At 69.0% G+C, this 112,250-nt stretch carries 105 protein-coding genes and 1 tRNA gene (1 of these 106 cut by a window edge); 57 read left to right on the plus strand and 49 right to left on the minus strand.

Going from position 1 to position 112,250, the window contains the following annotated elements:
• Together ASG43_RS19845 and ASG43_RS19850 are read right to left on the minus strand one after the other, a co-directional pair.
• Positions 1–164, minus strand: the 5' end (the start) of a protein-coding gene (locus ASG43_RS19845) for a GMC family oxidoreductase (protein ID WP_056508609.1). Its footprint begins 1,408 nt before the window's first position; only the first 164 of its 1,572 coding nucleotides appear in the window; it begins with the start codon at positions 162–164; its stop codon lies beyond the left edge, outside the window.
• Positions 165–266: 102 nt separating this feature from the next.
• The gene (locus tag ASG43_RS19850; protein WP_348271097.1) at positions 267–1,025 is read right to left on the minus strand and encodes a GntR family transcriptional regulator; all 759 of its coding nucleotides are present in this window, start codon (positions 1,023–1,025) and stop codon (positions 267–269) included.
• A gap of 253 nt (positions 1,026–1,278) precedes the next feature.
• Between ASG43_RS19850 and ASG43_RS19855 the strand changes: the two genes are divergently transcribed.
• From ASG43_RS19855 to ASG43_RS19885, 7 genes are all read left to right on the plus strand, one after another.
• Positions 1,279–2,391, plus strand: a complete 1,113-nt coding sequence (locus ASG43_RS19855; protein WP_056509170.1) for an iron-containing alcohol dehydrogenase — start codon at positions 1,279–1,281, stop codon at positions 2,389–2,391.
• Positions 2,392–2,418: 27 nt separating this feature from the next.
• Entirely contained in the window at positions 2,419–3,483 is a 1,065-nt protein-coding gene (locus ASG43_RS19860) for an aldo/keto reductase (RefSeq protein WP_056508611.1), read from the plus strand.
• Positions 3,484–3,547: 64 nt separating this feature from the next.
• The gene (locus ASG43_RS19865; RefSeq protein WP_056508613.1) at positions 3,548–4,417 is read left to right on the plus strand and encodes an amidohydrolase family protein; all 870 of its coding nucleotides are present in this window, start codon (positions 3,548–3,550) and stop codon (positions 4,415–4,417) included.
• A gap of 120 nt (positions 4,418–4,537) precedes the next feature.
• A complete protein-coding gene (locus tag ASG43_RS19870) occupies positions 4,538–6,061 on the plus strand; it encodes a sugar ABC transporter ATP-binding protein (RefSeq protein ID WP_056508614.1) in 1,524 nt (507 codons plus the stop codon).
• Complete coding sequence (locus tag ASG43_RS19875; RefSeq protein ID WP_056508616.1) at positions 6,058–7,011, plus strand: ABC transporter permease; 954 nt, start codon at positions 6,058–6,060, stop codon at positions 7,009–7,011. The genes ASG43_RS19870 and ASG43_RS19875 overlap by 4 nt, the downstream gene beginning before the upstream one ends.
• A 14-nt stretch (positions 7,012–7,025) precedes the next feature.
• Entirely contained in the window at positions 7,026–7,970 is a 945-nt protein-coding gene (locus ASG43_RS19880) for an ABC transporter permease (protein WP_056508618.1), read from the plus strand.
• A 76-nt stretch (positions 7,971–8,046) separates the two neighbouring features.
• Complete coding sequence (locus ASG43_RS19885) at positions 8,047–9,150, plus strand: substrate-binding domain-containing protein (protein ID WP_056508620.1); 1,104 nt, start codon at positions 8,047–8,049, stop codon at positions 9,148–9,150.
• An 80-nt stretch (positions 9,151–9,230) separates the two neighbouring features.
• Here ASG43_RS19885 and ASG43_RS19890 read toward each other — a convergent pair whose 3' ends face one another.
• The 5 genes from ASG43_RS19890 to ASG43_RS19910 form a co-directional block, all read right to left on the minus strand.
• Positions 9,231–10,109, minus strand: a complete 879-nt coding sequence (locus ASG43_RS19890; protein WP_056508622.1) for an SIS domain-containing protein — start codon at positions 10,107–10,109, stop codon at positions 9,231–9,233.
• A gap of 62 nt (positions 10,110–10,171) precedes the next feature.
• On the minus strand, positions 10,172–11,068 hold the full coding sequence (locus ASG43_RS19895) for an MBL fold metallo-hydrolase (RefSeq protein ID WP_244488172.1): 897 nt from the start codon (positions 11,066–11,068) through the stop codon (positions 10,172–10,174).
• Entirely contained in the window at positions 11,065–11,991 is a 927-nt protein-coding gene (locus ASG43_RS19900) for an NAD(P)-dependent oxidoreductase (protein WP_056509175.1), read from the minus strand. Before ASG43_RS19900 ends, ASG43_RS19895 begins: the two co-directional genes overlap by 4 nt.
• A 5-nt stretch (positions 11,992–11,996) precedes the next feature.
• Positions 11,997–12,959 carry a hypothetical protein gene (locus tag ASG43_RS19905; protein WP_056508624.1) on the minus strand — a complete coding sequence of 321 codons (963 nt, stop codon included), beginning with the start codon at positions 12,957–12,959 and terminating at the stop codon, positions 11,997–11,999.
• Positions 12,956–13,585 carry a glucose-6-phosphate isomerase gene (locus tag ASG43_RS19910; protein WP_056508626.1) on the minus strand — a complete coding sequence of 210 codons (630 nt, stop codon included), beginning with the start codon at positions 13,583–13,585 and terminating at the stop codon, positions 12,956–12,958. Before ASG43_RS19910 ends, ASG43_RS19905 begins: the two co-directional genes overlap by 4 nt.
• A 245-nt stretch (positions 13,586–13,830) precedes the next feature.
• Between ASG43_RS19910 and ASG43_RS19915 the strand changes: the two genes are divergently transcribed.
• The 6 genes from ASG43_RS19915 (at position 13,831) to ASG43_RS19940 (ending at position 20,964) form a co-directional block, all read left to right on the plus strand.
• Positions 13,831–14,799, plus strand: a complete 969-nt coding sequence (locus tag ASG43_RS19915) for a substrate-binding domain-containing protein (protein WP_056508628.1) — start codon at positions 13,831–13,833, stop codon at positions 14,797–14,799.
• An 80-nt stretch (positions 14,800–14,879) separates the two neighbouring features.
• A complete protein-coding gene (locus tag ASG43_RS19920; RefSeq protein ID WP_056508631.1) occupies positions 14,880–16,397 on the plus strand; it encodes a sugar ABC transporter ATP-binding protein in 1,518 nt (505 codons plus the stop codon).
• Entirely contained in the window at positions 16,394–17,383 is a 990-nt protein-coding gene (locus tag ASG43_RS19925) for an ABC transporter permease (protein WP_056508632.1), read from the plus strand. The genes ASG43_RS19920 and ASG43_RS19925 overlap by 4 nt, the downstream gene beginning before the upstream one ends.
• 5 nt (positions 17,384–17,388) lie before the next feature.
• Positions 17,389–18,894, plus strand: a complete 1,506-nt coding sequence (locus ASG43_RS19930; protein WP_056508634.1) for an FGGY family carbohydrate kinase — start codon at positions 17,389–17,391, stop codon at positions 18,892–18,894.
• A gap of 57 nt (positions 18,895–18,951) precedes the next feature.
• Positions 18,952–19,710 carry an SDR family oxidoreductase gene (locus ASG43_RS19935; protein ID WP_056508638.1) on the plus strand — a complete coding sequence of 253 codons (759 nt, stop codon included), beginning with the start codon at positions 18,952–18,954 and terminating at the stop codon, positions 19,708–19,710.
• Positions 19,711–19,827: 117 nt separating this feature from the next.
• Positions 19,828–20,964, plus strand: a complete 1,137-nt coding sequence (locus ASG43_RS19940; protein WP_056508639.1) for a glycerol dehydrogenase — start codon at positions 19,828–19,830, stop codon at positions 20,962–20,964.
• On the opposite strand, the gene ASG43_RS19945 is transcribed toward ASG43_RS19940, so the two are convergent.
• The 4 genes from ASG43_RS19945 to ASG43_RS19960 form a co-directional block, all read right to left on the minus strand.
• Positions 20,934–21,692 (minus strand): HAD family hydrolase, encoded by a 759-nt coding sequence (locus ASG43_RS19945; RefSeq protein WP_200939539.1) that lies wholly within the window; start codon positions 21,690–21,692, stop codon positions 20,934–20,936. The two genes, ASG43_RS19940 and ASG43_RS19945, sit on opposite strands and share 31 nt — an antisense overlap.
• Positions 21,682–22,665, minus strand: coding sequence for a sugar-binding transcriptional regulator (locus tag ASG43_RS19950; RefSeq protein WP_056508641.1), 984 nt, complete (start codon positions 22,663–22,665; stop codon positions 21,682–21,684). Before ASG43_RS19950 ends, ASG43_RS19945 begins: the two co-directional genes overlap by 11 nt.
• Complete coding sequence (locus ASG43_RS19955; protein WP_056508643.1) at positions 22,662–24,185, minus strand: FGGY-family carbohydrate kinase; 1,524 nt, start codon at positions 24,183–24,185, stop codon at positions 22,662–22,664. Before ASG43_RS19955 ends, ASG43_RS19950 begins: the two co-directional genes overlap by 4 nt.
• A 97-nt stretch (positions 24,186–24,282) precedes the next feature.
• Complete coding sequence (locus ASG43_RS19960) at positions 24,283–25,302, minus strand: galactitol-1-phosphate 5-dehydrogenase (RefSeq protein WP_056508645.1); 1,020 nt, start codon at positions 25,300–25,302, stop codon at positions 24,283–24,285.
• A 286-nt stretch (positions 25,303–25,588) separates the two neighbouring features.
• Here ASG43_RS19960 and ASG43_RS19965 point away from each other — a divergent pair, with 286 nt between their 5' ends.
• Positions 25,589–27,931, plus strand: coding sequence for an EAL domain-containing protein (locus ASG43_RS19965; RefSeq protein WP_056508646.1), 2,343 nt, complete (start codon positions 25,589–25,591; stop codon positions 27,929–27,931).
• Positions 27,932–27,964: 33 nt separating this feature from the next.
• Here ASG43_RS19965 and ASG43_RS19970 read toward each other — a convergent pair whose 3' ends face one another.
• Positions 27,965–29,848, minus strand: coding sequence for a thioesterase family protein (locus ASG43_RS19970; protein ID WP_082491074.1), 1,884 nt, complete (start codon positions 29,846–29,848; stop codon positions 27,965–27,967).
• Positions 29,849–30,125: 277 nt separating this feature from the next.
• Positions 30,126–31,277, minus strand: a complete 1,152-nt coding sequence (locus tag ASG43_RS19975; RefSeq protein ID WP_056508648.1) for a Xaa-Pro peptidase family protein — start codon at positions 31,275–31,277, stop codon at positions 30,126–30,128.
• A gap of 277 nt (positions 31,278–31,554) precedes the next feature.
• On the opposite strand from ASG43_RS19975, the gene ASG43_RS19980 reads away from it, so the two are divergent.
• From ASG43_RS19980 to nagA, 3 genes are all read left to right on the plus strand, one after another.
• On the plus strand, positions 31,555–32,586 hold the full coding sequence (locus tag ASG43_RS19980; RefSeq protein WP_082491075.1) for an ROK family protein: 1,032 nt from the start codon (positions 31,555–31,557) through the stop codon (positions 32,584–32,586).
• 124 nt (positions 32,587–32,710) lie between these two features.
• Entirely contained in the window at positions 32,711–33,736 is a 1,026-nt protein-coding gene (locus ASG43_RS19985) for an SIS domain-containing protein (RefSeq protein WP_056508650.1), read from the plus strand.
• Positions 33,736–34,890 carry an N-acetylglucosamine-6-phosphate deacetylase gene (gene nagA / locus ASG43_RS19990; RefSeq protein ID WP_056508652.1) on the plus strand — a complete coding sequence of 385 codons (1,155 nt, stop codon included), beginning with the start codon at positions 33,736–33,738 and terminating at the stop codon, positions 34,888–34,890. Before ASG43_RS19985 ends, nagA begins: the two co-directional genes overlap by 1 nt.
• Positions 34,891–34,956: 66 nt before the next feature.
• Here the strand turns inward: nagA and ASG43_RS19995 are convergent.
• Positions 34,957–35,041: transfer RNA gene (locus tag ASG43_RS19995), tRNA-Leu, on the minus strand.
• A gap of 492 nt (positions 35,042–35,533) precedes the next feature.
• Here ASG43_RS19995 and ASG43_RS20000 point away from each other — a divergent pair.
• Together ASG43_RS20000 and ASG43_RS20005 are read left to right on the plus strand one after the other, a co-directional pair.
• Complete coding sequence (locus tag ASG43_RS20000) at positions 35,534–36,538, plus strand: complex I NDUFA9 subunit family protein (protein ID WP_056508654.1); 1,005 nt, start codon at positions 35,534–35,536, stop codon at positions 36,536–36,538.
• A gap of 19 nt (positions 36,539–36,557) precedes the next feature.
• Positions 36,558–37,319, plus strand: a complete 762-nt coding sequence (locus ASG43_RS20005; RefSeq protein WP_056508657.1) for a sulfite exporter TauE/SafE family protein — start codon at positions 36,558–36,560, stop codon at positions 37,317–37,319.
• 27 nt (positions 37,320–37,346) lie between these two features.
• Here the strand turns inward: ASG43_RS20005 and ASG43_RS20010 are convergent, their stop codons facing one another.
• Positions 37,347–38,138 (minus strand): undecaprenyl-diphosphate phosphatase, encoded by a 792-nt coding sequence (locus ASG43_RS20010; protein ID WP_056508659.1) that lies wholly within the window; start codon positions 38,136–38,138, stop codon positions 37,347–37,349.
• 293 nt (positions 38,139–38,431) lie between these two features.
• On the opposite strand from ASG43_RS20010, the gene ASG43_RS20015 reads away from it, so the two are divergent.
• The 6 genes from ASG43_RS20015 to ASG43_RS20040 all read left to right on the plus strand — a co-directional run bounded on the left by ASG43_RS20015 (position 38,432) and on the right by ASG43_RS20040 (position 42,746).
• A complete protein-coding gene (locus ASG43_RS20015) occupies positions 38,432–39,124 on the plus strand; it encodes a glutathione S-transferase family protein (RefSeq protein WP_056508660.1) in 693 nt (230 codons plus the stop codon).
• A gap of 247 nt (positions 39,125–39,371) precedes the next feature.
• The gene (locus tag ASG43_RS20020; protein WP_156386807.1) at positions 39,372–39,578 is read left to right on the plus strand and encodes a hypothetical protein; all 207 of its coding nucleotides are present in this window, start codon (positions 39,372–39,374) and stop codon (positions 39,576–39,578) included.
• Positions 39,575–40,147: a Fic family protein gene (locus ASG43_RS20025; RefSeq protein WP_056508662.1), complete on the plus strand. Its 573-nt coding sequence runs from the start codon at positions 39,575–39,577 to the stop codon at positions 40,145–40,147. The genes ASG43_RS20020 and ASG43_RS20025 overlap by 4 nt, the downstream gene beginning before the upstream one ends.
• Before the next feature lie 19 nt (positions 40,148–40,166).
• Positions 40,167–41,324 (plus strand): tRNA epoxyqueuosine(34) reductase QueG, encoded by a 1,158-nt coding sequence (gene queG / locus ASG43_RS20030; RefSeq protein WP_056508664.1) that lies wholly within the window; start codon positions 40,167–40,169, stop codon positions 41,322–41,324.
• A gap of 11 nt (positions 41,325–41,335) precedes the next feature.
• The gene (locus tag ASG43_RS20035; RefSeq protein ID WP_056509184.1) at positions 41,336–42,199 is read left to right on the plus strand and encodes an SDR family NAD(P)-dependent oxidoreductase; all 864 of its coding nucleotides are present in this window, start codon (positions 41,336–41,338) and stop codon (positions 42,197–42,199) included.
• A 178-nt stretch (positions 42,200–42,377) separates the two neighbouring features.
• A complete protein-coding gene (locus ASG43_RS20040) occupies positions 42,378–42,746 on the plus strand; it encodes a septal ring lytic transglycosylase RlpA family protein (protein ID WP_056508666.1) in 369 nt (122 codons plus the stop codon).
• Between the two features lie 79 nt (positions 42,747–42,825).
• On the opposite strand, the gene ASG43_RS20045 is transcribed toward ASG43_RS20040, so the two are convergent.
• The 4 genes from ASG43_RS20045 to ASG43_RS20060 all read right to left on the minus strand — a co-directional run bounded on the left by ASG43_RS20045 (position 42,826) and on the right by ASG43_RS20060 (position 47,746).
• Positions 42,826–44,331, minus strand: a complete 1,506-nt coding sequence (locus ASG43_RS20045) for a tripartite tricarboxylate transporter permease (protein WP_056508668.1) — start codon at positions 44,329–44,331, stop codon at positions 42,826–42,828.
• 10 nt (positions 44,332–44,341) lie between these two features.
• A complete protein-coding gene (locus ASG43_RS20050; RefSeq protein ID WP_244488173.1) occupies positions 44,342–44,806 on the minus strand; it encodes a tripartite tricarboxylate transporter TctB family protein in 465 nt (154 codons plus the stop codon).
• Between the two features lie 329 nt (positions 44,807–45,135).
• Positions 45,136–46,110, minus strand: a complete 975-nt coding sequence (locus ASG43_RS20055) for a tripartite tricarboxylate transporter substrate-binding protein (protein WP_056508670.1) — start codon at positions 46,108–46,110, stop codon at positions 45,136–45,138.
• A 226-nt stretch (positions 46,111–46,336) separates the two neighbouring features.
• On the minus strand, positions 46,337–47,746 hold the full coding sequence (locus ASG43_RS20060; RefSeq protein WP_082491076.1) for an MATE family efflux transporter: 1,410 nt from the start codon (positions 47,744–47,746) through the stop codon (positions 46,337–46,339).
• A gap of 318 nt (positions 47,747–48,064) precedes the next feature.
• Here ASG43_RS20060 and ASG43_RS20065 point away from each other — a divergent pair, with 318 nt between their 5' ends.
• Positions 48,065–49,183 (plus strand): catalase family protein, encoded by a 1,119-nt coding sequence (locus ASG43_RS20065; protein ID WP_056508672.1) that lies wholly within the window; start codon positions 48,065–48,067, stop codon positions 49,181–49,183.
• 93 nt (positions 49,184–49,276) lie between these two features.
• Here ASG43_RS20065 and ASG43_RS20070 read toward each other — a convergent pair whose 3' ends face one another.
• Positions 49,277–50,233 carry a DUF1402 family protein gene (locus ASG43_RS20070; RefSeq protein WP_056509195.1) on the minus strand — a complete coding sequence of 319 codons (957 nt, stop codon included), beginning with the start codon at positions 50,231–50,233 and terminating at the stop codon, positions 49,277–49,279.
• 195 nt (positions 50,234–50,428) lie between these two features.
• Complete coding sequence (locus ASG43_RS20075) at positions 50,429–50,890, minus strand: Lrp/AsnC family transcriptional regulator (protein WP_056508674.1); 462 nt, start codon at positions 50,888–50,890, stop codon at positions 50,429–50,431.
• 168 nt (positions 50,891–51,058) lie between these two features.
• Here ASG43_RS20075 and ASG43_RS20080 point away from each other — a divergent pair, with 168 nt between their 5' ends.
• The 3 genes from ASG43_RS20080 (at position 51,059) to ASG43_RS20090 (ending at position 54,542) form a co-directional block, all read left to right on the plus strand.
• A complete protein-coding gene (locus ASG43_RS20080; RefSeq protein ID WP_056508677.1) occupies positions 51,059–51,787 on the plus strand; it encodes an aspartate/glutamate racemase family protein in 729 nt (242 codons plus the stop codon).
• A 63-nt stretch (positions 51,788–51,850) separates the two neighbouring features.
• Positions 51,851–52,642 (plus strand): class II glutamine amidotransferase, encoded by a 792-nt coding sequence (locus ASG43_RS20085; RefSeq protein ID WP_056508679.1) that lies wholly within the window; start codon positions 51,851–51,853, stop codon positions 52,640–52,642.
• Positions 52,643–52,925: 283 nt separating this feature from the next.
• Positions 52,926–54,542: a globin-coupled sensor protein gene (locus ASG43_RS20090; RefSeq protein ID WP_056508682.1), complete on the plus strand. Its 1,617-nt coding sequence runs from the start codon at positions 52,926–52,928 to the stop codon at positions 54,540–54,542.
• Positions 54,543–54,585: 43 nt separating this feature from the next.
• Here the strand turns inward: ASG43_RS20090 and ASG43_RS20095 are convergent, their stop codons facing one another.
• The 6 genes from ASG43_RS20095 to ASG43_RS20120 all read right to left on the minus strand — a co-directional run bounded on the left by ASG43_RS20095 (position 54,586) and on the right by ASG43_RS20120 (position 60,947).
• The gene (locus tag ASG43_RS20095; protein WP_056508687.1) at positions 54,586–55,305 is read right to left on the minus strand and encodes a hypothetical protein; all 720 of its coding nucleotides are present in this window, start codon (positions 55,303–55,305) and stop codon (positions 54,586–54,588) included.
• 237 nt (positions 55,306–55,542) lie between these two features.
• Complete coding sequence (locus tag ASG43_RS20100; protein ID WP_056508689.1) at positions 55,543–56,307, minus strand: FCD domain-containing protein; 765 nt, start codon at positions 56,305–56,307, stop codon at positions 55,543–55,545.
• 377 nt (positions 56,308–56,684) lie between these two features.
• Positions 56,685–58,115: a dihydropyrimidinase gene (gene hydA, locus ASG43_RS22995; protein WP_056508690.1), complete on the minus strand. Its 1,431-nt coding sequence runs from the start codon at positions 58,113–58,115 to the stop codon at positions 56,685–56,687.
• The gene (locus ASG43_RS23000) at positions 58,112–59,332 is read right to left on the minus strand and encodes a cysteine desulfurase-like protein (RefSeq protein ID WP_056508692.1); all 1,221 of its coding nucleotides are present in this window, start codon (positions 59,330–59,332) and stop codon (positions 58,112–58,114) included. The genes hydA and ASG43_RS23000 overlap by 4 nt, the downstream gene beginning before the upstream one ends.
• Positions 59,333–59,371: 39 nt before the next feature.
• A complete protein-coding gene (locus ASG43_RS20115; protein ID WP_056508694.1) occupies positions 59,372–60,046 on the minus strand; it encodes an amino acid ABC transporter permease in 675 nt (224 codons plus the stop codon).
• 130 nt (positions 60,047–60,176) lie between these two features.
• The gene (locus ASG43_RS20120; protein WP_156386824.1) at positions 60,177–60,947 is read right to left on the minus strand and encodes a transporter substrate-binding domain-containing protein; all 771 of its coding nucleotides are present in this window, start codon (positions 60,945–60,947) and stop codon (positions 60,177–60,179) included.
• A gap of 209 nt (positions 60,948–61,156) precedes the next feature.
• On the opposite strand from ASG43_RS20120, the gene ASG43_RS20125 reads away from it, so the two are divergent.
• Complete coding sequence (locus tag ASG43_RS20125) at positions 61,157–61,579, plus strand: nuclear transport factor 2 family protein (RefSeq protein ID WP_056508698.1); 423 nt, start codon at positions 61,157–61,159, stop codon at positions 61,577–61,579.
• Positions 61,580–61,642: 63 nt separating this feature from the next.
• On the opposite strand, the gene ASG43_RS20130 is transcribed toward ASG43_RS20125, so the two are convergent.
• Together ASG43_RS20130 and ASG43_RS20135 are read right to left on the minus strand one after the other, a co-directional pair.
• Complete coding sequence (locus ASG43_RS20130) at positions 61,643–62,377, minus strand: GntR family transcriptional regulator (RefSeq protein ID WP_056508700.1); 735 nt, start codon at positions 62,375–62,377, stop codon at positions 61,643–61,645.
• 123 nt (positions 62,378–62,500) lie between these two features.
• Positions 62,501–63,211: a GntR family transcriptional regulator gene (locus ASG43_RS20135; RefSeq protein WP_056508702.1), complete on the minus strand. Its 711-nt coding sequence runs from the start codon at positions 63,209–63,211 to the stop codon at positions 62,501–62,503.
• A gap of 238 nt (positions 63,212–63,449) precedes the next feature.
• Here ASG43_RS20135 and ASG43_RS20140 point away from each other — a divergent pair, with 238 nt between their 5' ends.
• From ASG43_RS20140 to ASG43_RS20160, 5 genes are all read left to right on the plus strand, one after another.
• Positions 63,450–64,442, plus strand: coding sequence for an ABC transporter ATP-binding protein (locus tag ASG43_RS20140; RefSeq protein ID WP_056508704.1), 993 nt, complete (start codon positions 63,450–63,452; stop codon positions 64,440–64,442).
• Positions 64,443–64,499: 57 nt separating this feature from the next.
• Complete coding sequence (locus ASG43_RS20145; protein WP_056508706.1) at positions 64,500–65,792, plus strand: PotD/PotF family extracellular solute-binding protein; 1,293 nt, start codon at positions 64,500–64,502, stop codon at positions 65,790–65,792.
• Between the two features lie 218 nt (positions 65,793–66,010).
• Positions 66,011–66,877, plus strand: a complete 867-nt coding sequence (locus ASG43_RS20150) for an ABC transporter permease (RefSeq protein ID WP_244488187.1) — start codon at positions 66,011–66,013, stop codon at positions 66,875–66,877.
• A gap of 164 nt (positions 66,878–67,041) precedes the next feature.
• Positions 67,042–67,923 (plus strand): ABC transporter permease, encoded by an 882-nt coding sequence (locus tag ASG43_RS20155; RefSeq protein WP_056508710.1) that lies wholly within the window; start codon positions 67,042–67,044, stop codon positions 67,921–67,923.
• Between the two features lie 5 nt (positions 67,924–67,928).
• Positions 67,929–68,603 (plus strand): aspartate/glutamate racemase family protein, encoded by a 675-nt coding sequence (locus ASG43_RS20160; RefSeq protein ID WP_082491077.1) that lies wholly within the window; start codon positions 67,929–67,931, stop codon positions 68,601–68,603.
• Here the strand turns inward: ASG43_RS20160 and ASG43_RS20165 are convergent.
• The 5 genes from ASG43_RS20165 to ASG43_RS20185 all read right to left on the minus strand — a co-directional run bounded on the left by ASG43_RS20165 (position 68,593) and on the right by ASG43_RS20185 (position 72,595).
• A complete protein-coding gene (locus ASG43_RS20165) occupies positions 68,593–69,957 on the minus strand; it encodes a pilus assembly protein (protein ID WP_056508712.1) in 1,365 nt (454 codons plus the stop codon). The two genes, ASG43_RS20160 and ASG43_RS20165, sit on opposite strands and share 11 nt — an antisense overlap.
• Positions 69,954–70,667, minus strand: coding sequence for a TadE/TadG family type IV pilus assembly protein (locus ASG43_RS20170; RefSeq protein WP_056508714.1), 714 nt, complete (start codon positions 70,665–70,667; stop codon positions 69,954–69,956). Before ASG43_RS20170 ends, ASG43_RS20165 begins: the two co-directional genes overlap by 4 nt.
• Positions 70,664–71,221: a TadE/TadG family type IV pilus assembly protein gene (locus ASG43_RS20175; protein WP_082491079.1), complete on the minus strand. Its 558-nt coding sequence runs from the start codon at positions 71,219–71,221 to the stop codon at positions 70,664–70,666. The genes ASG43_RS20170 and ASG43_RS20175 overlap by 4 nt, the downstream gene beginning before the upstream one ends.
• A 545-nt stretch (positions 71,222–71,766) precedes the next feature.
• Positions 71,767–71,961, minus strand: a complete 195-nt coding sequence (locus ASG43_RS20180) for a hypothetical protein (RefSeq protein ID WP_056508719.1) — start codon at positions 71,959–71,961, stop codon at positions 71,767–71,769.
• A 304-nt stretch (positions 71,962–72,265) separates the two neighbouring features.
• A complete protein-coding gene (locus ASG43_RS20185) occupies positions 72,266–72,595 on the minus strand; it encodes an SMR family transporter (RefSeq protein ID WP_056509197.1) in 330 nt (109 codons plus the stop codon).
• 232 nt (positions 72,596–72,827) lie between these two features.
• Here ASG43_RS20185 and scpA point away from each other — a divergent pair, with 232 nt between their 5' ends.
• Complete coding sequence (scpA, locus tag ASG43_RS20190) at positions 72,828–74,972, plus strand: methylmalonyl-CoA mutase (RefSeq protein ID WP_056508721.1); 2,145 nt, start codon at positions 72,828–72,830, stop codon at positions 74,970–74,972.
• Positions 74,973–75,315: 343 nt separating this feature from the next.
• Here scpA and ASG43_RS20195 read toward each other — a convergent pair whose 3' ends face one another.
• Positions 75,316–76,347, minus strand: a complete 1,032-nt coding sequence (locus tag ASG43_RS20195; RefSeq protein ID WP_056508723.1) for a lysine-2,3-aminomutase-like protein — start codon at positions 76,345–76,347, stop codon at positions 75,316–75,318.
• Positions 76,344–77,396 (minus strand): EF-P lysine aminoacylase EpmA, encoded by a 1,053-nt coding sequence (epmA, locus tag ASG43_RS20200; protein ID WP_056508725.1) that lies wholly within the window; start codon positions 77,394–77,396, stop codon positions 76,344–76,346. The genes ASG43_RS20195 and epmA overlap by 4 nt, the downstream gene beginning before the upstream one ends.
• Positions 77,397–77,570: 174 nt before the next feature.
• Here epmA and efp point away from each other — a divergent pair, with 174 nt between their 5' ends.
• Complete coding sequence (gene efp, locus ASG43_RS20205; RefSeq protein WP_056509200.1) at positions 77,571–78,140, plus strand: elongation factor P; 570 nt, start codon at positions 77,571–77,573, stop codon at positions 78,138–78,140.
• A 96-nt stretch (positions 78,141–78,236) separates the two neighbouring features.
• On the opposite strand, the gene ASG43_RS20210 is transcribed toward efp, so the two are convergent.
• The 6 genes from ASG43_RS20210 to ASG43_RS20235 all read right to left on the minus strand — a co-directional run bounded on the left by ASG43_RS20210 (position 78,237) and on the right by ASG43_RS20235 (position 85,883).
• The gene (locus ASG43_RS20210) at positions 78,237–78,884 is read right to left on the minus strand and encodes a hemolysin III family protein (RefSeq protein WP_056508727.1); all 648 of its coding nucleotides are present in this window, start codon (positions 78,882–78,884) and stop codon (positions 78,237–78,239) included.
• A gap of 129 nt (positions 78,885–79,013) precedes the next feature.
• Entirely contained in the window at positions 79,014–79,928 is a 915-nt protein-coding gene (locus ASG43_RS20215) for a LysR family transcriptional regulator (protein WP_056508728.1), read from the minus strand.
• A 274-nt stretch (positions 79,929–80,202) separates the two neighbouring features.
• The gene (locus tag ASG43_RS20220; RefSeq protein ID WP_056508730.1) at positions 80,203–81,756 is read right to left on the minus strand and encodes an aldehyde dehydrogenase family protein; all 1,554 of its coding nucleotides are present in this window, start codon (positions 81,754–81,756) and stop codon (positions 80,203–80,205) included.
• Between the two features lie 59 nt (positions 81,757–81,815).
• The gene (locus tag ASG43_RS20225; protein ID WP_056508731.1) at positions 81,816–83,108 is read right to left on the minus strand and encodes an FAD-binding oxidoreductase; all 1,293 of its coding nucleotides are present in this window, start codon (positions 83,106–83,108) and stop codon (positions 81,816–81,818) included.
• On the minus strand, positions 83,108–84,514 hold the full coding sequence (locus ASG43_RS20230; protein ID WP_056508733.1) for a VOC family protein: 1,407 nt from the start codon (positions 84,512–84,514) through the stop codon (positions 83,108–83,110). The genes ASG43_RS20225 and ASG43_RS20230 overlap by 1 nt, the downstream gene beginning before the upstream one ends.
• Positions 84,515–84,647: 133 nt before the next feature.
• Complete coding sequence (locus ASG43_RS20235) at positions 84,648–85,883, minus strand: ROK family transcriptional regulator (protein WP_056508734.1); 1,236 nt, start codon at positions 85,881–85,883, stop codon at positions 84,648–84,650.
• 413 nt (positions 85,884–86,296) lie between these two features.
• On the opposite strand from ASG43_RS20235, the gene ASG43_RS20240 reads away from it, so the two are divergent.
• The 8 genes from ASG43_RS20240 (at position 86,297) to clpS (ending at position 91,925) form a co-directional block, all read left to right on the plus strand.
• The gene (locus ASG43_RS20240) at positions 86,297–87,292 is read left to right on the plus strand and encodes a sugar ABC transporter substrate-binding protein (RefSeq protein ID WP_056509203.1); all 996 of its coding nucleotides are present in this window, start codon (positions 86,297–86,299) and stop codon (positions 87,290–87,292) included.
• 350 nt (positions 87,293–87,642) lie between these two features.
• Positions 87,643–88,743, plus strand: coding sequence for an ABC transporter permease (locus tag ASG43_RS20245; RefSeq protein WP_056508736.1), 1,101 nt, complete (start codon positions 87,643–87,645; stop codon positions 88,741–88,743).
• A complete protein-coding gene (locus tag ASG43_RS20250; protein WP_056508738.1) occupies positions 88,740–89,531 on the plus strand; it encodes an ATP-binding cassette domain-containing protein in 792 nt (263 codons plus the stop codon). The genes ASG43_RS20245 and ASG43_RS20250 overlap by 4 nt, the downstream gene beginning before the upstream one ends.
• Before the next feature lie 68 nt (positions 89,532–89,599).
• On the plus strand, positions 89,600–89,860 hold the full coding sequence (locus ASG43_RS20255) for a hypothetical protein (protein WP_056508740.1): 261 nt from the start codon (positions 89,600–89,602) through the stop codon (positions 89,858–89,860).
• Positions 89,848–90,144 carry a type II toxin-antitoxin system RelE/ParE family toxin gene (locus ASG43_RS20260; protein WP_056508742.1) on the plus strand — a complete coding sequence of 99 codons (297 nt, stop codon included), beginning with the start codon at positions 89,848–89,850 and terminating at the stop codon, positions 90,142–90,144. The genes ASG43_RS20255 and ASG43_RS20260 overlap by 13 nt, the downstream gene beginning before the upstream one ends.
• 178 nt (positions 90,145–90,322) lie before the next feature.
• Complete coding sequence (locus ASG43_RS20265) at positions 90,323–90,886, plus strand: NAD(P)H-dependent oxidoreductase (RefSeq protein WP_056508744.1); 564 nt, start codon at positions 90,323–90,325, stop codon at positions 90,884–90,886.
• 73 nt (positions 90,887–90,959) lie between these two features.
• Positions 90,960–91,196: a hypothetical protein gene (locus ASG43_RS20270; protein WP_056508746.1), complete on the plus strand. Its 237-nt coding sequence runs from the start codon at positions 90,960–90,962 to the stop codon at positions 91,194–91,196.
• Between the two features lie 423 nt (positions 91,197–91,619).
• Entirely contained in the window at positions 91,620–91,925 is a 306-nt protein-coding gene (clpS, locus tag ASG43_RS20275) for an ATP-dependent Clp protease adapter ClpS (protein ID WP_056508748.1), read from the plus strand.
• 42 nt (positions 91,926–91,967) lie between these two features.
• Here the strand turns inward: clpS and ASG43_RS20280 are convergent.
• The 5 genes from ASG43_RS20280 to ASG43_RS20300 form a co-directional block, all read right to left on the minus strand.
• Positions 91,968–92,186, minus strand: a 219-nt coding sequence (locus tag ASG43_RS20280; RefSeq protein WP_244488174.1) for a response regulator, incomplete at its 5' end; no start/stop codon positions are given.
• 25 nt (positions 92,187–92,211) lie between these two features.
• Positions 92,212–92,508 carry a response regulator gene (locus ASG43_RS20285; RefSeq protein WP_056508752.1) on the minus strand — a complete coding sequence of 99 codons (297 nt, stop codon included), beginning with the start codon at positions 92,506–92,508 and terminating at the stop codon, positions 92,212–92,214.
• A gap of 73 nt (positions 92,509–92,581) precedes the next feature.
• Positions 92,582–93,418 (minus strand): Hpt domain-containing protein, encoded by an 837-nt coding sequence (locus ASG43_RS20290; protein ID WP_162244753.1) that lies wholly within the window; start codon positions 93,416–93,418, stop codon positions 92,582–92,584.
• Between the two features lie 239 nt (positions 93,419–93,657).
• The gene (locus tag ASG43_RS20295) at positions 93,658–94,944 is read right to left on the minus strand and encodes a DUF3422 domain-containing protein (RefSeq protein WP_056508756.1); all 1,287 of its coding nucleotides are present in this window, start codon (positions 94,942–94,944) and stop codon (positions 93,658–93,660) included.
• Between the two features lie 164 nt (positions 94,945–95,108).
• The gene (locus tag ASG43_RS20300; protein ID WP_056508758.1) at positions 95,109–96,503 is read right to left on the minus strand and encodes a PLP-dependent aminotransferase family protein; all 1,395 of its coding nucleotides are present in this window, start codon (positions 96,501–96,503) and stop codon (positions 95,109–95,111) included.
• 314 nt (positions 96,504–96,817) lie between these two features.
• Here ASG43_RS20300 and ASG43_RS20305 point away from each other — a divergent pair, with 314 nt between their 5' ends.
• Genes ASG43_RS20305 through ASG43_RS20335 form a run of 7 tightly spaced genes read left to right on the plus strand, consistent with a single transcriptional unit; the run spans position 96,818 to position 102,625 of the window.
• The gene (locus tag ASG43_RS20305; RefSeq protein WP_056508760.1) at positions 96,818–97,300 is read left to right on the plus strand and encodes an MSMEG_0572/Sll0783 family nitrogen starvation response protein; all 483 of its coding nucleotides are present in this window, start codon (positions 96,818–96,820) and stop codon (positions 97,298–97,300) included.
• Positions 97,301–97,315: 15 nt separating this feature from the next.
• Positions 97,316–98,395 (plus strand): Nit6803 family nitrilase, encoded by a 1,080-nt coding sequence (locus tag ASG43_RS20310; protein ID WP_056508762.1) that lies wholly within the window; start codon positions 97,316–97,318, stop codon positions 98,393–98,395.
• Positions 98,340–99,476: an MSMEG_0568 family radical SAM protein gene (locus ASG43_RS20315; RefSeq protein WP_056508764.1), complete on the plus strand. Its 1,137-nt coding sequence runs from the start codon at positions 98,340–98,342 to the stop codon at positions 99,474–99,476. Before ASG43_RS20310 ends, ASG43_RS20315 begins: the two co-directional genes overlap by 56 nt.
• Positions 99,473–100,015, plus strand: coding sequence for an MSMEG_0567/Sll0786 family nitrogen starvation N-acetyltransferase (locus ASG43_RS20320; RefSeq protein ID WP_156386809.1), 543 nt, complete (start codon positions 99,473–99,475; stop codon positions 100,013–100,015). The genes ASG43_RS20315 and ASG43_RS20320 overlap by 4 nt, the downstream gene beginning before the upstream one ends.
• Positions 100,015–101,073, plus strand: a complete 1,059-nt coding sequence (locus tag ASG43_RS20325) for a sll0787 family AIR synthase-like protein (RefSeq protein WP_082491080.1) — start codon at positions 100,015–100,017, stop codon at positions 101,071–101,073. Before ASG43_RS20320 ends, ASG43_RS20325 begins: the two co-directional genes overlap by 1 nt.
• The gene (locus ASG43_RS20330; protein ID WP_056508767.1) at positions 101,073–101,351 is read left to right on the plus strand and encodes an MSMEG_0570 family nitrogen starvation response protein; all 279 of its coding nucleotides are present in this window, start codon (positions 101,073–101,075) and stop codon (positions 101,349–101,351) included. Before ASG43_RS20325 ends, ASG43_RS20330 begins: the two co-directional genes overlap by 1 nt.
• Positions 101,348–102,625: an MSMEG_0569 family flavin-dependent oxidoreductase gene (locus tag ASG43_RS20335; RefSeq protein WP_056508770.1), complete on the plus strand. Its 1,278-nt coding sequence runs from the start codon at positions 101,348–101,350 to the stop codon at positions 102,623–102,625. The genes ASG43_RS20330 and ASG43_RS20335 overlap by 4 nt, the downstream gene beginning before the upstream one ends.
• Positions 102,626–102,757: 132 nt before the next feature.
• Here the strand turns inward: ASG43_RS20335 and ASG43_RS20340 are convergent, their stop codons facing one another.
• The gene (locus tag ASG43_RS20340; protein WP_056509209.1) at positions 102,758–104,383 is read right to left on the minus strand and encodes a 5'-nucleotidase C-terminal domain-containing protein; all 1,626 of its coding nucleotides are present in this window, start codon (positions 104,381–104,383) and stop codon (positions 102,758–102,760) included.
• Positions 104,384–104,608: 225 nt separating this feature from the next.
• Here ASG43_RS20340 and betA point away from each other — a divergent pair, with 225 nt between their 5' ends.
• From betA to ASG43_RS20360, 4 genes are all read left to right on the plus strand, one after another.
• Entirely contained in the window at positions 104,609–106,270 is a 1,662-nt protein-coding gene (gene betA, locus ASG43_RS20345) for a choline dehydrogenase (RefSeq protein ID WP_200939541.1), read from the plus strand.
• A gap of 93 nt (positions 106,271–106,363) precedes the next feature.
• The gene (locus tag ASG43_RS20350; RefSeq protein ID WP_082491081.1) at positions 106,364–106,654 is read left to right on the plus strand and encodes a DUF433 domain-containing protein; all 291 of its coding nucleotides are present in this window, start codon (positions 106,364–106,366) and stop codon (positions 106,652–106,654) included.
• Positions 106,655–106,696: 42 nt separating this feature from the next.
• Entirely contained in the window at positions 106,697–106,942 is a 246-nt protein-coding gene (locus tag ASG43_RS20355) for a hypothetical protein (protein ID WP_156386810.1), read from the plus strand.
• A 252-nt stretch (positions 106,943–107,194) separates the two neighbouring features.
• The gene (locus ASG43_RS20360; protein WP_056508774.1) at positions 107,195–109,354 is read left to right on the plus strand and encodes a malate synthase G; all 2,160 of its coding nucleotides are present in this window, start codon (positions 107,195–107,197) and stop codon (positions 109,352–109,354) included.
• Positions 109,355–109,492: 138 nt separating this feature from the next.
• Here ASG43_RS20360 and ASG43_RS20365 read toward each other — a convergent pair whose 3' ends face one another.
• Positions 109,493–111,109 carry a TadE/TadG family type IV pilus assembly protein gene (locus tag ASG43_RS20365; protein ID WP_056508776.1) on the minus strand — a complete coding sequence of 539 codons (1,617 nt, stop codon included), beginning with the start codon at positions 111,107–111,109 and terminating at the stop codon, positions 109,493–109,495.
• A gap of 334 nt (positions 111,110–111,443) precedes the next feature.
• Here ASG43_RS20365 and ASG43_RS20370 point away from each other — a divergent pair, with 334 nt between their 5' ends.
• Entirely contained in the window at positions 111,444–112,136 is a 693-nt protein-coding gene (locus ASG43_RS20370) for a ceramidase domain-containing protein (RefSeq protein WP_056508778.1), read from the plus strand.
• Positions 112,137–112,250 lie beyond the last annotated feature (114 nt).

A 112,250-nucleotide genomic window follows, 5' to 3' on the forward strand; every position in this document is an offset into this window, starting at 1 on the left:
AAGACCGCGTCGACGCTCCAGTTGTCGGGCTCGCGCGGCAGGCGGGGGCCCCGCTCGATCATCAGGATCTCGCGGCCGGGCGCGGCCAGCGCGTTCGCCAGCGCGCCGCCGCCGACGCCGGCGCCGATGATGACGATGTCGTAGCTCGTCTTCAGGTCTGTCATGGTCGTTGTCCTCCCTGGAGCGGGGATCGTCTCTCGCGATCCGCCGCGGCCTCGGCTCTCGTCGTCATGCGTCGTGTGTGACGCGTCATTGCGTTAACCGCGTCAGGCCGGCGGCCGGCCGCCGGAACCCGTCGGGGCGTTCTCCGCCTGGGGCGGCACGGCTTTGAAGAAGGCCCCGTCCCCGTGCAGGGCGCTCATCACCGCGAAGGACGCTTCGAGGTGGATCTTCATGGCAAGCTCGGCCTGGTCGGGATTGCGGCGCTCGAGCGCGCGAACGATCGCCTCGTGCTGCAAGGTGACGTCGGCGAGATGGCCCGGCACCGGGGCGGAAAGCTGCCGCATCCGGTCGAGATGGGCCTTCATGAGATTGATGAACTTCCAGATGCGGGGATAGCGGCTGATGCCGGCGATCGCGGCGTGGAAGAGGTCGTCGACCTCGATATAGTCCTCGAGCGCGCCCCGCGAGAGAATGTCGCGCATCTCGGCGATCAGCGCGTCGAGCCGTGCGATGTCCTCGTCCGTGACGAAGCGGGCGGCCCGGCGGATGCTTTCCACCTCCAGCGCCCGGCGGATCACGAAGCCTTCCTCGGCGACGTCGAAGGAGATCTTCGAGACATAGGTGCCCGAATGGGGAAAGACCTCCACGAGGTCCTCGTCGGCCAGCCGCTTCAGCGCTTCGCGCACCGGCGTGCGCGAAACGCCATAGGCGAGGCACAGCTCCTTCTCCGAGATCACGGCACCGGGCACCATGCGAAGCCGGACGATCTGCTGGCGAAGCGACTCATATATCTGATCGGCCTTTTGCGTGGGCCGATCCACAGGGGATCTCTGCAGCATCTCGCCTGAAACAACCGTGCTCATGGGGATTTTCCGCGGAACGGGCAGCCGCGGCGGCCTTCGCCAACAGCTTCCTTTCTCTTAACTCATATATCGGTTGACCATGCAAGGCGCAATCCGGTACCAAGATGTCCGGACGGAACGGCCGGCGTGGAACCGCTCGGCCGACACCGACCCCCGGATGGGACGGGACCGCGACGGACGGCGGTTCCTGCCGGTCGCGGGACCTCTCGCTCCGTCCTGGATCCGACGACGACAACGCGAAAGCGCGCCCGACATGGCCCTCATCACCTACCTCACCCGGATCGAGTTCGACGAAGGCGCGATCGGCAAGCTGCCCGCGATCCTCGACGGGCTCGGCGTCCGCCGCCCGCTGCTCGTCACCGATCGCGGCCTCGTCGCGAGCGGCCTCGTCGAGCGCGTCGCCGGCCTCTTGGCGCAGGCGCCGACGATCTTCGGCGAGACGCCGGCCAATCCGACGGAAGAGGCCGTGGATGCCGCTTTCGCCCTCTACCGGGCCGAGGATTGCGACGGGATCGTCGGCCTGGGCGGTGGCTCGTCCCTCGATCTCGCCAAGGCCGTGCGCCTCCTGACGGGCCATGACGGCCCGCTCGCGCAATACACGGCGGTGGAAGGCGGGGCCGCGAGGATCCACGGCCGGATCTGTCCGCTCGTCGCGGTGCCGACGACCTCCGGCACAGGCTCGGAGGTCGGACGCGCGGCCGTGATCATCACCGCCGAAGGACGCAAGCTCGGCATCGTCAGCCCGCACATGCTGCCCTCCGTCGCGCTCTGCGATCCCGAACTGACCTACGGCCTGCCGCCCTTCCTGACCGCGGCGACCGGCATGGACGCGATCTCGCACTGCCTCGAGACCTACATGGCGCCCTCGGTGAACCCGCCGGCCGACGCGATCGCGATCGACGGGCTGAAGCGCGGCGTGCCGGCCATCCGCCGCGCGGTCGCGGACGGTTCGGACCGCTCGGCGCGCTGGGAGATGATGATGTGCGCGCTCGAAGGGGCCATGGCCTTCCAGAAGGGTCTCGGCGCGGTCCACGCGCTGACCCATCCGCTCGGCGCCGTGCGCGAGCTGAACCTGCACCACGGCACGCTGAACGCCGTCCTGATGCCGGCGGTGCTGCGCTTCAACCGCGCCTCGATCGGGGCGAAATGGGACGTGATCGCCGAAATCCTCGGCGGCGAGCCGGATCGCGTCGTCGCCGATCTGTCGCGCGACATCGGGCTGCCCGCCGGTCTCGACGCCATGGGCGTGACCGAGCCCATGATGGAGCGCGTCGCCGGCGAGGCGCTGAAGGATCATTGCCACGGCACCAATCCGCGCCTGCCGACGCGGGACGAGTATCGGGCGCTTCTGCACGAGTCGCGCTGAGCGGCGCGGGGTTCCCTCCAGAAGGACATGACCATGAAGGCATCGGACACGAGGCGCCTCAAGCGCTGCGACATCGACCTCACGCTTCTCGGCATGGGCACGGCGCCGCTCGGCGGGCTCTACGCGCCGGTCGCGCTGGCGGATGCGCGCGCCGCGCTCCAGGCCGCCTGGGACAGCGGCATCCGCCATTTCGACATGGCGCCGATGTACGGTCTCGGCCGCGCCGAGCATCTGTCGGGCGAGCTCCTGCGCGAGGCCGAGCCGGAAAGCTTTCGCGTCTCCACCAAGGTCGGCCGGCTCATGACCTTCGAGCGCCCCGGCCGCACGCTGCCGCCGGAGCCGCCGAAGAACGAGTTCGATTCCGGCTGGCACAACGGCCTGCCCTTCCGCGAGGTCTTCGACTATTCCTACGACGCGATCCTGCGCTCCTACGACGACTCGCGCCAGCGCACCGGCCTCGGCCGGCTCGACATCCTCTTCGTCCACGACATCGGCCGCGTCACCCATGGAGACCTGCACGACCATCACTGGAGCGCGCTGACCAAGGGCGGCGGGTTCCGGGCGCTGCAGGAGCTGAAGAGCGCCGGGCTGATCGCCGGCTTCGGGCTCGGCGTCAACGAGTGGCAGGTGATCCGGGACGCGATGGAGGAGGCCGACCTCGACATCTGCCTTCTCGCCGGCCGCCACACGCTGCTCGACGCCGACGCCGAGACCTTCCTGCCGCTGGCCTTGCAGCGCGACGTCGATCTCGTGATCGGCGGCGTCTTCAATTCCGGCATCCTCGCCTCGTCGTCGGGGCGCAAGAAGTTCAACTATGTCGACGCCCCGCCGGCGGTGCTGGCCAAGGTGGAGCGCCTCGAGGCGGCCTGCCGCCGGTTCGACGTGCCCCTCGCCGCCGCCGCGATCCAGTATCCGCTGCGCCATCCCGCCGCGACCAACGTCGTGATCGGCGCCAAGACGGCGGCCCAGGTGACGCAGAACGTTTCCTGGTTCGAGCAGGCGATCCCGGACGAGCTCTGGCACGCGCTGGAGGCGGACGGGCTCATCCCCGCCGTCCCGTCCCGCTCCGCCGCCGAGGCGTCGCCGGCATGACCCGATCGAACCCGTCTCACCACCGCGACGCGCGCAGGGTTCCGTGTGACGGAGGTCGGCACCCATGAGCCTCTCGCCCCGCGTCACGATCGACAGCCACCAGCACTTCTGGCAGGTCTCCCGAGGGGATTACGGCTGGATGGGCGAGCATGTCGCCCCGCTCCTTCGCGACTTCATGCCGGACGACCTGCGCCCGCATCTCAAGCGCGCCGGCATCGAACGCACGATCGTGGTCCAGGCGGCCGAGACCGAGGCCGAGACCGATTTCCTCCTCGACATCGCCCGGCGGACCGACATCGTGGCGGGCGTCGTCGGCTGGCTGGACATGGACGACGACGGCTTTCCCGAGCGGCTCGCGCATTACCGCAAGGATCCGCTCTTCGTCGGCCTGCGCCCGATGCTCCAGGATCTCGAGGACGACGCCTTCATCCTGCGGCCGCGCGTCCTCGATCATCTGCGCCTCGTCGCCGAGAGCGGCCTCGCCTTCGACATCCTGACCTTTCCGCGCCACCTGCCCCATGTCGCCAAGGCGCTGGACGCGGTGCCGGGCCTGAAGGCCGTCGTCGATCATCTGTCGAAACCGGCGATCGCGTCGGGTCTCCTCGATCCCTGGCGGGACGACATCGCCGCGCTCGCGGCCTTCCCCAACGTTTCCTGCAAGGTCTCCGGCCTGGTGACCGAAGCCGCCGCCGACTGGCGGGCGGAGGATATGAGGCCCTATGTCGACCATGTCGCCACGGTCTTCGGGGAGGACCGGCTGATGTTCGGGAGCGACTGGCCGGTGGCCAAGCTCGCCGCCGGCTACGGCGAAGTGGCGGGCCTCGCGCGCGCGCTGCTCGGCGCGCATTTCGGGCCGGACGCGATGGCGAAGATCTTCGGGGGCAACGCCGCCGAATTTTATCTCGGTTCCTCTTCGGGGCATCGAGAGCTCTAAGTTCCGTGTATCATCGTCGCCGTCGAAGGCTTCCGGGAGGGAGGCCATCGGCGCGGCATTTCGTTTCGATGCCGCAGGCATGCTGCCCGGGCCGAGTCTGCCGGGTGGGGGGAGGCTTCTTTGTCGACTGAGTTCCGGGATCCGCGCGCCGGTCCGATCATCGCGCTGCGTGCGCTGTCGAAGTCCTTCGGGCCCGTCCAGGTCCTGCGCGGCATCGACTTCGATCTGAAGGCCGGCGAAGTCCACGCCCTGATGGGCGAGAACGGCGCGGGCAAGTCGACCATGATCCGCATCATGTCGGGCGCCCACCAGCCGAACGAGGGCACGCTCGAGGTCGACGGCGCGGCGACGCGCTTCTCCGGCCCGCGCGAGGCGCAGGCGCGGGGCATCGCCGTTGTCCACCAGGAACTGCTTCTCTTCCCTGCCATGACGGTCGCCGAGAACGTCTTTCTCGGCCACGCTCCGCGCAAGGCGAACGGCCTCCTCGACTGGAAGGCGATGCGCGAGCGGGCGCGTGCGATCCTCGACCGGCTCGACTGCCCCGATCTCGACGTGGACGAGACGGTGTCGCGCCTCTCCGTGGCCAACCGCCAGCGGGTGGAGATCGCCCGCGCCCTGTCGCGCGACGCGCGCGTCCTCATCATGGACGAGCCGACGGCGGCGCTCGCCGAGGCCGACGTGAAGCGCCTTCTCGACGTGGTCCGCTCGCTGCGCGCCGAGGGCGTGGGCATCGTCTATGTCAGCCACCGCATGAACGAGATCTTCGAGATCTCCGACCGCGTCACGGTGCTTCGCGACGGCAAGACCATCGCGACGCGCCCGACGGCGGAGGTGAGCGAGGGCGCGCTCGTCTCGATGATGGTCGGGCGCGACATCGACCAACTCTTCCCCAAGGAGGACATTGCGCTCGGCGAAACCGTTCTGGAGGTCAGGAACCTCACCCATGCCGGCAAGGTGGAGGGCGTGTCCTTTTCCGTGCGCGCCGGGGAGATCCTCGGCATTGCCGGCCTCGTCGGGTCGGGCCGCACCGAACTCGCGCAGACGATCTTCGGCATCACGCCCGCGACCTCCGGCGAGATCCTGATCGATGGCGCCCCCGTCTCGATCGGCAACGTCCGCGAGGCGATCCGGCACCGCATCGCCTACGTGCCCGAGGACCGCGCCCAGCACGGGCTCGTGCGCCCGCAGTCGATCCGCTCCAACGTCTCGATGGCGATCCTCGGACGGCTGACGAAGGGCGGCATCGTCGACACCTCGCGCGAGGAGGCGCTCGCCCTCGACGCCATCCGGCGCTTCCAGATCCGCGCGCGGGGGCCGGGACAGGTCGTCGCGCAGCTCTCCGGCGGCAACCAGCAGAAGGTGGTGATCGCCAAATGGCTCGCCACCGATCCGCGCATCCTCATCCTCGACGAGCCGACGCGCGGCGTCGACGTCGGCGCCAAGACGGAAATCCACAAGCTCATGAACCAGCTGGCCGCGAGCGGCATCGCCATCGTGATGATCTCGTCCGAACTGCCCGAGGTGCTCGGCATGAGCGACCGGGTCCTGGTGATGAACGGCGGGCGGATGTCGGCCATTCTCGACCGGGCGGAGGCCACCTCCGACCGGGTCGGCTCGGCCATGATGCGGGGGCACGCGGCATGAAGGCCCCGACGCTCTCCCGGCGCCTCTCCTCCTCCGGCCAGGAAGTGCTCCTCTTCCTCGCCATCGTCGCGCTCTTCGCGGTGGTCGGCTGGATCAACCCGCGCTTCGTCTCCTCCAACAACCTCACCACGATCTTCGTCGGCAACGCCTATATCGCGATCGCCGCGATCGGCATGTCGATGGTCATCATCTCGGGCCATATCGACGTGTCCGTCGGGGCGCTGATCGGCGTTCTCGCGACCGTGTCGGGCCTTCTCGTCACCAACGGCTATCCCGTCTGGATCGCCTGGCTCCTGCCGCTCCTCATCGGCGGGGCGGTGAATGCCGGGCTCGGAGCCCTCATCGCCTATCTGAAGGTGCCCTCGATCATCGCGACGCTCGCCATGCTCTCGATCCTCCGGGGCGGCCTCATCACCTTCACGGGCGGCGCCTGGATCTCCGGCCTTCCCGCCGACTACCAGCTCGCGCAGTTCCGCCTCCTCGGCGTGCCCTCCACGGTTTGGTTCATGGTGGTGCTGACGCTTCTCGCCGCCTTTCTCCTGCGCTCCACCGCCTTCGGCCGCTCGATCTACGCGGTCGGCGGCAACGGCGAGGCGGCGGAAGCCTCGGGCATTCCCTACAAGGCGACGATCGTGAAGGTCTTCGCCATCCACGGCGTCATCGCCGGCATCTCGGCCGTGCTCTTCGCCACGCAGCTCCAGGTGATCCAGTCGACCGTGCCGAACGGGCTGGAGCTGATCATCATCACCGCCTCCGTCGTCGGCGGCGTGTCGATCCTGGGCGGCATCGGAACGGTGACGGGATCGACGCTCGCCGCCATCCTCTTCGCCGCGATCGGCTCCTCGCTGATCTTCCTCAACGTCTCGGCCTACTGGCTGCGGGCCGTGCAGGGCATTCTCATCCTCGCAACCGTGCTCGCCGACATGGCGCGGCGCGGGCGGGCCGGCTGAAGGAACCGGAACCCATGAGCTTTCGCATCCTCCTTCGCCACGAAGCCATCCTGACGCTGATCCTCGTCGTGGCGCTCGCCGTCCTGGCGGCCAACAACGAGCGCTTCTTCACCGCGGCCAACCTCCTGAACCAGGGAAGGCTGATGACCGAGGTCGGCCTCATCGCCGTGCCCATGACCTTCGTCATCATCACGGGCGGCATCGATCTCTCCGTCGGCTCGATCCTCGGGCTCTCGGCGATCCTCGTCGGCGTCTTCTGGAAATGGCTCGGCCTGCCGCTGCCGGTCGCCATGGGCCTCTCGGTCGTCGTCGGCACGGCCTGCGGCATCGCCAACGGGGTGATCATCACGCGCTTCCGCGTGCCCCCGCTGATCGCGACGCTGGCCACGCTCGCCCTCTTCCGGGGGCTTGCCGAGGGCATCAGCCAGGCGCAGTCGGTCCGCGGCTATCCCAAATGGTTCTTCACCCTCGGTCAGGGCGACATTCTCGGCCTGCCGACCCAGCTCTGGCTCTTCGCCGTCGTCGCCCTCGTCGGCTTCTTCGTGCTGCGCTTCACGGCCTTCGGCCGCGCCGTCTACGCGATCGGCAACAACGAGGCGGGCGCGGCCTTTTCCGGCATCGACGTGACGCGGGTGAAGCTCTGGATTTACGCGGCCTCGGGCTTCGTCTCGGCGCTCGCCGCCGTCGTCTTCGTCTCGCGCGTCTCGACGACGCGCTCCGACATGGGGTCCGGCATCGAGCTCGACGTCATCACCGCCGTCGTCCTCGGGGGCACGTCGATCTTCGGCGGGCGGGGCCTCGTCGTCGGCACGCTGATCGGCCTCTGCCTCGTCCAGGTCCTGAAGAGCGGACTCGCTCTGTCCGGCGTCAAGGGCGACGGCACCATCGTCATCATCGGGGCCGTGCTGATCGCGGCCGTCCTCATCTCGAACTTCCTCAGCCGCTTCACCGACGACTGAGAAGAACCGGTCCGGCGGGAGGCCGGGCCGGCACAACGACGCGACAACAGCATCATTCAACGGAGGATCTGATTCCATGCGCAAGCTTTTCGCCCTTCTGGTCTCGACCAGTCTCCTCACCGCGCCGGCCATGGCGCAGAGCGCCTGGACCGGCGGCGACGACCAGCCCGCCAACCCGCTCGCCTGCGACGCGAGCGTCACGCCCGTGCCGCCCGGCGAGTACGACGGCGGCGTTCCGACCGGCGCGCCCGACCGCAAGGGCAAGCCGCTGAAGGTCGTCGACGTGCCCAAGCTCGTCGGCGTCGGCTACTTCGCCTCCACCGCGCAGGGCATACAGGAAGCCGCCAAGGAGACGGGCTCGATGACCGTCACGACGGACGGCCCGACCAAGGCCAATATCGACGAGCAGATCACCTTCATCGACAATTACATCACCTCCGGCGTCGACGGCATCCTGTTCGCCGCCAACGATCCCGTCGCCATCGCGCCGGTGCTGAAGCGGGCGCTGGAGGCCGGCATCAACGTCGTCGGCTACGACGCCGACGCGGAAGCCGACGCGCGCCAGTGGTTCGTCAACCAGGCGCAGCCGAACGGCGTCGCCAAGGCGATGATCGACCAGCTTGCCTCCGAGATTGGCGAGGACGGCGCCTTCGCCATCGTCACCTCGACCTTCACCACGCCGAACCAGGCGCGCTGGATCACCGAGATGGCCGGCTATGCCGAGAAGTGCCATCCCAAGCTGAAATTCCTGGAGACGGTCGAGGCGCAGGAGGACAACATCCTCTCCTTCAACCAGGCGCAGACGCTGATCAACAAGCACGGCGACGAGCTGAAGGGCATTCTCGGCATGACCTCGGTCGCGACGCCCGCCGCCGCCGAAGCCGTGCAGCAGGGCCAGCTCTGCGGCAAGGTCTCGGTCGTCGGCCTCGCGCTGCCGAACGCCATGAAGCCCTATGTCAACGGCGACTGCATCAAGTCGACCATCCTCTGGTCGACGGTGGATCTCGGCTATGCCGCGGGCCTCGCCATGCGCGCGGTCGCCGACGGCACGCTGAAGCCCGGCGACACGACGTTCAAGGCGGGCCGGCTCGGCGACCTCCAGGTCATCAACCAGAGCCAGATCCTGCTCGGCGCCCCGAAGGTCTTCACGAAGGCCGACATCAACGACTTCGACTTCTGATCGCGAGATGTGTGAAGGCGGGCGCGGCGGCGAAGGCCGCCGCGCCCGCGACCCTTTCCTTGTCCCGTCCGTGAGCGGGATCAGTCCTCGGCGAGCCGGAGACTGTTGAGGTGCCGCTTCATCATGCCGAAGCGATCGGCCTCGCCGTCGCCGCGACGCAGCGCGACCGCCGTCGACAGGATGTCGATCACGACGAGCGCGGCGATGCGCGAGATGGTCGGCGTATAGACATCCGTGTTCTCCAGCGTCTCGACCACGATCGCGACGTCGCAATGGGCGGCCAGGGCGTTGTGCGATCCCGTGATGGCGATCACCTTCGCGCCGCTCGTCCGCGCGACGTCGGCGATCTCGATCAGCGAGCGCGTGCGGCCGGTGTTGGAGATGACGACGGCGACGTCGCCCTCGCGCATGACCGAGGCGGACATGATCTGCTGGTGCGAGTCGAGCTGCGCGCCGCAGGGCACGCCGAAGAGCGGAAATTTCTGCTGCGCGTCGCGGGCGACGATCCCGGATGCGCCGAAGCCGAAGAACTCGATCGAGCGCGCGCGCTCCAGGATCGAGATCGCCGCCGCGACCGCGGCCGCGTCGAGATTGCGCCGCGCCCAGTCGAGGCTGGTGATCGTATAGTCGAAGATCTTCTCGACGACCGCCGAGGGCGCGTCCGTCGGCAGGAGCACGGAATGCGTGGCCGGCGTTCCCAGCGCGAGGCCATGGGCGAGCCGCAGCTTGAAGTCCTGGTAGCCGGCGCAGCCGAGCGCGTTGCAGAAGCGGATCACGGTGGGCTGGCTGACATCGGCCTCCGCCGCGGTGTCGGCGAGCGTTCCCCCGAGCACGCGCTGCGGATCGGCGAGAACGAGGTCGGCCACCTTGCGCTCCGACTTGCGAAGCCTGTCATGCGTCGTGCGGATGACCTCGAGAATGTTGCGCAGGGGCGCCTGCGGCTCCGCATTGGGTTCCATCGGGCCGTCGTCACCTCGCATCCTCGTCGGGGATCGAGCATGGCAACGGCTTTCGCGTCGCGTCAACCGGGCGTCGCCCGTCGCGCCCAATGGTAGCGGACGGCCGTCCGGGCGCGTTCGAGGCGCACCGGCGCGGCCATCGCGGCCGCCGCGTCGATCGCCTCCGGCGCGACCGTGTTGAAGCCGAAGAGGCCATAATGATGCGCGATCACGACCGGAATGCGCGTCGCCCTGGCGAGCGACACGGCCTCCCCGACGCTCATGTTGCCGGCGATGCCGGCGGCCGAAAGGGCGGGGCTGCGGCCGTTCACCGGGAGAAGCGCGACATCGGCCCGGAGCGCCGCCACCTCCTCGATCTGGCCGAGGAAGGGAACGGTGTCGCCGGAATGAAACACGGTGACGCCATCGGCCTCGATCGCATAGCCGAGAAAGCGGTGGCGCCCGTCCGCGTCGGTCTCCAGCGTCTCGTGCGCCGCCCGCACCGCGGCGATGGCGATTCCGGGCAGGAGCTCGCGCCGCTGTCCGGCCTCCATCGGAACGATCCGGTCGGCCGGAACACCGGTTCTCGCGAGGGCCTCCGCCCGTTCGGCGGCCGGCGCGACGAAGCGCAGATCCGGCAGCCGCGCCCCGAGCGGGCGGAGCGTGCCGGGATCCATATGGTCGGTGTGGCGGTGCGTGCAGAGGACGAGATCCACGGGCCCGAGCGCGTCCGGCAGAACCGGCGGCGCCATCATCCGGTCGTGCGGAGTCGCGCTGCCGGCATATTTCGCGCCGAGCGAATCCGAGAGGTAGGGATCGATCAGGATGCGACGGCCGGCGGCTTCGAGGAGAAACCCGGCCTGCCCCAGCCAGAAAAGGTCGACGCCGGCCGTCGCAGCCGGCGAGCGCGAGAGCCGCGCGGCGAGGCTTTCCCCCAGCGCCGATATCTCCAGCTCCGGCGCCTGTCCGAGGCGCGTCACGGCTGCAGCGCGCGGACGAGATTCTCGACCGCGATCTCGGTGACGCGATCGACGCTTTCGCCGGTGAAGCCGCCGATATGGCTCGTCGCGATGACCCGGGAATGGCCGGGCAAGGCGAGCGAGCGGGGCGGCTCCTCGGGAAACACGTCGGTCGCGTAGGCGAGGAGCCGGCCCTCGTCCAGCGCCTCGATCAGCGCGGCCTCGTCGACGAGCCCGGCGCGCGCCGTGTTGACGACGACCGCGCCCGGCTTGAGGCTCGCCAAGGCCAAGCGGTCGAGGATCGGCTGGCCGCCGGGCAGGGAGGGGCAATGGAAGGTCACGAGATCGGCCTCGCGAAGAAGGGTCGCCAGATCGCTCCAGCGCAGCCGGTCCTCGGCGACCTCCAGGCGGCGCGGAAACGGATCGTGGGCGATGATCGAGGCGCCCAGCGCCGAGAAGAGGCGCGCGACCTCGCCGCCGATCGCGCCGCATCCGACGACGCCGACGGTCCGGCCGCGGATCTCGCCGCCCCGCCGCCGCCGCCATTCGCCGGCCTTGATCCCGGCATCGGCGAAGGGGATCTGGCGCAGCGCCGACAGCGCGAGGGCGATGGCGAGTTCCGCGACGCCGGCCGCATTGCCGCCGTCGGCGCGGCAGAGCGCGATGCCGCGTTCGGTGAGGAGCGGCAGGGGCAGGTTGTCGACCCCGCTGCCGTTGCGACTGACGACGCGCAGCGCCTGCGCCGCGCCGATGGCGCGCGGCGAGACCGGCTCGACGCCGGCGAGCCAGCCGACCGTGCCGGGCAGGAGACGGCAGAGCTCGTCCTCGTCCGGCAGGACGTTCGGGGTGGAGTAGACGACGTCGAAGCCCCGGTCCCGCAGCGCTTCCACCGCCGGATGGGGCGCGGCGGTGAGCGAGCGGGGCGTGACGAGAACGCGCTGCATCGCGGTCATCCCTTCGAGGCCCGGGTCGCGATGGAAGAGATCTCCTCGAAGCGCGGACCCGACGCCGGGATGTCGATCGCGAAGACCTCGGCGATCACCTGCGTCCAGCCGTAGAGGAAGTAGGTCCAGCCGTCCTCGACCTGGAGGCCCCTCTCGTTCGCCTGGGCTCGGGCCTGTTCGAGAAAGACGAGGTCGCCGCGATAGTTGAGGTCCCAGGCGATGCCGCCCTTGGGGAACCGGGCTTCGGCCGACAGCGGCGATCCCGGCGCGTCCTTGCCGAGGCCGGTCGCGTTGATCACGAGTGAGCCCGGACGAAGGTCCGCCAGCACCCGGTCGTTGTCCTCGGCGCGCGGCGCCAGCACGTAGTCGACCGGCACGCCGCCGCCGATCTCGGCATGGATGCGGCGGATCTCGTCGAGACGCGCCGGGCTGCGGTTCGACACGACGATCCGCGACGGGCGGTCCGCGCCGCGCGTCTTCTGCATCAGGTGCCAGGTGAGGGCGATGGTCGAGCCGCCCGCGCCCATCGAGAAGAGCTCGGCCCGCGTCCGCTCGAAATGGCGCGCCGGCAGAAAGCCGTCGAGCGCGAGGCCGGACGTGATCGGGTCCTTGGCGTGACAGACGAGCTTGCCGTCCCGCTTGGAGATGCAGCTCGTCTCGTCCATCAGCCGCGCATGCGGGTCGATCTCGTCGAAGAGGTCGTGGGCGGCCTTGTAGAGATCGATCTTGTGGGTCGTGACGAGCGCGCCGAGCGAGTTAGGGTCGCGCTTGATGAAGGCGACGACCTCGCGATAGGCGGCGGGATCGGCATGGATCGGAAGATCGATCCCGCGCATCTCCGCATCGAGCCCCAGAAACGCCGCCCAGGCCGGAAAGACCTTCATGATCGAGCTCTGGGCGGTGGTGACGCCGACGAAGTAGAAGGTCGGCCGCCCGGCCGGGGGATAGGGCGCGGCGACGGTGCTCATGCCGCCTGTCCGTAGAGGGCGTCGACCTCCGCGGCGGGGCGCGGGCGCCAGGCCGCGTTGTCGATCGCCGTCCAGCCGCCGGCCCCGTCGTCGACGATGCGCCGGCGCATGCCGCCGGAGCGCGCGATGATGTCGTAGTCCTGCCCGGAATCGGCGGGATAGGCGAAGGTCATCACGAGATCGTCCGACCCGACATTCACCGAGCGGTGGATCCAGAACGGCGGCACGTAGCAGACGACGCGCGGCCTCATCTCGACGATCCGGACCTCACCGTCGGGGGATTCCAGCAGCATGAGCCCGGTGCCGCTCTCGCCATAGTACATTTCCGGCCGGTCGGCCTTGGCGTGGATATGGCCGCGCGTCAGGAAATACTCGCGTCCGACCTTGCCTGGCGCCATCCGCGTGACGCCGATGATGATGTCGCCAGGATCGGCGGAGGGCTTGTGATCGGTCACCTCGTACATGACCGCGTCGGGCCCGCGCTCGGCGAGGAGGCGGGCGAAGGCGGCGTCGTCCTCGTAGAGACTGGCGAGGTCGCCCAGCGTCTTTCGATAGCGCGTCGCGGCGCCCTTCAGCTCGCCCGCGTCGATGTCGACCGTGAAGACACCGGGTTCGCGCAATGCCATGGCCATTCTCCTCAGTTTTGTAGCAATGCTACATATGACGACATTCGTCTGCAAGTCGGACGGCGAGACGAACGTCGGAAAACTATTATGCAGCGCAAAATACGTCGTGCTGCAGCGCAATACGATCACATGAGGTTACACAAAGCACATATGTGCTGAATCGTGCCGCTTGACGTCCCATCCCATCTGTAACATTGCTACACGACGGGCGCCGGGAGATTGAGGCCCGAACAGAGGAGGATTCGATGAAGAGATGGACCCTTTCGGGTTGCGTTCTGGCCGTGGCGATGATCGCCGGCGCGGGAACCGCCGGTGCAGCCGACTGCAAGGTCGGCGTCGCCATGTACACGCTGAGCGCGCCCTATTTCGCCGCGCAGCAGGCTGCCGCCCTCGACCAGGCCCAGAAGGCCGGCTGCGAGGTGTCCACCTCGGACGGGCAGAACGACATGAACAAGCAGATCGCCGACATCGAGGACATGGTCGCCAAGGGCGTCAAGCTCCTGATCCTCAATCCGCGCGATCCCGAGGGCCTCGTCGCCGCCGCCAACGCCGCGACCGCGGCGGGCGTCAAGGTCGTGGTGATGGACTCCTCGATCAATCCCGATGCCGACGTCGTCACCCAGGTCCGCTCCTCGAACGACCAGAACGGCTATCTCGTCGGCCAGTGGCTCGCCAAGCGCATGCAGGGCACCCCAATGAAGATCGCGCTCCTGTCGGGATCGCAGGGCAACGAGGTCGGCCGTGACCGCCGGCTCGGCGTCTTCCGGGGCGTCGTCGAGGGCCAGCTGACCAACGAGGGCAAGTCGTCCTTCGAGATCGTCGGCCAGGGCTGGGGAAGCTGGGAGCAGGAAGGCGGCCTGAAGGCCATGGAAGACCTTCTGACCGCCCATCCCGACGTCAACGTCGTGATCGGCGAAAACGATTCCATGGCGCTCGGCGCGATGAAGGCGCTCGAAGGCGTCGGTTCCACCGACGTTCTCGTGCTCGCCGCCGCGGACGGCCAGAAGGAGGCCCTCGCCGCCATCAAGGAAGGCACCTACGGCGCGACCGGCCTCAACGATCCCGATCTCGTCGCCCGCACCGCCGTCGACATCGGCCTGAAGGCGATGAACGGCACGCTGGAAGCCGGCTTCCCCAAGCTGAAGCTGACCGAGCCCGCCGTCATCACCAAGGACAACGTCGAGAAGTACTACCGCCCCGACGCGGTGTTCTGAACGCGGCCTGCGGTCGAGACGATCGGCGGCGGCGGCCCGTGACGGGTCCGCCGCCGTTTCATCCAGAAGCGGGAGAGGTCATGGCGGAACTGGCGCGGCTGTCGGCCATCACGAAGTCCTTCGGCGGCATCCATGCGCTGCGCGGCGTCGATTTCGAGGTGCGCGCGGGCGAGGTCCATTCGCTGCTCGGCGAGAACGGGGCGGGCAAATCCACCCTGATGCGCGTTCTCGGCGGCGAACTTGCGCCCACGAGCGGCACCGTCTCGATCGGCGGCGATATCGTCGAGCTGCGCGATCCCCGCCAGGCGCGGGCCCTCGGCATCGCCGTGATCCACCAGGAGCTGGCGCTCGCCCCCGATCTCACCGTCGCCGAGAACATCTTCCTCGGCGAGCTTCCCGGGCTCATCTCCTGGCCGAGCCTGAAGCGCCGCGCGGGCGCGCTGCTCGACCGGCTCGGCTTCGCCATCGATCCCGGCCGCACCGTCGGCAGCCTCGCCGTCGCGCACCAGCAGGTGGTCGAGATCGCCAAGGCCCTCGCCCGCGAGGTCCGCATCATCGTCTTCGACGAGCCGACCGCCGTTCTCTCCGCCCAGGATGCCGAACGCCTGCACGGCATCATCGCGGACCTGCGCCGCAACGGCGTCGGCATCGTCTACATCTCCCACCGGCTCGACGAGGTGATGAAGATCTCCGACCGCATGACCGTCATGAAGGACGGCGAGCGCGTGGGAACGGTCGCCGCCTCCGACATCACGGTGGACGAGCTGATCCGCATGATGGTCGGTCGACCGCTCGCCGCGATGTTTCCGGAAAAAGGCCGCCGGCAGATCGGCGAGACGCTTCTGGAGGTCCGGCATCTGCGGCGCGGCGCCAAGGTCCGCGACGTTTCCTTCGCCATCCGGGCCGGCGAGGTGCTGGGGCTCGGCGGTCTCGTCGGCGCGGGCCGCACGGAGGTCGCGCGCCTGATCTTCGGCGCCGATCCCATGGACGGCGGCGAGATCCGGCTCCGCGACGAGGTGATGCGTTTCGGCTCGCCGCGCGACGCGGTGAAGGCGGGCATCGGCCTCGTGCCGGAGGACCGCAAGCACGAGGGCGTCGTCCTCGACAACGCCATCCGCATCAACGCCACCATGGCCCGGATGGACGCCGTGACCGGACCGCTCGGCTTTCTCCGGCGTCGCCGCGAAACCGCCATGGTGGAGGATCTCGGACGCGCGCTGCGGCTGAAATCGGCCGGCGTCAACGCGCCGGTCTCCAGCCTCTCCGGCGGCAACCAGCAGAAGGTGGTCCTCGCCAAGTGGTTTCACGCCGAGGGCGACGTGATCATCCTCGACGAGCCGACGCGCGGCGTCGACGTCGGCGCCAAGACCGAGATCTACGCCCTCGTCCACAAGCTCGCCGAAAGCGGCAAGGCGGTGCTCGTCATCTCCTCGGAGCACCAGGAGCTCTTCGGGCTCTGCGACCGGGTCCTCGTCATGAGCGAGGGCGAGCTGCGCGGCGAGCTCCTGCCCGATCGCTACAGCGAGGAGAACCTCCTGTCCCTGGCCATGATCCGCGCGGTGGCCGACCCCCAGAACCCGAACGGTGAAGCCCCATGACCACGGTTGCCGAAAAGGCGCGCCCCACGGACGAAAAGTTCGATCTCGCGAGCTTCCTCCAGCATTTCGCCACGCTCGCCATCTTCCTCGTCCTGGTGGTCGCGGCGAGCTTCTGGTCCGACGCCTTCCTCAGCCGCATCAACATCCTCAACGTCCTGCGCCAGGTGGCGGCGGGCGCCGGCATCATGGCGGTCGGCATGCTCTTCGTCATCCTGACGCGCGGCATCGATCTCTCCGTCGGCTCGATCGCGGCGCTCGGCTCGGTCCTCACCGCCCACTTCATCCACTTCATGGGCTACGGTCCGGCGACCTCGGTCGCCTTCGTGATCCTGTCCGGCATGGCCTGCGGCCTCGTCACGGGCACCTTCGTCGCCTACCTGCGCCTTCCGTCCTTCGTAATGTCGCTGGCCATGCTGGCCATCGCGCGCGGTCTCGCGCTGATCATCTCGGACGGACGGCCGATCCCGCTGGGCACCGAGGGCGCCGGCATCGCGAGCTTCGGCTCCGGCTTCGCCGCCGGCCTGCCGCTGCCGGTCTGGCTGATGTTCGCGATCTTCCTCGTCGGCGGCGTCGTCCTCAACTTCACCCGCTTCGGCCGCATCGTGAAGGCGATCGGCTCCAACGAGGAGGCGGTGCGCCTGTCGGGCATCGCGGTCCCGCGCTACATCCTCGCCGTCTACGTCCTGTCGGGCGCGCTCGCCGCCATCGCGGGGGTCATCTCGACCGCACGCACCGGCGTCGGCTCGGCGCAGGTCGGCGTCGGCGCGGAGCTGAACGTCATCGCCGCCGTCGTCATCGGCGGGGCGAGCCTGATGGGCGGGCGCGGCGGCGTCATCAACACGCTGCTCGGCGCCCTCATCATGGGCATCATCGCCAACATCATGAATCTCGGCGGCGTGCCCGGCTACCACCAGCAGGTCTACATGGGCGTCATCATCGTGATCGCGATGCTGCTGCAATACGGAACCGGCCGGCTGAAGACCTGAGCGCCATGGCACGCGACCTCACGCTTTCGATCGACGTCGGCACGGGCAGCGTCCGCGCGGCTCTCGTCGACCCCGCGGGCCGCATCCTCGCTTTGTCCGCCCGCGAGCACGACCAAATGGTCCCGGCCTTCGGCTGGGCCGAGCAGCGGGCCGAGGACTGGTGGACCGGGGTCGCCGCGGCTGTGCGCGGCGTCCTCTCCCAGGTCGACGGCGGGCGGGACCGGATCGCGGCGGTCGCGGCCTGCGGGCAGATGCACGGCACGGTGCTCGTCGACGGCGCGGGGCGTCCGACGCGCGCCGAGGTGCCGCTCTGGAACGACAAGCGCACCGCCGGTCTCGTCGCCGACTTCGAGCGGACCTTCGCGGACGGCGCCTATCTCGCCGACAGCGGCAATCCGCCGACGCCGGCCTGGCCCGGCTTCAAGCTGCAATGGCTGCGCGACAACGATCCCGCCGCCTATGCCGCGGCCGAGACCGTGCTGATGCCGAAGGATTTCATCAACCTGCGCCTCACCGGCGCGCGTGCGATGGACAGCGGCGACGCCTCCTGCTCCTTCCTGATGAACCCGCGCACGAGAGCCTGGTCGGATTCGATGATCGGGCGTCTCGGCCTCGACCGGGACCTCCTGCCGCCGATCCGCGAACCGATGGAGATCCTCGGCGCCGTGACGGCCGAGGCCGCCCGCCAGACGGATCTGGCGGAGGGCACGCCCGTCCTCGTCGGCGGCGCGGACTATCCCGTGGCGCTGCTCGGGTCCGGCGTCTGCCGGCCGGGCCTCGCCTCCGACGTCACCGGCACGTCCTGCATCCTGACCCTCGTCGCGGATGCGCCGCTGCTCGATCCCGAGATCTGCAACGTCGCGACGCCGGAGGGGCACTGGGGCGCCTTCGTGCTTCTGGAGACCGGCGGCGACGCGATGCGCTGGGCGCGCCGCGCCTTCCACGAGCGCGCGCTCGGCTACGAGGCGATCGTGGCGCGCGCCGCCGAGGCGCCGGCCGGGGCCGACGGGCTGTTCTTCGTGCCCTACCTCACCGGCGAGCGCCTGGGACGCCACCGCAACGCCCGCGCCCAGTTCTTCGGGCTCGGCGCCGGGCACGGCCTGGCGCATCTCCATCGCTCGGTGATGGAGGGCGTCGCCTTCGCCGCCGCGCGCCATCTCGCCATCATGGAAGCGGCGGCGGGAACCAAGCTGGAGCGCGTCGTCGCCTCGGGCGGCGGGGCGAAGACTTCCCTCTGGCTGAAGATCAAGGCGAGCCTCTACGGCATCCCCGTCGTGGTGCCGGAAGAGGCCGAATGCGGTGTCGTCGGCTGCGCCGTGATGGCGGGGGTCGCGACCGGTCGCTTCGCCGACGCCGACGAGGCCGTCGCCGCCCTCGTGCGCCACAAGGACGAGGTCCCTCCAGACCCCGCCTGGCAGGCGCGCTACCGGCGCATGCAACCGATCTTCGACCGCCTCTACGAGGCCGGCCGCGACTTCTACGACGACCTCGACCGGCTCGCCGAGGCCTGAGGCCGCGCTTCCAACACCCATGCCGCCCTCGCGGCGGATCGCATCAGGGAGACTTCCATGCAGGACATCCTATCGACCTTCCGGCCCGACCTCTTCGCGGGCAAGCGCGTCCTCGTCTCGGGCGCCTCGACCGGCATCGGTCTCGCGATCGCGAAGGGCTTCAAGGGGCTCGGGGCGGAGGTGATCGCGACCGGCTCCTCGCCGGACAAGCTGGAAGCGGCGAGGGCCGACCCGGCCCATGCCGGTATCCGCTTCGAGCAGCTGAACGTGCGCGACCGCGCGGCGGTCGACGCCTTCGTCGGCGCGCTTCCCTCGCTCGACGTCCTCGTCAACAGCGCGGGCATCGTGCGGCCGGACGCCGAATACGAGGAGGAGCCCTATCTCGAGGTGATCGACGTCAACCTCAATGGCGCGATGCGCCTGTCCATGGCCGCCTATCCCCACCTCAAGGCCTCGAAGGGCGCGATCATCAACACCGCGTCCATGCTGAGCTTCCTCGCGGACGAGCGCGTGCCAGCCTACGGCGCTTCCAAGACCGGGATCATGGGCCTCACGCGGGCGCTGGCGCACCGGTTCGGCGCGGACGGCATCCGCGTCAACGCCATCGCACCGGGCTATCACAAGACCGACATGACGAAGGACCTCTGGACACATGACGAGCATGGACCAACGATCGCCCGCAAGGCGGCGCTGAAGCGCTGGGGCACGGTCGAGGACCTCGTCGGCACCGTGGTCTTCCTGGCCTCGCCCGCCTCGCTCTTCGTGACCGCGACGACGCTGCCCGTCGACGGCGGCTACGTCGTCAGCGGCTGGTGAGCGGCGCCTCGATCGAGGCTCGGCCCTAACGGAATCGCGGCCTCGGGCCGCGCGACATCGAACGGAGAGGCCCCAATCCCCGTCGCGGCGGGGGAGGCGGGCCGGAAAGGACACGGCATGACGACGGCGATCGGTTGGCAGGCGGCGGAGGGGCGGGCCTATGGCGGTCCCGGCCGCTACATCCAGCGCGCGGGCGAGATCGAGCGTCTCGCCGACCATCTGCGGGATCTCGGTTCGCGTCCCTTCCTCCTCGTCGACCGGATCGTCGACGAGCGGCACGGCGCGGCGATCCGCGCCTCGCTGGCCGAAGCCGGTCTCGACGCGCGGATCGAGCTCTTCGGCGGAGAATGCTCGACCGAGGAGATCGAACGTGTCACCGCCCTCGTCGCCGAGACGGGTGCCGACGTTGTCGCGGGCATCGGCGGCGGCAAGACGGCGGACACGGCCAAGGTCGCCGCCGTGCGCCAGGGCGCGCGGATCGCGGTCGTGCCGACCATCGCCTCCACCGACGCGCCCTGCAGCGCCATCGCGGTGCGCTACAACGACGAGGGCGTGATGCAGGAGGCGATCTCGCTGCCGCGCAATCCCGACATCGTCATCGTCGACAGCGCGCTCATCGCCAAGGCGCCCGTGCGCTTCCTCGTCGCCGGCATGGGCGACGCGCTCTCGACCTTCTTCGAGGCGCGCTCCAACCTGGAATCGCGCTCGCCGAACTTCATCCGTCCCTATCTGCCGGCGCCCCAAGCCGGCATCGCGATCGCGCGCGCCTGCCACGAGGTGCTGATGCGCGACGGGCTCGCGGCCAAGGTCGCCGCCGAGCGGGGTCTCCTCACGCCGGCGGTGGAGGCGATCATCGAGGCCAACACGCTGCTCTCCGGCCTCGGCTTCGAGAATTGCGGCGTGTCCGGCGCGCACGGCATCCATGACGGGCTGACGGTCCTGCCCGCCACGCGCCGCTTCTTCCACGGCGAGAAGGTCGCGTTCGGCACGCTCTGCCTCCTCATGCTGGAAGGGCGTCCGCTCGCCGAGATCGACGAGACGCTGCGCTTCTGCCGCCAGGTCGGCCTGCCGACGACGCTCGCCGATCTCGATCTCGCCGATGCCGGACCGGAGGAGATCGGGCGCGTGGCGCAGGCCGCGCTGAAGCCCGGCGCGATCATCAACCGGGTCGCGACGCCGCTTTCGCCGGACATCGTGCGCGATGCGATCCTGGCGCTCGACGCCTATGCCAGCCGGACCGCGCCCGCCGCCTGACGCGCGGCCGGGCGGGCGGTAAAGCGGGTGGCCAGGCGGGTGGCCAGGCGGGTGGGAAGATCGCGCATATGGGCGACGACCTCCACCGCGCCGGCCTTCAGCAGAGCCTCGGCATGGCCGGGATAGGCGTGCAGGCCGCCGGTGAAGCCGACGACCTCCATGCCCGCGGCCAGCCCCGCCGTCACCCCCGCGACGCTGTCCTCCACGACGAGGCACGCCTCGGGGGAAACGCCGCATTCCCGCGCGGCGAAGAGGAAGACGTCGGGCGCCGGCTTGCCGCGCGCCACCTGGCTCGCCGAGAAGACGGCGGGATCGAAGATCTCGAGCAGCCCGCAGCGGGCGAGGGACCGCCGCAGCTTCGGCAGGGCGGAGGAGGAGGCGACCGCCTTGCGGCCGGGGATCCGCGACAGGGCCTCGGCGACGCCCGCCACCGGCTGCAGCTCGTCGTCGATGCGCTGGAGGAGGCGCGCATCCGCCTCCTCGATCAGCCCCTCCGGCCAGGGCACGCCGCGTTCTCCCGCGATCGCCGCCCAGATCTCGGCCTTCGGGCGTCCGATATAGCCTTGGATGAGGTCGGCGGCGGTGATCGGATGGCCCGCGAGGCTCATCAGTTCGGCGTCGATGGCGTTGGACAGGATCTCGCTGTCGACGAGGACGCCGTCGCAGTCGAAGATGATCATCGATTCACCGCGCTCGATGGCATCGTCGCGCCGGGAATTATCGGTCATGGGCGTGCTCCAGGGCGAAGATCGCGGTGGCCTCGTCCGTGACGAGGATGTTGACATGGCCGGCTTGAAGCGCGCCCAGCGCGACCTCGTGCTTGGCCGAGCCGGCGGCGATGCCGATCACCCGTCCGCGTCCGCGAAGATCCTGAAGCGACAGCCCGATCGTGCGCGCGTCGAGCTCGGGATCGACGATCGCGCCGCGCCGGTCGATGAAACGGCCGAGCACGTCGCCGACCGCGCCGGCCTGGAGGAGCGCGGCCATTTCCGGGGCGAGGATGTTGCCGGAGCGCAGGAGCACCGAGTCCTCGCCGGCGACCCCGAGCGAGAAGGCCAGCACCTCCGCCGATCGCGCCACCTTGAGGACGTCGGCGACGATGCGGTCCTTCTCCAGGACCTCGCGCGTCTCGCGCGCGCCGACGATCGCCGGTACCGGCAACGGGATCATGCGGCCCTTGGCCTTTCGGGCGAAGATCTCGGCGACCTCGTTGTGGTGGGCGATGCCGGGCACCGGCGCGACCGTGCCGTTGATCTGGACGATGGTCGCGCCGTCCGCCCAGTCCTGCGGCAGCCAGTGGGCGAGCGCGCCCATGGTGCGGCCCCAGGACACGCCGACGAGGTCGGGACGCGGCTTGATCTGCGCGAGATATTGCCCGGCGGCCCGCGCCACGGCGTCGACGCCCGGATCCTCGGGACCCGGCACGACCACCGCGTCGCGCAGGCCGAAGGCGCGGGCGAGCTCGGATTCCAGATCGGGATGGCGCAGCGTTCGCGGCAGGATCTCGATCCGGACGATGCCGACGTCGCGCGCCTCCTGCAGGAGCCGGCTCACCTGCCAGCGGTTGAGGCCGGTTTCCGCCGCGATCTCGGTCAGCGTCTTGTCCTGCTGGTAGGTCATGCGCGCGACCTGCAGCATCAGGTGGTCGCGGGTGGCGTCCACGGGCAGGCGGTTCGTGCTGCGCTCGGCCTCCTCCTTCACGCGGCGCTCTCCCCGGCGGGCCCGTCGGCGAGGGCGTGGAGGATCGGGGCGAGCGTGACGGCGGCCTCGCGGTAGTCGGCGAGGAGACGGCGGTATCGCGCGTGACGTTCGAGATCGGGATGCGCGGTGCGCACCGGCGCGCGCAGCGCGGCGGCGGCGCTGGTCAGATCCGGCCAGAGCCCGAGGCCGACCACCGCGGCGACCGCATTGCCGTAGAGCGAGAGATTGTCGTCCTCCGCGATCCCGACGGGCTTGCCGATCGCGTCGATCGTCGCCTGCAGCCAGAGCGGATTGCGCTGGATGCCGCCGGCCATGACGATCCGGTCGATCGACACGCCCTGCCGCTCGAGATCGAAGACGACGTTGGCGGCGCCGAGCGCCACCGCCGTGACGGCGGCGCGGTAGATGTGCGCGCGCCCGTGCGACAGGGAGAGGCCGAGAAAGGCGCCGCGCAGCCGGGCGTCGCGATAGGGCGTGCGGTTGCCCATCCAGAAGTCGAGGGCGAGCAGGCCGGTCTCGTCCGGCTCGATCGCCTCGGCCGCCGCCAGAAGCTCGGCGAGCGCCCCGTCGCCGAGCCCGAAGATCTCCTGCGACAGCCATTTCAGGATCGAGCCGGCGGAGACCTGCCCGCCTTCGATCATCCGCAAGTTCGGCGTCAGGGCGTGGGGATAGGGGCCCCAGACCCCGGTGATCTCGGCGCCGTCGTCGGGCACCTGCGTCAGCTGCACGTTGGACGTGCCGCCGATGAAGAGCATGGCGCCGGGGCTGACGCAGTCCGCGCCGAACGTGCCCATATGCGCGTCGATGCCGCCCTGGACGACGAGCGGAGCGCCGCGAAGGCCCCAGGCTTCGGCCACCTCGGGCCGGATCCGACCGATGACGCCGCCGATGTCGACGATCCTCTGGGGCAGGCGCAGGGCGAGCTCGGGCACGCCGAAGGCGGCGTAGAGGTCGGGGCAGAAGGCGCGGGCGCGGCTGTCGTAGTTCCACTTGCAGGTCGCGTTCATCAGCGAGCCCGTCCACTGCCCGGTCAGGCGGTGGTTGACGAAGTCGAGCGCCTCGCAGACCACCTCGACGCGGGCCCAGAGGTCCGGCTCGTGGCGGGCGAGCCACATCGCCTTCGGCACCAGCCATTCCACCGCGTTCGAGCCGCCGGAATAGGCGAGCACGGGATGCTCGACGGTCTCGGAGGCCGCGGCTTCGGCGGCGGCCCGCGCATCCATCCAGAGGATCGCGGGCGCGAGCGGCGTGCCGGCTTCGTCGCAGACGACGACGGTGGAGGAAAAGGTGGCCGTGGTGATCGCCGCGATCTCGGGATGGCCGGCCTCGGCGAGCACCTGCGGCACCACGCGGGCCAGCGCGCGCCACCAGTCCTCCGGGTCCTGCTCGGCGCGGTTCGGCGGCAGGTGGCGCGTCGGATAGGACGCCTCGCCCTTGGCCACGATGCGTCGTCCCTCGACGTCGAACACGCCGGCGCGCGCCCCGTTGGTGCCGAGATCGAGGGTCAGAACGGTCGTCATCGCGGCATCCTCTCCCGTCGGCCTGCTTTCCCGCCCGGCCTCATCGTCCGCCCGGCCTCATCGTCCGATCGACCTCCATCGTCCGATCCCGTTCGCTTCAGGGTCGAAACAGCACCTTCGAGAAGTGGATGTCACGGGCGTCGAAGCGGCGGAAGATCTCGGGCAGCTCGGCCAGATCGAGATCGTGGGAGATCATGAACTCCCATTTCAGCTCGCCCGTGCCGAATTTTTCCAGCGTCACCGTCCATTGCGGGCCGGGAAAGGGTGCGCCGAAGCTGTTCCACGACCCGTGGAGCGAGATTTCCTGGCGCAGGAAATATTGGAACGTCGCATTGTCGAGCTTCACGTCCGGCACGGGAATGCCGATGAAGGCGACATGGGCGCCCGGTCCGCCGAGAAGAACCGCCGCGTTGATCGTGGCGTCGAGCCCGACGGCCTCGATCACCACGTCCGCCTTCGCGGTGTTGGCGGCAAGATCGCGGGAGAGGATCGTCGCCGTCGCGCCGGCCTCCCGCGCCAAGGCGAGCTTCTCCTCCGAAACGTCGACGGCGATCACCTGCGACGCCCCCATGATGCGCATCCACTGGATGGCGAAGAGGCCGATCGGGCCGCAGCCGACGACGCCGCCGGTCTGCCCGACCCGGATGCCGCCCGCCTTCCAGATCGCGTGGATCGCGATCGAGGCGGGGTCGGTCATCGCGATGGCGCGGGGATCGACGTGCTGGGGGGCCTTCAGGAGATTGTCGACCGGCACGGCCACGTATTCGGCATAGGCGCCGTCGCGCCGGCTGCCGAAATAGTCGTAGTCCTTGCAGCGGGAGAAGTTTCCGGTCCTGCACTGGTCGCATTGATGGCAGGGCAGGAGCGGCGCCACGGCGACGAGCTCGCCGACTCGCCAGTCCGACACGCCCGGCCCGAGCTCGGCGACATGGCCGGAGAATTCATGGCCGGTGATCAGCGGCATCTTCCAGGCGCCCTTGACCAGCATCCGCGGCAGGTCCGAGCCGCAGACGCCGACCGAGGCGACCCGCACGAGGACCTCGCCGGCCCCGGCCTCCGGCTTCGGCCGCTCCTCGAGGCGGATGTCCTTCGGGGCGTGGAGAACGATGGCGCGCATGGCTTCCTCCGTACATGCGTGATATCCTGTCACGAATGTGATATGCTCGTGCGCGTCGCGGAGCAAGCCCCTTCGGGCCTCCCGGTTCGGTCGGAACCTCGTCCGTCTCGCCGTCGAGATGCGGCCGACGGGCAGTCGGCGCCACCAACACGCGGCCTCGCGTCCGGAGTCCCGCCGGAGGCCCGCGGGGCCGGGACGCTTTGAGAAAAGGCGATGGCCGTTGTTTCGCTTGCCTTAATAGAAGTACGGCATGCTTCTATCGATGATACAGGCTCATGGACCCGGAATGAGGACGACGGACCGCTCGCCCGAGCGGGCGTGGAAGCGATCGGAGCCGAGCCAGGACGCGCTGGACAAGGTCTGGATCGACCAGATCGATCTGGCGATGCGCCTCGCGCCCTTCGCGATCATGACCGGGCTCGCGGTGTCCAGCATCGTCTGCTACTTCTTCTGGCAGGCCGCGACGATGCCCTATGTCGCCGGCCTCCAGGTCCTGAACTTCACGCTGTCCTGCATCGCGTTCCAGGCCTGCGCGGCCTGGCGGCGCGGGCGCCTGGGCGCCTCGACCATCCCCATCCGGGTCCTGCGGGAGCGGATCATCGGCGTCGCCATCCTCGCGGGGATCGCGCTGGCGACCATTCCGGTGATGCTGTTCGGGGACGCCGACGCCGACGGGCGACTGCTGATCGCGGCGACCTGCGCCGGGCTCATCGCGACCGGGATCTGCATCGGCTTCGTTCCCGCCGCGGGCATCGTCTATTCCGGCAGCATCATCGTCGGCTCGTTCACGGCGCTCGCGATGACCGGCGAGACCTTCTACATCGTCATCGCGATCCTGCTTGCGATCTATGCCTGCTTCATCTTCGCGACGATCATCCAGATCGGACGGCTGGTCAGCCTGCGCGCGCTCGTGCAGATCGATCTCGACCGGCAGCGCGAGGTCAGCGGGCTGCTGCTCAACGATTTCGAGCAGGCTTCGAGCGACTGGCTCTGGGAGACCGACACGGACGGCCGGATCCAGTCGCCGTCGAGCCGCTTCGTGGAGATCGCGCAGTCCGACCGGGACCATCTCTCCGGGATGGGCTTCGAGGCCCTCGTCTCCCCGACGGCCGGCCGGCCGACAGAGGTCCTGTCCCATCTCCTGTCGGCCATGCGCGACCGCCGCCCCTTCCAGCGCCTCAGCGTGCCCGTGCGGATCGGCGGCGAGCGGCGCTGGTGGGCCCTCACCGGCAAGCCGGTCTACGACCGGGAGCAGCGCTTCATCGGCTTTCGCGGCGTCGGCTCGGACGTGACGCTGCAGAACGAATATGTGGCAAGGCTCGACCATCTCGCCAACCACGATCTCCTCACGACCCTGCCCAACCGCCGTCGCTTCGAGCAGATCGTCGCCGAGGCCCGGCGCTCCCTCGTCCAGCATCCGATGGGGCCGGGCTATGCGGTCCTCTGTCTCGATCTCGACCGGTTCAAGCAGGTCAACGACACGTTCGGCCATGCCGTCGGCGACGATCTCCTGCGCGAGATCGGGGAGCGGCTGAAGGCCTTCGCGGGTCCGGACCTCATCGTCTCGCGCTTTGCGGGCGACGAGTTCGCCCTTCTCCACTCCACGGCGGACCGGTCGCTGAACGCGGTTCTCGCCGAGCGGGTCGTCGCCAGCCTGCAGCAGCCCTTCGTCTTCAACGGCCTCTATCTCGACGTCGGGGTCAGCATCGGCGTCGCCGTGGCGCGCGACGAAGCGACGGCCGACGAGATCCTGCGCAAGGCCGATGCCGCGCTCTACCGCATGAAGAGCGACGGCGGCGGCGGCTACCGGTTCTACGTGCCGGCCATGGACCAGCACAAGGAAGAGCGCGCGACGCTGATGGGCGAGCTGCGCGGCGCGCTCGATCGCGGCGAGTTCACGCTGGCCTACCAGCCGCTCGTCGCGACCGCGACCGGCGATCTCCGGGGCTTCGAGGCGCTGATGCGCTGGAAGCACCCGGTCCACGGCAACGTGCCGCCGGCCGAGTTCATCGCGCTCGCGGAGGAAACGGGCACGATCCTGGCGCTCGGCGAATGGGGGCTGCGCACCGCCTGCCGCTTCGCCGCCACCTGGGAGGACCGCAGCCTCTCGATCGCCTTCAACGTCTCGACGATCCAGATCCGCCATTCCAACCTTATCGACGTGGTGTCGCGGGCGCTGTCGGATTTCGGCCTGGAGCCGTCGAGGCTGGAACTGGAGATCACGGAAACGGCGTTTCTCGCCACCACGAACGAAGCGATGAACCTTCTCGGCGAGCTGCGCCGACTCGGCGTGAAGCTGGCGCTCGACGATTTCGGAACCGGCTACTCCAGCCTCAGCTATCTCCAGAAGCTGCCGGTCGACAAGATCAAGATCGACCGGAGCTTCATCATCAACCTGCCCGACGAAAGCGATGTCAGCATCGTGCGCACCATCGTGGAGCTCGGACGCACGCTCGGCATGCGGACCATCGCCGAGGGCGTCGAGACGATCGCGCAGCGCGATTGCCTGAAGCAGATCGGCTGCACCGAGCTGCAGGGCTATCTCTATGGAAAGCCCGCCTCCGAGGCGGATACGCTTCAGGTGATCGCGCGCAAGTCCTCGCGCTTCGAGCCGCGGGTCGTCGCCTGATCCGGGCCGGGCTCGACGGCCCGGCGGCGGGGCTCAGCCCGCCTTGCGCGTCTCGCCGATGTCGGCGCCCGGCCGGGACGACGGCCAGAACGGCAGGAAGCCCCGCACGATGTCGACCGGGATGTCGAGCGGCTTGAAGCTCTCGCGATCGACGAACATCAGGTCCTGCTCGCCGCGGCCGAGAAGCCCGTGCGTCTCGCTGTGGATCTCGTGGCCGAGCGTTACGAACTTGCGATTGTGCCCGGCGATCCGGATGCGCACCGTCACCGGCTCGAACTCTTCCACTTCGCGGCGGAAATCATGCTGGAAGGACTTCGTGAGGACGTAGTAGCGCGTGGTCTCGAGATCAAAGGTCGGCATGCAGGCGTTGAAGAACAGCTCGCGCGCCTTGCCGACCCAGCGGACGTAATTGGCGAAATAGACGTTTCCGACCGAATTGGTGTCGTCGTAGGTGGGGGTGATCCGCATCACGAACCACTGGCCGTCGAAGCCGTGCGCCGGCATCGACTGGCCGTTGGCGATCGAAAGGGCGACCGGCGGGCGGACCGTATCCGGCACGAGCGAGGGGTGAGGCGCCGCCGCAGCCCCGCCTTGCGACAGGGCTCCGCGCAACGCCCCGGCATCCGCTCCGGACCGGCTGGCCGCCGGCGCGAGGGCCGTCCGGCTCCGCTCGGCGAACAGCCGGCGCAAGGGCAGGGCCGCCCCGGCGAGCGCCACCGCCGTCGACAGGGGGACGAGGAGCGGCACGGACTCGCGATAGCCGACGAAGAAGACGAGCGCCGCCGCCGCACCCCAGAGATAGACGGTCACCGCGTCGAAGGCGGCCGGTCGCTCCGCGATGCAGCCGGCGACGAGGCAGAGCGTCGCGCCGACAAGCAATGTGGCGTAGGGCATCATGTAGGCGGTCTGCGACAGGCCGAGCGCGTCCATCGAGCCCGCCGCGGCGACGGCCAAGGCGAGGACCCAGAAGGGCGAGGCCGCCGCCGCCGGGGGTACGAAGGCGAGCGCCGGGTGTAGACTGCCGGCCAGACGCTGGGTCAGGTGCCAGCGCGTGGCGTTGTAGAAGCTGTCGATCGTCGACACCGCCGCGATCGCGACCCAGGCCGCGAACGCCGCGGCGGCCGGCGTGAAGCCGTCCGTCGCCAGACGGGCCGCGACCGAGCCTTGCGCCCCGAGCGCTCCGTCGGTGCCCGTGAGCAGGTGGGCGCCCGCCATGCGCGAGAGCCAGGCGTTGGCGACGAGCAGCGCGAGGAAGATCGCGGCGCCGCCGAGATAGGCGATCGCCGTCGAGGACCCGCTCCGCCGGATCTCGATCGCCCGTTGCCACTGCTGGAGATCGCCCCAGGGACCGAGCGCGAAGCCGACGAGGGTCGGAAGGAGGAGCGACCAGATCGAAAGGGTCGCGGGCGCATCCACGACGACCGCCGCACCGGGGCTCGCCGGCATCGTGGCGAAGACGGTCGCGATCGCGCAAAGGGCGAGCGCGAGATAGGCGATGTGGAGGAAGCGAAGGTTCCGGAGCGTGTTCGCGTGACCAACCGCGCAGGCCAGCGCGACGAGAAGCGCCGACAGAGCCCATCCCGTGCCCGGCTGGGCGTCCGGCAGGATGAGGGGCCAGACATAGGCGCCGACCGAAAACAGCGTGATCGCCACCGCGCCGATCTGGCAGAGCAGGAACAACGGCAGGAAGCGCGGCGCGAGCCGCGCGAACAGCGTCTCGGGATCGCGCCGGCCATGACCGAAGGCGCAGCCGAACGCGGCGAGGCCGACGGCGTTCGCCAGGGCGAAGACCCAGAAGCCGCTCCAGCCCTGCGTCCAGACGACGTGCATGGAGTAGAAGAAGCCGAGGCCCCACATCCAGGACAGGGAGATGGTCGGCGCCCAACTCAGCGAGCGGAGGGATCGAGACTGCGACATGTCCTGGCTTCATCCCGTAAGTTCTACAAATTATCAGCCTATCTTAATCAAATTTTCATGATCTGTGCGAGGGATCCCTGGCGATTTGTCGCGAAAGGGTTGCATCGGGTCCGGATCGTGAACCCGTCGCCGGACGCGCCGCAACCGGCCGGCGAAGGAGCGAGAGGCGCCGTGGGGAAGGGGGCGGCCCCGCTGCGTCGAGGGGCGGGGCCGCCCAACGCCGCGCCGGACGCGGGAGCCGCCCGTCGTTGGACCCCGGCGCGGCCCGAGGCGCCGCTCAGACGGGATCGAGGATGTCGCGGCTGGGCTGCGTGAACCACTCGGCGCCCGAGGCGGTGACGTGGACATGGTCCTCCAGCCGCACGCCGAATCGCCCCGGCACGACGATCATTGGCTCGACGGAAAAGCACATGCCGGGTTCCAGCGCCTGCTCGTTGCCGCGCACGATGTAGGGCGGCTCGTGGATGTCGAGCCCGATCCCGTGCCCGGCGCGATGGGGCAGGCCGGGCAGACGATAGTCTGGACCGAGGCCGTGGTCGGCGAGGACCTGCCGAGCCGCCGCATCCAGGGCGCGGCACGCCGCGCCGGGGCGGGCGGCCGCGAACACCGCCGCCTGCGCCTCCCGTTCGATCGCCCAGATCCGGGCCACGTCGCCATCCGGTTCCCCGACCGTGTAGGTGCGCGTCAGGTCCGAGTGATAGCCGTCGAGCCGGCAGCCGGTATCGACGAGGACGACGTCCCGCGCTCCGAGGACCTGATCTCCCTCCGCGCCGTGCGGCAGGGCGGTCGCCGCGCCGAAGGAGACGATCGCGAAGGTCGAACCGTCGTCCGCGCCGCGCCGGCGATGCTCGGCGTCGATGAGGGCGACGATCTCGGACGCGCGCACGCCCGGCCGCATCGCCGCGCGCGCCTGCGCCTGCACCGCCAGCGTGATGCCCATGGCATGGCGGATCAACGCGATCTCGGCCGGCGACTTGACGATGCGCAGCCCGGCGATGAGAGGCCCGCCGTCCCGCAGGCGCTCGAGACCGAACCGGCGCGCCAGCTGGTGATGGACGAAGAGCGGCAGCTGATCGTCGAGAGCGAGCATGCCCGTCGGTCCGAGGAGATCGGCCACCAGCAGGGCCGGATCCTCTTCCTCCTCCCACAGGGCGAGATTGCCGGGGAGGTGCGGCAGCGCCTCGACGCGGGGCCCCTCGAAGGCCGGTGCGACATAGACGAGCCGGTCGCGCGTGACGAGCGCGCCGCAGAGGCGCTCGCTCGTGGACCAGACGAGGCCGGTGACATAGCGAAGGCTCTCCGTCGAGCCGAGGAGAACGGCGTCGACGCCGTCCCTCTCCATCGCCGCGCGAAGGGCCGACAACCGTTGCAGGCGTTCGGCATCCGCGATGCGGGGAACGGGATGGGACCAGTCGGGCAAAAGCGTCATGGGAATAACCGTCGATGCGAGGAATCCGGCGCGCGATCGCTCGCGCGTCCTTAGCTGTCATTCCTCTTTGTCGCCATCTCCCCGCCGGTGTCACGCTCCGATCGCTCGATCGACGACAGGACCGTTCCGGTGTCCGGCGATGCAGGAAACGTCCGCCGGCACTGCACGAGGCGGCGCAGACCGGCTAAGGATCGAAGCGCCGGGGCGCGCGCCTTGTCCCGCCGCACCTGATGACGAAAGCCCGCGGCGCCTGACGACAGATCGGAAAAGAGCCAGCATGCCGGAGCCGTCGCACCCACCCCACGCTGAGCCGCCCGGATCGGACGACGCGCCCGGACGCCGGGTGCCGGCTCGGTCGGGTGCGCCGGGCCTGCGCGGCCTTGCCGCCGATATCGGCGGCTCCTTCATCAAGTTCGCGCCCGTCGGCCTCGACGGCGCGCTTGGCGAGGCGAGCCGCGTTTCGACACCGTCGACCGATTGGGACGGCTTCTGCCGGGCGCTCCATTCCCTCTGCGCGCCCTTTGCGGAGGACCTCGCTTTGTCGCTGTCCATCGCCGGGATCGTCGATGCCGAGACCGGGGTCGCCCTCAGCGCCAACGTGTCCTGCACCAGCGGACGCCGCCTTGCCGCTTCGCTCGAGGAGGCGCTCGGCCGCCGCGTCCTCGTCGCCAACGACGCCGACTGCTTCGCTCTGGCCGAAGCGCGCGGCCGCGGCGCCGCGCGCGGCGTCGTCTTCGGCATCATTCTCGGCTCGGGCGTCGGCGGCGGTCTCGTGCTGGACGGCCGGATCGTCGAAGGCGCGGGCGGTATCGCCGGCGAATGGGGCCATGGCCCGATTCTCGGCCCAATCCGGCTCGGCGGACGCGATCTCGGCCCGCTCCCCTGCGGCTGCGGGCAGATCGGCTGTCTCGACACGCTCGGCAGCGCGCGCGGCCTCGAACGGATCGACCGCCATCTCCACGGCGAGGGGCGCACGAGCCCGGTCATCGTCGAGCATTGGCGCGCCGGCGAGGCGAGCGCCGCCCGCGCCGTCGAGGCCTGGAGCGACATCATGTCGGGCCCGCTCGCGGTGTTGGTCAACGCCACGGGCGCCGTCCTCGTCCCGGTCGGCGGCGGCCTCTCCAACAGCGCGCCGCTGATCGCCCATCTCGATGCGGCGGTGCGCCGCCGCCTCCTGCGACGCACCGCCGGTCCGCTCGTCGTTCCCGCCCGCCTCGGCGAGGCGGCGGGGCTTCTGGGCGCCGCCATCCGCCTGGAGGCGTTCGGCGCGGGTTCCCTGCCGCCCGCGGATCGGGAACCTCCGCCCTGAGGCTGCGCCCGATCGCCCGACGTCCCGCGGGGGGCAAGACCGTTCGCCGGTTCCGGACCGCGTCCGGCTTCTCCCCGATCCCGTTCCCGGCCATCGCCGCCGCTTCGTCCCATGAGGATCATCCGTGCCCGACACCAGTCTCCTGCGAGACGAGATCGACGAGATCCCCGAAACCGTCCGTCGCTTTCTCGCGCAATCGGGCGAGGCCGCTGCCGCTGCCGGCCGACGGCTCCGCGCGCTCGCGCCGAGCGTCGTCGTCACCATCGCCCGCGGTTCCTCGGACCACGCCGCGACCTATTTCAAATATGCCGCGGAGCGCTCGACCGGCCGTCCCGTCGCCTCGCTCGGTCCCTCCGTCGTCTCGGTCTACGGCACGAAGCTGCAGCTCGGCGGGCAGGCCGCCCTTGCGATCTCGCAATCGGGCCAAAGCCCCGACATCGTCGCGACGCTCGCCGCCGCGCGGGACGGCGGCGCGGAGACGATCGCGCTCGTCAACGTGGAAGGCTCGCCGCTGCTCGCCGCGGCGGCCTCGCCGGTTCTCCTTCGCGCCGGTGCCGAAAGAAGCGTCGCGGCGACCAAGAGCGTCGTCGCCTCCGTCGTCGGCACTCTCGCGATCCTTTCGGCCTGGACGCGCGACACGGCCCTCGCCGAAGCGCTGCACGCCCTTCCCGATCGACTGGAGCACGCGCTGGGCCTCGACTGGACGCCGGCGATCGGCTCCTTCGTCGAGGCGCGCTCCCTCTACGCGCTCGGCCGCGGCCCCGGCCTGGCGGTCGCCTGCGAAGCGGCGCTGAAGCTGAAGGAAACCGCCGCCCTCCATGCCGAGGCCTTTTCCGGCGCCGAACTCCTGCACGGTCCCGTCACGCTGGTGGAGCCCGGCTTTCCCGTGCTCGCCTTTCTTCCCGACGATGCCGCGCGTGCGGGGCTGCGGGAGATCTGCGCGCGCCTTTCGGCGTCGGGCGCGCCGCTCTTCACGATCGGCGAGGCCGGGCACGGCACGCGCCTGCCCCATGCGCCGACCGGACATGCCCTGACCGAACCGCTTTCGATGCTGGTGTCCTTCTACCGGTTCGTCGAGATCCTCGCGCGGGCCCGCGGCCTCGATCCCGACCGGCCTCGCGGCCTGACGAAAGTGACGGAGACGTTCTGATGCCGATCGCCTTCACGGGAGCCGACATTTTCGACGGCCGCACGCGCCATGTCGGTCGCGCCCTCCTCGTCGAGGGCGACACGGTCCTGGCGCTGGCGCGACCGGACGAGATCCCCGCGGCGGCGACCCGGCGCCATCTTCCCGGCGGCCTCCTCGCGCCGGGCTTCGTCGATATCCAGGTGAATGGCGGCGGCGGCGTCCTCTTCAACGAATCACCCGACGTCGCGGGCATCCGCGCGATCTGCGAGGCCCATGCGCGCTATGGCTCCACCGCGCTTCTCCCCACCGTGATCACCGATCGTCCCGCCGTGACCTTCGCCGCGATCGAAGCGGTCGAGGCCGCCATCGCCGAGGGCGTGCCGGGCTGCCTCGGCATCCATGTGGAGGGACCGTTCATCGCGCTCTCCCGCAAGGGCGCGCACGACCCCGCCCTCATCCGTCCCATGGCAGACGCCGATCTCGACGCGCTTCTGGCCGCAAGGGTTCGGCCGTTCCTCCTGACGCTCGCGCCCGAAAGCGTTTCGAACGACCAGATCGGAGCCCTGGCGAGGGCCGGCATCCGGGTCTCGCTCGGCCACACCGATGCCGATTACGAGACCGCGAACGCCGCCTTCGCGGCCGGTGCGAGCGGCGTTACGCATCTCTTCAACGCCATGAGTCCAATGAACCACCGCCATCCCGGCCTCGTCGGCGCGGCGCTCGCGTGCCGGGACGTCTGGTGCGGGTTCATTCCCGACGGCCATCACGTCCACCCCGCCGTCCTCGCCGCCGCGCTTCGCGCCAAGACCGGCGTGGGCAAGCTCGTCGCCGTCACCGACGCCATGCCGACGGTCGGCTCGCGCAATGACCGCTTCGAACTGAACGGCCGCGTGGCGACGCGCCGCGAGGGCCSCCTGACGCTCTCCGACGGCACGCTGGCCGGATCCGATCTGTCGATGATTTCAGGCTTGCAGCATCTCGTGACCGAGCTCGGCGTACCTCTCGAGGAGGCTTTGCGCATGAGCTCTCTTCACCCCGCCGAGTTCCTCGGCTTGGCGCGCACGCACGGCCGGCTGGCACCGGGAACGCGCGCCGACATGATCTGGCTCGACGACCGCCTGGACCTCGCCGGCGTCTGGATCGGCGGCATCGAAACCCCACCGGCCCGACCATGACCGCGCACCGCCTAAAGCGTCGGATCGATGGGCCGGGAGTCGATGTCTGAGACAATCAATCGGGGGTGGTGCCCAGGAAAGGACTCGAACCTTCACACCTTGCGGTACACGGACCTGAACCGTGCGCGTCTACCAATTCCGCCACCTGGGCATGCCGAGGCATGTGAGGTGACGTCTAGTGTTCGGGCGCGGTTCTGTCAACGCGAGAAATGCGGTGGAGGAGACCGGATGGGGAGGGGCGTCGAGGGCGACGATGCGGTCCTGTCGGCAGGGCGTGGCCGGCGTGCAGGATCGAGGGGGCGGGGCTCGCAGACCGGCGGCGCCGTGGAGCGCCCCGCGACCGGCTATCCCCTTCACCTCGCAGGCGCGAACGGCTATGGAGCGGAGACGGATCGGCGGTGGTCGGGAACCGGCGCGGTTTTCGACGAAACGGCTCTCCCGACGACGCGGCGGGCGGAACGGGCTTCGGCGGGACCGGCCATCGCGATGCGCGGACCCCGCTCGGCGGCCTCGGGTCGTGGCCGGCCTCGGCCTCGGCCTCGGCGAGGCCGCGGGACCGGGAGGGTGGATCGTCGAGGCGCGGCGGTTCGGACAGGGCTGATGCCGGACGGCCGGCGGCCGAGGAACGAAGAGGAAGAGGCGCATGACGATCGACACGGAAAAGCTGGTCACGGTCTTCGGCGGCTCCGGCTTCATCGGACGCTATGTCGTGCGCGCGCTCGCCCGGCGCGGCCATCGCATCCGCGTCGCCTCGCGCCGGCCGGATCTCGCCTACCATCTGCAGACGGCCGGCAATATGGGCCAGGTCATGCCGATCCAGGCGAATCTGCGCTATCGCTGGTCGGTCGACCGGGCGGTCGAGGGCGCCGATCACGTCGTCAACCTCGTCGGAATCCTTTCGGAATCCGGCCGCCAGAGCTTCGACGCCTTGCAGGCCTTCGGCGCCCGGGCCGTGGCGGAGGCGGCGCGCGGCGCGGGCGCGAACCTCACGCAGATCTCCGCCATCGGCGCCGATGCCGGCGCGAAGTCCGGCTATGCCCGCACCAAGGCGGAAGGCGAGCGCGCCGTCGCCGAACTCGTGCCGGGCGCGACCATCCTCCGGCCCTCCATCGTGTTCGGCCCCGAGGACCAGTTCTTCAACCGCTTCGCCGACATGGCGCGGATGAGCCCGGTCCTGCCGCTGATCGGCGGCGGGGCGACCCGCTTCCAGCCCGTCTTCGTCAACGACCTCGCCGAGGCCGTGGCGATGACCGTCGACGGCGCGGTTTCGGGCGGACGCATCTACGAGATCGGCGGACCGGAAATCCTGTCCTTCCGGCAGATGATGGAGACCATGCTCCATGTGATCCAGCGGCGACGGCATCTCCTCAACATTCCCTTCGGCGCGGCCGAACGGCTCGCGGGCATCGCCCGGCACCTGCCCGGCGCCCCGCTGACGCCCGATCAGGTCGAGCAACTGAAGCACGACAACGTCGTCTCCGAAGCGGCCCGGGCCGAGGGGCGCACGCTTCAGGCCTTCGGGATCGCGCCGCAGGCGCTGGAGGCGATCCTGCCGACCTATCTCGTGCGCTTCCGCCCGCAGGGGCAGTTCACAAAGCCCGAGCCGCAGGCCGGCGGCATGCGCCGCGAGGAGGAAGAGGCGATCTGACGGGAGCGGACGGAACGGCGTGCCGGAGGCCCTCCTTTCGCCCGGCATCGGGCCGGGAGCCGCTCTCATCCTCCTGGCGACGAGCTTCCTGACCTCGGCGACGACGGCCGCCTTCGGGCTCGGCGGCGGGCTCGCCATGCTGGCCGTGCTCGGCCTCTACCTGCCCGTCGCGCTGCTGATCCCCGTGCACGGACTGGTGCAGCTCGGCTCCAATGTCGGGCGCGTCCTGGTGCAGTGGCGCAAGGTCGCGTGGTGGGCGGTCTGGCCGTTCCTCGGCGGCTCGCTGATCGGGGCGGCGCTCGGCGCGCAGTTCGTCGTCGCCCTTCCGGAAGCCGTGCTGCAGGTCTCGCTCGGCCTCTTCATCCTCGTCCTGACCTATGTGCCGCTGCCGCGGGCGGGGCGGATGGGCCGGGCGGGCTTTGCCGGTTTCGGCGTCTTCATGACGATTCTCTCGATGTTCTTCGGCGCGACCGGGCCGGTGAATGCCGGCGTCTTCGCCCAGACCTTCGACGACCGGGAGACCATGGTCGGCACCATGGCTGCGACGACCGCCATCCAGCATGCGCTGAAGGGCGTCGCCTTCTTTTCGCTCGGCGTGGTGTTTTCGCCCTACGTGCCGCTGACGGCGGCGATGATCGCGACGGGATTTGCCGGCACGGTCCTCGGCACGCGCGTCCTGAAGCGGCTCGACGAGACCTGGTTCCGCCGCATCCTCAAGGGTGTGCTGACCGTGCTCGCCTTCGACTTCCTCCGCCGCGGCCTGTTCCCGCGGGGAAGCTGAACCCCGGCGCGGACGACAAGCGAAGCTTCAGCGCAGCAGGAGAACCGCGATGCCGATCGAGCCGACCGCGATCCGCCACCAGGCGAAGGGCGCGAAACCGTGCTTGGACACGAAGTCGAGGAGATAGCGCACCACGAAGAGCGCGGTGACGAAGGACATGACGAAGCCGACCGCGATCAGCGAGAGATCGTCCGTCGAGAGCACGTCGCGGTTCTTGAAGAGATCGTAGGCGAAGGCGCCCGCCATGGTCGGCATGGCGAGAAAGAACGAGAACTCCGCCGCCGAGCGCTTGTCGGTGCCGAGCAGCAGCGCGCCGGCGATGGTCGCGCCGGAGCGCGACGTGCCCGGGATCATGGCGAGGCACTGGAAGAGGCCGATCTTGAAGCAGAGCGGCAGCGTGTATTCGCCCAGGCTCTGGTACTTGCGCTCGATCGGCATGCGGTCGATCACGAGCAGCGCGATGCCGCCGACGAGGAGCGCCACGCAGATCGTCATCGGGCTCTCGAAGAGCACGGTCTTGATGAAGTCGTGCGCGAACGCTCCGATCACCGCCGCCGGCAGGAAGGCGATCAGCACGCCCGCGACGAAGCGGCGGCTGGCGGCGCTCCGGGGCAGCGTCGTCACGAGCTCGTAGATTTTCGAGGCATAGACGGAGAGCACCGCGAGGACGGCGCCGAGCTGGATCAGCACCTCGAAGGTTCCCGCCTTGGACTGGAAGCCGAGAAGCTCGCCGAGAAGGAGGATGTGGCCGGTGGAGGAAACCGGAATGAACTCGGTCAGGCCTTCCACGAAACCAAGGATCAAGGCATCGAGATACATGAAGGTTGCTCGCAAATGGGAAGGACGAACCGTTCGCGGCCCTGCATAGGCCACGCCCATGCCCCTTAGCAAACGGGCATGGCGCGGTCCTGCCCACGGCTGCATGGCAGCAATGAGGTGAGGGGCGCCGCGGCGACGGGGCCTCGCAATTTTCCTTTCCTTGACCATTTGGTGGGAGCTTGCGAGTGGCTGAACCGTGTGAGCCGGGCTTTTCCGGACGGCGAGGCCTCTCCCCGACGGTCGGGGGATCGCGAGCGCGCGAGGGATCCTTCGAAGGGTACGACTGCCACGTCATGCTGAGGCTTCATCATCATCCCATGTCCGCCGCCTCGCGCTTCGTCCGCCTGACGCTCGGCGAATATGGCGAGCGCGCGGAGCTCGCCGAGGAGCGGCCCTGGGAGCGGCGGCCCGACTTCCTGGCGCTGAATCCGGCGGGAACGCTGCCCGTGCTGATCGAGGACAACGGACCCCCGATCGTCGGCGGCACCGTGATCGCGGAATATCTCGACGAGACGCGCGGGGCCTTCCAGCGCGACAAGCGCCTCCTCGCGGAGAAGGCGATCGAGCGGGCCGAGACCCGCCGGCTGACCGAATGGTTCCTCGGCAAGCTCGAGGGCGAGGCGACGCGCTATCTCGTTCGCGAGCGCGTCTTCAAGCTGGAAATGCGCCCGGAGGAGGGCGGCGGCTCGCCGGACGCTTCGGCGATCCGCGCCGCGCGCGCCAATCTCAAGCACCACATGCGCTATGTCGGCTGGCTCGCCGAAAGCCGCAACTGGCTGTCGGGGTCGCGCCTGTCCTATGCCGATCTCGCGGCGGCGGCGGCGATCTCGATCCTCGACTATCTCGGCGAGGTCTCCTGGGAGGAGGAGCCGGTCGCCAAGGAATGGTACATGCGCGTGAAGTCGCGTCCCTCCTTCCGGCCCTTCCTCTCCGAGCGCGTGCGCGGCATTCCGCCGGCGCCCCATTACGCGGAACTGGACTTCTGACGGTCTTCGGGCCGTTGGTGGCGATGTCTCGCCCCGAGCGCCGTGCGGCCTTTCGGACGCTCTAACTTCTTGACTCTCCGCATCGGTCTTTTTCGAAAACCGTTCCGGTTTCCGGGATGTGTCGTAGGAGACCCGTGCGGAGCCTGAGGGGCCCCGGAGCCTGGACGGCGGGGAAGGCCGGGGAAGACGAAGCGACCGGATGCGTGCTAGGATCCCGCCCGAATCCAGGAACATCGGGAGCCTCGCGATGAGCTCGAACGGCCCGACCGAACCGGACTTCCGCATCACCCTCCGCGAAGCCGCGCATCTTCAGGCCATGGAGGGCAATCCGCTCGACGGCGAGCAGATCGCCATGTTCGAGATGTTCGACCGTGAGGAGAGGTCCGACGAGGATCGGTTGCAGCATATTCGAGACAGAGCGCTGAAAAGGATTGCGGTCGCCGCCGCCGAATGAGCGACGAAGCCTGCTGCTACCCGCCCGACTTCAGGGTTCTTCGCAATCGCTTCGGCATCCGCGATGCGTCTGATCTCGACATCGTCGAGCGCGAGTTCGTAACGGAACGGTCGCGTCAGTCTATTCCCCTCAGCACGTTCGATCTCAAGCATCTCAAGGCCATACACCGCCACCTCTTCCAGGACGTCTACGATTGGGCGGGCGAGCTGCGCACCGTCGAGATTTCCAAGGGCGGCAGCCAGTTCCAGTTCCGCCGCTTCATCGAAGCGGGAATGGCGGACGTCCATCGCCGGCTGGTGGACGGCCGGTTCCTGCGGCGGCTGGATGCGGAAGGCTTCGCCGCCGGCGCCGCCGCCATCCTCGGCGACGTGAACTATGTCCATCCCTTCCGCGAAGGCAACGGGCGAACCCAGATGGTGTATCTCGCCCAGCTCGCGCGGCAGGCCGGCCATGGTCTCGATCTCGCCGGGTTCGAAGCGCAGGCTTGGATGGCGGCCTCTCGGCAGGCGCACCTGGCGGATTACGCGCCGATGGCGCGCTGCATCGCGGGCGCGATCCGCACCGCCTGAACCTGTCCGAAGCATCGTCATGACGCCCTCCGCCGCCGCCCTCCGCACCTTTCTCGACGCCGATGCCCGCCGGCTCGGCTTCGATGCCGTGGGCGTCGCTCCGGCGGTGGAGGGCGGTCTGGCGGGCGAGCGGCTGGAGACCTTCGTCGCCGAGGGGCTTCATGGAACGATGGGCTGGATGCCGGAGACGCTGGAGCGGCGGCGCTCCGCGCGGGCGCTCTGGCCGGATGTGCGCTCGATCGTCGTTCTCGGCATGAATTATGGGCCGGGCGAGGATCCCCGAGCACTGCAGGCCCGCCCCGAGCGGGGCGCGATCTCGGTCTATGCGAGAAACCGCGACTATCACGACGTCATCAAGGGTCGTCTCAAGGAGCTCGGCCAGCGCCTGATCGCGCGCGCGGGAACGGGCGAGATGAAGGTCTTCGTCGACACCGCGCCGGTGATGGAAAAGCCGCTCGGCGAGGCCGCCGGGATCGGCTGGCAGGGCAAGCACACCAATCTCGTGAGCCGCGACTTCGGCTCCTGGCTGTTCCTCGGCTCGATCTTCACGACGCTCGACCTCGAACCCGACCAACCCGGACGCGACCTCTGCGGCTCCTGCCGCGCCTGCCAGGACGCCTGCCCGACCGACGCCTTCCCGCAAGCCTACCGGCTCGATGCCCGGCGCTGCATCTCCTATCTCACCATCGAGACGACGCGACCGGTGCCGCCGGAATTTCGCGCCGCCATGGGCAACCGCATCTACGGCTGCGACGACTGCCTCGCGGTCTGTCCCTGGAACAAGTTCGCAAGCGCCGCGCGAGAGGCCAAGCTCGTCGCGCGCGAGGACCTCAAATCGCCCCGCCTTCAGGATCTCCTCGCGCTCGACGACGCGGCGTTCCGCGCGCTCTTCTCCGGCTCGCCCGTGAAGCGCGCCGGGCGCGACAAGTTCGTCTCCAACTGCCTCATCGCCGCCGGGAATTCCGGCCAAGCCGAGCTCCTGCCCGCGGTGCGCGAACGGCTCGGCGATGCCGCGCCGCTGGTTCGGGCGATGGCCGTCTGGGCCCTGGCGCGGCTGGCGCCCGCCGAGGCCCTTGCGATGCGCGCGGCCGCCCGCCATCGGGACGAGGATGCGCTCGTCGCCGCCGAATGGGACGCGCTCGATCCTCGTCGCACCTTCGAACGGGACCTGTCATGACGGATGAAACCATGCGCCTCTTCGTCTTCGGCTGCGGCTATTCGGCCTCCGCCTTCGTGGAGCGGCTGCCGCGCGAGAGCGTCGCCGGGGTCACGACGCGCTCGGAGGCGAAGGCGTCGGGTTTCGCGGCGAAGGGACTGACGCCCTATCTCTTCGACGGCGAGGGTCCGGGCGAGGGCATCGCTGCCGCGCTCGCCCGCGCGACGCATCTCCTCGTCTCGATCGCGCCGGGCGCGGCCGGCGATCCCGTCCTGCGGCAGCACCGCGACGCGATCGCGCGGGGATGTCCGGCGCTGGAATGGATCGGCTATCTCTCCACCGTCGGCGTCTACGGCGACCATGGCGGCGCCTGGGTCGACGAGGAGACGCCTCTCGCGCCGGTCTCCGCCCGGTCGAGGGAGCGCGTCGAGGCCGAGCGGCTCTGGACGGTGGTGGCCGAGGCGCGCGGCGTGCCGCTCGCGATCCTGCGCCTGTCCGGTATCTACGGTCCCGGCCGCAACGCGATCGTCAATCTCGCGGAGGGAAAGGCCCGGCGGCTGGTCAAGCCGGATCAGGTCTTCAACCGCATCCACGTCGCCGACATCGCGGGCAGCCTGGCGCTGCTGGCGGAGCAGAGGACGGGTGGCGTGTTCAACGTGACGGACGACGAACCGGCGCCGCCGCAGGACGTCGTGGAGCACGCCGCACGTCTCGTCGGGGCCGCCATTCCCCCCGCGATCGACTTCGACACGGCGGAGCTGTCCCCGATGGCGCGCAGCTTCTATGGCGAGAACAAAAGGGTCTCGAATGCGAGGCTGAAACGGCTTGGCTATTCCTTCGAATATCCGACCTATCGCGAGGCCCTGGAGGCCCTCAAATCAGAATGGCCTTCCTGAAATAGGGCAGTTCAGGGCAGATTATTTTTGCAATGCCATGGAACCATCTTTTTTTCGCCCCATCGGGCCGGCACTGAGCGCCTTGTAAACGCACCGGCCACGAGGACGAAGGCTCGGTCGGTGCGGGAACCAACGACGCCGGACCGATCTGTTGAAACTGCCGACGACCCTTGCCGCGATGCTCGTGGCCACGAGCTTCTCGTTCGCCCCTCTGCCCCTCGTCTCCCAGCCCGCCGAAGCCGCAGCGCTCTGTGGCGGTGCCTCCTGGTACGCCCTGCGCTCGAAGACGGCCTCAGGCGAGATGATGAACCCCTCCGCCATGACCGCCGCGCACAAGACGTTGAAGCTCGGCACCAAGGTGAAGGTCACCAATCTGAGGAACGGCAAGTCCGTCGTCGTGCGCATCAACGATCGTGGCCCCTTCATCAAGGGCCGGGTGATCGATCTGTCCAAGGGCGCCGCCAGCCGTCTCGGCTTCATCGACCGCGGGCACACGCAGGTCGAGGTCGAGCCGCTGGACGGCAAGTCCTACAAGGGCTGCGCCTGAGCTTTCAGAGCAGGCCTTCTCCATGAAAAAGGGCGGCCCGAAGCCGCCCTTTTTCATGTCGAGCTGGAATTGTTCTCTTTCAATCGTCCTCGACGAAGACCTCCTGCCGCTTGCGGCGCACCTGCGGCAGGACGGCGACGATGACGGCGATGAGCGCGAGCGCCAGGAGCGCGGCCGAGATCGGGCGCTCCAGGAAGACCATGGGATCGCCGCGATAGCGGATCATGGCGCGGCGGAAGTGATCCTCGAGGAGCGGCCCGAGCACGAAGCCGAGCAGGAGCGGCGCGGGTTCGCAGCCGAACTTCATGAGGACGTAGCCGAGCACGCCGAAGAAGACGATCGCGTAGATGTCGAAGGCATTGGCGTTCAGCGAGTAGCAGCCGATGCAGGCGAAGGCGATGATGGCGGGGAAGAGCACCTTGTAGGGAATGGTCAGGAGCTTCACCCAGAGCCCGATCAGCGGCAGGTTCAGGAGCACCAGGAGAAGGTTGCCGACCCACATGGAGACGATGATGCCCCAGAACAGGGCGGGCTCGTCCGTGATGACGTTCGGTCCCGGCGTGATGCCTTGCGTGATGAAGGCGCCGATCATCAGCGCCATCACGGGATGGGCGGGAATGCCGAGGGTCAGGAGCGGGATGAAGGAGGTCTGGGCCGCCGCGTTGTTGGCGCTTTCCGGTCCCGCCACGCCCTCGATCGCGCCGTTGCCGAACTCCTCGGGGTGTTTCGAGACGCGCTTTTCCAGCGAATAGGAGGCGAAGGAGGCGAGCACGTGCCCGCCGCCCGGCAGGATGCCGAGGATCGAGCCGAGCGCGGTGCCCCTGAGGACCGGGCCGACGATGCGCTTGAAGTCGTCCTTGGTGAGCCAGAGGTTCTTGACCGTCTTCACCATCACGTCGCGCGTCGTCTCGTTCTCCAGATTGCGCAGGATTTCCGCGACGCCGAAGATGCCGATCGCCGCCGAGACGAAGTTGATGCCGCCGTAGAGTTCGGGAAAGCCGAGCGAATAGCGCGGCGTGCCGTCGAATCCGTCCTGGCCCACCGTGCCGAGGAGAAGGCCGAGCACGATCATGGCGAGCGCCTTGAGGATCGAGCCTTGCGCCAGCGCGATCGAGGCGAGAAGCCCGAGGATGATCAGCGAGAAGTATTCGGGCGCCGAGAAGGACAGCGCGACCGCGGCGAGCGGCGGCGCGGCGAGCACCAGGATGAAGGTCGCGACCGTGCCGGCGAAGAAGGAGCCGAGGGCGGCGGTGGCGAGGGCCGGCCCGGCCCGCCCCTTGCGCGCCATCTGGTATCCGTCGAGCGCGGTCACCGCCGAGGAGGATTCGCCGGGAAGGTTGATGAGGATCGCGGTGGTCGAGCCGCCGTATTGCGCGCCGTAATAGATGCCGGCGAGCATGATCAGCGCGGTGACGGGCGCGAAGGAGAAGGTGATCGGCAGGAGCATCGCGATCGTGGCGGTGGGGCCGATGCCCGGCAGCACGCCGACCAGCGTGCCGAGCAGCACGCCGACGAAGCACCAGAGGAGGTTGACCGGATCCAGCGCGGTCTGGAAGCCGAGGGCGAGATTGGCGAGAAGATCCATGCCGTTCTCCTCAGGAGGTGAGCCAGGGGCCGATCAGCGGCAGGGTCACGCCGAGGCCCTGGACGAAGATCACGTAGCAGAGGACGATCATCCCGAGCGCGAGCGCCAGCGCGCCGAGGACGCTCATCGTGCGGCTGGCGAGCGCGCTGGCGAAGACCGTCACGAAGAGGGTCGGCACGAAGCCGAGGCGCGTGACGAAGAAGCCGAAGAAGATGATCGCGGCAAGGATCAGGAAGCCGCCGCGCCAGGGCACGATGCCGAGCGACTCGACCGGTCCGCGGTGAAGCATGCCCTTCACGAGGATCGCCACGCCGAAGGCGGCCAGGATGATCGAGAGCGCGAGGGGAAAATAGCCCGCGCCCATGCGTGTCGCCGTGCCCATGGGGTAGCCGAGCGCGCCTGCCCCGAAGGCGGCGCCCATCGCGATGAAGACCAGCCCGGACAGGATGTCCTTGCGGGATGTGTGAAGCTCCACGGGCGAGCCTTTCCGGTTGGTTGGGTGCGACCGTCGGCCGGCGGGTCGACGGCGGACGGATGGGCGGCGGTTGTGTGCCAGGAAGGGCCGGCCGCGATGGGACGGGCCGACCGTTTCGCCGTCCGTCGCGTCGTCGAGAGCGACGGCCGCTGCGGCGCATCGGAGCCGGGACGGATCATCGCCGGACGGATCGAGGCGAAAACGATCGAAGCGGAAATCGGCGGATGCGGGGACGGTGCCCGCCCCGACATGGGGAAGGCACCGTCATGAGGGGCGCAAGGGTCCCGCCGCGACGTCCCGTCGAGGCGGAAGAGGATGAGCCAGACGGTTCAGTCGGCGAAGGTGCCGGCCTTCTCGATGATCGGCTTCCACAGCGCGATCTGATCGGCGAGATAGGTCTTGTGGGCTTCCGGTGTCGCCTGGTCCTGCGAGACGGGCGCTGTGCCGAGCTCGGCGAAGCGTTCGATGACCTTGGGGTCCTTCAGCGAGGCCTGGAGCGCCTTCGAGATCTTGTCCACGATGGCGGGGTCGGTGCCCTTCGGCGCGTAGAGGCCATGCCAGACGCCGACCTGGAAGGCGGGCAGTCCGGCTTCCGTCGTCGTCGGCACGTCCGGCAGGTTGCCGAGCCGCTCGGGCGTCGTCACCGCGTAGACCTTGACCTCGCCGGCCTTGATCTGGCCCGTCGTGTTGGTCGACTGGTCGCACATGAAGTCGACCTCGCCGGACAGGATGTCGGTCATGGCCGGACCCGTGCCCTTGTAGGGAACGGTGGTGACGGCCGTGTCGATGGCGTTCATGAAGAGCATGCCGCACAGATGCGAGGCCGCGCCGATGCCGGCATTGGCGTAGACGACCGTGTCCTTGTTCGCCTTCACGTAGTCGACGAGCTCGGTCAGCGTCGTCGGCTCGAGGTCCTTGCGCGCGATCAGCGTCATCGGGACGTTGGTGACGAGGCCGAGCGTGGCGAAGTCGACCGTCGGATCGAAGTCGAGGCTGCGGTAGAGGGTCGGCGCGGTCGACATGCCGATATGGTGCATCAGCAGCGTGTAGCCGTCGGGATTGGCCTTGGCGACCTGTCCGGCCGCCAGCGTGCCGCCGGCGCCCGCGACGTTGGAGACGACGATCTGCTGCCCGAGTTCGCGGCCCATCGGCTCCGCGATGAGACGCGTCACCGTGTCGGTCGGTCCGCCCGCGGCGAAGGGAACGACGATGGTGATCGGCTGCGTCGGATAGGTCGCTTGCGCAAAGGCGCTTCCCGCCATCAAGGAAAATGCTGCGGCGCACAAAAGAGTGGCGAATTTCATCGAAAGCCTCCCAGAAAATCCATATACCGGCAGTTGCCCCTTCTTTGAGAGACGAACGCGATACTTGTATAGTCGAGTGTTACGCAGGCGTACCGGACGGGTCAACTGGTCAGGGACGCAAAAGGACGGGATCTTCGGCGAAAGATGTAGAGACTTACAGTCTTCACGTCGTCCGCTGCCGCGACGAGCCCGTCTCCCCAGCGGCGGATCCCGGTTGCGTCGGCCCTCAGGCCGGCGTCAGCCCGAGCCGGGCGCGGGCGTGGAAGCGCCAGGTCATCAGGGCGGCGGAGACGAGAAGCCCGGCGGCGAGCCCGATCCAGACGCCTGGACCTTCGAGGCCGAGCGGGAAGGCGAGGATGTAGGCGACGGGCATGCCGATGACCCAATAGCTGAAGACGGCGATGAGCATGGGAATGCGGGTGTCCTTGAGGCCGCGCAGGAGGCTGCTCGCGACGACCTGCAGCCCGTCCACGAACTGGAAGGCGGCCGCGACGAAGAGGAGCGGAACGCCGATCGCGAGGACGGCGGCGGCGTCGGGGGCGTCGGGGTCGAGATAGAGCGAGATCAGCGTCCGCGGGATCGCCCAGAACAGGATCGCGCCGACGAGCGCGGCGCCGAGGGACAGGATCAGCGCGGCCGACCCGGCCCGCCCGACCCCCGTCCAGTCCCGTGCCCCGAAGGCGCGGCCGACCCGGATCGTGCCGGCGCTGGAGAGCCCGAGCGGCACCATGAAGGCGATCGAGGCGAGTTGCAGCGCGATGCCGTGCGCGGCGAGCGGGACGGTGCCGAACCAGCCCATCAGCACCGAGGCCGCGGCGAAGAGGCCGACCTCGGCGATGATCGTCGTCGAGATCGGCCAACCCAGCCGCAGGATTTCGGCGAAGGCCGAGCCGTCCGGGCGCCAGAACCGGACATAGAGTTCGTGCACGCGAAGGCCCGGCGCCTTCAGCGTGTAGAGAACGGCGGCGAGCGCCATGGCGATGTTGGTGCCGACGGAGGCATAGGCCGCGCCCGCCATGCCGAGCGCCGGCGCGCCGAAGCGGCCGAAGATGAAGGCGACGTCGAGAACGCCGTTCAGGAGCGCGCCGAACACGGTGATGACCAGCACGATGTTGGCGCGGCCGAGGACGCCGAGATAGGAGCGCAGCGTCACGAGGACGAGGGCGGGCACCATCGACCATTGCAGGATGCGCATGAAGTCGCCGGCCAGCGCGGCGACGCGCGGCTCCTGCCCGAGGCCGAGGAGCAAGGCCTCCGTGTGCCAGAGCGGCACCATGACGAGCGCGCCGTAGAGAAGGACCACCCAGAGGCCCATGCGGACCGAGCGGCGGATGCCGCGGACGTCGCCCCGGCCGGCCGCGCTCGCGGCCACCGGCATCACCGCCTGCGCGAAACCCGCGCCGAACATCCAGACGAGGAAGAAGGTCTGCGTCGCCAGAACGGCGGCGGCGAGCGGCTCCGGCCCGAGCCGGCCGATCAAGGCGGTGTCGGTGACGTTGATCGCCATCTGCGCCAGCTGGGCGCCGACCAGCGGCAGGCCGAGCACGAGCGTGCCCTTCAGATGGCTGGCAAGCGAAACGCCGGCGATCCCTGCCGCGTCGGTCGGTCGCGAGACCGGGACGGGTTCGCTCACCATGGCGTCGATCTCGCTGAAACGGGTGGCGCCGCGCGCCGGAGGGGATCTCTAGACGCGCCGTCCTTCGCCTGTCCAGCGCCTTCGAGCCGTCGGGGGCTCGCACACCGACCAACCTAAAATTTTCGCGCCGCATCGGAACGGTTGCGATACAAGCCAGTTGCTCAATGCGCTTCTAGCGCCCGGCGTCTCGGCGTGCCGAACCGCCGTGGGAGAACGTTGCGACGCATCGTCGTTTCGAAGGAAGCCACCGGATGCCCGCGCTCGCCCAAGCCGAGGGTTGCGAGCAGGGTCCGGTCGGCTGGATGGGATCTGCGTGACATGACCTTGACCGAGTGGCCGACAGGGCTCGCCGAACCCGTTCGCTTCACATCGGACATGGAGATCATCCGCGACGACGAGTTCGAGACGATCGCCGAGCTCGTCTCCACGCTTCGCCGCGTGATGGAGACCGCCGAAGCGGACGAAGGACGCGCCCGGCGTGCCGTCCATGCGCGATGCCAGGGACTCGTGCGGGGCGAGCTCGCGGTGATCGAGAACCTTCATCCGCGGTTGCTGCAGGGTCTCTTCGCCGAACCGCGGGTCTATCCCGTCCTCCTGCGCTTCTCGACCAATCCCGGCGATCGTTTCGACCTCGGCGCGAGCGTTCCGCGCGGCGTGGCGCTGAAGGTCTTGGGCGTGGACGGGGAACGCCTGCCCGGCGCGGATCCGAGCCCGACGCAGGATTTCGTGATGGCCGACAGCCCCGCCTTCTCCGCGTCCGATGCGCGGACCTTCCTGAAGAGCCTGAAGCTCCTCACCGCGACGACCGATGAGCCCCAGGTGCTGAAGAAGGCGGCCTCGGCCGCGCTGCGCGGCGTCGAGGCGCTGATCGAGGCGATCGGCGGATCGAGCGCCACGCTGGCTCTGCTGGACAGCCGCCGCGCCGCTCACGTCCTCGCCTCGACCTTCTTCTCGCAGGCGCCGCTTCTGTTCGGTCCCTATGTCGCCAAGCTGCAGCTGGCGCCCGTCGGTCCCGAGCTTGCCTCGCTTCGGCACGAGGCGATCGAGCATCGCGGGCGGCCCGACGCCCTGCGCGAAGCGGTCGCCGATTTCTTTGAAAGCCAGAGCGCCACGTTCGAACTGCGCGCCCAGCTCCTCACCGACCGCGCCACGATGCCGGTCGAGGATGCGAGCGTGATCTGGCCCGAAGCGAGGAGCCCCCATCTCCCGCTCGCGCGCATCACCGTGCCGCCGCAACCGGTCTGGGATGCCGCCCGCGCGGAGGGCGCGGACGAGAGCCTGTCCTTTTCGCCCTGGCAGGGACTGGCCGCCCATCGCCCGCTCGGCTCCATCATGCGCGCGCGGCGTCCCGCCTACGACATGTCCGCCTCGTTCCGCGCCTCGCGCAACGGCTGCCCGATCCACAATCCCCGCTCGGAGGCGGATCTGCCCTTCTGATCCCGGCGCGGGTCTCTTGCTGCCGTCGAGACGGTTTTCCCGTCCTCGTCGTCGCCGATCGATCGCCGCGCCGCCGGCGCGAGCAGGGTCCGGTCAGCGCAGGAGGCTCTGCAGCTCCGGCAGCTTGTCGTTGACGAGCCAGCCGTAATAATTCTCCTCCGGCAGGCGCGGTTCCTCGCCGCCGGCTTGGCGCTGCCGGTTGTCGGCGGCGAGCGCGGCGGCCCGGGCGCGCGGATTTCCCACGTTGTAGAGCGTCGCCGTGATGCCGGGATTGCCGGAAATCTCGACGCCCGCGATCTCGCGATAGGCCGCGATCGAGGAGCGGATCACCGCCGCCATGTAGGCGAGCGAGCGATCGGGATCCATGATCGACCGGTAGACCTCGGGCGCGTTGCGCGCGTCGAGGTCGGGATAGCCGGACACGGCGTGGACGAGATCGGAGACGCCGAGCGCGGTGAGGGGGTTGATCTGGCCGAGGCCGAAGGTCTGTCCGGCGTAGAAGGGCTGGAAGAAGACCGCCCCGAACCGATTGTCCGGATAGGACCGTCCGTCGACGGTGCGGCCCCGGAAGCTCTCGTTGAAGACGCTCTCCCGGCAACTCCAGAGCGCCTCGTCGCCCTTCGCGGACCGGCAACGCTCGAAGTCCGGCCGCGCCACGAAGTCGGTGACGCTTTCGCCCTTGTAGGCGAAGGCGACGTTCGATTCGAGATAGGAGAGGGCCTTCACGTAATAGGTCTGCATGCGGTCGAGTGCATCGACATTGTAGGTGTGCTCGCCGACGAGCGCGCCGACGATGTGGATCGGATCGATGCCATAGGCGCGGGCGGCCTTCACGATCTTGCCTTTCAACTCGTTGTTGGAGGCGATGAGATCCCGGATCTTCTCGTACTTCGCCTCGAAGGTCCCGCGCGACTGGCTGGTGCGCCGGATCGCCCCGGAGGGCACGTCCGGCTGTTCGGCATGGCGGTTTCCCGGCGGGACCGCCACGACCGCGCCGGCCGGCAGGGCTCCGGCCAGAACGACGGCGAGGAGGCAGGCGGCGGCTGCGATCCGCCGCCAGGGGCGGCGGGCCGAGGGACGGAGGGCCGGCAGGGCGCGGAGCCGGACGAAAGCGGGCGAGCGAAGGGCCGGTTTTCTCGTCACGGGCGCGAATTTCCCTTTGGAAAGAATGAAAGGCTTTCCTTAGAAGGGGCCTTCGATCCTGTCGAGACCAGACGGCGTCACGCCGGGTCGAAGCCGCATCGGTCAGGCGAAGCGGGTCGGGATGGCCGTCGTGAACTTCAGCGTCTCCATGGAGATGTAGGCCGACATGTCCGACAGCTCGATCCGCGAGACGAGGCGCTTGTAGACCACGTCGTAATGCTCGACGTTCGGCAGCACGATCTTCAGGATGTAGTCGAAGTTGCCGGTCAGCCGGTGAGCCTCCACGATCTCGGGAATGGCCGAGACCGCCGCCTTGAACTCCTCCAGCCAGCCCGCCGCATGATGCGAGGTCTTGACGATGACGTAGATCGTGGTCGGAAGGCTCATCCGCGCCCGGTCGAGGAGGGCGACGCGGCGGGCGATGTGCCCCTCCGCCTCCAGTCGCTGGATGCGGCGCGAACAGGCCGACGCCGACAACGAGACGCGCGCGGCGATCTCGGCGAGCGGCGTGTCGGCATTGTCCTGGAGAAGGGCGAGAATGTCCTGGTCGCGGGCATCGATCATGACCGAAACTGCACAAGAACAGCAGGTAGCGCAAGCCGTTTGCGTGAAAGCGGCCGGGCGCGCGACCGGCTTGCGCCTTCGGCGCGACAATGTCCAAAGATTGCAACCGGCCACCGGCGCATCGGCGGCATCATAAGCCTATCGAGATCACGGACGGAAACGGGCGACATGAAGACCATCGGCCTCATCGGCGGCATGAGCTGGGAATCGACGGCGATCTATTATCGCCTGCTGAACGAGAAGGCCCGGACGGAGCGGGGCGGCCTGTCGTCGGCCCGGATTCTCCTTCACTCCCTCGACTTCTCCGAGATCGTCGATTTCCAGAAGGCGGGACGCTGGGATCTGGCGGCCGAACGGCTGGCCGGGTCCGCGCGGGGCCTGGAGGCGGCGGGCGCCGACTGCGTCCTCATCGCCACCAACACGATGCATCTCGTCGCCGATGCGGTCGCGGCCGCGATCGACGTGCCCCTCATCGACATCGTCGCCGAGACCGGCCACCGGATCGCCGAGGCCGGTGGGCGGCGGCCTCTCCTCCTCGCCACGCGCTACACGATGGAACACGGCTTCTACGCCGACCGCATGGAGCGCATGGCGGGCATCCGCCCGCTCGTGCCGGAGGCCGGCGACCGGGCCGAGGTCCACCGCATCATCTTCGACGAGCTCTGCCTCGGCCGCGTCGAGGAGGCCTCGCGCGCGCGGATGCTCGCCATCGTCGAGCGCGGCCGTGCGGCCGGTGCCGACAGCGTGATCCTCGGCTGCACCGAAATCTGCCTGCTTCTCGATCCCGATGCGCTGCCTTTGCCGGGCTTTGATTCCACAAGCATCCATGCCGATGCCGCGAGCCGGTTCGCAACGGATTCGGGCGCCGTCCAGCTTCGCGAACGCGTGGCGGCATAAGACCTTAGCCGCCGTTGATCAGTGCCGGCGCGGTCGCTGGCGCACCCGGGAGTGCTCGTTGGAATGTGTCGGTTTCTCGCCTATTCCGGAACGCCGGTCTATCTCGACCAGCTTCTCGTCCATCCCCGCGCCTCGCTGATCTCGCAGTCGCTCGCCGCGCGCGAGGCCAAGACGGTGGTGAACGGGGACGGCTGCGGCATCGGCTGGTACGGCGAACGGGAGGAGCCCGGCATCTATCGCGGCATCCTTCCCGCCTGGTCGGATGCCAATCTCACCTCGCTCTGCGGTCAGATCCGCTCGCGCCTCTTCGTCGCCCATGTCCGCTCGGCGACCTCCGGCGAGGTTTCGACCTCCAACTGCCACCCCTTCGCGGCGGGGCGTCATCTCTTCATGCACAACGGCCAGGTCGGAGGCTATGATCGCCTGCGCCGACGCGTCGACGCGCTGATCCCCGATCAGCTCTATCCCCTGCGCAAGGGAACGAGCGATTCCGAGGCGATCTTCCTCACCGCCCTCGGCCATGGGCTCGACGCCGATCCCGTCGGGGCGATGCGGCAGACGCTGTCCGACATCCTGTCCGCCTGCGGCACGGAGGCCGGACCCCTGCGCTTCGCGGCCGTCCACTGCGACGGCGACACCCTCTACGCCTATCGCTGGGCGAGCGACAGCCGTCCGCCCTCGCTGTATTGGCGCGTCGAGGGCGACGGCATCGTGGTCGCCTCCGAACCCTGTGACGAGGATTTCGGCGTCTGGGGCCTCGTGCCGCCGGACAGCGTGCTTGCGGTCGGACCGGAACGCGCCGCCCGTCTCATTCCCTTCGAGGTCTCCCCCTCCCTTCGCGCCGCCGTGGCTTGAAGCGACGGTCGTTCATCCAAACGCACGAGCGACGCGCCGACGTCGCCGAGATCGCGCCCTGCGCTCTGCATGGCCCTCTTCGACCCTCGGGCCGATGCCGCTGCGTTCGGTGCCGGTCGTCGCCGTTTCGGCCGTCGGAGGATGCCGCAAAGGCACATATGCTTCTCAGTCGTGAAATCATGGGTTGCTGATTAGCAAGTCACTAAACTTTCAGTCTCATCCTTCGAACCTGACGCCGCATGTCGAAGCTATGGGGGCGTTGCGGGGCTAGGGACACGACGACATGAACGCCAACGACGGCACCTCACTCAACGAGCGCCTCGATTTCATTGGTCTGGACGCGTCGGCCCGCGAGCGCCTCCAGGCGCTGAAGCCCACCATCGCGGAGGGCATCGGTCCCGCGCTCGACGCGTTCTACAGCAAGGCGCGCGCCAATTCGCACACGCGCCGCTTCTTCAACGACGAGGCCCATATCGCATCCGCCAAGGGCCGGCAGATGAAGCATTGGGGTCTCATCGCCGACGGCCAGTACGACGCCGATTACGTCGCGGGTATCTCGGCCGTCGGACGCGTACACGCCAAGCTCGGACTCGAGCCCCGCTGGTACATCGGCGGCTATGCCTTGATCCTCGAAGGCCTGATCGGGCAGCTCGTCGAAAAGCGCTGGCCCTCGCGCTTCGGTCGCAAGCGCTCCAAGTCGATGGCGGACGAGATCGCGACCGTCGTGAAGGCGGCTCTTCTCGACATGGACTACGCCGTCTCGGTCTATCTCGATACGCTGGAGGGCGAGCGCCGCAAGGCCGAGAGCGCCAAGGCCGAAGCCGATGCCGAGCAGGTCCAGGCGATGGAGACGTTCGGCGAAGCCTTCCGCAAGCTCGCCGCCGGCGATCTCACCGCGCGCGTCTCCGACGACCTGCCGGCGTCCTTCGCATCGATGTCGCAGACCTACAACGCCGCCGTCGTGACGCTCGAGGGAGCCCTGGGGCAGGTCGTCGAATCCGTCGGAACGATCCGGGACGGACTGGCCGAAATCTCCATCGCTTCGGACGATCTGTCCCAGCGCACGGAACAGCAGGCCGCCTCCCTGGAGGAAACCGTCGCGGCTTTGTCCGACGTGACGCGGGGCATCAACGCCACCGCCGGCCAGGCCGAGAGTGCGCGTGCGACCGCCGCGACCGCTCAGGCGAACGCCGAGAAGGGCGGGGCGATCGTCGGCCGCGCGGTCGAGGCGATGAGCCAGATCGAGGCGTCGTCCGACAAGATCGGCAAGATCATCGGCGTGATCGACGAGATCGCCTTCCAGACCAATCTTCTGGCTCTCAACGCCGGCGTCGAGGCGGCGCGGGCCGGCGAGGCGGGCAGAGGCTTTGCCGTCGTCGCCCAGGAGGTGCGCGGCCTTGCCCAGCGTTCGGCCGAGGCCGCCAAGGAGATCAAGGAACTGATCGCGGCATCCGCGACCCAGGTCGGGCGCGGCGTCGAACTCGTCTCCGAGACGGGGCGCTCGCTCGCCGAAATTCTGGGCGGCGTGTCCGAGATGAACCGCGTCGTGTCGGAGATCGCCGGCAACGCCCGCGAGCAGTCGATGTCGCTGAAGGAGGTCTCGGGGGCCGCCGACCAGATGGACAAGGTCACCCAGCAGAATGCGGCGATGGTCGAGGAGACCACCGCGGCCGCCCAGCAGCTGACGAGCGAGACCGAGGCGCTGGCGACGCTCGCCGAGCGCTTCGAGCTGGGAACGGCGAGCCGCCCGTCCCGCGCTCCCGCAGCCGGCAAGCCGGTTCGCCGCGTGCCGGCGCCAGCCCCCTCGGCGCGCCCGAAGGCACCGGTCGCGCAGATGCGGTCGACCGGCGCCGGCGGTGCCGCGCCGAAGCCGAGATCCGACGAGTGGGAGGAGTTCTGACCGGACGCGGCCGAACCGCGCCCGGAGCGCCCCGCCCGATCCGTCAGCCGGGCTTCCTGCCGAACCAGAGGACATGGCGGGCGCCGCGCCCGCGCCCGGCCTTGACGCGGATCTCCTCCACGGCGAAGCCGGCCCGCCCGAAGCGCGTCGCGAAGGCCGGGTCCGGCCCCGACGACCAGATGGCCAAAACGCCCCCCGGCCGCAGGGCCCGGAGCGAGGCGGCAAGACCCGCCACGCCGTAGAGCCGGTCGTTCGCCCCGCTCGTCAACCCGTCCGGGCCATTGTCGACATCGAGAAGGATCGCGTCGAACCCGCTCCTCGCCGCGCCGGTCGATCCGCCTCTCGCTCCGTCGAGCGCTTGGACGCCCTCCTCGGCGATCACTCGCGCAACGTCCTCGATCACGATCGAAACCCGCTCATCCCCGAGCGAGCCGGCGAAGATCTCGGCCATCTCGCCGCGCGCCCAGTCGACGACGCCCGGCACGAGTTCGGCCACCACGATCGAGGATCGGCTGTCGAAGGCGGCAAGGGCCGCGCGCAGGGTGAAGCCCATGCCGAGCCCGCCGATGAGAAGGCGGGGTGCCGCGCGCCCTCCGATGCGCTCGGCCGCCAGCGTCGCCAGCGCTTCCTCCGATCCGCTGAGGCGGCTGTTCATCAGCTCGTTGCCGCCGAGCATGATCGAGTATTCCGTGCCCCGCCGCATCAGCCGTAGTTCGCCCGCGCCCGGAATCGCGGCGGTGCCGAGGTGGATCCAGGGAATCATGCGCGTGCTCCGCCTTCTGAAGCCCGCCGGGCCGATCGTGGCGAATGGCGGTTCCCCAGCGCCCGGTCAAGCCGCCGTCGAGCGCTTCGCCGCGCGCAACCGCTCCGCGAGGTCTCCCGAACTGTCCGGACCTCTCCCGCATGGACCCGCACATCGCGGGAGGATGTCCCAAAGGCTGGACAGGCCGATCCCGCCAGGGAGGGCGACCGGCCGAGGTCCGGATGAAGGCCGGGCGCCTCAGTCGAGAAGCGCGGAACGCTCCTCCGACAGCGTGGAAAGCGTCGTGTCGCGCGCCTGATCGAGATGCCGGCGATAGGCGTCCACCGCCCCTTGCGCGTCGCCGATGGCGAGGCGCTTGGCGACGCGGCGGTGCTCATCGCAGCTGGCCGCGATCAGGTCCGGCCGCCGCAGCCGCCCGCTGCGCGCCTCTCCGCCGATCTCGTAGAGCCCCCGCGCGAGCGTTTCGAGGAAGCCGTTGCCGCTGCCGAGGTAGATCGCGCTGTGGAACTCCCGGTCGAGAACGACATAGGCGTCGGGGTCCTCGATGAAGCGGTATCCCGTTTCGGACAAGTGCAGGATGTGGGTCCGCAGGGCGGGATCTGCTCGCAGGGCGCAACGGCGCACGCATTCCAGATCCACCGTGCTGCGCGCGTCGTGATGTTCGACGGGATTGTAGGAGACGCGCGACAGCATGAGCTTGAAAGGCTCGACGAGGCGGCTCGGCGACAGGTCGGTGACCGTGTAGCGCCCGCCCTGCCGGCTCTCGATGACACCCATGAGGGCCAGCGCCTTCAGCGCCTCGCGCAGGGGCGAGCGGCTGACGCCGAAGGCCTTCGTCATCTCGAGCTCGGTCGGAAGACGCTCGCCGGATCTGAGATGGCCGCCTTTCAGGAGCGCCAGGATGCGGTTGGCGACTTGCTCGGCGATCGATCCGCGCCCGGCCACGACGTCGAGGGGAAGGTTCCCGTGGAACGCGGGATGCGGCTCGGTTCGCCGTCTCATGAAGGGAGCCGGACCACGACAACGGCCCCGTCGCCGCCCGAGGCGTCGGAAGGGCGGCCGGTCTCGAGGCGTTGGCGTTGGCGTCGGCGATGGAGCGGGCGGGCGCCGGCCGAACGGCCGCTCCTCGAAACCCAGAGGCGCTGAGGGTGCTTCGACATGGCGCTTTCCCGGAACGGCTCACCCGGTTCCGGGATCGATGTTCAACGCAGCGCTGCAGCGAGTCAATCGCGAGCTCGTGCGAAGGATGAATCGCGACCCCGCCGCCGTCCTGATGCGACGCGCCTTTGTCACGATCCCGGATGGTCCGCGCCGATCTTTCCGCCGCGAAGGGCCGTTCCGCGTCCCGCGTCCGAGTCGGTGGAACCGCAAGGCGAGGTTCAGGACGCCACGGACTCGGCGGTCCGGTGCGTCAGCGACGACAAGGCCCGCGCGCGATGGCGTCCCGCGCCCTTGCCGCCGACGAGCCGGCCGCCCTCGATCATGACGTGTCCGCCGAGAAGGACCGTCACCGGCCAACCCGTGACCTCGACGCCCTCGTAAGGACTGTAATCCGCGCCGTCGTGGAGATCGGCATGGCGGATGGTGCGCTTGGCCGCGGGGTCCCAGAGTGCGATGTCGGCGTCGAGGCCGATCGCGATCGAGCCCTTGGCCGAGAGGCCGTAGATCCTGGCCGGGTTCGTCGCGGTGAGGGCGACGAACCGCTGGAGATCGATGCGTCCCTTGACGACACCCTCCGAGAAGAGGATCGGCAGCCGCGTCTCGACCCCGGGAATGCCGTTCGGGATGTGGCGGAAGTTCACGGCACCCTTCGGGTTCAGCTTGCCCTCGGGATCGTCGTAGCGGAACGGACAATGGTCGGAGGAGAAGAGGTCGAACGTGCCGTCCTCGATGCCCGTCCAGCATTCCGCCTGCGCGGCCGCGTCGCGCGGCGGGGGCGAGCAGACGAACTTCGCGCCCTCCCAGTCCATGCCGTCGAGATCCCCGGCCGTGAGCATCACATATTGCGGGCAGGTCTCGGAGACGACCTTGCGGCCCCGCGCGCGGGCCCGGCGGATCTCCTCGATCGCGGGACCGTTCGAGACGTGGACGATCACGACGGGAACGTCGACGATTTCGGCCAGCGACATCGCGCGGTGGGTCGCCTCGCGCTCGGCGGCGACGGGCCGCGTGGTGGCGTGAGCCCGCGGTGCCACATCGCCCGCCGCCTCGTGCCGGCCGATCAGGTAGCGGATCGCGTCCTCGTTCTCGCAATGAACCATGACGAGCGCGCCCGTCCGCCGCGCCGTGTCCATGACGCCGAGGATTTCCGCGTCGTTCAGCCGGAGGCCCTCGTAGGTCATGAAGACCTTGAAGGACGTGTAGCCGTCGGCGACCAGCGCCGGCAGCTCCTGTCCGAGCACGGCGGGCGCGGGATCGGAGACGATGAGGTGGAAGGAGACGTCGGTGTAGCACTGGCCCTCCGCCAGCGCGTGATAGGCGCCGAGCGCCGCGCGCAGGCTGTGCCCCTTCTCCTGGAGGCAGAAGGGCATGATCGTCGTGTTGCCGCCGAAGAGGGCCGACAGGGTTCCGCTCTCGAACCCGTCCGCCATGGTGATGCTCTCGCCGGAGGGCTGCGCGAGATGCACATGCGGGTCGATCCCGCCGGGCAGGACGTAGAGTCCGGTCGCGTCGATCTCGCGCGGGGCAGGCGCCAGACCGGTCCCCAGCGCCGCGATCTTCCCGTCGCGGATCCCGACGTCGCAGGCGAAGACGTCGGCGGCGGTGGCGACCGTCCCGCCCCGGATCACGAGATCGAAGGGCGGCGTCACAGGTTGGGCTCCAACGCCGCGATCAGCCGGTCGACCTCGGCCTCGGTGTTGTAGTGGACCATGGAGACGCGCACGACGCCCTCCGTCGCGCCGAGCCCGTGCTCCTCGACGATCCGCCGGGCGTAGAAGTCGCCGTAGCGGATGCCGACCTTGGCCTCGTCGACGGCCTGGACGATGCGCTTGGAGCTTTCCGCGCCGACGGTGAAGGAGACGGTGGAGACGCGGTCGGCGATGTCCGTGGAGCGGCGACCGATGATGCGGACCGAATTGCGGCTCGTCAGGAAGTCCATGAGGCGGCGCGTCAGGACCTCCTCCTGCTCCGCGATCGCGTCGAAGCCCGCCTCGATCGCCGGCCGGCCCGCGCCGGCGCCCGCCCGCTTTCCCAGCTCCTCGACATAATCGACGGAGCCGATCGAGCCGTAGGCCGCCTCGTAGCTCGCGTTGCCGGGCTCCAGCTTGTGCGGCACGCGGCTCTTGTCGAAGAAGTAATGGTAGATGTTGTCGAGTTCGAGCAGCTTGTCGCGCGAGCCCGCCATGACCGCGAAATGCGGGCCGAAGACCTTGTAGACGCTGAACACGTAATAGTCCGCGCCGAGCGCCTTCACGTCGATCGCGCGGTGTGGGGCATAGGCGACCGCGTCGACGCAGAGCTCGGCCTTCCCCTCGTGCACGATGTCGGCGATGTCGGCGATCGGGTTGATCGTGCCGAGGATGTTCGAGGCGTGCGTGACGCAGACGAGCTTGGTCTTCGGCGTCATCAGCCGCTTCAGCTCTTCGAGGTCGAGTTCGAAGGTCTGGGGGTCGCAGCGCCACCATTTGACGACGATGCCGCGCGCGGCGTGTTTCAGCCACGGCCCGATATTGGCCTCGTGGTCGACATTGGTGAGGATGATCTCGTCGCCTGGCTGCAGGCGGCCGGTCATCGCCTCCGACAGGAACCGCAGGAGGATCGTCGTGGAAGGACCGAGGATGATCTCGCCGGGATCGCAGTTCATGAAGCGGGCGAAGGCCTCCCGCGCGGCGCTGACGCGGCGGGTCGTCTCTTGGCTCGGCGCGTAGCTGGCCCCGGTCTGCACCGCGGCGTTGAGAAGATGCTCGTGCATGCGGTCTGCGACGCGGCGCAGGACCTGGCTGCCGCCGGCATTGTCCATGAAGGCCCAGTCGGAGGAAAGGCCCGGAAACTGGTGGCGCACGAAGTCGAGATCGAGAGCGGTCATGATCGCAGTCCTTGAAACGGTCGAAGCGCGGCGGGCCCGTCAGGGCCGGCCGCGGCGCTCCCTGCCCTTCTCGAAGCGCGAGACGATGCGCACGAGCGGCAGGAGGAGGAGGAGATAGAGGATCGCCGCTCCGATGAGCGGGGTCGGATTGGCGGCGAGGGCCTGGGCCTGCGTCGCCTGCTTCAGAAGATCGGGAAGGGCGACCACCGAGGCGAGCGCGGTGTCCTTCAGAACGTTGATCGAATTGTTGGTCAGCGGCGGGATGACGATGCGGATCGCCTGCGGCAGGATCACCTTGGCCATCACGAGGAGCGGCGACAGGCCGATGGCCTGGGCCGCCTCGAACTGCCCGCGCGGAATCGCCTCGATGCCCGCCCGGAAGATCTCGGCAGCATAGGCGGCCGAGACCGTCGTCAGCGCGAAGCAGGCGGAGACGAAGGGCGAGAAGCGGATGCCGAGAAAGGGAAAGGCGTAGTAGACGAGGACCAGCCAGACCAGCACCGGCAGGGCGCGGAACACGTCGATATAGACGATGGCGAGCAGCCGGAGGGGCTTGGCCGCATAGAGCCGGACGAGCGCGAGAAGGATGCCGAAGACGAGGCCGAGCGCGATGGAGAGGACGCCGAGGAGGATCGTGCGCCAGAGCCCGGACAGGAGCAGTGGCAGCGAGCGCCAGAGCACCTCGACGTTGAAGAAGGTGGAGACGATGTCCATTCGAGCTTTCGATGGCGTCGCACGGCCGGATGAAGGGACGACGGCGTCAGGCCCCGTCCCGCGACGCGCCTTCTCCCCGCAGCGGGAGAGAAGGCGGCCGATCCCGGCCGATGCGGCCGGCCTGCGGGGATCAGTTCGTGGTCTTCGGCGTTTCGGCCACCGCGACCGAGCTCGTCGTCGCCTCGGGCTTCATGCCGAACCACTTCTCGTGCAGCTTTGCGATGAAGCCTTCCGTCTTCAGCGCCGTGATCGCCTCGCTGGCCTTGGCCGTCAGCTCCGAATCCTTGGCGAACATCATGGAATACTGCTCGCCCGTCTTGATGCGCTCGACGACGGTGAACTGCGGCTTGTCCTTGATGTAGTAGGCGACGGCGGGGATGTCGGAGATGTAGCCGTCGATGCCGCCATTGCCGAGGTCGAGCATGGCGGGAGCGAGGCCCTCGAAACGGCGGATCTCGGTAATGCCGAACTCGGCCTGATGGGCCGTCGCGTAGATGTCGCCGGTCGAGCCGGTGTCGACGCCGACGATCTTGCCCTTGAGGGTGGAGGTTCCCTTGACGTCCGAGGCGGCGAGGGCGGAGAGCGACTGGTCGCTGTCGTAATAGGGCTGGGCGAAGGACACCGACTTCAGGCGCTCGGCCGTGATGGTGATCGAGGAGATCGCGGCCTGGATGCGGCCGGACTGCACGGCCGAGAACAGGCCGTTGAAGGGAATGTTCTCGATGGCGACGCCCTCGAAGCCGATCCGCTTGGCGACCTCGGTCGCGAGCTCGACCTCGAAGCCGACGGTCTCGCCCTTCTCGTCCTGGAACTCCCAGGGCACGTTGCCGATATTGGCGCCGACGGTCAGCATCTCGGCCTTCGCAGCCCCGATGCTCGCGGCGGCCGGTGCGAAGACCATGAAGGCCGCGGCGGCGGCAAGGAAGGTTGAGCGGCGCATGAGGCTCTCCTGGAGACGGGGATCGGGGCGAGGGCCGGTCGGGCCGGTCCGATGGCAAGAAGGATGGGCAGCTGCACATTTCGTCATCAGGACATGCTCAATAAAACTGCATGCACTTTGACAGTCAAACTGTATGATCCTTTCCAGGGATTGCAAAGGAATTTTTCGAGATGATCCACGAAGCGAGCAGCACCCCCGAAACGCCGTCGATCGGCGACGCCGAGATCGTGCGAGACTATCTCGAGGCGTCGATGGTGCCGGACCCGGACAGCGCCGCGACCTACATGGCGCCGGGCTGCACCATCACCTTCACGGGCGGGCGGGTCTTCGATCATCCGCGCGGCCCCACCTCCGTCAACGCGGCCCGCTACAAATGGGTCAAGAAACGGATGCTGCGCTTCGACGTGGCGCCGGGCGATAACGGGACGGTCGTCTATTCCATCGGCCATCTCTACGGAGAATGGCTCGACGGCACCCCGTTCGACGGCAATCGCTATGTCGATCGGTTCGAGGTCAGGGACGGCAAGATCGTGAAGATGGACGTCTGGAACGACAGTGCCGAGTGGATCCTCGATCCCGCCCTTCGCCGCTGAACGGAGCCCGGTCGTTCGGGTCTCGGCCGCTCGGGTCTCGGCGGGCCGGACGAGGCCATGCCGTCACGCCTTTCCCGTGCCGCCGCGGCGGGTGGGCGGCATCTCGGCCGCGGCATAGGGCGCCAGCACCTCCATCAGGTCGCGGTCGCGGCGTTCCGTCGGCACCAGCAGCGCGCGCTGGGCAACCGATTCCAGATGCTCGTCCATCAGCGCCGTCGCCGTTTCGACGCCCCCGGATGCCAGGGCCTGGATCAGGCCCCGGTGCTCGGCGACGGCGCATTCCGAGGAATGAGGCCGTCCGAAGGTCGAGAGCGCGAGGCAGGACCGATAGGCGATCTCGCTCACGTACCGCACGAGAACCGGCTTTTGCGTCATCTCCGCGAGTTTCACGTGAAACTCCGTTGCGAGGCGAAGCGACTGCGCCTCCGAGCCGCCGTGAGCGGCCTCTTCCGCGGTGACCATCGCCTCCAGCGTCGCGATCTGCGCCTGCGTCAGTCGTCCTGCCAAAGCCTTCACCACGAGGCCCTCGAGTTCGATCCGAATGTCGAAGTCGTCGCGTGCCTCGTCGAAGGACGGCGTCGCGACCACGGCGATCCGGTTGCGCCGAAGTTCGACGAGCCCTTCCGAGGCGAGTTGACCCAGTGCGTGGCGGGCGATCGTCCGGCTGACGCCGAAGCGTTCGCCGAGCGCATCCTCCGGCAGCTTGTCGCCGGGCGACAGCGCACGCTCCAGAATGGCGCTGCGGATGGCCCGGCAGATCGCGCCGACCCGGTCCGGCTTGCCCGATTCTGACGCCATGTCCGCTCCGATCCTGTCTCGCCGGCTCCGCTAGGGGCCTTCCTTAGCGCTCGCGCTCCGTCCGGCGCAATCCAACTCCCGGTCATCCTGCATACAGGATGCCGTGAAATCGCATGCAAAAGTTCAGCCTCTGGCCGGCAATCCGATGGCGTCCGCCAGATTGGAGCGGTGCGGGGGACGCTCCGACAGATCGAGGCCGGCCAGGAGTTCGGCGAGGTGGCGGGACATCGCCGCGCCCGCGTCGGCGGCATGGCGGGCCTCCAGGGCCTCGACGATGCCATGATGGGCATGGGTCTCGCAGATCGTCTCCGGCCGTCGCCAGTAGAGCGCCACGACCAGCGAGGAGCGCGAGAGGAGATCGCCGAGGATGCCGGCGAGAACCGCATGGCCCGCCAGCCCGGCGATCACCCGGTGGAATTCCGCCGAGAGGAACACCGCCTCGCGCGGCTGGTCCTGTGCGATGGCCGCATGCTCCGCGTCGAGGCAGGCGCGCAGCCGCGCGCCGTCCGCCGCCGTCATGCGCCCCGCCGCCATTTCGGCGATGCGCGGCTCGATGAGAAGCCGGGCCTCGAAGATCTCCCTGGCCTCGTCCGGCGAGGGTCGGGCGACGCTCGCCCCGCGATGGCGCTGCAACACGACGACGCCGTCGCGCGCCAGGGCCTGCAGCGCCGTGCGCACCACCGTGCGGCTGAGGCCGTAGACCTCCGCGATCTCGTCCTCCACGAGCTTGGCGCCGGGGTCGAGACGATGGCGGATGATGGCGTTGTGCAGTCCGTCGTAGATCGAGACCCAGGACGGTTCCGACCCGTCCCGCCGCTGCCCGGCCGTGCTCATGATCCTCGCCTGCCCCTCGTTGCGTCGCAGCAGAAGATCACGCCCGGCGCGACAAAATCAACCGTGCACAAAAACTGTACACAATCCGGATGCCATCGCTTGGAATCGAGGCAGCCGCTCCCTGGGACGAAGCCGCAGGGACATCGGGGATCCCGGCAGAGGTGGCTGCGACCGGTCCGGCCGCATTTGGCACGCGGCGTGCGTGGGGTCCTTCGAAACGCCCGGAGACCACCCCCGCATGAGCAGCAAGGCCGCACTGGAACTCGTCCAAGTGACCAAGCGCTACGGCGATATCGTCGCCGTCGACGCGATCGACCTGAAGGTTCCCGCCGGCACCTACTGCTGCTTCCTCGGCCCCTCCGGCTGCGGCAAGTCCTCGACGCTGCGCATGATCGCGGGCCATGAGATCGCCTCCTCCGGCGACATCGTGCTCGGTGGGGCCAACATCACCAATCTCGAGCCGTCCCGGCGCGGCACCGCCATGATGTTCCAGAGCTATGCGCTCTTTCCCCATCTCACCGTCCTCGACAACATCGCCTTCTCCCTGAAGATGAAGGGCGTCGCCAAGGCCGAGCGCCATGCCAAGGCGCAGAAGGTGATGGAGCTCGTCGATCTCGGGCCGTTCGCGACGCGCATGCCGGCCCAGCTCTCCGGCGGCCAGCAGCAGCGCGTGGCGCTCGCCCGCGCGCTCGTCACCGATCCCGCGATGCTCCTGCTCGACGAGCCGCTCTCGGCGCTCGATCCCTTCCTGCGCCTTCGCGTGCGCACCGAGCTGAAGCGCCTGCAGCGCGAGCTCGGCATCTCCTTCCTCCACGTGACGCACGGGCAGGACGAGGCCATGGCGCTCGCCGACCTCGTCGTCATCATGAAGGACGGCCGCATCGAGCAGGCCGGCTCCCCGCAGGACGTCTTCCACCGCCCGGCCACCGCCTTCGTCGCGCGCTTCATGGGCGGGCACAACGTCGTGGAGCTCGACGGCGGCGCATCGACCATCCGCGCCGACCGCGTGCGGCTCGGGCCCGGCGGCCCGGAGGCTCGGACGATGGCGGGCGAGGTTCGCGGCGTCGAATATGGCGGCTCCACCGTCACCGTCGTCGTCGCGGCCGGCGCGGCCGGCGAGATCACCGCCGTCATCCCCGAGGAGGCCTATGCCGCCGCCCCGGCCGAGCTCGGCCAGAGCATTCCGATCCACTGGTCGAAAGCCGACGAGTACCGCCTCGCCGCCGCCTGACCGCCCGCTTTTCCATTTCGCCTTCCCGTCCGCCTGCACCTCGAGAGGAGACCTTCCATGACCGACACGAACCCGACCGGCCTCAGCCGCCGATCCTTCCTGAAGACCGGCACCGCTGCCGGCGTCGCCTTCGTCGGCGGCTCCGCCGTCACGGGCTTTCCCTTCGTTCGCACCGCACGCTCGCAGGAGGCGAAAACCCTTCGCTATCTCGGCACGGCCGTGAACCAGTCGACCGAGATCGCCGCCAAGGTGAAGGAGGACCTCGGCATCACCATCGAATACGTGCCCGTCACGACCGACGAGGTGACCAAGCGCATCATCACCCAGCCGAACACGTTCGACATCGTCGACACCGAGTATTTCGCGCTGAAGAAGTTCGTGCCGACCGGCAATCTGATGGGCATGGACGCCAAGCGCATCAAGGAATTCGACAACATCACCTCCGTCTTCACCAAGGGCGAGATCGACGGCAAGAAGATCGGCGACCAGGGCACCGCCCCCTGGAAGGTGCTCTATCTAGAGGCGAACAAGTCCAAGGCCTTCTCGGCGACGCCGACCGAGTGGATCTCGCTGATCCCCACCACCTACAATGCCGACACGCTCGGCATCCGTCCCGACCTCATCGGGCGTCCGATCGAGAGCTGGGCCGAACTTCTGAACCCCGAGTTCAAGGGCAAGGCCTCGATCCTCAACATCCCCTCGATCGGCATCATGGACGCCGCGATGGTGATCGAGGCGACCGGCAAGTACAAATATCCCGACAAGGGCAACATGACCCGCGACGAGATCGACATGACGATCGAGACGCTGATCGAGGCCAAGCAGGCCGGCCAGTTCCGCGCCCTCTGGTCCGACTTCAACGAGAGCGTCAACCTGATGTCCTCGGGCGAGACCGTCATCCAGTCCATGTGGTCGCCGGCCGTCACGGCCGTGCGCGCCAAGGGCATCGACTGCGTCTTCCAGCCGCTGAAGGAAGGCTATCGCGCCTGGGCGTCCGGCTTCGCGCTCCCTGCCACGCTCGAAGGCGAGAAGCTCGACGTCGCCTACGAGTTCGTCAACTGGTTCCTCTCGGGCTGGGCCGGTGCCTTCCTCAACCGCCAGGGCTACTATTCCGGCGTGCTCCCCACCGCGAAGGCCTCCATGGAAGCCTACGAATGGGCCTACTGGATGGAGGGCAAGCCCGCCGAGCAGGACATCAAGTCCCCGCAAGGCCAGGTCATCGCCCTGAAGGGAACGACCCGCGACGGCGGCTCCTTCGACCAGCGCATGGGCGCCGTCGCCTGCTGGAACGCGGTCATGGACGAAGACGCCTACATGATCCGCAAGTGGAACGAGTTCGTGGCCGCGTGAGGCCAGACCGGGGACGCTATCCCCGGACCCCTGCAGGGGACGGTCGTCCCCTGCACCCCCTGTCGTCCTGCTTCGATCCTCGGGGTGGGCCTATGGCCCGCCCCAAGGATCGACAAAGAAATCGACAAAGAAAAAGAAGGGTCCGGGAATTCCTTCCCGGGCCGGGTTCGGGGCGGCAGCCCCGCTCTCTCACGCCAGGAGGCCGCATGGCCGCACGCATGGGCATCGCGCCCTATCTTCAGGTGGCGCCGTTCGCGCTGATCTTCCTGTTGTTCCTGGTGGTGCCGCTGGCGATCATCGTGATGGTCAGTTTCTGGACCTACGACAATTATTCGATCCAGCCGGCCTTCCAGTTCCAGAACTACATGGACGTGTTCGACCGCTGCGTCACGCGGTTGCCGACGCTCTGCACGACCTTCAAGACCTATGTCTCGACGCTGCAGTTCTCCGCGATCGTCTGGCTCCTGACGCTCGTGATCGGGTTCACCGTGGCCTATTTCGTGGCCTTCGAGGTGAAGACGCCCGAGGTGCAGTCGGCGCTGTTCCTGATCTGCACGATCCCGTTCTGGACCTCCAACGTCATCCGCATGATCTCCTGGATTCCGCTGCTCGGGCGCGAGGGTCTGGTGAACCAGATGCTGGTGGGCGTCGGGGCGATCGACCAGCCGCTGGACTGGCTGCTCTATTCGAGATTCTCGGTCACGCTGACCTTCGTGCATCTCTTCACCTTCTTCATGGTCGTGCCGATCTACAATTCCATGCTGCGCATCGACCGCTCGCTGATCGAGGCCGCGCGCGATGCCGGCGCGTCGAGCTGGCAGATCCTCTGGAACGTGATCATCCCGCTGTCGAAGACCGGGATCGCGATCGGCTCGATCTTCGTCATCACGCTGGTCATGGGCGATTTCATCACGATCGGTCTGATGGGCGGCCAGCAGATCGCCTCGGTCGGCAAGACGATCTCGGTGGAGGTCTCCTATCTCCAGTTCCCGATCGCGGCGGCGAACGCCGTGGTGCTGCTCGCGACCGTGCTCCTCATCATCTTCGCCCTGACGCGCCTCGTCGACATCAGGAAGGAGCTTTAGGATGTCCTCCCTGGCTTCAAGGGACGGACGGCCGGCGCTGTCCGCCCGCATCGGCGTCGTCGGCGATGCCCGATGCCGCCGGCATCGACGGGGCCCGTCTTCGGGAGCCGGGCCGCACATCACCCGGCCGTCCTCAACCTCGAAGCCACGGAAGGCATCCTGAGATGTCCGAGACGAGATCCCCCGCCTTCTACTATCTCGCCGGCTTCTTCGCGCTCTTCGTGCTCTTCCTCTACGGACCGACGCTGACGATCTTCATTCTCTCCTTCCAGGGGCCGGAGGGCGGGCTGACCTTCCCGATGCGCGGCTTCTCGCTCCACTGGTTCGGGGTCTTGTGGCAGGGACTCGGCGTCGTCGACGTCTGGGCGGCCATCGCGCGCTCGGCCAAGCTCGGCATCGTGGTGACCGTTCTGACGGTGGTCCTGTCGGTCATGGCGGGCCTTGCCTTCCGCCGCCGCTTCATCGGCTCGACGCTGCTCTTCTACGTCGCGATCGCGAGCCTGATCCTGCCCTCGATCGTCGTCTCGCTCGGCATCGCGCTGGAGTTTCGGATCTTCGACGATGTCCTGAAGGCTTACGGCCTCGCGCCGCCGAGCGGTTCGAGCATGGGGCTCTTCACCTCGGCGCTGGGCGCCCATCTCACCTGGACGCTGCCTTTCGGCATGCTGATCATGCTGGTGGTCTTCAACCGCTTCAATCCGGCCTACGAGGAAGCCGCCCGCGATCTCGGCGCGACGCCCTGGCAGACCTTCCGCCATGTCGTCCTGCCGATCATCTCGCCCTATCTCGTCGGCGTCGCGCTCTTCGGCTTCACCCTGTCCTGGGACGAGATCGCGCGCACCAGCCAGGCGGTCGGCGGTCCGAACACGCTGCCGCTGGAACTCCAGGGCCTGACCTCGACCGTCACGACCCCCGCCATCTACGCGCTCGGGACGATGACGACGACCGTCTCCTTCCTCGTCATCGGGCTGACGCTCGGCACCGGCCTCTATCTCCGCCGGCGGCGGATGCGCGGCGCCTCGGACGCCGGCAAGGGAACGATCTGACCACGATGCGCATCGCCTTCGTCAATCCGAACGCCACGGCCTCCATGACCGAGAAAATCGCCGAGGCGGCGCGCGCGGCGGCTTCGGCCGGCACGACGATCCTCGCCTTCACCAACACGGACGGGCCGCCCTCCATCCAGGGCGAGGCGGACGGCGAGGCGGCGAGGCCGGGGCTCCTCGCGATCCTCGAGCGCGAGCGGAGCGCGGCCGATGCCTTCGTCGTCGCGTGCTTCGACGACACCGCGCTCCTGGAGGCGCGCGGCCGCTCGGGCGCGCCCGTGCTCGGCATCGGGGAGGCCGCCTTCCTCGTTGCAGCCGAAGGGGGCCGGCTCTTCTCGGTCGTCACGACGCTGTCGGTGTCGGTCCCGATCATCGCGGCGAACATCGCGGCCTACGGGCTGGGCAAGGCCTGCCTCAAGGTGCGGGCCTCGGAGGTTCCGGTCCTGGCGCTGGAGGAAGAGGGCGGGTCCGCGCGCGAGACCGTCGCCGCCGAGATCGCCCGCGCGATCGCCGAGGACCGGCCGGACGCGATCGTCCTTGGCTGCGCCGGCATGGCCGATCTCGCCGGGGCGTTCTCCGCGCGGTTCGGCCTGCCGGTCATCGACGGCGTCGTCTCGGCCGTGCGGCTGCTGGAGGCCGGCTACCGCCCCGGATCGCTGGCGAACCGCTCTATTCCGTGAGGGCGATCGGCTGGGCGATCGAGGAGATGATCTGCGTCGTCGCGAGGTCGATGTCCTCGGGGCTGGAGGCGTCGTAATAATCGGTCTTGGAACTGACGCACTTGGCCATGTTGCCCTCGATATAGGTATAGAGCCAGTCCCGGATCGCCAGGAACTTCGGGTTGGTGTCCTTCGCCGGGATGAGATACTTGGTGTTCATCGCGATCACCCGGATGTTGCGGTCCTTCATCGGCTTGCACATCGCTGGATCGAAGGACTGGATGCGTCCGCCCCAATCCTCGGCATAGGGGTTGTCGTAGACGAAGTTCGGATCCCAGATGATCCCGTCCTGTTCGGGAAACTCCATCTGCGTGTCCTCGATGCCGTCCGTCATCACGATCGTGATCGCGGTCGCCTTGGCCGGGGTCAGGCCGTCGCCCGGCGTCGCGATGACCTTGTTGAGGTCGCGGAAGGCCACATGGGCATTGGTGCCCCCGCCCCAAGTCGAGGGTGCGATCTTCGAGATGGCGACGGCCGCCGTGGTCGCGTCGGCGGTGAGGGGCAGCACCGTCTCGAAGGTCGAATGGAACGTGTGGACGGACAGGCGATAGCGCTTGGTCTCGTTCTCGAGCAGCGACTTCGCGAGCTTCTGCAAGGCGTCGCGCACGACGTCGATGCGCATCCGCGCGCCGTTCTCTTGCACCATCTCGTAGGTCGTCTTCGTGGCATAGAGGTTGGAATTGCTTTTGAACTCGCCCTGGATGATGTGACATCCGAAGACGCAGCCGTTCTGGTCGACGTTGGAGGTCGACCCGCTGAAGCGACGGACCTGCATGGTGCGGATGCGCTCCTGGTCGACCGCGGTGGCGCCGATGCCCATGGATTGCGAGATGTCGACGAGAACGTGGACGTCGACATAGGGCGGCAGCATCGCCGCCGCGCTGGAGCGTCCCTGCACCTGGAAGTCGTTGACGCCGATGAGCCGGGCGAAGACCGTGGGAACTCCGGCGGCATAGTCGGCCTGCGAGGAGATGGTCGCGCCGCTCACCGTGATCTTGACGCTGGCGAGGCTGAGCGCGGAATCGAGGAGGCGGCTGGACTGGGCGTTGAGATAGGTCCGGCCCTCCGCCTCGCCGGCGGCGATGGCCTCGGCCTGCGTCGTCTTCCCCTCGTTGATGAGGTCGATCGACTTGCGGATCGCCGCGAGCGAGGCGCTGTCGATGGCCAGTTCGAGCCGTCGCTTGACGAGAGTGGACTTGGCGTAATCCGTCGCAAGGCCCGACATGCCGAGAAGGGGAATCAGCGAGAGGCCGAAGATCATCGCGAAGTTTCCGCGCCTGTCCCGCCCGAAGGCCCGCAGCGTCGAGCGCTTCATTTGTTCACCTCGGAGCACAACGTGAAGGGCGGCGACCCGCTGCCGGACGCGGACAGGACGATCTGCGCGGTGTTGCGCGGCTGGAACCAGCCCGCTTCGGTCATGCCGGTCGTGAAGGCCGTTCCCATCCCCGGCAGGAAGGCGGCGACCGACGACAGGCGGGGCTCGTAGGAGAGGCTTGCGAAGACCGAGATGGCGCTGCCCTCGCCGTAGAGCTGCGCGGGGACGGCGGTCCGGCTCGGGGCCGCGTCGTTGGCTGCCTTCTGCAACTTGCCGCAGGCGGCCGGCGAGGCCCCGACGCTCCAGGCGACCTTCGCCTCGTAGTCGCAGGAGGCGGTGCAGCTGGCGACCGTCTTGGTGAAGGCGACGCTCGTGATCGTCAGCGCGAGGACGCTGCTCCACGCGGCCGAGCCTTTCTTCCGGGCGATCGCGGCCGCTTCGGGCGCGATCAAGGGTGCGGCCCCCCAGATCCGCTGCACGTCTTCCACGCTGGATTTCGCCGGGAGCTGCGACGCCATCTGACCCGTCATGGCGACGGTCTGGACGATCTGGTTGTCGGTTTGAAGATACTTGCTGGCCTCGAACATTCCCAGGAGAAGCACGAGGAGGAGCGGAACGACGACGGCGAATTCCAGCGCGGCCGAGCCGCCGCGGTCAGCGGCAAAGGTCCTTGGAAGCGACGAAGGGGCCGGCGGAGGCGTGGTCCTCACGTGCAGGCACCGGTGCGGCGGGCATCGACCGGTTCGATGCGCAGCGCCGCGAAGGATTGCAGCATCGTCACCGGCTTTCCGTCGAAACTCGTGAACATCGATGCGGGAAGGATGGTGCCGAGAAGGCTCTGGGACGGATAGGAGATCCGCAGGAACATGTACTCACCCGCCGATCCGACGCAGTACGGCGTCTGCGCCTGCGAGGCGACGGGCGTCCTCGCCCAGAGGTCGCCGTCGAAGGAGGCGTTCGCCGCGGGCAGGATCCGGGAATCGGCGATCACGCGGGCGCAGTCGAACAGCGTTCCGAGCCGGGGACACAGGTAGGACGACTTGAACTTGTCCGCCGTGTTGGCGTCGCTCCTCTGGACGCTGCCCAATTGGAGCGCGCGCGCGGCGATCGTCGTCGCGTCGTCCAACCGGTGCTGAAGATAAAGGGAATAGCCGATCTGGAAATGACCCAGCAGCAGCATAAAGAAAACAGAGCTTAGGATGGCAAACTCGACCGCAGCGGTGCCGCTGGTCGAAGTCGAGAAGGGTTCCAACGCCTTCCGCATTCCGATAACTCTTCCTCACCATCGTCAAAAGAGAGATTTCGACCGATAGTTGGCTATCGAAAAATTCCTAATTCACCGTAAAGACAAGCTTGGCAGTTTGCATCACCGACGGCAGCTTCCGATGAAGACTTGCCGAAACTCTACGGAAGATCATCAATGGGTTGCGGTCGGCGAGGTGGGCCAGCCAGGCTCGCGAACGGCGCTTGCGCATCGCGGGCCGCGCTCGTTCCGTTCCTCCGGACATCTCGCGGACGATTGCCGGAGAAGGACGGGACGGCCGTTGTCGCAAGGGCGCGGTCATTTCGGAGCGACGAGCCGGTCGCGGCCTGCACGGATGGCGGCGCGGCGGCGCCGGCTCGCGGCGCGACGAAGCGCCGGGCCGCGGACGAGCCGTCTCGGCGGGAGCCGGTCAGTCGGGATGTCCGAACAGGGCACGGCCCGGGGGTGTCGGAGCGACGCCGACGGACTGGTCTGGAAAGGATCCGTCCGGCGACAGGCACGACGGCCTGGACGGCGAGGGCGCCCGCTCCGGACGCGTTCGAGGCTCAGCGCAATTGGCGGCGGACATAGCCGGCCGATACGGCCGATACGGTCTTGCCCATCTCCGCTTCCAGCTGGTGCTGGCCCCGGATCAGACCGAGAATCGCGGTCCGCATGTCGCCGCCGGCAACGCGGATGGCTTCGTCGACGACGAAGTCGAGGTCGTCGGCATTGTCGTTCCGAAGTGCGGTCTGGCTCATCGTCACTGTCCTTGACCTGAAGTAAGGCCTTGTCCGGAAACAAGGATTTCGGATGCGAGCGGTGTCGTCCACCGCCACTCCGCACCGGTGCCGACCATGGCACGCGGCGGGTGAGGCGGGAAGACGTCCATCCCGGTCCGGCGCGCCTGTTAACACTCCATTCACAGGTTTCGCGAGTCCTTCGCATCGATAAAGTGAATGCGGCTCGCCGAGACCGTGAATCCAATTCGTCGAGGACGTGGATCGCGGCCTGCTTCGACGGTCGCAGACGATCGAGGACACCCGCCGTTCCGCCGCGTCGCGGTCAGTGGGGCGCGGAGCGCGAGAAGGCGTTCATGACGAAGATGCCGCCGATGATCATCGCCATTCCCAGGGCGGCGGGAAGATCCAGCTTCTGGCCATGGACGATCCAGGCGATCAAGGCGATGAGGACGATGCCGACGCCGGACCAGATGGCATAGGCGATCCCGGTCGGAATGGTCCGGAGGCTGATCGAGAGAAGATAAAGCGCGATGACGTAGCCGACCACCGTGACGAGCGAGGGAACGAGCCGGGTGAAGCCGTCCGAGGCCTTCATGGCGGTCGTGGCGACGACTTCGGCGGCGATGGCGGCGGCCAGGATCAGGTAGGTCATGACGTTCGTCCAAAGCGTCGGGTGGTCATCGGATCGCATCCTTTTCAAATCGACGCATCCGGCTGTAGCCGTTCGGCGATGGGAGCGGAGCTTCGCCGACGACAGGCGATGACGGCGGCACGGCATCGGACCCCTCCCAAGGGCGGCCTTGTCAAGGCCGGAGGGCCGGCGATAGCGTGGCGCCGCCATGGCGGGGGCGTTCCCCTCGCCCGCTTCAGGGAGGCTTCGAGCCATGACGGATCGCCGGACGCTCGACGAGTGGGCAGCGCTCGCCGCGAAGGAAACGAAGGGTGGCGTCGACGCGCTCGTCTGGAACACGCCGGAGGGCATCGACGTGAAGCCGCTCTACACCGAGGCTGATCTCGACGGCCTGTCCCATCTCGGCGGTCTCCCCGGCTTCTCGCCCTATGTCCGGGGTCCGCGCGCGACCATGTATGCCGGCCGGCCGTGGACGATCCGCCAATATGCCGGCTTCTCCACCGCCGAAGCGTCCAACGCCTTCTACCGCAAGGCCATCGCCGCGGGCCAGCAGGGCGTCTCCGTCGCCTTCGACCTCGCGACCCATCGCGGCTACGATTCGGACCATCCGCGCGTCGTCGGCGATGTCGGCAAGGCCGGCGTCGCGATCGATTCGGTGGAGGACATGAAGATCCTCTTCGACGGCATACCGCTCGGCGAGATGAGCGTCTCGATGACGATGAACGGCGCGGTGATCCCGATTCTCGCGAACTACATCGTGGCCGGCGAGGAGCAGGGCGTCGCACCCGATCGCCTGTCCGGCACGATCCAGAACGACATCCTCAAGGAGTTCATGGTCCGCAACACCTACATCTATCCGCCGGAGCCCTCCATGCGGATCGTGGCCGACATCATCGACTACACCGCGCGCCGCATGCCGCGCTTCAACTCGATCTCGATTTCCGGCTACCACATGCAGGAAGCGGGGGCGACGCTCGTGCAGGAGCTCGCCTTCACGCTGGCCGACGGGCGCGAATACGTGCGCGCCGCCTTGGCCAAGGGGCTCGACGTCGACGATTTCGCGCCGCGCCTGTCCTTCTTCTTCGCCATCGGCATGAACTTCTTCATGGAGGCGGCCAAGCTGCGCGCCGCGCGCCTTCTCTGGACGCGGATCATGGAAGGCTTCGGCCCGAAGCGCGCGACCTCGCTGATGCTGCGCACCCATTGCCAGACGAGCGGCGTCTCGCTGCAGGAGCAGGACCCGTTCAACAATGTGGTGCGCACCGCCTACGAGGCGCTGGCCGCCGTCCTCGGCGGCACGCAGTCGCTCCACACCAACGCCTTCGACGAGGCGATCGCGCTGCCGACCGAAACCTCGGCGCGGATCGCGCGCAACACGCAGCTGATCCTCCAGCACGAGACCGGCGTCACCAAGGTCGTCGATCCGCTCGCCGGCTCCTACTATGTCGAGAGCCTCACCGCGGAGATGGCGGACAAGGCCTGGGCCCTGATGGAGGAGATCGAGGCGATGGGCGGCATGACCCGCGCGGTCGCGGACGGCTATCCCAAGCGCCTCATCGAGGAGGCGGCGACGCGCCGACAGGCCGAGGTCGACCGGGGCGAGGCGGTGATCGTCGGCGTCAACCGCTATGCGCTGGAGGAGGAGACGGCGGTCGAGTTCCGCGCGATCGACAATGAAGCCGTGCTCGCCTCGCAGGTGAAGCGTCTCGCCCAAACGCGGGCGCAGCGCGATTCCGGCGCGGTCGCCTCCGCCCTGGAGGCCTTGGCGGCGATCGCGCGGACGGGCGAGGGCAATCTGCTGGAGGGCGCCGTCGCGGCCGCGCGCGTTCGCGCCACCGTCGGCGAGATTTCCGATGCCCTGCGCGGCGTCTTCGGCGACCATGTCGCGGGGCAGACGGTCGTCGGCGGCATCTACGGCGCGGCCTACGAGGGCGATCCCGAACTCGCCACGCTGCGCGAGCGGCTCGCCGAGGTCTCGGGCCGTCTCGCGACGAAGCCGCGCATCCTCGTGGCCAAGCTCGGGCAGGACGGGCACGACCGCGGCGCCAAGGTGATCGCCTCGGCCTTCGGCGACATGGGCTTTTCCGTCGTCGCCGGCCCGCTCTTCCAGACGCCGGAGGAGGCGGCGAGCCTTGCGGTGAAGGAGCGCGTCCACGTCGTCGGCGTCTCCTCGCTGGCCGCCGGCCATCTCACGCTGATGCCGCAGCTCGTCGAGGCCCTGAAGGCGCAAGGGGGCGGCGACATCGTCGTCGTCTGCGGCGGGGTCGTGCCGCGGGCCGATTACGACGCGCTGATGGCGGCCGGCGTCGCGGCGGTGTTCGGTCCCGGCACGAACGTCATGCAGGCCGGCCGCGCGGTGCTGGACCTTCTCGAAGGGCGTCTGCGCAACACGCCGTGACGGCGGTATCGTCCGAATACCGGTGGCGGAGGATACCGCCCGAGCGGCGTTGAGGCTCTTCCTCCGGCGTCGGGGTCTGTTGCCAAAGCCGTCGTTCTGCAAGGGTTGCGAGGGTGGAGGCACGGTCTTGCGCGGCCTGCCCGAGGCGCCCCCCTCTGCCTGCCGGCATTTCCCCCTCAAGGGGGGGGGGATCACTCTCTCCTGGTTCATATCCAGGCTTGTCGCCGACCGCCGAAGCTGCCGATCTCCCCCCTTGAGGGGGAGATGGCCGGCAGGCCAGAGGGGGCGCCTCGCGCCGACCATACCACCCCCAACCGCCCGGCTCCGACCCGACCGATCCACGTCACCCTTCCGGCGGATAGCGATGCCGCCGCCCGTCGGGGTCGCTCACCAGCCAGGTCCCATCCTCCCGTTCCAGATAGTCCGGCCCGATCGGAACCTTGCCGTAGCCGCCCGGAATATCCAGGATATAAGCCGGCTGACAAAGGCCGGAGACGCGCCCGCGCAAGCCCGCCATCAGCGCCTGTCCGGCTTCGATCGTGGTGCGCAGATGCGACGTGCCCGGCGCGAGATCGCCCTGGTGGAGATAGTAGGGCTTCACGCGGTTCTCGACGAAGGCCCGCATCAGGGCGGTCAGTGTCGTGGCGTCGTCGTTGACGCCGGCGAGCAGCACGGACTGGCTGATCATGGGAATGCCGGCATCGACGACCCGCGCGATGGCATCCCGCGCCGCCGGCGTGAACTCCGCCGGGTGGTTGGCGTGAAGGGCGACGAAGACCGCGCCGCCGAAATGTTTCAGGCTGGAGACGAGCGCCGGCGTGACGCGGGCGGGATCGACGGTGGGAACGCGCGTGTGGAAGCGCAGGACCTTCACGTGATCGATCTCCGCCAAGGCCGAGGCGATGCGCTCCAGCCGCCTCGGCGACAGGAGGAACGGATCGCCGCCGGTGACGACGACCTCCCAGATCTCGTCATGGGCGGCGATATAGGCGAGCGCGGCGTCGAGCTCGGCCTCGGTGAGGCTGCCCTCGCCGTCCGGCCCGACGACCTCCCGGCGGAAGCAGAAGCGGCAGTAGACGGGGCAGACATGCAGCGGTTTCAGGAGGACGCGGTCGCCGTAGCGGTGGACGATGCCGGGGACGGGCGAATGGACCGCATCGCCGATCGGATCGGCGCGTTCCTCCGGCCGGCTGACGAGTTCTTCCGCGCGCGGCACGAACTGCCGCCCGATGCCGTCGTCGGCCGTCTCGATCAGCGCGGCCATGTCCGGCGTGATCGAAATCGCATAGCGCGCGGCGACGCGGTCGAGGCTCGCGAGGTGCTCGGCCGGCGCGATCCCGGCCTCGACGAGGGCGCTCGCGCTCGAGAGCTTCATCGGGGCGTCTCCGGCACGGGCGACCAGATCACGTCCTCGATGCGCGCGGCGCCGACGCTGAGCATGACCAGCCGGTCGAAGCCGAGCGCGATGCCCGCCGCCTGCGGCATGATGGAGAGCGCGGCGAGGAAATCCTCGTCGATCGGATAGCGCTCGCCGTAGACCCGCGCCTTCTCGTCCATCTCGGCCTCGAAGCGGCGACGCTGCTCGGCGGCGTCGGTGAGCTCGCCGAAGCCGTTGGCGAGCTCGACGCCGCAGGCATAGACCTCGAACCGCTCCGCGACGCGGGGATCGTGCGGCGCGGGACGGGCGAGCGCGGCCTCGGCGACGGGATATTCGTAAAGGATGGTCGTCCGGCCGAAACCGAGCCGCGGCTCCACGCGCTCCACCATGACGCGGCTGAAGAGGTCGGCCCAGCCGTCGTCCTCGGCCGTGCGAAGGCCGGCCTGCGTCAACGCCGCCTTCAGGCCGTCGCGGTCGGTCTCGCCGGAGGGCGCGACGGTGGCGAGGAGGTCGATGTCGGCGAAGCGCCGGAAGGCCTCGGCGACCGTCAGGCGCTCCGGCTCGGCGAAGGGATCCGCCTCCCGTCCGCGAAAGCTCAGCCGGCCCGTGCCGGCCGTTCCCGCCGCGAGCGCGATCAGCGCGGCCGTGTCGCCCATCAGCGCCTCGTAGGGCTCCTCCACCCGGTACCATTCGAGCATCGTGAATTCGGGATGGTGCAGGGGCCCGCGCTCGCGGTTGCGCCAGACCGGCCCGAAGGAGACGATCCGCCGCTCGCCGGCCGCGAGCAGCTTCTTGCACGCGAATTCCGGCGAGGTGTGGAGATAGAGCGGCGTGCGCGTTCCCCCCGTCGAGATCGCCTCGGTCGCGAAGGCGGAGAGATGCGCCTCGTTGCCGGGCGAGACCTGGAGCGAGGCCGTCTCGACGGGAACGAAGTCGCGCGCCTCGAAGAAGGCGCGGACGGCGGAGGCGATTTTGTTGCGCAGGAGGAGGCGCGGGCGGCGGTCGGCATGGACGTCGGGCGTCCAGAGGGGCGAGGCTTGGTCCATGTCGGCGGCTTCTAGAGGCTGTTGCAAAGCCTGGATAGGCGGTCTGCGCCGCGCTTTGGCGCGCGATCCCGGTGCGCCTCGACTGGCGAAGGGGCCCAAGATGGGTTAGGCGAAGCGCGAGGACGCGGGCGACCGCGACGATCTATGGTTCGTTTTGAAGGTTCTACGCCCGTGGTGAAGGTCATTGCCAGCTCGCTCCGCAAGGGCAACGTCGTCGAGCGCGACGACGGCAAGCTCTACGTCATTCTCGCTGCCGAGAACATCCATCCCGGCAAGGGAACGCCGGTCACGCAGCTCGACATGCGCCGCATCCAGGACGGCGTGAAGGTCTCCGAACGCTATCGCACGACCGAGTCCGTCGAGCGCGCCTTCGTGGAGGAGCGCGAGCACACGTTCCTCTATGCGGACGGCGAGGGCTTCCACTTCATGAATCCCGAGACCTACGACCAGGTCGCGGTGTCGGAAAGCGTGGTCGGCGATATGGCGCCCTACCTTCTCGAAGGCATGGCCGTCTTCGTCTCGCAGTTCAACGGCGTCGCGATCTCGATCGTCCTGCCGCAGCGCGCGACCTTCGAGGTGATGGAGACCGAGCCGGTGACGAAGGGCCAGACGGCCTCCTCGTCCTATAAGCCGGCGATCCTGTCGAACGGCGTGCGCACCACCGTTCCGCCCCATATCGGCCCCGGCACGCGCGTCGTCGTGCTCACCGAAGACGGCTCCTATGTCGAGCGCGCCAAGGACTGATCTGTCGGTCCGCCGGACGAACGGCGGCAAGAGGCTCGATCGCCGCTCGGGCTGGGCATGGCGCGCCACCGGACGCCGTCCGGAGCCGGTCCATGCCTACATGCCCGCGACCGCCGTCCACACCGCGAGATAGTGGATGGCGGCCGCGACGAGCACGAAGGCGTGCCAGATCGCGTTCTGGAAGCGCAGGCTCTCCCAGAGATGGAAGATCACGCCGAGCGAGTAGACGAGACCGCCCGCGACGATCAGGAGGACGACGTTTTCCGGCAGGACGTCCAGCCGGTCCCAGACCGCGACGCCGCTCCAGCCGAGCGCGAGATAGAGCGCGATGGAAAGCCGGTCGTAGCGGCCGGGCATCAGCAGCTTCAGCCCGACGCCCAGAAGCGCGATCGCCCAGACGCCGGCCAGCATCCAGCCGAGGCCCATCTCCACCATGAAGGGCGTGTAGGTGCCCGCGATCAGGAGGTAGATCGCGGAATGGTCGAGCCGGCGCAGCAGCCATTTGGTGCGCGAGACCGGCCAGAGATTGTAGACCGCGGAGGCCGAGATCGAGAGGATCAGCGTCGCGAGATAGACCGCGACGGCAGCGACGGCCGCGCCCGGCACGCCGCTGGATATGGCCACGAGAAACACCGCCGCTCCCGCGACGGACAGGACGAGGCCGGAGGCGTGGACGATGGCATCGGCGATCGTTTCGGCGGCGGTGTAGGGCCAGGGACATTCCCCGGGCGTGGTCTGGCTCATGCGGGTGGCATCGTCCTCTCCTGACATCCCCGCCGAAGAATCGCACGCCAATGCGACGCTCGTTCGACGGCGAAGCGTTACGTTCATGACCGGGGCGAGGGCGTCTGCGGCGCGTGGCCGCACGATCCCTCACGCCTTCGCCGCGTCCCCGATCCAGTCGCGAAAGGCCACGAGCGGCGGGTAGGCCGCGCGGTCGGGCGGCCAGACGAGATGGTAGCGCTCGTGGGATGGCTGGGGCTTGCCGCCGAGAAGGACGAGTTCGCCCCGCTCGAGCTCGCGCGCGACGAGGAAGGTCGGCAACAGCGCGACGCCGAGCCCCGACATGGCGGCGGCGGCGACCGTCGCGAACTGGTCGAAGAGCATTCCCGTCACGCCCTCCGCCGAAATGCCGTGCGCGGCGAACCAGCGCTCCCAGGCATCGGGCCGCGAGACCACGTGGAGGAGCGGCATCTCGCGCAGGTGAGCGACATCGACCTCGCTCGCGGCCTTTGCAGGGTCGCCGAGCCGCGCGGCTGCGAAGGCGGGGCTCGCCATCGGGGCGACGTCCTCGGCCATCAGCCTCAGGTGCTCGGCGCCGCTCCAGGTCGGCGATCCGAAATGGATCGCGGCATCCATCGTGTCCAGCCGGAAGTCGAACTCGACGAGGCGGGTCGCCAGATTGACCGTGATGCCGGGATGGCGCGCCAAAAAGTCCGGCAGGCGCGGCGCCAGCCAGCGGGTGCCGAAGGTCGGCAGGATCGCGAGATTGAGCGTGCCGCCGCGCGGATTGGCTCGAAGGTTCAGGGAGGCCGCCGAGATGCGCCGGAGCGCGTCCCTTATGTCGCGCGCATAGGCTTCGCCCGCGGGCGTCAGCCGCACGGTCTGCCGCTCGCGCGAAAACAGCTCCACGCCGAGCTGCGCCTCGAGCAGCCGGATCTGCCGGCTGATCGCGCTCTGCGTGAGGGAGAGCTCCCGCGCCGCCGCCGTGAAGCTCGCCGTGCGCGCCGCCGCTTCGAAGGCGCTGAGAAGGGCGATCGACGGCAGGAAGCGCCGGGGAGTCTGCATGGGCGGGGCTTCGACCGGGAGGAAGGGTTCGACGCGGAGGATAATGAGGGAGGGTAAGGAAGGGAAAGGCTTGAATTGAGGCGCGAGGCGCCCCCCTCTGTCCTGCCGGACATCTCCCCCTCAAGGAAGGGGGGAGATCACGATCATCGCTGCCGTCGAAGCTGCCGATCTCCCCCCTTGAGGGGGAGATGCCGGCAGGCGGAGGGGGGGGGGCGCCTCGCACCGACGTTCCCGCGCGCTCCCAGCGCGCTCGACGACGCCCTCCGGCGCGGTCTCAACCCACGTCGAACTTCACGCCCTGCGCCAAGGGCAGGGTGCGGCCGTAATTGATGGTGTTGGTGGCGCGGCGCATGTAGGCGCGCCAGGCGTCGGAGCCGCTTTCGCGCCCGCCGCCAGTCTCCTTCTCGCCGCCGAACGCTCCGCCGATCTCGGCGCCGGACGGCCCGATGTTGACGTTGGCGATGCCGCAGTCCGAGCCGCGCGCGGACAGGAAGGTCTCGGCCTCGCGCAGGTCGTTGGTGAAGACCGAGGAGGAGAGGCCCTGCGGCACGCCGTTCTGGAGCGCCAGCGCCTCGTCGAAATCGCTGTAGCGGATGACGTAGAGGATCGGCGCGAAGGTCTCCTCGACGACCGGACCGGTCTGGGACGGCATCTCGACGAGGGCGGGGCGCGCGTAGAAGGCGTCCGGCGACCCCGCGATCTCCACCCGCTCGCCGCCCGTCACGGTGCCGCCGGCCGCCTTCGCCGCGTCGAGGGCGCGGGACATGCCGGCAAAGGCCGCCGCGTCGATCAGCGGGCCGACCAGCGTGCCCTCGCTGAGGGGATTGCCGACCGGCACCGAGGCGTAGGCCGCCTTCAGGCGCGGGACCAGCGTGTCGTAGACGCTCTCGTGGACGAAGAGGCGGCGCAGCGTGGTGCAGCGCTGGCCGGCCGTGCCCATGGCGGCGAAGGCGACGCCGCGCAGCGTGAGGTCGAGATCCGCCGAGGGACAGACGATCGCGGCATTGTTGCCACCGAGTTCCAGAAGCGAGCGGCCGAAGCGCTTCGCGACGCGGGGACCGACGGCCCGGCCCATCGCGGTCGAGCCGGTGGCCGAAACGAGCGCCACCCTTTCATGGTCGACCAGCGCCTCGCCGATGTCGCGGCCGCCGAGAAGGACGGTGGAAAGCCCGTCCGGCGCCGTGCCGCCGGCGTCCCGGTAGCGGGCGAGCGCGCGCTCGAAGAGGCCCTGCGTGCCCAGCGCCGTCAGCGGCGTCTTTTCCGAGGGCTTCCAGACGGTCGCATTGCCGCAGACGAGCGCGAGCGCCGCGTTCCAGGCCCAGACGGCGACGGGGAAGTTGAAGGCTGAGATGATGCCGACGGTGCCGAGCGGGTGCCAGGTCTCCATCATCCGGTGCTCGCCGCGCTCGGTCGCGATGGTGAGGCCGTAGAGCTGGCGCGACAGGCCGACCGCGAAATCGCAGATGTCGATCATCTCCTGGACCTCGCCGAGCCCTTCCGAGACGATCTTGCCGACCTCGATCGAAACGAGGCGGCCGAGCTCGGCCTTGTGGGCGCGCAGCTCCTCGCCGAGAAGGCGCACGAGCTCGCCGCGCTGCGGCGCCGGCACGAGGCGCCAGTCGCGGAAGGCCGTGTCGGCGGCCAGAATCGCGGCGTCCGCGCCCGCGGCGTCGATCGCGGACAGATTCGCCAGCGTCTCGCCCGTCACCGGCGAGCGGACGGCGAGCGTGCCGCCCGATCGGCGGGAGGACGGAACGCCCAGCCGATCGAGGATCGCGGCGGTCTCGGCGGCGAGCGAGGGGCCCGGAGCGGCGGCGTGGACGTTCATGGCGGAAATCCTTGATGGGGCGAAAGAGGGCGCGGGCCGGAGCCCGGCGCGAAGAGGGGTCAGACGCGGGCGGAGAGATGGGCGATCTGCGCGCCCGCCTCGTACCAGGCCTCGCGGATCGGCCGGAAGCCTTGCGCCTCCGGCGGCGTGACGGGAAGCGGCAGCTCGTCCTCGGTCATCTCGCCGAGGATGTGGCGGGCGAGGACTTGGCCGAAAACCGTGCCGGGCGCGATGCCGCGTCCGTTGTAGCCGCTGAAGGAGACGACGTTGTGCGCGAGCCGGTGGAAGCGCGGCACCGCATCGGTGGTCATGCCGATCGAGCCGTACCACTCGGCCTCGAAGGCGATCGCGCTGAGCTGCGGGAAGATCCTCTGGAGACTGCGCCGCGCCCAGCTGCGATGGATGGCGCTGCCCGATCCGCGCAACGCCCCGACGCTGCCGACCACGAGCCGTCCCCGCGCATCGAAGCGGAAGGAGGAGAGGATCGTCTTGGTGTCCCAGGCGCCCTGGCGCTCGGGCAGGATCGAGCGCGCGAGATTGGAGGAGAGCGGCGTGGTCGCGATGTTGAAATAGGGGAGGTGGACGATTTCCTCCCGGATCGCCGGCCAGGGCGCGCCGGACGCGCCGGACGTGTAGGCGTTGGTCGCGACCACGATCCAGCGGGCGCGAACGCTCCCGCCGGGCGTCTCGACGCGCCAGCCGTCCCCGTCGCGCGCATAGGACGTAACGGGGCTCTCGGTGTGGAGAAACGCGCCGGCCGCGATCGCCGCGCGGGCGAGGCCCCGGACATAGGCGAGCGGCTGGATCGTGCCCGCGCGCCGGTCGAGAAGCGCTCCGGCGTAGAGCGGCGAGCCGACTTTGGCACATGTCGCGGCGGCGTCGATCAGCTCGACGTCCGCGCCGCGCTTCTGCCATTGTGCGGCGCGGTCGGCGATCTCCCGCGTGCCGGCCTCGCCGACGGCGAGATGCAGCGTGCCGGTCGTCACGAGCTCGCAGTCGATCGCATGGCGTTCGACGAGATCGAAGACCGCGCGCGGAGCCGCGCCGAGCAGCGACAGGAGGCGCTCGCCGTGGACCGCGCCGAGAAGGTCCGGCACCGCGTCCGGCATGACCCAAAGCCCGGCATTGACGAGGCCGACATTGCGCCCGGAGCCGCCGAAGCCGATCGCCTTGCCCTCGAGGAGAACGACCTTCGCGCCGCCTTGCGCCAGATGCAGCGCGGCCGAGCAGCCGGTATAGCCGCCGCCGACGATCACGACATCGGCGACGCTCTCGCCGGACAGTCGCGCCGTGTCGGGTGCAGGGGGCGCCGTCCGCTCCCAGAGCCCGTGAGATCTGGCATCGCCGAACATCAGGCGGCGCGGGCGCGGGCGGCGTCGAGCGCGCGGTGGAGCCGCCGGATCGAGCCGGCCTCGGCCGCGGCGTAGAGCGTGGTCTCCTCGAGGACCCCGCGCCCGAGCGCGGCCTCGAACGCGCCCTGGTTGCCGCGCGAGCCGGCGTTCGACTGCGCGTCCGTGCCCAGATTGGACTGGAAGATGCCGGCCGCCGACACCGGCAGGAAATCCTCGTAGACGATCGGATCGGCCGTGGCATGGCCGGCGTCGACGAGCGCGCCCGGATCGCCGCTCGCGCGTCCCGCCGCCGCGGCTTCGAGGCCGCGAGGCGTCGGGGCATAGCGGAAGAAGGCGAGTCCCTCGCGGCGCAGCGTCCCGGCATCGTCGGGGAAGTCCGCGAAGCGCTCGCGGAGCGCCGCGTCGTAATCCTGCGCGCCCGATCCGCCGGCCCCGACCGCAGCCCCGCCGCGCACGCTGGCCAGAAGCTCGTCGTAGAGCGCGCGACCCTTCGGCGTCAGCGCGACGCCGCGCTGCTCGATCTCGCCGAAGCGCGCGGTGTGCCGGCCGGCGCGCGTGCCGTGTCCATCCGTGAACAGGATCGGCTCCTCCAGCGCCTTGAAGCTCGTCTGGCGCAGGAGGATCGGGCAGGCCCGCTCCGGCGGACCCTCGATCACGGCCTTCGGCTCGATGCCGCGCGCGGGCATGGCGCGCTGCACCGCCTCGATGTCGAGCGTGCGCGGCGTCAGGTGGTTGATGTGCGGCCCCTTGAAGGAGACGACGTCGGCGACGAGCCGGTGCGCCTTCGACAGGCGCTCGTAGGTCGCGGCATCGACGGTCGCCTCCGAATGCCAGCGGAACGTCTCCAGCGCCTCCCCGACGAAGCGGTCGGCCTCGGCCTCGGTCAGCCCGCCCGCCGTCTCGAACCGCTCGATCAGCGCGAGCGCACCCTCGGTGAAGATCCGCCGGCGCGAGAGGATCTCCGCGGCTTCCGCGCGCAGCGCCGCATCCTCGAGAAGGTCGAGGCGAAGGAGCGAGGTGAAGACGCGGAACGGGTTCTGGGCGAGCGCGTGATCGGAAACCGGCCGGAATGCGGTGGAATGGACGGGAATGCCGGCGACGGCGAGGTCATAATAGCCGACCGGCTCCATGCCCATCACCGCGAAGAGGCGGGCGATCGTGGACAATTCCTCGGCCGTGCCGACGCGGATCGCGCCGTGCCGCTCGTCCGACAGGCGCTCGATCTCGCCGGTGCGCTCCAGGCTGTCCGCGAGCGCCGGATCGGCAGCGAGGACGCCCGCGTTGATCTCCGCGACGAGGCTCATCAGCGTGCCGTATTGCGGCACCTCTTTCCGGTACATCTCGGACATGGCGGCGGAGAAGGCGCCGCGGATCGCGTCGGTGGAAACGAGGACGGAATCGGACATGGACGTCGGGGCTCCGAGCGGACCGGGGATGGTCTCATTTTCCGCCCCGACCGCCGGTCTGCCAAGCGATCTTTCCACGAGAGGTCATTCCCGCACGGAATGACCTGGGGGACAAGCGGCGCGGCCCCTCCAGTCAGCCGCGCTCGGCGTAGCGCACGCGCTGGTCGAGAAGAAAGCGGGCGAAGAAGGGCAGGCTGGCCGAGCCGATCTCGCGGGCCGCCGAGCCGATCGTGCCGGCCCGGATCCCGAAGGGCGACAGGCCCTCGCGCCGGACCTGCGTCAGAGCGGCCCCGGTGGCCTCGACGAGCCGGTCGCGGATGCTCTCGGGAAAGCTTCCGTCGATCACCACGGCCTCGAAGTCGTAGATCGAGGCGGCGGCGACGGCCGCATGGGCGAGTCCCGCCGCCGCCTGCTCGATCCAGCGGTCGAGTTCCTCCCCGAACTCGGCCCAGGCGGATTCCCGCAGCCAGATCTCGGACGCGTCGCGACCGGCATCCTGCGCCATCTTCTCGAGGACGTGGATCGAGGCGGCGTTGATGAGCTGGTCGGTTCCCCCGCCGGCTTTGGGCACCGGCATCGAGCCGAGCGCGCCGGCATTGCCGGTGCGCCCGGTGACGAGGTCGCCGTCGATCACGATGCCGCCGCCGACAAAGGCCCCGACGAAGACGTAGACATAGTCGGCAAAGCCGGTGGAGCCGAAGACGTTCTCCGCCGCGCAGGCGGCCGTCGCGTCGTTGGCCCGATGGACGGCGTGGCCGGTCGCCGCCGCGATTTCGGCGGTGACGTCGACACCCTGCCATTCGGCCATGGCGCCGGGCGGCGCGCCGACCTCCTCGGCCCAGTTCCAGATCCCGTCGGGCATGGCGATGCCGAGGCCGGAAAGGCGCGATTTGGCCCGAGCATCGAGCCCGCCTTCGATCTCGGCGACCGCCCGGCGCGCGAAGTCGATCACCTCGCCGAGGCGGGGATAGGCGTAGGTCATGCGGTGCCGCGCGCGCAGCACGCCGACGAAATCCATGAGCACGAGCTCGGCCGAGCGACGGCCGATCTTGAGGCCGAGGGAGAAGGCGCCGTCGGGATTGAGGCGCATGGGAATGGAGGGCTGACCGACGCGCCCGCGCCGCGGTTCGTCGCGCAGGACGAGCTCCTCGGCCTCGAGGGCGCGCATGATCACGGAGGCGGTCTGCGGGGACAGTCCCGTGCGCCGCGCGATATCGGCCTTGGCCATCTCGCCGTGGCGGCGGATCAGCGACAGCACGGCGCGCTCGTTGTGGGCCCGCAGGCCGGACTGGTTGGAACCGCGCAGACGGCTATCGGCGGCGCCGGCGAGGGCCGTCGGTTCGGCGGACGGCGTGTTCGCAACATCCATGATTTCGCTCTCTTCCTCGGTCCGGCCCCGCGGGGCAGTGGACCTTCTCCGCGCTGGAAAATCCAGGCCTTGTCCGATTCTCGCCATCGGTGCATTCTTGCGATCTGCGCACCGTCGCCTCGGGAGGGCGACGGCGGCGCGCGAGCCAGACGATGGACGGCCGATCACGGCGGAGGAGCGGCGTGATCTTCGTTCACGAAAGGAGCGGAGCGTAACGATCCTGTCAATATTTAAATCAACATGATTTATCTATGTTGACAGGGCGTCGAATTGAGCGTTTCTGACGGAACCGAACGCGGCGTGGAGGCCGCGTCGGTTCTCATGCCTCCGAGACCGGACCGGTTTCGGCCACTACATCGATCGGGAGGATCACCGTGACGTTTCGCACCCTTTGGGCCACGACCGCGCTCGCCATCACCGCTGGCTTTCTCGGCGCCGCCTCTCCGGCCGCCGCGCAGGACGCGCCGCTCGTCTGCCTCATCACCAAGACCGACACGAACCCCTTCTTCGTCAAGATGAAGGAAGGCGCGCAAGCCAAGGCCGACGAGATCGGCGTGAAGCTGCAGACCTATGCCGGCAAGATCGACGGCGACACCGAGAGCCAGGTCGCGGCCATCGAGAGCTGCATCGCGGGCGGCGCCAAGGGCATCCTCATCACCGCTTCGGACACCAAGGCCATCGTGCCCTCCGTGCAGCAGGCACGTGACGCGGGCATTCTCGTGATCGCGCTCGACACGTCGCTGGAGCCGATCAACTCGGCCGACGCGACCTTCGCGACCGACAACTTCGCGGCCGGCGAGCTGATCGGCCAGTGGGCGAAGGCGCAGCTCGGCGACAAGGCCGCCGAGGCCAAGATCGCCTTTCTCGACCTGATCCCCGCCCAGCCCTCCGTCGATGTCCTGCGCGACCAGGGCTTCATGAAGGGCTTCGGCATCGACACCAAGAACGTGGCCGTGATCGGCGACGAGGACGACGCGCGCATCGCCGGACACGACATCACCAACGGCAACGAGGAAGGCGGCCGGACCGCGATGGAGAATCTTCTCCAGAAGGAGCCGGGCATCAACGTCGTCTACACGATCAACGAACCGGCTGCCGCCGGCGCCTTCGAGGCGCTGAAGGCTGCAGGTCGCGACAAGGACACGCTCATCGTCTCGATCGACGGCGGCTGCCCCGGCATCGCCAACGTCAAGGACGGCGTGATCGGCGCGACCTCCATGCAGTATCCCCTGAAGATGGCGGCGCTCGGCGTCGAGGCGGTCAAGGCCTTCGCCGACAGCGGCAAGAAGCCGGAGACGACCAGCGGCCTCGACTTCACCAACACCGGCGTCGATCTCGTGACCGACAAGCCCGTGGACGGCGTGACGTCGATGACCTCCGAGGAAGCCGCCAAGGCCTGCTGGGGCTGATGTCCCGGCGATGCGACCCTTCGGGGTCGCATCGTCATCGTCCGGCCCCGGCGATGCGCGCGCGTGCATCGTCCTGCTCCCGGCGATGCACGTGAGTGCATCGTCCTGCTCCCGGCGATGCGCCGCAAGGCGGATTGTCCGGCTCTTCCGCGGCACCGCTTCGATCGGCTTCGACGTCTCGACGTCGCATCGTCCGGCCCCGGCGAAACGCCGCGCGCGCATCGCCCGACCCCGCGAGGCCATTCCCGGCGCATCCGGCCGGGGGCGGCACCCGATCCGGGACCGTTCTTTGACCGCGGCGCGGTGCCCCGAAGGACGAAGGTCCGAGCTTTCCAGGGAAGGAAACGTCGATGAGCGAGAGTGCCGCGACACCGGACGGCGCCAAGCCGGGCCGAAGCACGCCAACCGGCTTCGAAGCCGCCATCGCGCGGGAAACCAAGATCGCCGAGTTCGACGAGCCCAAGCTCGGCGCGATCGGCCGACTCCAGCATTTTCTGCACGCCTATCCGACCATGGTGCCGGTCATGGTGCTGCTGCTCAGCGTCGCGGTCTTCGGCGCGCTGATCGGCGAGCGCTTCTTCAGCCTGCAGACGTTGAACTTCATCCTGCAGCAGGTGACGATCGTCGGCATCATCGGCGTCGCGCAGACCCTGATCATCCTCACCGCCGGCATCGACCTCTCGGTCGGGGCGATCATGGTCCTGTCCTCGGTGGTCATGGGCCAGCTCGCCGTCAATCTCGGCCTGCCCGCGCCGCTGGCGCTCGCCTGCGGCCTCGTGGTCGGCACGATCTGCGGCTTCATCAACGGGCTTCTCGTCGCGCGGCTGAAGCTGCCGCCCTTCATCGTGACGCTCGGCACGTGGTTCATCTTCCTCTCGACGAACTTCATCTATTCGGCGAACGAGACGATCCGCGCGCAGTCGGTCGCGACGGAGGCACCGCTCCTCCAATTCCTCGGCACGACCTTCCGGGTCGGCGGCGCGACCTTCTCCTACGGCGCCGTGTTCATGGTGCTGCTCGTCCTCGTCTTCTTCTACATCCTCAACAACACCGCCTGGGGTCGCCACGTCTACGCGATCGGCGACGATCAGGACGCCGCGCGGCTGTCGGGCATCTCGGCCTCGAAGACGCTGGTCTCGGTCTATGCCGTGTCCGGCCTCATCTGCGGCCTCGCCGGCTGGGCGCTGATCGGGCGCATCGGCTCGATCTCGCCGACCTCCGGCGCGGAGGCCAACATCCAGTCGATCACCGCGGTGGTGATCGGCGGCACTTCGCTCTTCGGCGGACGGGGATCGGTCTTCGGCACGCTGATCGGCGCGCTGATCGTCGGCGTCTTCGCCATGGGCCTGCGGATCTGGGGCACCGATCCGCAATGGACGCAGCTCACCGTCGGCGCGCTGATCATCCTCGCCGTCGCCGCCGATCAGTGGATCCGAAAGGTTTCGGCATGAACGCGATCAATCCGCAACTCGTCCTGTCCGCCCGCGGCCTCGTCAAGAAATACGGCAAGGTCGTCGCGATCGACCATGCCGATTTCGACCTGCGGGCCGGGGAGATCCTCGCCGTGATCGGCGACAACGGCGCCGGCAAGTCGACGCTGATCAAGGCCGTCTCGGGGGCGGTGATCCCCGATGCGGGCGAGATCCGCCTCGACGGCGCGGTGACCGCCTTCGCCAATCCGCAAAGCGCGCGCGACGCCGGCATCGAGACGGTCTACCAGCAGCTGGCGCTCTCCCCCGCGCTCTCGATCGCCGACAACATGTTCCTCGGCCGCGAGGTCCGGCGACCAGGCTTTCTCGGCCAGTACCTGCGCATGCTCGACAAGCCGCGCATGCGACGCATCGCCCGCGACAAGCTCTCCGAGCTCGGCCTGATGACGATCCAGAACATCGACCAGCCGGTCGAGACGTTGTCGGGCGGCCAGCGCCAGGGCGTCGCGGTGGCGCGGGCGGCGGCCTTCGGCTCGAAGGTTCTCATCCTCGACGAGCCGACCGCGGCGCTCGGCGTCAAGGAATCGCGCCGCGTTCTCGATCTCATTCTCGAGGTCCGCTCGCGCGGCCTGCCGATCGTCCTCATCTCGCACAACATGCCGCATGTCTTCGAGATCGCGGACCGGATCCACATCCACCGCCTCGGCCGCCGGCTCTGCGTCATCGATCCGAAGGGCGCCTCCATGTCCGACGCCGTCGCCCTGATGACGGGCGCCAAGGCTCCGGAAGCCTCAATGATGGCGGCGTAGGGGCTTTGATGGACTTCCGACGGCGGACAGCGGATGATGAGACATGAGATCATCCGCTGGAGCCTGGAATGCAACTCAGCCCCGATCTTGAGAAGCTCGTGCGGCGAATCGCCGACGAACAGGAACGGCCCACCGAAGCCGTGATCGCCGATGCGCTGAGGGAATATGTGCTGCGCACGGATGCGCGCGGCGCTTTTGTCGCGGAGGCGGAGGCTGGATGGGAATCGTACGGGGTCACGCGTCTTCATGTGACGGGCCCTGAACTGGATCATTGGCTGGGAGGGTGGGGCAAGAGAGTGGGCGAGACGCCGCCGGCATGCCACGATTGATTGTCGCAGCCTCTGCGATGACCGGCCTCGACCGATGCCGGAGCTTCTTGGAGGAGAAGGATCCCGACACCGCATCGAAGGCTGCCGCCGTCATCGGCGAGCGCTTGCGCCAATTGACGGAGGCGCCCGAAACGGGCCGTTTCGTGTCTCGACAGAGCGATCTTCGGGAATGCGTGATTCCCTTTGGACGCTCCGGCTATGTCGCCCTCTACCGCCATCTACCTGTTGAAGACGCCGTCGTGGTTCTCGCTTTTCGCCACCAGCGGGAGGCGGGCTACTCATAGATCGGCAATGTTTCTCGCATGGGCAGCGCAACGATCTGCGTGGTCGTGGGGAGCGTCTGGCCGGGTTCTCTCCTCCACCGTCTCCCCGCGTCGAACGACCCGTCACCCGCCGTCGCCATGTCCTTCCCCGAGCCGTTCCCTATGTCTCCCGCATCGCAGCATCCAGGAGACCTCTTTCATGACGCTGAACCTCGCCGTCGTCACCACCTCCACCCGTCCCGGCCGCAAGGGCCCGCTGATCGCGGACTGGTTCGTGAAGCATGCGAGCGAGGAGGGGGCGTTCGAGGTGGTGCCGGTCGATCTCGCCGAGGTCGGCCTGCCGCTTCTCGACGAGCCGGAACATCCCATGAAGGGCGCCTACACCAAGGATCACACCAAGCGCTGGAGCGCTTTGATCGACAAGGCCGACGCGATCGTCTTCGTGCTTCCCGAATACAATTATCTGCCGCCGGCCAGCTTCATCAATGCCGTCGACTACCTCCACCGGGAATGGCACTACAAGCCGGTCGGCTTCGTCTCCTATGCCGGCATGTCCGGCGGCTCGCGCGCGGTGCAGGCGGCCAAGCCGCTGATCACCACGCTGAAGGCGATGCCGATTCCGGAGGGCGTCTTCATTCCGAATTTCTTCGCTCATCTCGGCGAGTCCGGCTTCACGCCGAACGAGCAGCACATCAGCTCGGCCAAGCTGATGATCGAGGAACTCGCCAAATGGACGACCGCGTTGAAGCCGCTCCGGGGCTGAGACCGGGCGGAACCTTGCGCCGGGGGCCGGGGTTTGCGATCGAGAATCAAGACGGGCCAGACGAGGATCGGACATGACGGACACGCCACCCCCGCGCCGCGCTGGCAACCGGAAGACGCTGGGCTTTCTCGTCGGAGGCCTGGTCCTCGTGGCGGCGGTCGCGGTCGCCTATTTCGCCGATGGCGGATCGGCGGGCAGCGGCATGGCGCCCCCGCCGGGCGCCGCCTCCTCGGCCGCGGGATCGCAGGCGCCCATCGCCAATCCCGCCGAGCCGGCGGCGCCCCCGTCGGCTCCGGCGCGGGCCCAGTGAAAAACGCGAGGATAGGCTCATCGCCTTTCTTGCTAAGTTCTCTTGCAATGGCACAGAGACTGCGTTAGAAGATCTTATGGTTTCCGGCTTCTAGGCCGCCGACGTTGGGAGCGTCGGCCATGCCTCGAAGACGCCCGGGCGGGGCACGTTAACGGTGCCCACCCATGCCCCCTCGGGGGTCGTGACACGCTGCCGGAAGCCTTCCCCTATCCCCTCCAAGATGCCGCCATGCGCGGGGTCTTTTCCTGCCGGACCCACGGACTATGTCTGTGCCGGTGATGGCCTCGCTATCCCGGCATTCTCGAACGGGTGCATCGTGCCGAAACCGGCCTTTGCATTTTCCGGCGGAACAGCGTCCTTGCGTCGATGCGATCCACGGCCGGGAAGCTGGCGCGGGGGTCGAAGGGTGATGAGCGATCCGTCATGAGCGACACATTGCGACGAACGCGGTTGGACACGGCGCCGAAGGTCGAGCGTCCGCGCCTCTACAAGGTGATCCTCGTCAACGACGACTACACGCCGCGCCAGTTCGTCGTGACGATCCTGAAGGCCGAGTTTCGTCTGAGCGAGGACCAGGCCGGCCGCGTCATGATCACCGCCCATCAGAAGGGCTCCTGCGTCGTCTCGGTCTATCCGCAGGACGTCGCCGAGACCAAGGCGACGCGCGCGACCGAAGCGGGACGCGCCAAGGGGCATCCCCTGACCTTCACCACGGAGCCCGAGGCGTAGGAGCGCGGCGACGGCGCCCGAGGCCCGTCGAAGCTCGGCGACCTATTGCAGCTTTCCGAGCACCGCCTCGAGGGTCTTCTGGAGGACCGGCACGGAGACCGGCTTGACGAGGAAGTTGTTGACGCCGAGGGCGGCGGCCTTCTGAACGAGCTCCCGGTCGCCGCGTCCGGTCAGGATGACGAAGGGCGTCTTCTTGGTCGGCGCATAGGAGCGGATCGCCTTCAGAAGCTGCAGGCCGTCGAGCTTGGGCATGTTGAAATCNGAGGCCGAGACGGGCGCGTCCGCCTCACTTCTGAACGAGCTCCTTGTCGCCCCGTCCGGTCAGGATGACGAAGGGCGTCTTCTTGGTCGGCGCATAGGAGCGGATCGCCTTCAGAAGCTGCAGGCCGTCGAGCTTGGGCATGTTGAAATCGGAGATGATGAAGTTGGCGGGCGAGGCCATCATCATCTTCAGCGCCTCCTCGCCGTCCACCGCGAAGCTCACCTGCGTGATGCCGATCTGGTCGAGGGCGTCGCGGATCAGCATGCGGCTCGTCCGCTGGTCGTCGACGACGAGAACCTTGAGGGCGGATTTCAATGCCATGGCGTCCTCGCTTTCGCAGCGTTTCTCGTTCCGCCCGATCTCGCCCCGAAGCGGACGGAGACTCGGTTCCGTCTCACGCTTCGGCCTGAAGCCGGGCGAAGAGGGCGGCGACCTCGGGATCGAGATCCCCCGTCACCTCGTCGTCGACGTCGTCCGCGGTGGGCGCGTCGAGACAGGTGATGTCGAGATCGCAATCGAACTCCGCGAAATCGAAGATCTCCCGGATGGCACTTTCTCCGCGTTGCGTGGAGAGGGTGATCGTCCAGGTGAGATAGGCGCCTTCCGCCTCGAGGGCATCGAGCAGCGGAACCTCGTCGGCATCCAGCGCAACCTCGCCATCGCCGAGCGACAGGACCTCCCGGATGAGGCGAGCGCTCTCGTTGGCATTGGCATAGAGCTCGGGTCGAGGCCGGAAGACGATCCCGTACCGGCTCGGCCCCTCCTCCTCGAAATCGACCGAAACCGGCGTGAAGCCGAATTCCGACAGGTCCAGCGGCTCGCCCGACGGCGCGTCCTCGGCGGCCGCTTCCGGTGTCGCGGTCTCGGCCTCCGCGCCGGGCACGAGGTCTCGAAGCTCGGCGAAGATGCTGTCGCGCGAGCGGGCGACCTCGACGAGATAGCCGAGGACGGAGCGTGCGCGCGCAAGGAGTTCGTGCGTCTGGGCGTTGGCGACGAGGCGCTCGGCGCGGATCTCGCCGAGCACGCCCTCGAACATCTTGGCGAAGCGGGAGAGCTCGTGCAGGTCGAAGGAGGCCGCGCCGCCCTTGATGGAGTGGACCGCGCGGTAGACGATGCCGATCGTGTCCTCGCCCGTCCCGGCCGCGAGGTCGGCGAGGCCGCGGTCGAGCAGGGCGAGCTGCTCGTCGCATTCCTCGAAGAAGGTCAGGCGGATTTCGGTTATAGCATCCATGGCAATCACGCTCTCCTCGGCGCCCCTCGACGCCACCGCTTCGACCGTCGGTCCGCCCCGGATGGAGCGGTCCCGCCGGGAGCGTCGGCTGAACCGCTTCTCCCGATCCCCGATCCCCCGATCGGGTCGCGCCCCGTCCGCCGGCACATCCCGCATCATTCAACCCAAAACGCGTTGAATTTGGATGAAGAGGCGGCGATGGTTTCCCGTTCGGCGCTGATGCTGAGGCCGGGTGGCCGTCAGTCGGCCTCCTCCACGGAACGGCGCACGCGCCGGACCCCGAGCCACATCAGGAGCGCGACGACGGGAATGCTCAAGGCCTTCACGAGGCCGGAATCGAAATGGAAGCCGAGCGACTTCACGCCCTCCGCGCCGTAACCCACGAGACCGACGACGTAGTAGGTGACGGCGGCGACGGACAGGCCCTCGACCGTTTCCTGAAGGCGCAGCTGCAGCTTCGCGCGGCGGTCCATGGAGGCGAGGAGCGATTGGCTCTGCCCCTCGCGCACGACCTCGACACGCGTCGCGAGCAGTTGCGAGACGCGGGACACGCGTCCCGCCAGCGCCTCCTGCCGGGCGGTCACGGCTTCGCAGGTGTTCATGGCGGGGGTCAGGCGGCGCTCGAGGAACTCCTCGATCGTCTGGATGCCGTGCACGCGCTCCTCGCGAAGCTCCGCGATGCGTCGACGCACGAGCGCGTAATAGGCGGCCGACGCCGCGAACCGGAACAGCCGGCCGGCATAGCGGCTCTCGATCTCGGCTTCGAGGCGCGTCAGGGCCTCCAGGAGATCCGCGTCGCTCTGGCGCCGGCCGGTCGCCAGCGCATCGGCGATGTCGGCCAGCGCCCTTTCCGCCTCGCCGAGCGCCGAGCCGAGGTCGCGCGCCGCGGGCAGCGCGAGCAGCGCCATCATCCGGTAGGTGTCGATCTCGAGCAGCCGCTGCAGCGTCCGCCCCGCCTGCCGGGGCGTCAGGCCGCGGTCGGCGACGTAGAAGCGACTGAAACCGTCCGCATGGATGCGGAAGTCCGTGAAGGCGGTGGCCGCTCCCCCGGAGATCCGGCCGCCGGTGAGCACGTTGCCGGAGAAGTGCCGGGCGGCGATCGCCTCCGCGTCGATCGGCGCGCCGGTGTCGCGCACGAGCGCGACGTTGGCCGCCACGATCGTGCGACCCGTGAGGCTCGCCAGCCAGTCCGCCGGCACGGCCGCGATGGCGGGTTCGGCGAAGGGATCCTCGCCCGCCTCGCCCTCGATGATGAACTTGTAGCGGGCGAATTCGGTGTGATTCTCCCATTTCACGCGCAAGGGTCCGAGGTCGCCGCTGAAATGGTTGGCCCCGGGCGGAGGCGGCGCGATGCCGAAGCGCCGGGCGAGATCGGCGACGTGCTCCAGGGGATGGGGCGTGGCGCCGGGCTCCGACTGGAGCGCCAGGAACGACATCCGCAGGGGCGCGACGAGGGCTTCGGGCGGACGCGCATGGATCTCGTCGTTGAGGATGCGGCGGCCGGGATGGTCCTCGGGCAGTTTCATCGGCGCAGCTCTCCCCCGGTCCGTCCGTCGACGCGGTCACGTCGCGCGGTCTCGTCGGACGGCGTCCCCCCCGGACGCCGCTTCGGACCTTCGCCCATCTGCCCCGAGATCGGTCTCGCGGGCAACGCTTGCGGGGAGATTTTCCGCGCGTCGGCGGCGGGCGATCACAGGCCATCGTGGATCCGGCTCGGAGGATGCTCGAAGGCGTCCGCCAGGAATTCGAGGCTCCGGCGCGCCTCCAGGCGCGAAGCCGCGCCGCCGAGGCAGAGGCGGAACGCTTCCGGCGGGGCCTCCGACAGCGCGAAGACGTCGCTCGCGACGGCGCCGAGCGATTGCCCGCGCATCCAGTCCACGATCCGCGCGCGCGTCCAGCCCGCCGGGAGCCGCACCCAGAGATGGAAGCTCTCGGCGTCGAGGCGCGTCAGGCCGGCCGGCAGGACGTCGGCGGCGATGCGCCGGCGGGCGGCCGATTCCGCGCGGACGGCCGAGAGGATGTCGTCGGCGAGCCCCGTGTCGATCCAGCGCGAGGCGAGCGCGGAGGTGACCGGCGAGGCCATCACGGCCGCCGTCTTCAGCCGGCCGGCGACGTTGCGCGTCATGCGCTGCTCCGGACAGATGAGATAGGCGAGCCGGAGGCCCGCGCCGAGGCTCTTGGCGAGGCCGGAGACGTGGAAGGTGAGTTCGGGCGCCAGCATGGCAAGCGCCGTCGGCGCGTCGGTCGGCAGGAAGCCGTAGGCGTCGTCCTCAACGATGCGCACGCCATAGCGCCGCGCGACCTCGACCACCTCCGCCCGCCGCTGCATCGGCATGGTGTCGGTGGTGGGGTTGCGCACCGTGGGGTTGAGGTAGAGCGTGCGCACCGCCCCGGTTCGGGCGAGCCGGGCGAGCGCGGCGGGATCGATCCCGTCGCGGTCCTCCTCCAGTCCGGCGAGGCGCAGCCCCAGCTGCTCGGCGATCGCGCGGATGCCGGGATAGGTGATCGTCTCGCAGGCGACCGTCTCGCCCGGCCGCGCGATCTCGCCGAGCACCGCGAGCAGCGCCGAATGCGTGCCCGGCGCGATCAGCAGCGTCTCGGCCGAGGACTCGATGCCCCGGCGCGACAGCCAGCGCAGGGCGGCTGCCTTGTCCGCCGCCGAGCCGCCGACGCTCTGATAGCGCATCAGCGACACGATCTCCCCGCCGATCTCCTCGAAGGAGCCGCGCATGCGGGCGCGCAGGCCCGCATCGACCGGTTCGGGCGGCAGGTTCATCGTGCGGTCGGTGAGCTCGCGATGGCGGCCCCGCAAGGACGCGCCATCCTCCTCGGCCGGGGTCCGGACCACCGTGCCGCGTCCGACGGTCGCCTCCACGAGCCCGCGCCGGGCCGCCTCGCCATAGGCGCGCGCCACCGTCGTGACGTTGATCCCGAGGATCTCGGCCAGGGCCCGTTGCGTCGGCAGCGCGTCGCCGGGCCGCAGCCGCCCGGTCTTCAGATCGCCCGCCAGGGCATCCGCGATGGCGAGATAGGCCGGCTTGCGATGGTCGCTGATCACCGGCTTCCAGACCGTGCCGACCTCCATCCCGTTCCTCCGCCTTCAGAAGGCAAGAGTAGAAACACGCCTAAAAAATAACAAGTGGGATCGCCTGATCAAAGATGCGGCAGAGTGATGCCGACACGATGAACAGGACCGACGGAATATCGGGCCCTTCATGGCAGACTTGCATGGAGCATTGATCGCATCGCCGACCGGATTGATCGCATTGAATGGACGATCAACTTGGCATGCCGGTTGCAATGGAGGGGAGGTGCAGCGCCGCGCCTTCGAGGAGGTCCCGCGCGCTGGAGGATTGAGGAGGCCGGACGTTCGATCCGGTCCATCGAGGAGCCAGGCCCATGCCCGCAGTGACCTATCCCAAGCACGAGATCGGCGATCACCTCGTGGATTACGAGGACAAGAAGTTCGAGGACGTGAAGGCCGAGCCCGGCGAGAAGGCGCTCGTCACCTTCCACACCGTCGCCTTCGAAGGCTCGATCGGCCTCGTCAACATGCTCCAGGCCAAGCGTCTTCAGCGCAAGGGTTTCGAGACGACGATCCTGCTCTACGGCCCGGGCGTCACGCTGGGGGTCAAGCGCGGCTTCCCGACGCTGGGCGACGAGGCCTTTCCCGGACATCAGAACTTCAACAACCAGCTGAAGGCCTTCATGGACGAAGGCGGCAAGGTCTATTGCTGCCGCTTCGCCCTCCAGGCGCTCTACGGCCACGGCGAGCCCTCGCTGCAGGACGGCATCATTCCCATCTCGCCGCTCGACGTGCTCGACCTCAACCTGATCCACCGCAAGGCGGGATCGATGATCATCCAGACCTGGACCCTCTGAGGTCGGGCGGCGGCTATGGCAAGATCCGTCGTACGGGCGGCGGCGGCCCAGATCTCCCCGGTCCTCGATCGGCCGGGGGGAACGCTGGAAAAGATGCTCGCCACCATCGCGGAGGCGGCATCGGGCGGGGCGGATCTCGTGGTCTTCCCCGAGACCTTCCTGCCCTATTACCCCTATTTCTCCTTCATCGAGCCGCCCGTCTCGATCGGAAAGGCGCATCTGAAGCTCTACGAGGAGGCGCCGACGGTTCCCGGACCCGAGACGCGCGCGCTCGCCGAAGCGGCCCGCCGGCACGGGATCGTCGTCGTCGCCGGCATCAACGAGCGCGACGGCGGCACGCTCTACAACGCACAGCTGGTCTTCGACGCGGACGGGCGGCTGGCGCTGCACCGCCGCAAGATCACGCCGACCTATCACGAGCGCATGATCTGGGGGCAGGGGGACGCCTCCGGCCTGACGGTCGTGGAGACCGCGGTCGGCCGGCTCGGCGCGCTCGCCTGCTGGGAGCATTTCAACCCGCTCGCCCGATACGCCCTGATGGCGCAGAACGAGGCGATCCACGTCGCGCAGTTTCCGGGCTCCATGGTGGGTCCGGTCTTCGCCGACCAGATGGAGATCGCCTGCCGCCAGCACGCGCTGGAGGCGGCCAGCTTCGTGGTCAACGCCACGGGCTGGCTGACGCAGGCCCAGAAGGCCGAGATCGATCCCTCCGGCCGGATGCACGCGGCCCTGTCGGGCGGCTGCTGCACCGCCATCGTCTCGCCGGAGGGCGTGCATCTCGCCCCGCCCCTGCGCGAGGGCGAAGGCCTTCTCTACGCGGACATGGACATGGCGCTGACGCTGAAGCGCAAGCGCATGATGGACGCGGTCGGTCACTATGCCCGCCCCGAACTTCTCCACCTCCACATCGACAACCGGCCGAAGGCCGTGATGTCGGCCGCCATCCCCTTCGAAGCCGCAGACAACAGGACGCATCGCCATGACGACCATGTCGCCTTCGCCCCCGCCCTCGCGCCCGTCCTCCCCGACATCCCCGGCGATGTCGCCGGAGACCCTGATCACCGAGCTGCAATCCTTCGGGCTGCGGCTGGTTGATCCAAGGGCCGGCGCGCAATCGCGGCGCGGCGGCGCGGGCCCCTCCGACCACAAGGCCGTGCTCGTCGACGGTCGTCCGATCATGGCGCCCGTCCACACCGCGACCGCCTTCGCCAGTCCCTACGTGGCGCTGAAGCCGGACGGGACGGGCCGCAGCACGGTCGAGCGGGACGGCGTTCCCGTCGGCGAGATCGCCTTTCCCCCGCAGCCGCGCTTCCTGAAGCTCCAGACCTTCGACGGCGTGCCCTATGGCCAGATCGCGGTCCTGCACGGCAGCGACGTGCTCGCCACCACCATCCTCCAGACCTGCATCCGGTACGAGAGCCGCCGGAAGACCTGCCAGTTCTGCGCCATCGGCCAGTCTCTCGCCGCGAAGCGAACGATCGCCCGCAAGACGCCCGAACAGCTCGCCGAGGTCGCGAGGGCGGCGGTGCTTCTCGACGGCGTCAAGCACATGGTCATGACGACGGGAACGCCGAACGCCACCGATCGGGGCGCGGCGATCCTCTGCGAGAGCGCCTTCGCGGTGAAGGCCGCGGTCAACCTGCCGATCCAGGGCCAGTGCGAGCCGCCGGACGAGGACCACTGGTTCGAGCGCATGCGGGCGAGCGGCATCGACGCGCTCGGCCTCCATCTGGAAGCCGTGACGCCGGAGGTGCGCGCCCGCATCATGCCGGGCAAGGCGAGCGTGCCGCTGTCGCGCTACATGGACGCCTTCCGCGCGGCCGTGCCGGTCTTCGGACGGGCCCAGGTATCGACCTACATCCTCGCCGGCCTCGGCGACACGCGCGAGGCGATCCTGTCGATGTGCGAGAGCCTGATCGCGCTGGGCGTCTATCCCTTCGTCGTGCCCTTCGTCCCGATTTCGGGAACCCCGCTCGAAAGCCATCCCGCGCCCTCCGCCGCCTTCATGGCCTCGATCCTCGGGCCGCTCGGCGGGATGCTCGCGAAGGCGCGCATGCGCTCGGCCGACATCAAGGCCGGCTGCGGGCGCTGCGGCGCCTGTTCCGCGCTCTCGGCCTACGAGGATGCGGCGCGCCAAACGGCGGGGAGCGAGCCGCGCGAGGGAGCCCCGTCATGATGCTCGAACCCGTCCATCCCAGCCTCTCGGCCGCCCACCGCGTGAAGTTCGCGACGGAGCCCTGGGAGATGCGGGGCGCGGAGGGGCTGCGGCGCGCGGTCTTCTGCGACGAGCAGGGTCTCTTCGCCGGCGACGACGGCGATGCGATCGACGCGGTCGCCATCGCGATCGTCGCCGTGTCCGACACCTGCGGACAAAGCGACGAGGTGGTCGGAACCGTGCGCATCCACGAGGCGGAGCCCGGCCTCTGGTGGGGGTCGCGCCTGGCGGTCGCCAAGGCTTACCGCCGGCAGGCGGGGCTCGGCACCTCGCTGATCCGCCTCGCCGTCTCCAGCGCCCATGCGCGCGGCGCCACGCGCTTCCTCGCGCATGTGCAGAGCCGGAACGCGCTCCTCTTCCAGCGGCTTCACTGGCGCACGCTGGCGCAGACGTCTCTGCACGGCCAGCCCCATCACCTCATGGAGGCCGATCTCTCGTGCTATCCGCCGATCGCCAACGGCGTGGCGGGCTTTCTCGCGCTGACGCGGGCGGCGGCCTGATGCCCGCGCGAAACGACCCCGCCGCTTCGGCTTCGCGGGCGCGCAGGCTGGCGGAGGGAGCGGGGCTCCGCGGCAAGCGCGACATCGCCGCCGCGGTTCGCGCGCTCGGGATCGGCGGTTCGGACACGATTCCCGTCGGCGACGATTGCGCCGCGATCCCGGACGGCGACGGCTGGCTGCTTTTCGCCTGCGAGGGCTTCCTCAACGAGTTCGTCGCCGCCGAACCCGATTTTGCCGGCTGGTCCGGCATCATGGTCAACCTCTCCGACATCGCGGCGATGGGCGGGCGGCCGATCGCGGTGGTGGACGCGCTCTGGGCCCGGGGTGAGGACGAGGCCGCACCCATCATGGCGGGGCTGAGACGGGCTTCGTCGGCTTATCAAGTTCCCATCGTTGGCGGCCACACCAATCTGCGCAATGCCGCCGACCAGCTCTGCGTGGCCGTTCTCGGTCGGGCCCGTCGGCTCCTGACGAGCTTCGACGCCGAGCCCGGCGACCGTCTCGTCGCGGCGATCGACCTGCGCGGACGCTGGCACGAACCGCTGCCCTTCTTCGACGCCGCCAGCGACGCGCCGCCCGAACGCCTGCGCGCCGGTCTCGCCATCCTGCCCGAGATCGCCGAAGCCGGCCTCGCCAGGGCCGCCAAGGACATCAGCCAGGGCGGGGTCGTCGGAACGCTCCTGATGCTGCTCGAATGCTCGGGCGTCGGCGCGCTGATCGACCCGGAGGCCGTGCCGCGCCCGCCGGACACCGACCTCGATCGCTGGCTCGGCGCCTTTCCGAGCTTCGGCTTTCTCATCGCCGCCAAGCCTGGCGACACGGACGAGATCCTGCGCCGCTTCGAGGCGGCCGGCATCGCCGCCGCGGTCTTCGGCGAGGTGGATGCGACGCGCCGTCTCGCCATCCGCGACGGCAGCGTCATCGAGGCCGTCCGCGATCTCACGGGCGAACCCTTGATCGGTTGCGCGCCGGATGCCGAGCCCCTGCCTCTCCCCATGCCGGGCGCGACGTCCTTTGCGCCCCGGGCGCAGGGCGCCATCGCGCCGGGAGCCGCGTGATGCCGGAGGTTCGCTTCACCATCCGCTGGCCCGACGGCACGAGACGGGACTGCTATTCGCCCTCGACGGTGATCCGCGAGCATCTGGTGTCCGGCGCCGTCCTGCCGCTGCCGGTCTTCCTCGCGACCATCCGCACCGGACTGGGCGCGGCGAGCCGGCGCGTCGAGGAGCGCTACGGCCGCCCCTGCGGAATCGTCGCACGGGAACTGGCCGAGATCGAATCCACCGCCCGCCGCCAATCGGCGGAGGGCCATGTCACCGTGGAGAGCCTGTCATGAGCCGCCCGACCGTCCGATCGCAGCCGCGCCACCGTTCCGTCCTCGTCGTCGGCGGCGGGCAGGCGGGCCTGTCGGTCAGCCATTGCCTCAAGGCGCGCGGCATCGACCACCTGATCTTCGAGCGCGACAGCATCGCCTCGGCCTGGAAGACGCAGCGCTGGGACTCCTTCTGCCTCGTGACGCCCAACTGGCAATGCGACCTGCCGGGCTTTCCCTACAGGGGCGACGATCCCCACGGCTTCATCCTGCGCGACGAGATCGTCGCCTATGTCGAGGATTACGCGCGGAGCTTCGAGGCGCCGGTGCGCGAGGGCACCGGCATCCGCCTCTTGACCAAGACCGGCGGGCGTTTCCATCTCGAAACCGATGCCGGCGAGGCCTGGACGGCGGATGGCGTGGTCGTGGCGACCGGCGGCTACCATCGCCCGAAGATCCCCGCCGCGGCGACGCAGCTGCCGGCCGGCATCGCGACCTATCATTCCTCGACCTACCGCAACCCGGCATCGCTGCCCCCGGGCGGCGTCCTCGTCGTGGGCACCGGCCAATCCGGCGCGCAGATCGCCGAGGATCTCCATCTCGCGGGCCGGACGGTCCATCTGTGCGTCGGTTCCGCCCCGCGCTCGCCCCGCCGCTATCGCGGGCGCGACGTGACGGACTGGCTGGTCGACATGGGCCATTACGACATGCCCGTCGATCGGCATCCCCTGGGCGAAGCGGTGCGCCGGAAGGCGAACCACTATCTCACCGGCCGCGACGGCGGACGCGAGCTCGATCTGCGAAAGTTCGCGAGCGAAGGCATGCGCCTCTACGGCCGCTTCGACGCCATCGAAGGGACGAGCGTTCGAACCCGGCCGAACCTTGCCGACAATCTCGACAATGCCGATGCCAGCGCCAACCGCATCCGGGCGCAGATCGACGACTGGATCGCGGCGCGGGGCATCGCCGCGCCGGCGGAGGCCCATTACGCACCGGTCTGGACGCCCTCCGGCGAACCCGCCGGCCTCGATCTCGCCGCCGAGGCGATCGGCTCCGTCGTCTGGTGCACCGGCTTCCACGCCGATTTCGGCTGGATCCAGCGGCCCGTCCTCGATGGGGCCGGCCAGCCCGTCCACCGGCGCGGCGAGACGAACGATCCCGGCCTCTACGTCCTCGGCCTTCCCTGGCTCCACACCTGGGGATCCGGCCGCTTTTCCGGCGTCGGTCGCGACGCCCGCTTCATCGCCGAGCGGATCGAAGGTTTTCTCGCAGCGGACGGGGAGCGCAGGCGAGCCTGACGCGAGAGGCCGATGGGGGTTTCCGGACGAGCCCGATCTCCATCGCCGTCCGAAGCCCGGTCCGGGCGAGATCGCGTTCCGCCCGTTCCACGGGACCGCCGAGCTCGCGCCGTCCGCGGATCGCGAACCGGTCTATTCCACCCGCCGGATCCGCCCGTCCGTGCCCGGCGTGAACTGCGCGCCCTTCGCCGCCAGGTATTCCGTCACGACGGTGTCGAGGGTCGGGCCGTAATCGTAGGCCTTGCGGCCCTTCTCGGCGAAGACCGCATAGCCGTCGCCGCCGCCGCGCAGGAAGTTGTTGGAGACGACGAGGTAGGTCGCGGCGGGGTCGAGGGGAGACGCCTTGCCGTTCACGACGAGGCGAACCGCGCGGATGCGGTCCTTGCCCGGCGTGCCGGACGGCGACCAGTCGACCTCGATGCCGGCGACCTGCGGAAAGCGGCCGCCGAGCTCCTCCACCTGCGACACGCCGTTTTCCAGCGCCGCGATCACCTCGGCCCCGGTGAGTTCGAACGTCGAGAGCGTGTTCTGGAAGGGCAGCACGGTGAGCACCTCGCCCATCGTCACGGGGCCGGCATCGATCGAGGCGCGCAGCCCGCCGCCATTGGCGATGGCGATCTGGACGCCCTGGTCGCGGACGCGCGACAGCATGGCATCCGCGACGAGGTCGCCCATGGCGCATTCGCCGGAGCGGCAGGTCTCGCGCTGGCCGTCGATCGCGGCAGCGGTCTCGGCGACGACCTTCGACTTCAGCGCCTCCAGCGGTTTGGCGAGTTCGGCGATCCGCGCGGTCACGCCCTCGTCCTGCGCGACGGCGGCATCGAGGAGCAGCGGCTCCCCGGCGGCTTCGAGAACGCGCCCGGCTTCGTCGAAGACGAGGTCGAGCCGACCGAGATACTTGCCGTAGGAGCCGGCCTGCACGATCGGGACCGCATGTCCGTCCGGCGCTGTGACGAGCGTCGGATAGGGTCCGGCGGCGCCTTCGACCGTGTTGGAGAGAAGCGTGTGCGAATGGCCGCCGACGATGACGTCGACCCCCTCGACGGCCGCGGCGATGCGCTGGTCCTCGGCGTAGCCGGAATGGCTGAGAAGGATGATGCGGTCGATCCCCGTCGCCTGGAGCGCGGCGACGCTCCGCCGGACCGGCTCGACCGGGTCCTCGAAGCCGATCGTCCTGCCGGCCTGCGTCAGGACGCCGTTGTCGCGCGGCGTCAGGCCGATCACGCCGTAGCGATGGCCGCCCTTCTCGATGACGGTGGTCGGCGCGACTTCGGCGGCAAGGCCCGGCTCGCGGGAAAGATCGGCGTTCGCCATCAGCAGCGGCAGGTCGAGCTCCCTTGCGAAGGCTTCCAGAACCGGCACGCCGTTGTCGAATTCGTGGTTGCCGACGGCCATCGCCTCGTAGCCGAGCCGTTCCATCAGCTCGGCGACCTCGCGGCCGAGATAATGGGTGTAGAAGAGCGATCCCTGGAACTGGTCGCCGGCATCGAGAAGGAGCGAGTTCGGCGCCGAGTCCCGCGCCGCTGCGATCGCGGTCGCCAGCCGCGCCGTGCCCCCGAAGCAGGCCTTCGCCTCGATGTCCTTCGGACCGCAGGTGGAATCCGACTTGTTGATCGGCTCCAGTCGCGAATGCACGTCGTTGGTGTGGAGGATCGTCAGCCGGTCCTCGGCCCCGGCAGGGCTCGGCGAGCCTGACAGGACGAGGCCGGAGGCGAGAAGGCCTGCAACGAAACGGGTGGCGCGAAGACGATGGGTCATGCTCGGTCGCTCGAAGGAGGGATCGGGTATCGGCATCTGGGTCCGCACCTTGACCGGTTCGACCGGAGGCTGCAACCGCGCTCGCGCCGCGCCGGGGATCTTCGACCCGTTCGCCATGGCCGAATTCCGACATCGGCGGGTCGCGCCGAGGACGGGTGGCCGGTCTCCGCCTTGCGACAAGGGAAGCGCCCGGCTCTGCGGCACTGCAACAGGAGGAGCGTCCGGATGCATGTCATCGACGAAGCGGATTACGTGGTGGTCGGTTCGGGCTCGGCCGGCGCGGCGCTCGCCTATCGCCTGTCGCAGGACGGGCGCTACGACGTCGTGGTGATCGAGGCGGGCGGAACGGATGCCGGTCCCTTCATCCAGATGCCGGGTGCGCTGTCCTTTCCCATGAACATGAAGCGCTACGACTGGGGCTACCGGTCGGAGCCCGAGCCCGGGCTCGGCGACCGCCGGCTCGCCACGCCGCGCGGCAAGGTGCTGGGCGGATCCTCCTCGATCAACGGCATGGTCTACGTGCGCGGCCATGCCCGCGATTTCGACCATTGGAGCGAGGCGGGCGCGAGCGGCTGGGCCTATGCCGACGTCCTCCCCTACTTCAAGCGCCTGGAGGCGATGGAGGGCGGCGATGCCGCCTGGCGCGGCCTGTCCGGTCCCTTGAACGTCAAGCGCGGCGACATGCTGAACCCGCTCTACCGCACCTTCATCGAGGCGGGGCGCGAGGCCGGCTATCCCGTGACCGACGATTACAACGGCGAGGCCCAAGAGGGCTTCGGCCCGATGCAGCAGACCATCTGGCGCGGGCGCCGCTGGTCGACGGCGAACGCCTATCTGCGTCCCGCCCTTCGGCGCGGCAATTGCCGGCTCGTCGGCGGGGAGGCGGTGAAGCTCGTCTTCGAGGGCGAGCGCGCCGTCGGGGTGACGTTGAAGCGGGCGCGGCGGCTGAAGGGCGTCGTGCGGGCCCGCCGCGAGGTGGTGCTGGCCGCCGGGGCGATCAACTCGCCGCTCCTGCTGCTCCGCTCGGGCATCGGCGATCCCGCCGAGCTGAAGGCGGCGGGCATCGCGGCGAAGGTCGCGCGCCCCGGCGTCGGGCGCAACCTGCAGGACCATCTGGAGCTCTACATCCAGCAGGAATGCACGCAGCCCATCACGCTGAACGGCTATCTCAACCTCTTCGCCAAAGGGCGCGTCGGCTTGGAATGGATGCTGCTCCACACCGGTCACGGCGCGACCAACCATTTCGAGGCCTGCGCCTTCGTGCGCTCGGACGCGGGCGTCGAATATCCCGACATCCAGTACCATTTCATCCCCGCCGCCGTGCGCTACGACGGGACCTCCGCGGTCAAGGGGCACGGCTTCCAGGCCCATGTCGGCCCGATGCGCTCCAAATCGCGCGGCTCGATCCGGATCCGGAGCGAGGATCCCGCCGAGCTGCCCTCGATCCGCTTCAACTACATGAGCCATCCCGACGACTGGCGCGAGTTCCGGACCGCGATCCGCCTGACGCGCGAGATCTTCGCGCAAGCCGCCTTCGCGCCCTATCGCGGCCGCGAGATCCAGCCGGGCGCGGACGCGCAGAGCGACGAGGACCTCGACGCCTTCATCCGCGACCATGCCGAAAGCGCCTACCACCCCTGCGGCGCCTGCCGGATGGGCGCGGTCGACGATCCCGACGCCGTGGTCGACCCGGATTGCCGCGTCATCGGCATCGAGAGCCTTCGCGTCGCGGACTCATCGATCTTTCCCCGCGTCACCAACGGCAATCTGAACGCGCCCTCGATCATGGTGGGCGAGAAGGCGGCCGACCACATTCTCGGCGAGCGCCTTGCGCCGGACCATCGCGCGCCCTGGATCCATCCGGACTGGGAGACGCGCCAGCGCTGAAGCGCGGTTGATCTTTGCGCAAGCGGGGCCGCCATTGCGACAACGTCCCCGCAGGCTTGGTCTCGGCGCCAAACCGCCGGGAGATTCCAGACGATGGACAGGGACGTCGAACCTGTGGTGGTCCGCCAGGACGGCGGTCTCGGCGGTCGCCCGACCTTTCCGGGAACGCGGGTCCAGGCTGAGATCCTGTTCGAGAATCTTGCCGAGGGCCACTTGATCGACGAGATCCTCGAGGACTTTCCCAGACTTGATCGCAACGATCTTCGGGCCGCGATCATCGAGGCCGGCCGGCTGATCATCGAGCGCGCTCCGACGACGTCGACGTTTCCGACAACGGATGCAACGGCGCTGCGGGAGACGTCGCATGCGCGTCTTTCTCGATGAGACCATGCCAAGCCGCTTCGCCATGTGCTCGACGGACACCACGTGTCCTTCGTCGAACAGGAAGGCTGGAAGGGCAGACGGAACGGTGAGCTTTCGTCGCTGGTCGAGAATGCATTCGACGTTCTCGTGACCTCGGATGGCAATCTAGAATTTCAGAACGAGCTCATCGGTCGCTCCCTCTCGCTGATCGTGCTCCCGACGAACGATCTGACGCTCCTTCCAGCGAATGCGATCGCGCTTCGACACATCGTGGACGACATGATGGAGTTCGAGGGCCGGTCATCGTGACGGTGGGCTGGAAGGGGCAGCGAAGCCTTCGAACGCTGGATGCCTTGTCCGGAGCGTCGTCGGAGATGGCGCCGGTCACGGGTTTCGGTCGATCGGATGAGGGACGACCCGCCCGTCGCTGACCCGCGAGGAAGCCCTCGACGCGTGACATCCGGGGCGCCTCACGGCCTCCGCCGACGATCCGCCGGATTGACACCGCCCGCACCATGAACGATGGCCAGTGCAACACGAGACGTCTGGAAAGATCGAGACATGTCCGCCATCACCGTCCACGGCCTCACCATCTCCGCCGACCTCAAGCGCTTCGTCGACGACGAGGCGCTGCCGGGAACGGGCGTGGAGGCGCAGGCCTTCTGGGCGGGCTTTGCCGCTCTCGTCGAGGACCTCGCGCCGAAGAACCGGCGACTTCTCGCCGTGCGCGAGGAGATGCAGGCCGCCATCGACGCATGGCACCGCGCCCGGCGCGGTCAGCCGGTGGACGAGACGGCCTATCGGGCCTTTCTCCAGGAGATCGGCTATCTCGTGCCGGAGGGACCCGCCTTCTCCGTCGACACCGCGAATGTCGATCCCGAGATCGCTACGATCCCCGGTCCGCAGCTCGTCGTGCCGCTGATGAACGCGCGCTACACGCTGAACGCGGCCAATGCCCGCTGGGGTTCGCTCTACGACGCGCTCTACGGCACGGATGCGCTCGGCGACGCACCCGCGGGCAAAGGCTACGATCCCGAGCGCGGCGCCCGCGTCGTCGCCTTCGCCAAGGGCTTCCTCGACGAGGTTGCCCCGCTCGACGGCGCGTCCCACGCAGACGTCACGGCCTATGCGGTCGAGGAAGGCGCCCTGGTCGCCGCCACGCCGACGGGCCGCGCGGTGCTGACCAATCCCGCCGCCTTCGCGGGCTATCGCGGCGAGGCCTCGGCGCCCGTCGCCATCCTCCTGCGCCACAACGCGCTGCATCTGGAACTCGTCGTCGATGCGACGAGCGAGATCGGGGCGAGCGATCCCGCCGGCATCGCCGACATGGTGATCGAATCCGCCATCTCGACGATCTGCGACTGCGAGGACTCCATCGCCGCCGTCGATGCCGCCGACAAGACCGCCGTCTACCGCAACTGGCTCGGCCTGATGAAGGGCGATCTGGAGGACCGGTTCGAGAAGGGCGGCCGGACGGTCACCCGCCGGCTCAACCCCGATCGCGACCACACCGCGCCGGATGGCGGCGCGCTGACGCTGCCCGGCCGCTCGCTGCTCCTCATCCGCAATGTCGGGCATCTCATGACGAACCCGGCGATCCGCCTCGCGGACGGTTCCGAGGTGCCGGAGGGCATCATGGACGCCATGATGACGGTCATGATCGCGATCCACGATCTCCGGAAGACGGCGGGCATGCGCAACTCGCGGGCCGGATCGATCTACGTGGTGAAGCCGAAGATGCACGGGCCGGAGGAGGTCGCCTTCGCGGGCGAGATCTTCACCCGCGTCGAAGCCGTGCTGGGGCTTGCCCCGAACACCGTGAAGATGGGCATCATGGACGAGGAGCGCCGCACCTCGGCCAATCTCGCCGAATGCATCCGCGCCGCGAAATCCCGCGTCTTCTTCATCAACACCGGCTTCCTCGACCGCACGGGCGACGAGATGCACACCTCGATGGAAGCCGGCGCCATGGTGCGCAAGGGCGCGATGAAGGGCGAGCGCTGGATCAAGGCCTACGAGGACCGCAACGTCGACATCGGACTCGCCTGCGGGCTCAAGGGCCATGCGCAGATCGGCAAGGGCATGTGGGCCATGCCCGCCCTCATGCGCGACATGCTGGAGCAGAAGCTCGCCCACCCCAAGGCCGGCGCGAACTGCGCCTGGGTCCCGAGCCCGACGGCGGCGACGCTGCACGCCACCCACTATCACCTCGTCGACGTCCTCGCCCGCCAGGACGAGATCGCGGCCGGCGGTGCGCGCGGCACGCTGGAGGACCTGCTCGCCATTCCCGTCGCGCAGGGCGCGAACTGGAGCGAGGAGGAGGTCCGCGCGGAGGTCATGAACAACGCGCAGGGCATTCTCGGCTATGTCGTGCGCTGGGTCGACCAGGGCGTCGGCTGCTCCACCGTGCCCGATATCGAGGATGTCGGCCTGATGGAGGATCGCGCGACCTGCCGCATCTCCTCCCAGCACCTCGCCAACTGGCTCCATCACGGCGTCGTTTCGAGGGACGAGGTGATGGAGGCGATGAAGGCGATGGCGGCGAAGGTCGACCAGCAGAACGGCAACGATTCGAACTATCGCCCCATGGCGACCGATTTCGACGGCTCGATCGCCTTCAAGGCGGCCTGCGATCTCGTCTTCGAAGGCCGGGTGCAGCCGTCCGGCTACACCGAACCCGTGCTCCACCGGCGTCGCCTGGAGCGCAAGGCGGCGGGCTGACGGCCGTCATCGCCGGGCCTGCCGGGACGGTGCCCGGGCAGGCGGCCGGCCGGGACGTTCCCGGCTGATCCTCCGGCGCGAGCGACGGCGCGGCCGGAGGTCCGGCTTGCCGCCCGCTGCGCGACGCCGGCAGGAGCGTCAGGACGTGATGCGCAGGCGCAGGATGCGCTGGGTGATGTCGTCGAAGATACCTTTGAGGTCGGCCGCGGACCGCGCGTCGTAGTAGTGATCGGCGTCGGTGGCGCACTGGCTGAGCAGCTTGGAACTCGCCGCGCTGTTGACCTCGAGGCGGATGGCATAGAGTTCGGACGTGTCCTTGGCCCGGGCGCAGGCCTCCGCGGTTTCCGCGTTCATGGCGCTCGTGATCGTGGCATCGCTCGGCGGGGGGCTGGCCAGGAGCGCGCGCTGGCAGGCCTTGGTCTTGCCCGAGGAGGCGTCCTTGACCTTCGTGCACTTCTGCTTGGACTTGTCGGCGAGATAGGATTTGTTCCAGCGTCCGTCCGCCACGTAGCCGTAGGCCGAATAGCCCGAGCCGTTCGGATTGGAGGCGCGACCGATGACGTTGTCGCCGTCCGTGAGGACGACCATGATCTTGCGCACGTCGCTCTTGGGATCGGCGCCCTCGACGAAGGGGGCCCCCGGCGACAGGACGCGCTGGCCCCAGGCGACGCCTTCGGTGATGTTGGTGTTGCCGGCCGCCTGAAGACTGCCGATCTCCGACTTCAACGCGTCGGGATCGTCGCTGAGGGGCGTGATCGGCCGCGAATCGCAGCCGCGATTGGGGTCGCCGCCCCGCGAGCCGCCGCTGAGAAGGCTGCCGACGACCTTCGTCAGGTTGGAGACGAGGTTGTAGGCGATCGTATCCACGTCGGCGGCATCGGTCGCGACGTCCAGGCCGAGTCCGGCCAGCGTGTCGTCGTTGACGTAATTGTTGAGATAGGCGTAGCCGCCCGGCTCGTCCGGCGCCAGGAGCGGCACGAACAGCGTCTCCGGCTTGGAGGCGGTCGGCGCGGCATCGTTGGTGGCGAACCGTTCGTTCACCTTGGTGCCTTCGAGGCGCGCTTCGACGCAACCCTTCCAGGACGTTCCGAGATTGCCGAACACCTTCAGCCGGTTCACCTTGGCGGGAATGGCGCTGTTGGGCAGGTAGTTGCGACCGGCGCTGTCGATCCATGCGGCGTCGAGCTTGTCGGGGCCGACATTCACCGCGCTGGAGAAGGGGACGATGGCGAAGCGGACCCGCTCGCGGAGTTCCGGCGTCGCCGTCAGCTCGTCGATCATCTCGGCCGCGGCCTTCTTCATTTCCGCAAGCTTCGTCCCCGCCATCGATCCCGTCGTGTCCAGCACGAGGACGATCTCGTAGCGGGTCCGCGGATATTCCGCCGTGCTCGACACCTCATCCGACAATCGCCGATAGCCGAGAACCGCGCTGAGCGTCGTGTCGACGGCCGTTTCGGCGGCGACGGTCGCCTTGTCGCCGTCGAACGAGACCTGCAGGTTCTGGAAGTCGGACCCGTAATTGGCTTCGATCATCTGGTCGGCGATGGTCATCGCCCGATCCGCATCGAAACCGGACGACTTGATCACCGCCAGCGCCGCGGCATCGGCCGCCGATTGCAACCGGGTCTTGGAGCCGTAGGCGCGCGAGAGATCCACGACGCCGCCGACCACGAAGACGAGAGGAACGGCCGCGATGGCCGCCGTGACGGCGAAATTTCCGGCGCGGTCGCGCCCGAACCTTCCGATGCGAGCCATGGCCGGCCTCTCTCTCGGAGCGTCGCCGGTTCGGTCGTTTGGACACAAAGGGGGACGCTCGAACATTTCGCAGAAGAGCAGGAAGGTGTCCGAAGTTCAGGAAGGCTTCGGACTGCTGCTCTCGTCAGATCGAACCTTACGAAAGGGTCCCTTACGAAACGCTCAAAATGGACGTGACATTTTCGAGCGATGTCGGAAGCCGGCGACGGATCGGGCGTTCGCGTCCGCCGGGGCCGCGTCTTTGCAAAGCACTTCCCGCTTCGTGCGGGGCGCAAGCTCCCCGAAGAAGAAGCGGCGACGCATTCCTCACGCTGCGAAGGGTGCTGCACCCGGCATGACCTGGACCGATCCGATCGACGCCTATTGCGAGCGCATCGACGCGAGCTTCTGGGCCGAGCCGCTGAACGCGGCGTCGAACCTCGCCTTCATCCTCGCCGCCGCGCTCGCCCTTCGCCTGTGGCGTCGCCACGACGCGGCGACAGGGACGCGACGCCGCCGGCGCGATCTCGCGAGCCTCGGCCTCGTCGTCCTGGTGGCGGCGATCGGCGTCGGCTCGTTTCTCTTCCACACCTTCGCGGATCGCTGGTCGGTTCTGGCCGATGTGGTGCCGATCGGGATCTTCATCTACGCGGCGCTGGCGCTCGTTCTGCGACGGCTGGCGGGATGGTCGCGCCTGCAGGCGCTGCTCGGCACCCTCGTCTTCGCGGCTCTGTCGCTGGTCGTCGAGCGCGCCGCCGAGCCCCATCTCGGCGGCTCCGCGGCCTATCTTCCGGCGCTGGCTGCGCTCGTCGCGGTCGGCGCCGGGCTGATCGCGACGCGCCGTCCCGAGGGGCGGCGCATCCTCGGCGCCGGTTGCGTCTTCGCCGTGTCGCTGACCCTTCGGACCCTCGATGGACCGCTGTGCGACATGGTTCCGGCCGGAACGCATTTCCTCTGGCACATTCTCAACGCGGCGACGCTCGGCCTCATTCTCACCGCGGTGATCCGCCGGGGGCCCGCGCCCTCGAGGCCCCGCATCACGGCGTGACGGCCAGCCGACGCCGGCGCGTCCCGCCTGCGCAGGCGGGACGTCGTCGACGAAAAAAAAGGCCGGGCGCTTCCCCCGAAGCACCCGGCCCACGCGGTCGTCCCCGCGATGTCT

This window comes from Aureimonas sp. Leaf454 (assembly GCF_001424685.1).
In the GTDB taxonomy this organism is placed as follows: domain Bacteria; phylum Pseudomonadota; class Alphaproteobacteria; order Rhizobiales; family Rhizobiaceae; genus Plantimonas.

Bases quoted from the DNA above. Each gene is read 5' to 3' on its own strand.
- ASG43_RS19850 (WP_348271097.1), bottom strand. From the start codon at position 1,025: ATGAGCACGGTTGTTTCAGGCGAGATGCTGCAGAGATCCCCTGTGGAT.
- ASG43_RS19855 (WP_056509170.1), top strand. From the start codon at position 1,279: ATGGCCCTCATCACCTACCTCACCCGGATCGAGTTCGACGAAGGCGCG.
- ASG43_RS19860 (WP_056508611.1), top strand. From the start codon at position 2,419: ATGACCATGAAGGCATCGGACACGAGGCGCCTCAAGCGCTGCGACATC.
- ASG43_RS19865 (WP_056508613.1), top strand. From the start codon at position 3,548: ATGAGCCTCTCGCCCCGCGTCACGATCGACAGCCACCAGCACTTCTGG.
- ASG43_RS19875 (WP_056508616.1), top strand. From the start codon at position 6,058: ATGAAGGCCCCGACGCTCTCCCGGCGCCTCTCCTCCTCCGGCCAGGAA.
- ASG43_RS19880 (WP_056508618.1), top strand. From the start codon at position 7,026: ATGAGCTTTCGCATCCTCCTTCGCCACGAAGCCATCCTGACGCTGATC.
- ASG43_RS19885 (WP_056508620.1), top strand. From the start codon at position 8,047: ATGCGCAAGCTTTTCGCCCTTCTGGTCTCGACCAGTCTCCTCACCGCG.
- ASG43_RS19890 (WP_056508622.1), bottom strand. From the start codon at position 10,109: ATGGAACCCAATGCGGAGCCGCAGGCGCCCCTGCGCAACATTCTCGAG.
- ASG43_RS19900 (WP_056509175.1), bottom strand. From the start codon at position 11,991: ATGCAGCGCGTTCTCGTCACGCCCCGCTCGCTCACCGCCGCGCCCCAT.
- ASG43_RS19905 (WP_056508624.1), bottom strand. From the start codon at position 12,959: ATGAGCACCGTCGCCGCGCCCTATCCCCCGGCCGGGCGGCCGACCTTC.
- ASG43_RS19910 (WP_056508626.1), bottom strand. From the start codon at position 13,585: ATGGCATTGCGCGAACCCGGTGTCTTCACGGTCGACATCGACGCGGGC.
- ASG43_RS19915 (WP_056508628.1), top strand. From the start codon at position 13,831: ATGAAGAGATGGACCCTTTCGGGTTGCGTTCTGGCCGTGGCGATGATC.
- ASG43_RS19920 (WP_056508631.1), top strand. From the start codon at position 14,880: ATGGCGGAACTGGCGCGGCTGTCGGCCATCACGAAGTCCTTCGGCGGC.
- ASG43_RS19925 (WP_056508632.1), top strand. From the start codon at position 16,394: ATGACCACGGTTGCCGAAAAGGCGCGCCCCACGGACGAAAAGTTCGAT.
- ASG43_RS19930 (WP_056508634.1), top strand. From the start codon at position 17,389: ATGGCACGCGACCTCACGCTTTCGATCGACGTCGGCACGGGCAGCGTC.
- ASG43_RS19935 (WP_056508638.1), top strand. From the start codon at position 18,952: ATGCAGGACATCCTATCGACCTTCCGGCCCGACCTCTTCGCGGGCAAG.
- ASG43_RS19940 (WP_056508639.1), top strand. From the start codon at position 19,828: ATGACGACGGCGATCGGTTGGCAGGCGGCGGAGGGGCGGGCCTATGGC.
- ASG43_RS19945 (WP_200939539.1), bottom strand. From the start codon at position 21,692: ATGACCGATAATTCCCGGCGCGACGATGCCATCGAGCGCGGTGAATCG.
- ASG43_RS19955 (WP_056508643.1), bottom strand. From the start codon at position 24,185: ATGACGACCGTTCTGACCCTCGATCTCGGCACCAACGGGGCGCGCGCC.
- ASG43_RS19960 (WP_056508645.1), bottom strand. From the start codon at position 25,302: ATGCGCGCCATCGTTCTCCACGCCCCGAAGGACATCCGCCTCGAGGAG.
- ASG43_RS19965 (WP_056508646.1), top strand. From the start codon at position 25,589: ATGAGGACGACGGACCGCTCGCCCGAGCGGGCGTGGAAGCGATCGGAG.
- ASG43_RS19970 (WP_082491074.1), bottom strand. From the start codon at position 29,848: ATGTCGCAGTCTCGATCCCTCCGCTCGCTGAGTTGGGCGCCGACCATC.
- ASG43_RS19975 (WP_056508648.1), bottom strand. From the start codon at position 31,277: ATGACGCTTTTGCCCGACTGGTCCCATCCCGTTCCCCGCATCGCGGAT.
- ASG43_RS19980 (WP_082491075.1), top strand. From the start codon at position 31,555: ATGCCGGAGCCGTCGCACCCACCCCACGCTGAGCCGCCCGGATCGGAC.
- ASG43_RS20000 (WP_056508654.1), top strand. From the start codon at position 35,534: ATGACGATCGACACGGAAAAGCTGGTCACGGTCTTCGGCGGCTCCGGC.
- ASG43_RS20010 (WP_056508659.1), bottom strand. From the start codon at position 38,138: ATGTATCTCGATGCCTTGATCCTTGGTTTCGTGGAAGGCCTGACCGAG.
- ASG43_RS20015 (WP_056508660.1), top strand. From the start codon at position 38,432: ATGCTGAGGCTTCATCATCATCCCATGTCCGCCGCCTCGCGCTTCGTC.
- ASG43_RS20020 (WP_156386807.1), top strand. From the start codon at position 39,372: ATGAGCTCGAACGGCCCGACCGAACCGGACTTCCGCATCACCCTCCGC.
- ASG43_RS20025 (WP_056508662.1), top strand. From the start codon at position 39,575: ATGAGCGACGAAGCCTGCTGCTACCCGCCCGACTTCAGGGTTCTTCGC.
- queG (WP_056508664.1), top strand. From the start codon at position 40,167: ATGACGCCCTCCGCCGCCGCCCTCCGCACCTTTCTCGACGCCGATGCC.
- ASG43_RS20035 (WP_056509184.1), top strand. From the start codon at position 41,336: ATGCGCCTCTTCGTCTTCGGCTGCGGCTATTCGGCCTCCGCCTTCGTG.
- ASG43_RS20040 (WP_056508666.1), top strand. From the start codon at position 42,378: ATGCTCGTGGCCACGAGCTTCTCGTTCGCCCCTCTGCCCCTCGTCTCC.
- ASG43_RS20045 (WP_056508668.1), bottom strand. From the start codon at position 44,331: ATGGATCTTCTCGCCAATCTCGCCCTCGGCTTCCAGACCGCGCTGGAT.
- ASG43_RS20055 (WP_056508670.1), bottom strand. From the start codon at position 46,110: ATGAAATTCGCCACTCTTTTGTGCGCCGCAGCATTTTCCTTGATGGCG.
- ASG43_RS20060 (WP_082491076.1), bottom strand. From the start codon at position 47,746: ATGGTGAGCGAACCCGTCCCGGTCTCGCGACCGACCGACGCGGCAGGG.
- ASG43_RS20065 (WP_056508672.1), top strand. From the start codon at position 48,065: ATGACCTTGACCGAGTGGCCGACAGGGCTCGCCGAACCCGTTCGCTTC.
- ASG43_RS20075 (WP_056508674.1), bottom strand. From the start codon at position 50,890: ATGATCGATGCCCGCGACCAGGACATTCTCGCCCTTCTCCAGGACAAT.
- ASG43_RS20080 (WP_056508677.1), top strand. From the start codon at position 51,059: ATGAAGACCATCGGCCTCATCGGCGGCATGAGCTGGGAATCGACGGCG.
- ASG43_RS20085 (WP_056508679.1), top strand. From the start codon at position 51,851: ATGTGTCGGTTTCTCGCCTATTCCGGAACGCCGGTCTATCTCGACCAG.
- ASG43_RS20090 (WP_056508682.1), top strand. From the start codon at position 52,926: ATGAACGCCAACGACGGCACCTCACTCAACGAGCGCCTCGATTTCATT.
- ASG43_RS20095 (WP_056508687.1), bottom strand. From the start codon at position 55,305: ATGATTCCCTGGATCCACCTCGGCACCGCCGCGATTCCGGGCGCGGGC.
- ASG43_RS20100 (WP_056508689.1), bottom strand. From the start codon at position 56,307: ATGAGACGGCGAACCGAGCCGCATCCCGCGTTCCACGGGAACCTTCCC.
- ASG43_RS23000 (WP_056508692.1), bottom strand. From the start codon at position 59,332: ATGACCGCTCTCGATCTCGACTTCGTGCGCCACCAGTTTCCGGGCCTT.
- ASG43_RS20115 (WP_056508694.1), bottom strand. From the start codon at position 60,046: ATGGACATCGTCTCCACCTTCTTCAACGTCGAGGTGCTCTGGCGCTCG.
- ASG43_RS20120 (WP_156386824.1), bottom strand. From the start codon at position 60,947: ATGGTCTTCGCACCGGCCGCCGCGAGCATCGGGGCTGCGAAGGCCGAG.
- ASG43_RS20125 (WP_056508698.1), top strand. From the start codon at position 61,157: ATGATCCACGAAGCGAGCAGCACCCCCGAAACGCCGTCGATCGGCGAC.
- ASG43_RS20130 (WP_056508700.1), bottom strand. From the start codon at position 62,377: ATGGCGTCAGAATCGGGCAAGCCGGACCGGGTCGGCGCGATCTGCCGG.
- ASG43_RS20135 (WP_056508702.1), bottom strand. From the start codon at position 63,211: ATGAGCACGGCCGGGCAGCGGCGGGACGGGTCGGAACCGTCCTGGGTC.
- ASG43_RS20140 (WP_056508704.1), top strand. From the start codon at position 63,450: ATGAGCAGCAAGGCCGCACTGGAACTCGTCCAAGTGACCAAGCGCTAC.
- ASG43_RS20145 (WP_056508706.1), top strand. From the start codon at position 64,500: ATGACCGACACGAACCCGACCGGCCTCAGCCGCCGATCCTTCCTGAAG.
- ASG43_RS20150 (WP_244488187.1), top strand. From the start codon at position 66,011: ATGGGCATCGCGCCCTATCTTCAGGTGGCGCCGTTCGCGCTGATCTTC.
- ASG43_RS20155 (WP_056508710.1), top strand. From the start codon at position 67,042: ATGTCCGAGACGAGATCCCCCGCCTTCTACTATCTCGCCGGCTTCTTC.
- ASG43_RS20160 (WP_082491077.1), top strand. From the start codon at position 67,929: ATGCGCATCGCCTTCGTCAATCCGAACGCCACGGCCTCCATGACCGAG.
- ASG43_RS20165 (WP_056508712.1), bottom strand. From the start codon at position 69,957: ATGAAGCGCTCGACGCTGCGGGCCTTCGGGCGGGACAGGCGCGGAAAC.
- ASG43_RS20175 (WP_082491079.1), bottom strand. From the start codon at position 71,221: ATGCGGAAGGCGTTGGAACCCTTCTCGACTTCGACCAGCGGCACCGCT.
- ASG43_RS20180 (WP_056508719.1), bottom strand. From the start codon at position 71,961: ATGAGCCAGACCGCACTTCGGAACGACAATGCCGACGACCTCGACTTC.
- ASG43_RS20185 (WP_056509197.1), bottom strand. From the start codon at position 72,595: ATGACCTACCTGATCCTGGCCGCCGCCATCGCCGCCGAAGTCGTCGCC.
- scpA (WP_056508721.1), top strand. From the start codon at position 72,828: ATGACGGATCGCCGGACGCTCGACGAGTGGGCAGCGCTCGCCGCGAAG.
- ASG43_RS20195 (WP_056508723.1), bottom strand. From the start codon at position 76,347: ATGAAGCTCTCGAGCGCGAGCGCCCTCGTCGAGGCCGGGATCGCGCCG.
- epmA (WP_056508725.1), bottom strand. From the start codon at position 77,396: ATGGACCAAGCCTCGCCCCTCTGGACGCCCGACGTCCATGCCGACCGC.
- ASG43_RS20210 (WP_056508727.1), bottom strand. From the start codon at position 78,884: ATGAGCCAGACCACGCCCGGGGAATGTCCCTGGCCCTACACCGCCGCC.
- ASG43_RS20215 (WP_056508728.1), bottom strand. From the start codon at position 79,928: ATGCAGACTCCCCGGCGCTTCCTGCCGTCGATCGCCCTTCTCAGCGCC.
- ASG43_RS20220 (WP_056508730.1), bottom strand. From the start codon at position 81,756: ATGAACGTCCACGCCGCCGCTCCGGGCCCCTCGCTCGCCGCCGAGACC.
- ASG43_RS20225 (WP_056508731.1), bottom strand. From the start codon at position 83,108: ATGTTCGGCGATGCCAGATCTCACGGGCTCTGGGAGCGGACGGCGCCC.
- ASG43_RS20230 (WP_056508733.1), bottom strand. From the start codon at position 84,514: ATGTCCGATTCCGTCCTCGTTTCCACCGACGCGATCCGCGGCGCCTTC.
- ASG43_RS20235 (WP_056508734.1), bottom strand. From the start codon at position 85,883: ATGGATGTTGCGAACACGCCGTCCGCCGAACCGACGGCCCTCGCCGGC.
- ASG43_RS20245 (WP_056508736.1), top strand. From the start codon at position 87,643: ATGAGCGAGAGTGCCGCGACACCGGACGGCGCCAAGCCGGGCCGAAGC.
- ASG43_RS20250 (WP_056508738.1), top strand. From the start codon at position 88,740: ATGAACGCGATCAATCCGCAACTCGTCCTGTCCGCCCGCGGCCTCGTC.
- ASG43_RS20255 (WP_056508740.1), top strand. From the start codon at position 89,600: ATGCAACTCAGCCCCGATCTTGAGAAGCTCGTGCGGCGAATCGCCGAC.
- ASG43_RS20260 (WP_056508742.1), top strand. From the start codon at position 89,848: ATGCCACGATTGATTGTCGCAGCCTCTGCGATGACCGGCCTCGACCGA.
- ASG43_RS20265 (WP_056508744.1), top strand. From the start codon at position 90,323: ATGACGCTGAACCTCGCCGTCGTCACCACCTCCACCCGTCCCGGCCGC.
- ASG43_RS20270 (WP_056508746.1), top strand. From the start codon at position 90,960: ATGACGGACACGCCACCCCCGCGCCGCGCTGGCAACCGGAAGACGCTG.
- clpS (WP_056508748.1), top strand. From the start codon at position 91,620: ATGAGCGACACATTGCGACGAACGCGGTTGGACACGGCGCCGAAGGTC.
- ASG43_RS20285 (WP_056508752.1), bottom strand. From the start codon at position 92,508: ATGGCATTGAAATCCGCCCTCAAGGTTCTCGTCGTCGACGACCAGCGG.
- ASG43_RS20290 (WP_162244753.1), bottom strand. From the start codon at position 93,418: ATGGATGCTATAACCGAAATCCGCCTGACCTTCTTCGAGGAATGCGAC.
- ASG43_RS20295 (WP_056508756.1), bottom strand. From the start codon at position 94,944: ATGAAACTGCCCGAGGACCATCCCGGCCGCCGCATCCTCAACGACGAG.
- ASG43_RS20300 (WP_056508758.1), bottom strand. From the start codon at position 96,503: ATGGAGGTCGGCACGGTCTGGAAGCCGGTGATCAGCGACCATCGCAAG.
- ASG43_RS20305 (WP_056508760.1), top strand. From the start codon at position 96,818: ATGCCCGCAGTGACCTATCCCAAGCACGAGATCGGCGATCACCTCGTG.
- ASG43_RS20310 (WP_056508762.1), top strand. From the start codon at position 97,316: ATGGCAAGATCCGTCGTACGGGCGGCGGCGGCCCAGATCTCCCCGGTC.
- ASG43_RS20315 (WP_056508764.1), top strand. From the start codon at position 98,340: ATGTCGCCGGAGACCCTGATCACCGAGCTGCAATCCTTCGGGCTGCGG.
- ASG43_RS20320 (WP_156386809.1), top strand. From the start codon at position 99,473: ATGATGCTCGAACCCGTCCATCCCAGCCTCTCGGCCGCCCACCGCGTG.
- ASG43_RS20325 (WP_082491080.1), top strand. From the start codon at position 100,015: ATGCCCGCGCGAAACGACCCCGCCGCTTCGGCTTCGCGGGCGCGCAGG.
- ASG43_RS20330 (WP_056508767.1), top strand. From the start codon at position 101,073: ATGCCGGAGGTTCGCTTCACCATCCGCTGGCCCGACGGCACGAGACGG.
- ASG43_RS20335 (WP_056508770.1), top strand. From the start codon at position 101,348: ATGAGCCGCCCGACCGTCCGATCGCAGCCGCGCCACCGTTCCGTCCTC.
- ASG43_RS20340 (WP_056509209.1), bottom strand. From the start codon at position 104,383: ATGACCCATCGTCTTCGCGCCACCCGTTTCGTTGCAGGCCTTCTCGCC.
- betA (WP_200939541.1), top strand. From the start codon at position 104,609: ATGCATGTCATCGACGAAGCGGATTACGTGGTGGTCGGTTCGGGCTCG.
- ASG43_RS20350 (WP_082491081.1), top strand. From the start codon at position 106,364: ATGGACAGGGACGTCGAACCTGTGGTGGTCCGCCAGGACGGCGGTCTC.
- ASG43_RS20360 (WP_056508774.1), top strand. From the start codon at position 107,195: ATGTCCGCCATCACCGTCCACGGCCTCACCATCTCCGCCGACCTCAAG.
- ASG43_RS20365 (WP_056508776.1), bottom strand. From the start codon at position 111,109: ATGGCTCGCATCGGAAGGTTCGGGCGCGACCGCGCCGGAAATTTCGCC.
- ASG43_RS20370 (WP_056508778.1), top strand. From the start codon at position 111,444: ATGACCTGGACCGATCCGATCGACGCCTATTGCGAGCGCATCGACGCG.